Below are 81,033 nucleotides of genomic sequence, written 5' to 3' on the forward strand. Positions count from 1 at the left end.
GGCGACGCGGCCCGCCCCCGCACGCACCGGCCGGCGGGACACAAAAACGGCCGTGCACCACCCGCCCCACCCTCCTTCTCACCCCCCGCCTTCCTGCTGCTCTTCAGGCGCGTAAGGCCGCCGTGGGGGCCATTAGCTCAGCTGGTTAGAGCGCGGTCCTGATAAGACCGAGGTCTCTGGTTCGAGTCCAGAATGGCCCACCTTCCCCGCGCCGGCATCTTGTCTTGGGGCCGTAGCTTAGCTGGGAGAGCGCCGCCTTTGCACGGCGGAGGTCAGGAGTTCGAATCTCCTCGGCTCCACCTCGAGGCCCGTGCTCCCGCGATCAGGCAGCCTCGTCGGCGGGCTCCGGCTGGAACGCCAGGAGCCTGCTTTTTGGTTGCTCCCGGTCGGCCGCGGCGGCGGCGCCAGCCCGCGCCGGCAGGTCCTGTTGCCTGCCCGCAACCTGTTGAAATCTGCTCCCCCGTTCGACCGCTCCAGGGGCGTCCGGTTTGCTTCTACTGCCCCTTGCGCCGGTGCTATAATTCAGACTGTGGATCACTGTCCCCAGTACGCAGGCAGAACAGCACCGCCGGACGGAGGGTTCACCGCCTCAGCGCACATGGCCGCATGATGGCCCGCTCGCGCCCGGCTGCACCACGCGCGGTGGGCCGGCTGAGGATCGAAACATCGAACGCCGTATGAAGGAGTCCTGGATTGACCGACGAGGACCGCTTCCAGGACATGGAGTCGCTGCTCCAGGATGAAAGCCTTGACTTCCGGACGCTGCGCCGCGGAGACGTGGTTGAGGGCCGGGTCATGGGCTTGCTGCGCGACGGCGTGCTCGTGGACTTCGGCTCGAAGTCGGAGGGCATCATCCCGCCGAACGAGATGCACTCGCTCGGCGCCGAGCCCATGTCCCGGATCAACGTCGGCGATACCGTCCTGGCCTACGTCCTCCAGCCGGAGACGCCTGAGGGCCAGGTGCTGCTCTCGCTCGACCGCGCCCGCGGCGAGCGCGGCTGGCGTGTGCTTCAGCAACGCTTCGAAGAGGGCGAAAGCTTCGAGGCCGAGGTCACCGGCTACAACAAGGGTGGCCTGCTGGTCAACGTCGAGGGCGTAAACGCCTTCGTGCCGCTCTCTCAGGTCGTGGGCGTGCGGCCCGAGCACCCGGACGGCGAAGTCAGCGAAAACTCGCTCGCCGCCATGGCTGGCCGCCAGCTCCGCGTCAAGGTCATCGAGATCAACCGCCGCCGCAACCGCGTGATCCTCTCCGAGCGCGCCGCCATGCAAGAATGGCGCAGCGCCCAGAAAGACCGCCTGCTCTCCGAGCTGCGCGAGGGCGAGATCCGCCGCGGCCGCATCACCAGCGTGCGCAGCTTCGGCGTCTTCGTCGATCTCGGCGGCGCCGACGGCCTGGCGCACCTCTCCGAGCTTTCCTGGGATCGCAACCGCTCGCCCGAGGAGATCTACCACATCGGCGATGAGGTCGATGCCTTCGTGATGAAGGTCGACCCCGAGACCAAGAAGATCGCCCTCTCCCTGCGGCGGGCGCAGCCCGAGCGCTGGGAAGAGATCGCCGACCGCTACCGTCAGGGCGAGATGGTCGTCGGCCGCGTCACCAAGCTCGTCACTTTCGGCGCCTTCGCCCGCATCGACGGTCCCGTCGAGGGGCTGGTGCACGTCTCCGAGCTGGTGGACCGGCGCATCACACATCCCAAGGAAGTCGTCAAGGAGGGGGACATCCTGCCCCTGCGCATCGTGCGCATCGAGCGCGACCGGCACCGGCTCGGCCTTAGCCTGAAGGCGGCACGCGATCAGGCCGAGGCCGAGGGCTGGGGCTTCGACGTCGAGGGTGGTGTAGACTACGTACCCCCGGAGGTGCTGGCCAGCGTCGGCCCGCGCCTCGGCGTCTCGCCCGAGCAGGCCGGTGGCCGCGATGGTGGCGCTGCGGAAAGCGCGGCGCCGGAGCCGGCCGCACCACCGGGAGCGAGCGCCGCTCCGGCCGCCAATGGCGGATCGGAGAGCGCCAACCACGAGGCGCCGGCGGATAGCGCGGGAGCAACCCAGGACCGATAATAGATCAGCAACGCCGCCTCGCGCGGCAGAACGACAGGGACGACGGCGCGCCGCGACGGATGTCGCACAACGGAGACAACAATGCCGGATAGATTTGATAAGTTCAGCGAGCGGGCACGCCGGGTCCTGACCCTCGCACAGGAAGAGGCGCAGCGCTTCAACCATAACTACATCGGCACCGAGCACCTGCTGCTCGGCCTGGTGCGCGAGGGGGAGGGGGTCGCTGCCAAGGTCCTCGCCAACCTCGGCGTCGAGCTGAACAAGGTCCGCTCGGCCGTGGAGTTCATCATCGGCCGGGGCGACCGCGCCGTGCTGGGCGAGATCGGCCTCACGCCGCGGGCCAAGAAAGTCATCGAGCTGGCCGTGGACGAGGCGCGGCGCCTCAACCACGGCTACATCGGCACGGAGCACCTTTTGCTCGGCCTCGTGCGCGAGGGCGAGGGCATCGCCGCCGGTGTGCTCGAGTCGCTCGGCGTCAACCTAGAACGCGTGCGCGCCGAGACGACGCGCATCCTCGCCCAGAGCCAGCCGCAGGGCGCCCAGCCGCAGGGCGGGCGCACGCAGACGCGCACGCCCACCGTCGACCAGCTCGGTATGGACCTGACGGCGGCGGCGCGGGCCGGCAAGCTCGACCCCGTGATCGGCCGGGCCAAAGAGATCGAGCGGGTGATCCAGATCCTCTCGCGCCGGCAGAAGAACAACCCGGTGCTGATCGGCGAGCCGGGCGTCGGCAAGACGGCGATCGCCGAGGCGCTGGCGCATCGCATCGTCGCCGGCGAAGTGCCGGAGACGCTGCAAGGCAAGCGCCTGCTCACGCTGGACATCGGCTCGCTGGTGGCCGGCACCAAGTACCGCGGCGAGTTCGAGGAGCGGCTGAAGAAGGTCATCGAGGAGATCAAGACCTCCGGTAACTGCGTGCTCTTCATCGATGAGCTGCACATGCTCGTCGGCGCCGGGGCGGCCGAAGGCGCCGTCGATGCGGCGAACATCCTCAAGCCGTCGCTCGCCCGCGGCGAGATGCAGTGCGTCGGCGCCACCACGCTCGACGAGTATCGCAAGCACATCGAGCGCGACGCGGCGCTCGAACGGCGCTTCCAGCCGATCGTGGTGGAGGAGCCGAGCGTCGAGGACACGGTCGAGATCCTGCGCGGCATCAAGGAACGCTACGAAGAGCACCACAAGCTGACGATCACCGACGAAGCGCTGAAGGCGGCAGCCGAGCTGGCCTCCCGCTACGTCGCCGACCGCTTCCTGCCCGACAAGGCGATCGACCTCGTGGACGAGGCGGCTTCCCGCGTGCGCATCCGCAAGTCCTCCACGCCGCCGTCGCTGAAAGAGGCGATGCGCGGGCTGGAAAGCCTGCGGCGCGAGAAGGACGCGGCGATCTCTTCGCAGCAGTACGAGTACGCGGCCGAGCTGCGTGACCGCGAGGTCAAGCTGCAGGAGAAGATCGAGAAGATGGAGGAGGGCTGGGAGACCGAGCGCGACGATGACAAGCCGCTGGTCACCGAGGAGGACATCGCCGAGGTCGTCAGCATGTGGACGGGCATCCCGCTCGCCCGCATCGCCTCGGAAGAGTCGGCGCGGCTCTTGCAGATGGAGTCGGGCCTGCACTCCAAGGTGATCGGCCAGGACGAGGCGATCACGGCGATCGCCAAGTCCGTGCGCCGCGCCCGCGCCGGCCTCAAAGACCCGCGCCGGCCGATCGGCGTCTTCATGTTCCTCGGCCCCACCGGCGTCGGCAAGACGCTTTTGGCACGGGCGCTGGCCGAGTTCATGTTCGGCACCGAAGATTCCATGATCAAGCTCGATATGAGCGAGTTCATGGAGAAGCACACCGTCGCCCGCCTGGTCGGGGCGCCTCCTGGCTACATCGGCTACGACGACGGCGGCCAGCTCACCGACACCGTGCGCCGCAAGTCCTACTGTCTGATCCTGCTCGACGAGATCGAGAAGGCCCACCCCGATGTCTTCAACATGCTGCTTCAGATCTTCGACGAGGGGCATCTGACGGACGCCAAGGGCCGGCGGGTGGACTTCCGCAACACGATCATCATCATGACCAGCAACGTCGGCGCGGAGCTGATCCGGCGCAACTCGCAGCTCGGCTTCGTGCGCGAGGACGAAGTGAAGGACGCCGACGCCGCGTATAACCGCATGAAGGACAAGGTCCTGGGCGAGATGAAGAACGTCTTCCGTCCCGAGTTCCTCAACCGTATCGACGGCACCGTCGTTTTTCACGCGCTCAGCCGCAAGCACATCCGCTCCGTTGTGGATCTGCAACTGCGCGACGTGGAGAAGCAGTTGATGACCAAGGGCGTGGTGCTCGAGGTCACCGAGGCGGCGAAGGACTGGCTCGGCGAGAAGGGCTACGATCCCGTGTTCGGCGCCCGCCCGCTGCGGCGCGTGATCCAGAACGAGATCGAGGACAAGCTCTCCGAGGCGCTCTTGCAGGAGCGCTTCGCCACCGGCGACAAGATCGTCATCGACACCGAGGATGACAAGCTCGTCTTCAACGGCGTCTCCGAGCCGGCGCTGGCGTAGGTATTCCGTGGTCGCTTCTGAGAGGGCGGGCATCCCCCGCCCTCTCTTCGCGCCTGCTATACTAGAACAACAGTGCTGACGGGCAGCGTGGCGGGCGGCCTACTCGGCCCTCACCTCATTTCACATACCCCTCGCCCAATCCTGGGCGAGGGGCGATCGGGCGCAGCACGACGCGGACGTCGTTGGGCTAACCGCAGGAGAACCGGAACGCTCACGGCAGGATCGTCTCCTTCCCCCATCGTGCAACGAATGGGGGAAGGAAACAGGAGAGGATGAGGGCCGATGGCCCAGGCGAAGAAGGAACGCACGCTGTTTGTCTGCCAGGAGTGCGGTGTCGAGTCGCTGCGCTGGCAGGGCCGCTGCCCCGAGTGCGGCGCCTGGAACACCTTTGTCGAGCGCACGGTCAAGCCCGTGGCGCCGGGGCGACCTTCCTCGCGCAATGGCTCCGGCGCCGAGCCGGTCGAGGTCGCGCGGCTTTCGGGCGACGCGCACCCGCGCCTGCCGCTGGGCATCGCCGAGTTCGACCGCGTGCTGGGCGGCGGCGCCGTGCCCGGCTCGCTCGTGCTGATCGGCGGGGATCCGGGCATCGGCAAGTGCCTCGCCGGCAATACGCGGGTACTTGACCCGAGCACCGGCGACTTTCTTCCCATCACCGCCTGGGCGACGCAGCAGCGCTCGGTAGTGGCGTTAGCTGGCGAAACGCATCGGTTGCAGCCTCGTCCGGTCGCGGCGTTCTGCGACAGCGGGGTCCAGCCCATCGTAGAGGTGACGACTCGTCTTGGGCGCGTCTTGCGCTGCACGGCCAGCCACCCGCTGTTGACGCCCGACGGCTGGCGGTCGGTGAGCGAGCTGGCGGCAGGGGGGCGGATCGCAAGCCCTCGTGCGCTGCCGTACTTCGGGCGCGAGTCCCTGGGCGAGCATGATGTGCGGCTGATCGCGTATGCGCTCTCCGATGGATCGGCAACGAGCCAGGTGACGGTGACGTCTGCACTGCCGTACGTCGAGCGCGATCTGGAGGAGCTGGCGCATTGGTACGGGCTCACACTCAGGGTCTACCCGAAGCGGGGCAGCATCGCGAAGCAGTTTCGCTTTGTGCAGCCGATCGGAGAGCGTGCACGGGCTCGCGGAGAGCTTGCCGCCGCACTCAAACTCGTGCAGACAAGGTCCGGTATCACCTGGGCTGCGTGGGCTCGGCGTGCACGGGTGAGTTACGGCATGCTCAATCTCTGGCGGCGTGGGACGTGCGTGCCGAGCCAGGTGGAGCTTGAGCGGCTGGCCAGCGCGGCGAACGTGTCGCTCGCGGACCTCGCGCCCGTGGCACGTGAGCGTGCCGAGATGCGGACGCCGGTAGCGCGGCTGCTGGAGTCGGTTGGCGTACGTTTCAGCAAAGCCCGCACGAAGGCTGTTCCGGAGATCGTTTTTCGTCTGCCCCGGCCGCAACTGGCGCTCTTCCTGCGCGTGCTCTTCTCCTGCGATGGATCGGTCTACGTCAATGGCGCGGGTACGCCTGGTATTTCATACAGCACCAAAAGCAGACGCCTGGCCGACGACGTTCAGCATCTGTTGCTGCGATTCGGCTTCGTCACGCGAATCAGAACGAAGCATTCGAAGGTGAACGACGAGCCGTATACCGCATACGAGCTGCAACTGCTCGGCGTGCAGCATGTAAAGCGATTCCTAAGCGAGATCGGGATCTGGGGACGAGAGGAGGCGCGGCGGCAGATCGAGGCGATGCCCGATCCCGATGGAGCTTCCACCCACTGGGACACGATTCCCACCAGCGACCGCTTTTGGGCCGAGATCCGCGCTGCGATCGGCAGTGACTCGAAGAACGTGCCTGCCTCGCCCGCAGTGATGTTCCGCACTGCGTCCGCCCTCGCCGGTGTCACGCTGCGGGATCGCCGACACGACCGGCCGCTTGCGCGCAAGACGGTCGCGGCCGTCGCGAAGGCATACCCATCGCGGTATCCGCAACAACTGGTGGAGAGCGACACCTACTGGGATGAGATCGCGAGCGTCACGCCAGTGGGTGAGGAGCCCACATACGATCTCACTGTTTGCGGCGATCATAACTTCGTCGCCAACGACCTCATCGTCCACAACTCCACATTGCTCCTTCAGGTAACGGCCAATATTGCATCGAATGGCAAGAATGTCCTCTACATCTCCGGCGAGGAGTCGGCGCACCAGCTCAAGCTGCGCGCCGCCCGGTTGGGCATTACGGGCGAGCGGCTCTTCCTCCTGACCGAGACGGACATCGACGAGGCGCTGGCCACCGCCGACCGTGTGCAGCCCGATCTCGTGGTGGTGGACTCAATCCAAACCGCCTTCACGCCGGAGCTGCCGAACGCGCCCGGCACCGTGGTGCAACTGCGCGAGGCGACGCTGCGCGTGATGCGCTGGGCCAAGCGCGGCCACGTGCCGGCCTTCATCGTCGGGCACGTGACAAAAGAGGGCGAGATCGCCGGGCCGCGGCTGCTGGAGCACCTGGTCGACGTGGTGCTCTACCTCGAGGGTGAGCGCTTCAGCAGCTACCGCCTGCTGCGTGGTGTGAAGAACCGCTACGGCGCCACCAGCGAGGTCGGCGTCTTCGAGATGGCGAACGACGGCCTGCGTGAGGTTGAGAATCCTTCGGAGATCTTCCTGGCCGAGCGGGCCGAGGGCGCGATCGGCAGCGTGATCGTGCCCGTGCTCGAAGGCACGCGGCCGATGCTGGTCGAAGTGCAGGCGTTGACCACGACCAGCTCGATGTCGATGCCGCGTCGCGCCGCGCACGGGATCGAAACCAACCGCTTGCTCCTGATCACCGCCGTGCTCGCCAAGCGCGTGCGCATGCAGTTGCACAACCAGGACGTGATCGTCAACGTGGCCGGCGGTCTGCGTGTGCAGGAGCCGGCGGCCGACCTCGGCCTGGCGCTGGCGATCACCTCGAGCTTCAAAGACCTGCGCCTGCCCGGCGACCTCGTCGCGATCGGCGAAGTCGGCCTCAGCGGCGAGCTGCGCTCGGTCGGCCACCTCGACCGGCGCCTGGCCGAGGCAGAAAAGCTCGGCTTCCGCCACGCGATCTTGCCTGCCGCCGCCCTGCGCCGCGGCCGCCCGCAAACCACGATGCAGCTGCACCCGGCCGCCACGCTGGTGGAAGGCGTCGAGAAGGCGCTGGCGCTGTAGCCCTTCACGAGACCCGGAAGGGCGTGGCTCTGCGTCTGACGGCGATGCTTTGCAGGATGCCCACGGCGACGAACATCGTCAGCAGCGAGCTGCCGCCCTGGCTGATGAAGGGCAGCGGAATGCCCGTCACCGGAAAGAGACGCACGTTGACGCCAATGTTGATGAAGGTCTGCGCCACGATCATGATCACGATGCCCGTGGCGATGTAGCGGCCGAAGTCGTCGGGCGAGCGGCTGGCCGTGCGCAGGCCGCGGAAGAGCAACACGATGAAGAGGAAGAACAGCACCATCGCGCCGATGAAGCCCAGCTCCTCGCCCAGCACGCTGAACACGTAGTCCGTGGTTTGCGTGCGTAAGTACGCAAGCTGCGTCTGCGGTCCGTGCGTGAAGCCTTTCCCCCAGAGCCCGCCCGAGCCGATGCTGATCTCCGACTGCAGGATGTTGAAGCCGGCGCCCAGCGGGTCCTTGGCCGGATCGATGAAGCTCTGGAAGCGGTCCTTCTGGTAGCCGGAGAGGCCGATCAGCACCATGAAGGGCACCGCCGCCACGCAGGCGCCGAAGAACGTCAGCAGATGGCGCATGCGGGCGCCGGCCACGTAGATCATGCCCAGCCAAACGGCGAGGAAGACAACGGCCGTGCCCAGGTCCGGTTCGAGAAAGACGAGCCCTGCCGGCAGCGCCGCGAGGCCGAGCGTAAAGAGAAACCCGCGCGCCGTGCGCACCCGGCGGCCATCATCGGCCAGATACTTCGCCAGGAAGACGATGGTCACCAGCTTGGCCAGCTCTGATGGCTGCAGCTGCAGAACCGGCGTCGGAAACCAGCGCCGCGAGCCGAACTCCTTGTGGCCGATCACGAGCACGGCCATCAGCGCCAGCACGGAGACGGCGTAGAGGATCGGCGCCAGCGCGTTCCAGGCGCGGTAGTCGAGCTGCGTGAGCAGCAGCATCAGCAACAGGCCGAGGGCGGCGAAGGCCGCCTGCTTGATCACGACGTGCGTGATCGCCGCGTGGCCTGAGCCGTAGCGCGCCAGCGATCCGGAGTAGATCAGCGCCAGCCCATAGCCGACGAGCAGCAGGCAGGCGAGCAGCATCAGGAAGTCGAAGCGGCGCAGGTCGCGTACCACGGCTAGCCTCCCGCCTGCTGAGTGGCTGCCGGCGTGGGGCTCGCCTCCGGATTCGGGTTGCCCTGCTTGTACTGGTTGAAGTAGTAATCCCAGATCTTCTTTGCCGTCGGCGCCGCCGTGGCCGCGCCGCCGCCCTTGTTATGGAAAACCACCAGCGCCACCTGCGGGTTGTCGTACGGCGCGAAGGAGATGAACCAGCCGTGCTCGTTGTAGGTGCCGTTTTGCAGCGGGTTCAGGTTCTCGGAGTCGCCGGTCGGCTTGGAGATTGCGTTGCCGAACTCGGCCGTGCCCGTCTTGCCGGCGATGTGCAGCCCGGGCACGAACGCCGTGGCGGCGCTGCCGCCCTCCACCGCCATCGCCATGCCCTGGCGGATGAGCGCCAGGTTCGCGTCGCTCACGTCGAGGTGCTTGACCACCTGCTTCTGCGGCGGCACCACGACGTTGCCGCTGGCGTCGTCCACCTCGCGCACGATGTGCGGCCGCAGCAGGTCGCCGCCGTTGGCGAGCGCCGCCGCCACGCGCACCATCTGGATCGGCGTGGCCGTGTCGTAGCCCTGGCCAATGCCCATGAAGTAGGTGTCGCCGATGTACCAGTGGGCGGGGCTGCCGTCCGCGTTCTTCAGGTTCTTCGCCGCCCAGGCCGTATCGGGGATCAGGCCGGAGACCTCGTTCGGCAGATCGATGCCGGTGGCCGTGTCGAGGCCGAAATCGCGCGCCCAGTAGGCGATGCGGTCGGCGCCGAGTCCTCTACCCAGGCCGCCGCCGGGCAGGAAGGGGCAGCCGCCGGAGAGGCAGTAGAAGTAGATGTCGGACGACATCGCCAGGCCATGAAGGAAGTCCAGTTTGCCGAGGTCCGCCCAGTCATACACGTAGGCGGGATTGGCCGGGTCGCCGGTGACGTTGAAGGCGCCGTGGCTGATCAGCGTGGTGTTCGTCGTAGCGATGCCGTCCTGCAGGGCGCCGGAGCCGACGATGACCTTGAACGTGCTGCCGGGCGGGTAGGCGTCCTGAATCGCGTGGTCGGTGAGCGGCTTGCCGGCGGCGTTCAGCAGCGCGTCGAAGTCGCTCTGCGAGATGCCGGTGGCAAACTTGCTCACGTCGTAGTTCGGCAGGGAAACGTAGGCGAGGATCTCGCCGGTGTGCACGTCCATCATGATCGCCACGCCGAGGTCGGAGCCGGTTTGGTTCAGCGACTTCTGCATGATATCGGTGATGTGCTGCTGCAGGTCGAGGTCGATCGAGAGCACGAGGCTGTTGCCCGGCTTCGGCGGCTCGACGCCCAGCTGCTCCAGCTCGCGGCCGCTGGCATCCACCTCGATCTGCTGCCGGCCTGGCGTGCCGCGCAACTGGTCCTCGTAGGTGTACTCCAGGCCGGTCTGGCCGACCTTGTCGTCCTGCTGATAGCCGCGCGCCTCGTAGTCGCTGACGTTGTCGGGGTTGATCGGTCCGACGTAGCCGTAGATATGCGACATCAGCACCGGGTCGCTGTACTGGCGCTCCGTGTCATAGCGGATGTCCACGCCGGGCAGCGTGTGCCGCAGCTCGGCCAGGGTCAGCACCGTCTTCTGGTCGAGCTGTTCCTTGACGGCGACGGGCGTGAAGGGGTCGTTGCGCTTGAGCGAATCGGCCACCTTCTGCTCGATCTGGTCGGGCGGCACGCCGATCACGCTGCTGAGCTGGAAATAGACGTCGTTCTCCTGCCCTTTCGGCAAATCGGCGGGCACGATCACGGCGGTGTAGGAGGCAACGTTGCGCACCAGCGGGTTGTGGTTACGGTCGTACATCAAGCCGCGAGGCGCGGGCACCGTCACCAGGCGCAGCCGGTTGCTCTCCGCCTTGAGCTGGTAGCGCCCGCCGCTCCAGAGCTGGAAGCGCAGAAGCTGCAACGAAAGCGCACAGAACAGCAGCGTCACCGCCAGCCGGATCACGATCAGGCGCCGGCCGCTGGTGCGGGCCCCATCCTCCTCGGTGTGTGCGCGGCGCGGCTGCGAACGCCAGCGCCGTTCCCGGCTGAACCATCCCATAGTCCCCCCACCCCGCTCTCAGCCCGGTTTCTGCACCACTCGGTATTCTAGGCGCGACGGAAGCTGCCAGCCCGCGGCCGCCGCCCGCAGGCCAGCCGCATGGGCCAGAACCAGAGCGCCGCGGTGATCAGGTCGAGCGCGGCAGCGCGCGGCGCCACCAGCAGCAGGTTAAGCGGCGGCCCCAGCCCCTCGCCAGCGGCCGAGGCGGCGCCCGCATGGATGAACGTATAGAGAATACTGCACATCCCCGTGATGGCGATCGCCGTCAGGAAACGCCCGCGCGCCGGGCTGGCCTCCACCAGCGCCGCCAGCGCAGCCACGGGCAGCAGCGCCAGGAGTGAAGCGCCCAGCGGCTCGCCCCCGGCCAGGCCGATCGTCAGGCCGGCGATTGGGATCAGCGCCAACACTTCCTGGCGGCCGCGAATCACGCCCCAGCAGCAGAGCCAGACCACGGGCAGATCGGCGTGCACGCCGAAGAATACCAGCGACGGCGCCGCGCCGATCTGCAGCAGCGCAACGAGCAGCGTCAGCGGCGCCGCCGCGTACCAGATCACTGGCCCGCGTCCACGCGCGAAGGTACGAAGCTCGTCATCACCAGTACACTCTCCAGCGTGCCCGGCCGCACCGCCGGCTCGACTTCAATCGTCTCCTGCACGTCCAGCGGCTTGCCCAGGACTTTGGTCACGCGGCCGATCAGCAGCCCTTTGGGATAGTTGCCGCCGAGGCCGGAGGTAATCACGGTGTCGTCGGGCTTCACGTCGGTGCCCTCGGCCACGAACTGCAGTTGCAGCTTATGGCCGAGTTGGCCACTGATCGTGCCCATCGCCCGTGTCTCCTGCACCATGCCGTTGACGTCGCTGTCGGGGTCGGTGATCAGCCGCACCCAGGCAGAGCCGGCGAGCGCACGGTAGACGGTGCCGATCAGCGCCCCGTCCTTGCCGACGACGACCATGCCGCTCTTCACGCCGTCGCCGGTGCCCTTGTCGATCAGCACGGCGTCGCGCACGTTGCTGGGGTCGCGCGCGATCACGCCGGCGAGGGTGAAGTCCTGGTTGGGGAAGAGCTGCGTAGTACCGTTCAGGTCGTTGACCTGCTGCTGCTGCGCCTGCTGCTCGCGCAACTGGCTGAGCTGCGTGCTCAGCCGTTGATTCTGGTCGCGCAGATCCTGGTTCTCTTTGCGCAGCGAGCCGTAGTCGCCCACATTGGTGACGAAGTCCGCGACGGGCGCCGTCAGCGCGTGAATGCCGCCGGCGATCGGGTCGAGGACGCGGGCGGCGACGTTCACCACCGGGTTCGCCCCGCCGGCGCGCGCGAGCCCCAGCGCCGCCAGCGCCAGCAGCAACATCGAGAGCGTCCACGTCAGCGGGCGTGAAAGCGACATCAGACGCAGCCCACCGCTACCGGTACCAGAACGTCAGGCGGTATGTCGCCAGGCTTTGGCCGCGCTCGTGCGGGAACGACCCGCCGCGGCGCGCTCGCAACCTGTCCGCATCTCATCGCGGCGAGGCTCATCGCGGTGGCCTCCGCTGCGCCAGCCGCGCCTGCACTTTGGCCAGCATCGCGGTCTCTTCCAACACGTCGCCGGTGCCCCGCACCACGCAGGTGAGCGGATCCTCCGCGACGTAGACGGGGAAGCGCGTCTCCTGTGAGAGGCGCCGGTCGAGGCCGCGCAGCAGGGCGCCGCCGCCGGCCAGGGCTATGCCGTGCGCCATCAGGTCGGCGATCAGTTCAGGCGGCGTGATCTCGATCGTGGAGCGCACCGCGTCCACGATCGCGTTGATCGAACCGGAGAGCGCATCACGGATCTCGACGCTGCTCACGTCGACGGACTTGGGCAGGCCGGTGGCGAGGTCACGGCCGCGGATCTGCACCTGCACTTCCGGCTCGAGCGGATAGGCCGAGCCGGCGTGGACCTTGATATCTTCGGCGGTGCGTTCGCCGATCAAGAGGTTATGCACCTGGCGGGCGTAGGCGATGATGTCCTGGTCCATCTCGTCGCCGGCGGTGCGGATCGAGGTGCTGACGACGATGCCGCCGAGCGCGATTACCGCGACTTCGGTCGTGCCGCCGCCGATGTCCACGATCATGGTGCCGCTGGCCTCCATGATCGGCAGGCCGGCGCCGATCGCCGCCGCCATCGGTTCCTCGATCAGATAGGCCGCGCGGGCGCCTGCGTTCAAGGCGGCATCATGCACGGCGCGCTTCTCGACCTCGGTCACGCCGCTCGGAATGCCGACGACCACGCGCGGGCGGGGGAAGCCAAAGCCGAAGCGCTCATGCACGGAGCGGATGAAGTGCTGCAGCATCTTCTCCGTGACCTCGAAGTCCGAGATCACGCCGTCCTTGAGCGGCCGCACGGCGACGATGTTGGCGGGCGTGCGGCCCACCATGCGTTTCGCCTCGGCGCCGATCGCCAGAATCCGCTTCGTGCCCCGGTCGATGGCCACGACCGACGGTTCGTCGATAACGATGCCTTTCCCCTTCACCATTACGAGCGTATTTGCAGTACCCAGGTCGATGCCGACATCGTGCGAGAACAGCCCGAAGAGCGTCGACAGGGGGTTAAAAGCCAATGGCTGCGACTCCCTTCGTCGGCCGCGCGGACGGGGCCGGCCGGCGCGGCGCACGGCCCGTTGAGTATATCCCAGCCAGATCGAGGGGCAAAGGCCGCGCCACAGGCCGGAAACTTAGCGCTTCGGATGAGATTGAAAGTCTATCGAAGCAGCAAACAGCCCGCTGGAGAGGTGCCAGGGCCAGAGGACTGCGTTATTCGGGCAGCGTTCCCGACTCCAGCACCCGCGCGAGTTGCCGCGTATCGATCGTGCGGATGCCGTACTGCTGCGCCTTCTGCAGCTTGGAGCCCGGCTTTTCACCGACGACGAGTACGAAGGTCTTGCGCGTGACGCTCTGGCCGATCGTGGCGCCGAGCCGTTCGAGCTGCTGCTCGGCCTCGGCCTGCGAGATGCCGAGACCGTTGAGCGAGCCGGTGATCACCCACTGTGTGCCGCTGAGCGGGCCTTCCCGCTGCTCGCGCGGCTCCTCGGCCAGGCGCACGCCGGCGGAGCGCAGCTTCTCGACGACGGCGCGGTTCTGCTCGTCCTGGAAAAACTCCTCGATGCTCTGCGCGATGCGCGGCCCCACGCCGGGCACGGCCGTCAACTCGGCCTCCGTCGCGGCGATGACGGCGTCGATGGTGCCGAAATGCGCGGCGATCAGCTTGGCGTTCTCCTCGCCCACATGGCGAATGCCAAGCGCGAAGAGCACGGCGCCGAAGGGCCGCTGCTTGCTCGCCTCGAGTTGGTCGAGCACGTTCTGCGCGCTCTTCTCGCCCATGCGCTCCAGCGCCGCCAGTTGCTCCTTCTGCAGGGCGTAGAGATCGCCCGGGTCGGAGACGAGGCCGGCGGTCAAGAGAGCCTGCGCCAGCGCCTCGCCGATGCCCTGGATGTCCATCGCCCCGCGGCTGACGAAGTGGGTGAGCAGTCGGAACGACTGCGCCGGGCAGGCGCGGTTGGGACAGTAGACCATCGCCTCGCCCTCCGGCCGCGCCACCGGCGTGCCGCAGACGGGGCAGGTCTCGGGCATCGACCAGGGTGCTTCCGAGCCCGTGCGCAGGGAGGCGACGGGTCCGACCACCTGCGGGATGACCTCGCCGGCCCGCCGTACGATCACGGTGTCGCCGATGCGGATGTCCTTGCGGCGGATATCCTCTTCGTTGTGTAGCGTGGCGAGGCCGACGGTGACACCGCCGAGCTGCACCGGGTCGAGGATGGCGTAGGGGTTGAGCGTGCCCGTGCGGCCGACGTTGAGGCCGATGTCGAGCAGCTTCGTCGTCGCCTCGACGGCGGGATACTTGAAGGCGATCGCCCAGCGCGGGTCGCGGCCGACGAAGCCGAGCCGCCGCTGCACTTCGAGGCTGTTGACCTTGATCACGATGCCGTCGATGTCATAGTCGAGCGTCTCGCGCTTCGGCCCCCACTCTTCGGTGAAGGCGATCGCGGCCTCAATGTCTGGCACCAGGCGGATATTGGGGTTGGTGCGGAAGCCGAGTTGCTTGAACAGATTCAGCGCCTGCCACTGCGTGTCCGGCGGCTCGGCGCCATCCACCCAGCCCAGCTGATAGATGAAGGTGCTGAGCGGGCGCGAGGCGGTGATCCTGGGGTCGATCTGGCGCACGGAACCAGCCGCGGCGTTGCGCGGGTTGGCGAAGAGCCGTTCGCCGGCCGCGGCGCGCTGCTCGTTTAGCCGCTCGAAGCCGCTGCGCGTCATGTAGGCTTCGCCGCGCGCTTCAAAGCGCGGCGGCCCGTCGGGCACGCGGTGCGGCACGCTGCGAATCGTCTTGAGATTGGCGGTCACGTTCTCGCCCTGCACGCCGTTGCCGCGCGTGGCGCCCTGCATCAGCTCGCCGTGCTCGTAGACGAGCGCCACGGCAAGGCCGTCGATCTTCAGCTCGCAGACCAGCTCCAGCGGCTCCTCGTCCGCCCGCTCGCAGGCGCGGCGATACCAGGCGCGCAGTTCGTCGGCGCTGAAGGCGTTGCCAAGGCTGAGCATCGGCACGCGGTGGATAACCTCGGCGAACTTCTCCGAAGGCTCACCGCTGACGCGCTGCGTGGGCGAATCCGGGGCGATCAGGTCGGGGAAGCGCGCTTCGAGCTCGCGCAGCTCGCGCATCCAGGCGTCGTACTGCGCGTCGGCGACCTCCGGTTCGTCGAGCACGAAGTAGCGGTAGTTGGCGTTGGCGATCAGCGCGCGCAGCTCCTCGACGCGCTGTTTGGCCGCTTGATAGTCCCGTTCGTCCCGCTCGTCGCTGGTCATGGACCCAGTATACGACCACCTGTTCTGTAATTCAATAACAGCAACGCGAATGGGCGCCGCGCTCAGGTCGGGTCAGTGCGTTGCGGCAGATCTTTGGCGTAGCGGCGGGTGGCCGGGTCGGGCGCGTAGCCGGCGTTGCGCCAGAACGCGGCGGCGCCCGGCTCGGCTTCGAAGACGAGGCTGGTGATGCGCTCGGCGCCCTTTGCCCGCAGCGCCGACTCGACGGCCAGCACCAGCCGGCGCGCGACGCCCGTGCGCCGGTAGTCCGGATCGACGGCGAGGCGGTACATATTGCCGCGCCAGCCGTCCCAGCCGCCCAGCAGGCTGCCGGCCAGCCGATCGCCGTCCAGGGCCAGCAGGAACAGCTCGGCGTCGCGCTCCAGCCGCAGCCGCAGGGCCGCTGCATGGTCGGTGGGCCGCGGCACGGCGCCGGCGCGCTGCCAGAGCGCGAGCACGGCCGGGATGTCCTCGATGCGGCAGGGGCGCAGCGTGAGCGGCGTGGCCTCACCCCCTGGCCCCCTCTCCATGAAATGGAGAGGGGGAAGCTGTGGAATGGAGCTGTGGAATGGAGAGCGGGAAGCTGTGGAATGGAGAGGGGGATTTCGAGGTGTGCGATTCAGTCGCTCAGCGGTAGCGGCGGAAGAGGCGGCCCCATTCGGTATCGCGCATTTGGGTGGCCCGGCGGCGGCCGATGAACGGGTACCAGAAGCCGTTGTGGTAGAGGTTCGAGGCGACGAACGACCACGGCGCAATGCGCGAGCGCAGCAGCGCGTGCTCGAAGCGCTTGAGCGGACCCCAGTAGATCAGCTTCTGGCCGCGGCTGGCGAAGGTGTCTTCGCTGCGGCTGAAGCCGAAGTCGATGCCGCTGATGTCGAGGCCGACGATCTCGATCTGCTCGGGGTCGCCCACGCCGAGGCCGCGCTCGTGCGCCAGGCGGATGAAGGGCAACGAGAGCGGCGCGAAGCCCTGCAGCTTCGCCGACACGGCATCGACGGCGACCAGGTCGCTGCCGGCGATCAGCAGGTTCTTGACGTGCGGGCGCATGGCGCGGGGGCCGGGGCCGTCGCCGGCGATCGTGCCGTCCATCACCGCGAAGACGCCGGCGTGGATCTCCTGCTGAATCGCCAGCAGGTCGACCAGCGTCTCGTGGATCTGCGCGTGCGCCCAGTGGCGGTTGTTGTCCAGCAGCCCACCGAAGCCGTTCTTCATCGCACCGGTGATCGTGGTGAAGACGTGTGTCTTCAGCGTGGGCAGATGCACGACGTTCTTGCCGAACAGGATTTCGGGAATCTCGATGCCGTCGGGGAAGATGCGGTCCAGCGCCAGGAGCTCGGCCTTCGGCGCGTAGCGCACCCGCTTCGTGCCGGCGTCGGTGACGTGCACGCTGGGCACGCACTGGCGCCGCAAGACGCCGAGGTGCTTGTTGCGCCGCTCGCCCTCGTGCGAATCGACCACGACGGTGCCGTTCTGCACAGCGACGAGGTCGCGGTAGCCGGCGCCGCGCAGGCCGCGGATCGCGCCGTCGAGCTGCCACGGGCTGGTGGAGCAGGCGGGATAGTAGCGCTGCCAGGAGATGTTGACCTTGAGCGCGGTGGGCGCGGCGGGGTCAAGCGCCTCGCGCACGCCGGCCAGTTCCATCAGCCGGGCGATGTCGGGCAGCACGGTGTGGGCGCTGGTGTAGAGCACGGCGACACGGCCGGCCAGCGGCCGTGACCCGGTGCCCTCGCGCGGCTGGGTCTGCGCTTGCATGAGCGATCCTTGCGGCTGACACTGCGAGGTGTTCCGCCTTCAGTGTACTCTGCCGACCCCGAACCACCGCTCAGTCGCGCGGGCCGAGCACGTCGTCAAGCGCGAGCACGAGCTGGGGAAAGGCGAGGGGCGAGAGCGTGCCGCCTTCAACGAGCTCAGTCTTCGTGTAGCGCCCATCCTTACAGATGGTTTCAAAACCGGCTCGGGTTCCCGCTTGCAGAGATGCGATCGAACGTGAACGCCGGTTTTGAAACCATGTCTTAGGCTCGCGGTAGACGAGCAGCCCATCGCCCTGCAGATCCCCGATCCAGACCTCGACGGTACCGGCGGCGGCGTAGCGCGGCAGCTTCTGATCGCGGTCGATCGCCAGCGAGCTGTCCGCGACTTCGACCAGCAGCACATCCGCCGGGCCCGGCAGAGCATCCTCGTAGACGTCATCACGATGGCGCAACAGCAGCAGGTTGGGCTCCGGCTCCGAGCCGTCGTGCATGCCGAAACGAGCCCTGTGCCCGCACAACCGCCGCTCCGTGAAGCCTGCCGCCAAATACGTTCGCCAGACGGCCCACACCGGCCTGATGCTTCTTGCCGATGGGCGACGTGCAGAGGATCTCTCCTTCCCAGAGTTCAAGGCGCTCGTCCTCGCCCAGGATGCCGGCCTCGATCGTGCGCTCGTATTCGTCGAGCGTGAGCAGCCGTCGCTCAAACTCTCTCGCGACTATCGCCTTGCCCCTTCGCCGTCCCGCACCGTTCGCTGCGCCACTTCCAGCGTGGCACTCTCCCAAATGACGTACATGAAAATCAGGTGGTCGCGGAGTGGGCGCCTTGCCGGGGCTCCACGGCCAGCGCCAGCGCCTCGGCCACGGCCTGGCTCTCGCTCAGCCCACGACCCTCTTGCCATGCCTGCTCAAATGCGGCGTCGCCCAGATCCGCTCGGGCCGCCAGCAACGTCCGCTCGGTGTCTGTTTTGTACTGGGGTTGAACCGACGTCTCGTTTGCCTCCTCCAGCACCGCGGCGGCGCCGATGAGCCGCACTGCCGCCTGGAGATCGCCGTGCGCGGCAGCACAAAGCCCGAACGCGTGGAGTACCGACACCGTACCCCCGGGCATGCGGCGCTCCCAGAACAGCCGCAGTGCAGCGGCCAGATATTCCTCCGCCCGCTGCAGGTCGCCCTGCTGCAGGGCAGCGCGCCCCGCCAGCTCGAGCCCGTTCGGCAGGAAGAGGCGCATACCCGATGCCCGGCTCGCTATACCCGACGCCCGACTCGCTGCTGCCGATCGTTCCGCCAGCGTCAGCGCCTCCGCCATGTCGCCGCGCTCGAAGGCGATCAGCGCAAGGAAATAGAGAGGCCGGGTCGGCGCCCACGGATCGCCGAGCTCGTTGAAGATCGCGAGGGCTTCCTCGAACAATGGTCTGGCGGCCTCCGGGTCACCCTCAGCCTGCAGGGCCACCGCCAGCGCAATCAGCGCGACACCAAGGCTCCATTGGTCGTGGCCGGAACGCAGGAAAGCAACGCTCTCTCCGGCCAGCATGCGGGCGGCAGCCGGATCGATGCGGCTCAGTGCAGTCGAGTGACGTATCTGGGCAAGAGCGCACCGCCGGCTGTCTCCCAACTCGCGCCAAATGGCCGCGCTCTCGGCGCACCGAGCGGCAGCGGTTTGGAATAAGTCAAACGGGAGGGCGACCATGCCCGCGGTGAGCAGCGCGCGGGCGCGCGCCGCGGTGTGTCCGGCGGCGGCCGGCAGGGCCATCAACGCCTCAATCTCGCGCAGATCCTCTCGCCTGGCGTCGAACTGGAACCAGAACACCAGAGCGCCGACGAGGTTCAGCGCCGGCTCGATCTCGCCTTGATCGCGCAGCCAGCGCAGCGCCGCCCACAGGTTGTCGCGGTCGGCCCCCAGCCGCGCCAACCACGCGGTGCGCCCCCGCCCCATCATCCCCTGCTCCGAGGACTCAGCCAGCGTCAGCATCGCCCGCGCATGGCGGCCACGCACCGCCGCCTCCTCACCGCTCGCCACCAGCTGTTCCAGCGCGAACTCACGAATCGTCTCCAACATCGCGAAGCGTGGCTCGCCTTCCACCGCCGGCCGTGCCTGGATCAGGCTATGCTCCGCCAGCGTCGCGATCCCCTCCAGCACATCCGTACCCCTGCCGTCCTCGTCTGCGCCAACCGTCTCCGCCGCGCTCAACTCGAAACCACCGACGAACACGCCGAGTCGGCGGAAGAGCACCTGTTCGGCGGGCGCAAGCAGGGCATAGCTCCAGGCGATGGTGGCGCGCAGCGTCTGCTGCCGCGCCGGCAGCGTACGGACTCCGCCGGTCAGCACCGGCAAGCGCTGGTCCAGCCGCGAAAGCAGCGCGGCCGGCGGCAACACCCGTACCCGCGTGGCCGCCAGCTCGATCGCCAGCGGCAGGCCGTCCAGCCGGGTGCAGATAGCCGCCACGCTGGCGGCGTTCTCCGCGCTCAGCGCGAAGGCGGGCCGCAGCGCCTGGGCGCGCTGCACGAACAGGCCGACCGCCGGGTTCGGCTGCAGGGCCGCCAGCGACGCCTGGTCGGCGTCGGGCAGCGGCAAGGGGGCGACCGGATCCTCCCATTCACCGGAGATGCGCAGCGGCGCCCGGCTCGTCACCAGCACGGACACCGTAGGGATTGCCTGCAGCAGCGCGCCGACAAACTCCGCGGCGGGGAGCAGATGCTCGTAGTTGTCCAACACGAGCAGCAGCCGCTTGTCGCGCAGGAAGCGCACGACACTCTCGCGGGCCGGCACCTCCGGCAGGCTCTGCACCCCGAGGACCTGCGCGACCGCGGGGGGCACGAGCGTCGGCTCGTGCAGCGGCGCCAGGTCGACGAAGAAGACGCCGTCGGGGAAGGCATCCAGCAGCTCGGCCGCCACCTGCAACGCCAGGCGCGTCTTGCCGGTGCCGCCGGGGCCGGTCAGGGTGACCAGCCGGTGCTGATCGAGCAGCACCACAAGCGCAGCCAGTTCACCTTCGCGCCCGATGAAACTGGTGAGCTGGAGCGGCAGGTTGTGAATGTGGGCGTCCAGTGTCTTCAGCGGCGGGAAGGCGTTGGGCAAGCCGGTGGCGTCGAGCTGGAAGATCCGCTCCGGCTCGCTGAGGTCGCGCAGGCGGTGGCGGCCCAGCTCGCGCAGGCTCGCGCCGGGCGGCAGCGCCTCCCGCACGAGCTGGGCTGTCGCCTCGGAGAGCAAGACCTGGCCGCCGTGGCCGGCGCCGCGAATGCGGGCACAGCGGTTCACGGCGCTGCCGTAGTAGTCGCCCTCTCTGAGGTCGGCCTCGCCGGTGTGCAGCGCCATGCGCACCCGCAGCGGCCCGACCGCCCCCCAGTCCTCGGCCTGAAGCGCCCCTGCCCCGCCAGCGCCGCGGCCACGGCAGCCGAGGCGCGCACGAACACGGCGAACAGCGAGTCGCCCTCGCCGCGCGGGCGTACCACCACGCCGTCGTGCCGCGCGAAGATCTCGGTGAGCAGGGCGTCGTGGCGGGCCATCACGCCGCGCATCGTTTGAGGATGCTGCTCCCACAGCCGCGTCGAGCCCTCGACGTCGGTAAACAGAAACGTGATCGTGCCGGTGGGCAGCTCGGCCATGGCGCGGCCTCGAGGCGCACGTCTGAAAGATGCGCCCCATTCTAGCAAGGTGGCAAGGCCGGCTCAGGGCCGAGCGTGGCAGTGAACTGGGCGCTCGACGGAACGATGGTCTGCGGCACGGCAACTCAATGCCACACTTGAAGGGATGGCGTCGGCGCTCCCGCCTCGTGCTCTCGCTTGACAGGCGCTTCGCCGGCAGTTAGAACGTTTGTACTACGGCCGAAAAAGGGCGGAGACCGGCAATGACCAATCCACCGACCGTAACCGCAAATTACTTCCCCTTCATCAGTTTTCAGGACGCGCCCGCCGCGATCGACTGGCTCTGCCGCGCCTTCACCGTGGGCGACCCCGAAGGCAACCTCTGGAGCATCGGCAACTACCTGCCGCACGCCTCAGCCGCGGCGCGAGCCCGTGCTGGGAACATAATCGGAGGAAGACCATGAACGCGACGCAAACGCACACCGGCGTGCGCCGGGTGACGGCTTATCTCTGCGCCAAGGGCGCGGCCGAGGCAATTCAGTTCTACACGCGGGCCTTCGGCGCCACGGAACGGTACCGGCTGGAGATGCCGGACGGACGCATCGGCCACGCCGAGATCGTGATCGGCGACACGCTGCTGATGCTTTCCGACGAGGCGCCGGAGCTTGGCGTTTTCAGTCCGCGCAGCCTGGGCGGCAACTCGACCTCGTTCGTGTTCGACGTGGACGACGCCGACGCGGCCTTCCAGCGGGCGCTGGACGCGGGCGCGACGGTCGAGCGTCCGCTCCAAGATGAGCCCTACGGCCGCGGCGGCTGGGTGGTCGATCCGTTCGGCCACCGCTGGAGCATCATGACGCCCAACCCGGACTTCGAGCCGGTACAGATGAAGTAAGCTCACTCCCCGCCCAGGCGCCGTAAGGATGACCCCAATGCCGATCGAACCGCTGGCCGAGCTGCGCACGATCTGCCTCGCCCTGCCCGAGGCGACGGAGAAACTGACCTGGGAAGAGACGCCGACGTTCCGCGTGCGGGAGAAGATCTTCGCCATGCAGGCCGGCGGCGACGGTCGCCCCTCGCTCTGGTGCAAGGCGCCGCCCGGCGCACAGCAGATCCTCGTCGGCGCCGATCCGACACGCTTCTTCGTGCCGCCGTACGTCGGGCGCAACGGCTGGATCGGCGTGCACCTGGACGTAGGGCCGGACTGGGAGGAGATCGCCGGCTTCGTGCTTGAAAGCTACCGCATGACCGCGCCCAGGCGGCTGACAAAGCTGCTTCCAGCCCCGTCGGCCTGATCACTCGATCAGGCTGAGCCAGCACGCGATACACCGGCGCCGCGATTCGCCCGGTTGGGCCAATCGCGGCGCAGCGCTTGCCCGGCTTCTCCGCGGTCGCTGCTCCCCGATGTGCGCGTAGATTCCCTTCGCCTCCCGAAGCCGCGGCCCGTGAAGCCAATCACGCGCGCTCCAGCCGTGCGGCCGGCGCCGCCGTCTCCCTACGCCCAACGCCCTGCGCCCTATCCCCTATACTGTTCCGTGTTGGTTTCAACAGCCCGCTCCGCGGTCTGGCACATCCCCGATTCCCTAAGGCAGAGGCATGCAGATCTACGACACGCTCAGCGCCGGCACGGTCACGATCGCGCCGGAGACGCCCGTCACCATCTACGTCTGCGGCATCACGCCCTACGACGTCGGGCATCTCGGCCACGCCTTCGTCGCCGTCACCTTCGACACGCTGCGCCGCTATCTCGAGTTCCGCGGCCACGCGGTGACGCACGTGCAGAACATCACCGACGTGGACGACGACATTATCCGCCGCGCCCGCGAGCTGGAGGAGCCGACGACGAAGGTCGTGGACGAGAACGTGGCGCTCTACGACTGCGACATGCGCGCGATCAACGTGCGCCCGCCGACCTACAACCCGAAGGCGACGGAAGAGATCGCCTACATGATCGCCATGGGGCAGAAGCTGGTGGCCGAGGGCACAGCGTACGTCGTGGACGGCCACGTCTTCTTCCGCGCCGCCGCCTTCCCGCGCTTCGGCCGGCTCAGCGGCCGCACGGGCGAGGCGCTGATCTCCGATACGGAGCCGGAGCGGCTGCACGCGCTCAAGCACGACCGCCGCGACTTCACTCTCTGGCAGCGCAGCCTGCCCGGCGAGCCGCATTGGAGCAGCCCCTGGGGTGAGGGCCGCCCCGGCTGGCACATCGAGTGCAGCGCCATGGCCCTGCGCTACCTGGGCGAAAGTGTGACCGTGCACGGCGGCGGGCACGACCTCGTCTTCCCGCACCACGAGTGCGAGATCGCCCAGTCGGAGGCATTCTTGGGCGTGTCGCCGGTGGTGCGGGCCTGGGCGCACGTCGGCATGGTGCGGCTGGCGGGCGAGAAGATGAGCAAGTCGCTCAAGAACCTGATCCAGGTGTCCGACCTGCTCGAAACCTACTCCAGCGACGCGATCCGCCTCTACCTGCTGAGTACGCACTACCGCGAGTCGCCGGACTACGACGAGGCGGAGCTGCGCCGCGCTTCCGAACTGGCCACCCGCCTCGCCCGCGCCGCCGGTCCCCAGCCGGGCGCGAAGGGCGAGGCGATCAAGGCGGGCGGCGCCGGTGGGCCGTTCACCGAGCGCTTCTTCGCGCTGATGGACGACGACCTCAACACGCCGGCGGTGCTTGCCCTGCTGGCGGAGATGGCCGGCGCAATCGAGCAGGCCCGCGCCGACGGCCGCGAGGCTGAGGCGCTGCAGCGCGACCTGCGCGAGTTCGGCGGCGTGCTCGGCCTGCACCTGGGCGAAGGGCGAGGGGCGTAGGGCGAAGCAGGTTGCGCCGCCGGCTCCCCGAGCCGCAGCCGCGTCCGGAGCTTGAGGAAGCAGCGTTCGTCATCGCCGGCGTGCAGCAGGCAGCAGGCGGCGGTCGATCGCGGGCTCAGATCTCACGCGGTCCTCCGCTCGGGTGTCCTCGTTTGCTTTGCGAGCAGCTCACCCGCCCGATCCAGGTGAAACGCCGCGCTGAAGCGCGACGAGCTGTTGATGTGGCAATCCAGGCGGTCCGCCGCGGGCCAACCGCTGTTGCGCCGTCGCGGTGGGCCCGGTCCCGTCGCCCGGCCGCGGGTGCGGTGCTGCTTGTGCAGGCGGGTCTGCTGCCGGCGCTGGCGAGCCTCGGCGCCCTGCACCCGATCGTGGGCCAGGGTGCCGGCGCCGCGCCGAAACGCCTCGAATAGACACAGCCAGCGCTCGACGGGAACCTCACCCGGCCGAGCGTTCGGCCCGATGCCGGTGTCGGCGAGGGCGCGCCGCGGCCAGCGGCCGGGTTCCAGCCGGTGCAGCGTCTCCGCAAGCGAAGGCTGGCGGCAGGTGAAGGCGAACGTTACGAAGTCGCGGTAGCGCTGCGCCTGTGCGGCCGGCAAGAGCGGCGGCCCGCGCTTGGCGAGGCGCAGCAGCACGACATCGACGCCCGGCCGCGGCGCGAAGTCGCTGCGCCGGAAGCGATGAATAATGCCGGCCTCGAACCAGGGCGCGAGCAGCAGCGCGTAGAGCGTGGTTGCCGGCCGGCCGCAAAAGCGCAAGGCGGCTTCGTGCTGCACCACGAGGTACTGGTCCTCCGGCGGCGGCGCGGCGTGGGTAAGGCGCGAGACGATCGCCGCCGTTCTGTTGAAGGGAAGACTGGCGAAGACCTTGTACGGCGCGGCCGGCAACAGCGCAGTGAGCGCGTCTCCCTGCCGCAGCGTGAGGCGCGGACAGCCGGCGAAGCGCTCTGTCAAGCGCCGCACCAGCGCCGGGTCCTTTTCGACGGCGATCACCCGGCGGCAGCGGCGCAGCAGCCGCTCGGTGATGCTGCCCGTGCCCGGCCCGATCTCGTAGACCTGGTCGTCCGGCCCGATCGTCGAGGCGTCGAGCAGGCAATCGATCAGCGCCGGGTCGGTAAGGAAATTCTGTGTGCAGCGGAGGCTGAGATCGCGTGCGGCGGACATGGCATGCTCCCGTACGGAATTCGGGCACAGCAAAACGCCGCGCGCTGAACAGCGCTGCGGCGTGGAGCGGAGCCCGGATCGATCGGGAGCGTGGTACCGACGAGGGGGTCGCGCGGCGCACTGGCAGGCGCCGGCGCAAATCCGCCCAGGCGACGAACCCGGCGGGCTCCGCTCAGGCGGTGCGCAGGCGAGTGACACCCATAGGACGGCCCTTCTTGTGCGCGGTCGTGACGAACGCAGCATAGCAGGGGCGGCAGCGGCCGTCCACGGCAGGAGCGGCGGGATCGGTCGGCGCCCCGGCGCATTGCCCTCGGTATGGCGGCAATGCCAAGCTGCGGGAGGGTGGCCAGCACGCCGCCCGGCGTGAGGAGAACGGTCATGCGCGTAGCGATCGGCTTTCACCGGCTGGCGATCGAAGACTGGGAGAGCGCCTCCGCCTACGCCGTCGAGGCCGAGCGGCTCGGCGTGGACGCGATCTGGTCGGCGGAGGCCTGGGCGCACGACGCGGTCACGCCGCTGGCCTACATCGCGGCGAAGACCGCGCGCGTCCAGCTCGGCACCGGCATCATGCAGGTCGGCGCCCGCACGCCCGCAATGGCGGCGATGACGGCGCTGAGCCTGGCTTCGATGTCGAACGGGCGCTTCGTGCTTGGCCTAGGCGCCAGCGGACCGCAAGTGATCGAGGGCTGGCACGGCATCCCCTTCCGGCGGCCGGTGCAGCGGATGCGCGAGTATCTCGAGATCGTGCGCATGGCCGCGCGCGGCGAGCGCGTCGTCTACAAGGGCGAGGTATACGAGCTGCCGCGTCCCGGCGGCGAGGGCAAAGCGTTGAAGTCCGGCGCGCAGTCGCGGCCGATCCCGATCTACCTGGCCACGCTCAGCCCGAAGAGCCTGGAGCTGACCGGCGAGCTTGCGGACGGCTGGCTCGGCACCTCGTTCATGCCCGAGCATGCAGACGTCTTCTTCACGCATCTGCGCCATGGCGCCGAGCAGGCCGGCCGCCGGCTGACCAACATCGACCTGCAGGCGGGCGGCGCCGTGGCCTTCGGCGACGATCTGGAGCGGCTGATCGCCGTGCGCCGGCCCGGCCTGGCCTTCACGCTGGGCGCGATGGGCTCGCGCCGGCACAACTTCTACAACCAGGCCTTCCGCCGCGCCGGCTTCGAGGAGGAGGCGCTGGCCGTGCAACGGCTCTGGCTCGACGGCCAGCGTGAGCAGGCGGCGGCGCTGGTGCCGGACGAGATGGTGTTGCACGCCAACCTGCTCGGCACCGAGGAGATGGTGCGCGAGCGCATCCGCGCCTACCGGAACGCCGGCATCACCACGCTGCGCCTCGATCCAGCGGGCGAGACGATGCAGGAGCGGCTGGACACGCTCGGCCGCGCCCTCCAGCTGGTGCACGAAGTCAGTGCAGAGCCGGCAGCGGTGGGCGCGGCGACGACGCTGAGCAGCTAACGTCGGGCTGAGCCAGCGTGGGAGAATGCGAGTGGGCGAGCTGTGAGATAGACGTCCGCGTGACGCGGTCCGGGCGCTTGAACGTGCCGGCAGAGCAGTGCGAAGGGTCACATAAACATCAAGATGCCGATTGGCCACGTTGTGACGTTTTCGGGGTGGCGAGAACCGGTCAAGATCGACCTTCTTAGGGCCGCCATCCGCAAGGCAGGACACAGCGAGGAGGAGTTCGTCCTCGTCTTGGAAGGGCATCGCTGATGGACTACATTATCGTGATTCATCCCGCCGAAGAAGGCGGCTACTGGGCCGAGGTTCCAGCACTGCCCGGCTGTTTCGCCCAGGGCGAATCGCTCGAAGACCTGCTGGGCGACGCACGTGGGGCGATCGCCTCCCACATCGAGGCGCTCCGAGAGGACGGTCAGCCGGTTCCTCCCGGCGGCGTGATCGTCGCCTCGGTGAATTTGCCGGAGACTGCAGCGGCCGCTAGCTAAGCACCCGCAGGGCAACGGACCGCCCCACGATCCGTTGGCCGTCGCGAGCGGACCGCCATCCGTCGCTGCCGTCATACGCTTCTTGCGCAGGAGCGAGGCGAGACGACGCATGAAACAGCGTCGATAGACGTCACCAACAGCCCGGAGCTGGCGCGCCTGGCCGAAGAGGTGCGCCGGACCGGACGGCCATGCCGCCCGCGGCGCCGGGATGAGGATGTGGCGATGCTGATTCCGCTGAGCGCCGCCAAAATCACACCGGCGCCGTACAACCCGGCGCTGGAAGCAGTCCTCGCCGGCCCGCCCGCGGACAGCGTCGTGGCAAGGACAGCGGGGCCTTACATACCGACCAGTCCTTCAAGGGCATCGAGGAAGAACGCGAACTCGCAGCCGAGGCGATGGCACGAGACCTGGTCGCAGGCTGGGACGGCTGAGCCGGCCGCGCTCCAGTCAGGCTTCACCCTCCAACGCCGCTGAGTCCATGCCGTTTCAGGCAGCCGGCTGCTTGTAGACGGCGCCGTCCTTCATCACGAAGGCGACGCGGCGCAGCGCCTCGATGTCGGCCAGCGGGTCGCCGTCCACGGCGATTACGTCGGCCCATTTGCCCGGCTCGAGCGTGCCGGTGTGCCGGTCGATGCCGATCACGCGGGCGCTGCCGGCCGTGGCCGCCTGGATCGCCGCCATCGGCGCCATACCCTCGTGCGCCATGCTCACCGGCTCGTCGGCGTTGTCGCCATGGGCGCGCAGCGGGCCGCCGAAGTAGTCCGAGCCGGCGCCGATCGCCAGGCCGCTCTGGCAGGCGAGGGGAAAGGAGCGCTCGATCGCGGCGATCGCCACCTGTTGCTTGCGCAGCCGCCAGGGCGGCATGTCGTGCGGGCTGTTCGCGGCGCGGCGGTAGACGGCCAGCAGCGCCAGCGTGGGCACGAAGCAGGTACCGCGCCGCTTCATCTCCTCGGCGCACTCCTCGTCCAAGTAGTAGCCGTGCTCGATCGAGTCGATACCGGCGCGCACGGCGTTGAGGATGCCCGCCTTGCCCTGCGCGTGCGCGGCCACGCGCCGCTTCGCCCGGTGCGCCTCCTCCACGATCGCGGCGATCTCCTCGCCGGTGAAGTGCTCGTCCTCGGGGTCGTCGTTCTCCGAGCCGACGCCGCCCGTGGTGCAGATCTTGATCAGATCGGCGCCGGCGCGGATGGCGGTGCGCACGGCGCGTCGGCACTCCTCCGGCGAATCGGCCAGAATCGCGCCGGGGCGGCGGCGCGCCTCTTCCAGCGGCCGGTAGTGTTGGTCGGCGTGGCCGCCGGTCTGCGAGATGATCGGCCCCGCCGCGTAGATGCGCGGTCCGGCGATCGCGCCCTCGTTCACCGCCCGCTTCAGCGAGAGGGCCACCTCGGAGCCCACGTCGCGCACCGTGGTGAAGCCGGCATCGAGCAGCTTGCGACAGTCCTCGGCGGCGCGCAGCACCTGCAGGTCGTGCGGCGTGGTGATGTCCATGTAGCTGCGCCCGCCGCGCAGGTGCACGTGCACGTCCATCAGGCCGGGCAGCAGCGTGCGCTCGCCCAGCTCGATGCGCCGGGCGCCGGCCGGCACGTGTACCTTGCCGGCCGGGCCGGCAGCCGCGATCGCGCCGTTTTCAATCAATACGACGCCGTCGCGCAGCGGCTCGGGCGAGACACCGTCGATCAGCAGTTCGGCGTGCAGGGCGATGGGTTCCGGTGACGGCTGGGACATGGCAGCGCCTCCGTGAAGCAGATGGGCCGGTGAAGCAATCCGCGCGGAGTGCAGCACCGGGCGGCCCGGCGCGCGTTGCTGCGGCACAGCATACGGTGCCCCGGCGGCGCGTGCTACGATAATTGCCGTCCCTGCCAGTGCATCAACTCGCAGCGCATGAAAGGCGTCAGGAGGCAGCGTGATGGCATCCGCCGGCTACGCCCACCCGGAGCTGCTGGCCGAGCCCGACTGGCTCGCCGCGCATGTCAACGATCCCGATGTGCGGATGATCGACTGCGCGACGCTCGAAGCCTACCGCCGGGCGCACATTCCCGGCGCGGTCGGCCTGCCCGTGCACATCTACATCAAGGATCCGGCCGACGAGACGTTCGTGATGCCGCCCGAGGGCTTCGAACAGCTCATGGGCCGGCTCGGCGTCAACAATGACACGACCGTCGTGACCTACGACGACAACAACGCGCTCGTGGCGACGCGGCTGTGGTGGGTGCTCAACTACTACGGCCACACGAAGACGAAGGTGCTGAACGGCGGCTGGCACCGCTGGCTCACCGAAGGCCGCCCGGTCACCTTCCACCAGACACACGCCGAGCCGGCCACGTTTCACGCGAAGCCGAACGAAGACCTGATCTGCCGCGTAGATGGTCTGAAGGCCAAGATCGGCAAGACCGGCACGCAGATCCTGGACGTGCGCACCGACGAGGAGTGGCGGGGCGCCAACAACCGCGGCAACACGCGCGCCGGCCACGTGCCCGGCGCCGTGCATCTCGAATGGCTCAACTTCGTCACGAAGGACGACAGGCGCACCTTCCTGCCCGCCGAGCAGTTGCGCAGCATGCTCACGAAGGAGGGCATCTCACCCGAGTCAGAAGTGGTCACCTACTGACAGGGAGGCATCCGTGCGGCGCACGGAATGTTTGTGCTGAAGCTCCTGGGCTGGAACAACGTCCGCAACTACGACGGCTCGATGCGCGAATGGGCCAACCGCGAGGACACGCCGCTGGTGCTGGAACCGCACTGACACGGCCGCACGTGGTGCGGTGCTACACTGACCCGTATGAAGGGATCCGCGCGGGCCGTTGATCCGCCCTCGCACTCCGGCCGCTGGGCACTGCTGGCCGGCATGGCGCTGCTGGTGCTGGCGTTCACCGCCTGCGCGCACGGCCACACGGCGCAGGCGAAGAAGGTCTCGCCCGTCGTGCTGGCGCTGCTGGCGCTCGCCCCCGCCGACCTCGGCGGCGCCTACGCGATCGCGTCTGATCAGTACGTGGACGACGACGGCCAGCCCGTGGCCCAGCCCACGCGCGAGTTCGAGCGCCGGCTCACCGTGAAGGCGCAGCAGGCAAACGGCGCCGCCGCGCCGCCCGCCACGAATCTGCTGATCACACTGGGACAGAAGTCGATCGACGAAGCTGCGGAGTTCGTCACGGCTGCCTCCGACGAGGATGTCGGCCCCGCGGACGTGCAGCAGGATCTGCAGACCGAGGTGCCCGACGCGCGCGACGTGCGCACCGCGTTGCTCCAGGACTTCGACGTCCTGGGCGACGACTCGGCCGCCTTCCAGATCAGCTGGACACAGGGCGACGGCGACGCGGCGCGTACCTGGCACTCGTACCGCGTCTATGTGCGCTCCGGCGGCTACCTCATGCTCGTGGCCCTGCGGGCGCCCAGCGCGCCGGGCGGCGCCGAGCCAGAGGGCCTGCGCAAGCAGGCCGAGACGCTCGCGAAGAAGCAGGCCGACAAGCTGCAGGCGGGCTCGACGCCGCTGCTGGCGCCGGCGCACTAAGCGAAGTCACGGCACGGACGAGAGGATGGCATGAGCGAGAACGGTATCGCCTACGAGCGCGTCGACTCGATCGGCTGGCTGACCTTCAACCGGCCGGAAAAGATGAATGCGCTCACCTACGCGATGCTGGACCGCATCGAAGCGGCCGTACGCGAGGCGCGCGACGACGACGCGGTGCGCGCGCTGGTCGTCACCGGCGCCGGCCGCGCCTTCTGCGCCGGCACCGATCTGGCCGAGCTGAGTGAGCGCCTGCCGGCCGAGGCGAGGCCGCGTGCCGCCGAGGCTCCCGACCCCGATCGCCCCGCGCCCTGGACGCTCCTGAGCCTGCCCAAGCCGGTGATCGCCGCCGTCAACGGCGCCGCCGTCGGCCTGGGCGCAGAGTTCTCCCTGCAGGCCGATCTGCGGCTGGCCGGCGAAAGCGCCCGCTTCAGCTGGATCTTCCCCCAGCGCGGCCTTGTGCCAGACACGGGCGCCGGCACCTGGCTGCTGCCGCGCGTGATCGGCCTCGCCCGCGCGGCGAAGCTGCTCTATACCGGCGCGATGATCGACGCGGCGGAGGCGCTGCGCATCGGCCTGGTGGACGAGGTCGTACCGGACGGAGCGCTGCATGGCCGCGCCGACGAACTGGCCCAGCAGATGGCGCGCGGCGCCCCGCTGGCGGTCGAGCAGATCAAGCGGTTGCTCTACCAGGGACTCGCCCGCGACGCCCGCGCCCACGTGGACGACAACGCGCAGACCCTGACCCGCATGTTCGCCACCGAGGACCACCGCGAAGGCGTACGCTCCTTTTTGGAGCGCCGCGAGCCGCATTTCGTGCGTCGGTAGTTGGGGAATCCCGTAGCGCGTACGGCGTGCGCCCTTCGCGCCGCCAGGCGCGACATTCGGCGTCCCGATTTCACACGAACACCCGCGCCGGAGGAGATCCGCAGCGATGGTTGACGTCAAGCTGATGCCGATCCTGGCGAAGCGGGCGGCGTCGCGGCAGGAGCGGCTTTCTCTCGACTTCGCGCCGGGGCTGACGCCGGGCGCCGTGGCCGAGGCCGAGGGCTTCCACGGCCCCGACCTGGAGACGATCCTGGCGATCGTCAACGGCCAGCAGGTAGAGCTGGACACGCCGCTCGCCGACGGCGACGCGCTCGAACTGCTGGTCGGCATCGCCGGCGGCTGAGCCGGTCCGCGATTCACAACCCCACGGCGCGGTACAGCAGCTTCTTGTAGCCGGCGATGTCAAGCGACAGCGCGACGCGGACGTTGCCCGCCGCCGTCTCGTCTGCGCCGGGCCGGCGGTCGAGGAGCGTGGCGCCGTAGCTGAGGCCGGGGCGGGTCTCGATCGCGACCGGGCAGTCGACGTACTCCGGCATCAGCGCCGGGTCGAGCGCGATCGCCATCGCCACCGCGTCGGGAATCGCCGCCTCGCCCTGCCAGCCGTAGCGGCCGCGGCCCATGCCGCCGATGTATGTGAACATCAGCGAGGCGAAGTGCGGCACTTGTTCGGAGCAGCCCTCCAGCGGCGCATACTCTTCCACCGTCGAGCGCGCGGGGCCGCGGCATAGCTCGATGCCGGCCATCGTGATCGGCAGGCCGGAGCGGAAGACGATCTGCGCCGCCTCCGCGTCCGCCCAGATGTTGAACTCCGCGGCCGCGCTGACGTTGCCGGCCAGGCCCGCGGCGCCGCCCATCACCACGCAGCGCCGCACCATGCCGGCGATCTGCGGATCGAGCGAGAGCGCCAGCGCCACGTTCGTGAGCGGGCCGAGCGTGACCAGCGAGCACGCGCCGGGGGCGGAGCGGATCGTCTCGATCAGCGCGATCGCGGCGTGGCTCTTGCCCGCTTCTCGCTTCGGCAGAGGGAAGCCGAAGTCGCCGAGGCCGTCTTCGCCGTGCACGTGGCGCGCGTCGCCCGGCTCGCGCAGGAGGGGGCGAGCGCAGCCCGCGTGCACGGGCACGTCGCTGCCGCACAGCTCGGCGACGTAGAGCGCGTTGCGCGTGGTGTGCTCCAGCGGCGCGTTGCCGGCGACGGTGGTGATCAGCTCCACGCCGGCGCCGGGATGGCGCAGCGCCATGATCAGCGCCAGGGCGTCGTCGGTGCCGATGTCCGTATCGATGATCAGGCGCAATGGTGCAGCGGCTGCAGGCATGGTGACCGGTCCCTCCGAGCGGCGGCGAAGCCGCCCCGTCACGCAGCGTATACTGCGCTTGCCGTGCGCCGGGCGCCAGCCATCGCCCCGGCAATCCCGCGGCCGGAGGCGTGGCGTGAAGATCGAAGCGCGGCTGAAGGAGCTGGGGCTTGAGCTGCCGGAGGCGAGCGGGTCAGGGCGCGCGGGGATGAACTTCGTCACCTGGCGGCGCACCGGCAACCTGGTCTATCTCGCCGGCCACGGACCGAACCGCGGCAGCACGCCGCAGTGGGTGGGCAAGGTCGGCGCGAAGGAAGAGGGCGGCACGTACAGCGAGGAGCAGGGCTACCAGGCGGCGCGGGAGACGGCAGTCAACCTGCTCGCCACGCTCAAGCTCGCGATCGGCGACCTGGACAAGGTGCGGCAACTGATCAAGATGCTGGGCATGGTGAACTGCACCCCGCATTTCGGCCGCCAGCCGTATGTGATCAACGGCGCCTCCGACTTCTTCGTGGAAGTTTTCGGCGAGGCGGGGCGCCACGCGCGGGCGGCCGTGGGCATGCAGTCGCTGCCCAACGAGATGCCTGTGGAGATCGAGCTGATCGTGGAGGTCGAGCCGGCCTAGCCGGCACTCAGCCGGCGGCCGGCCGGAAGCCGCGCGGCGCCCGCGCGACCACGGCGCCCTCGTCCTCGCGTTCGATGCTGAAACCCGCGGCACGCAGGCCGGCTACCGCTGCCGGAAGCTGCCCACCGCCATCGTCCAGCGCGACCAGCGTGCCGCTCGGAGCCAGTGCCCGCCGGCACTCATTGAGGGCTGCATCGTCGGCGAGCGTGGCCGCGGAGGCGAGCACGGCGTCGATCGCGTGCGAAAGCAGCGGCAGCGCCCGCGCATCGCAGCGCACCGCTTCCGCCGCTTCCGGCAGCACGTTCGTCTCCCGCGACGCGCCACCCGCCAACCGGCAGCCGATGAGCAGCAACCGCTCGCCAGGCTGAGCGGCCAGGTCGCGCAGCATGGCTTCGTCCAAACCCAGCGCGGGCACCGATTGGCCGGGCGCCGCGCCCGAAAGGAACGGCAGGTGGAACAAGAGTCTACTTGTAGGCACGCGCCGCCTCGATCGGCCAGACGGCGACGACCTCATCGCCGCGCACAACGTTGTACTCGGCGTGCATATTGATCGTGGTGTCGCCGTGCGAGGGCACCAGCTCGACCTTGTCACCCGGCTGCAGATCCGTGCCGGCCACGTCGAGGTGGCCGTGCTCTTCGCTGAGGCGCAGGATCTTCACCGGCAGTCCGTGCCACTGGCCCTGCGGCGGCCCGAACTCGCTCGAGAGCGACTTCATGCCGCAGTCCACGATCGCCACGTCGCCGTGCCGCGCGATCACCGTCGTCAGCAGGGTCAGCGCCGGCTGGCCCAGGTCCGGCCGCACGGCGCGGTAGGCGCCATCCATGAAGACGTACGAGCCGGCCTGGACTTCGGTCACATGCGGCGCGCTGGCGGCGATGTCGAAGGTGCCGGTGCCGCCGGCGCTGACGATCTCGGGCGCCAGCCCCGCCGCCTGCAGCGCGGCGACGTGGCGGCCGAGCGTGGCCAGCGCGGCATCGGCCAGCTTAATCCGCTCCTGCGGGTCCTTCTGCAGGACGGCGTGTCCCTCGTAGCCCATGATGCCGCGGTAGCGCACCGGCCCGGCCAGCAGCCGCTGCACCAGCTCGACCGTCTCTTCCGGATTGGCCGAGCCGCAGCGGTGCATGCCCGTGTCCACTTCGACGATCGCCTGCGGTGTGCGGCCGCTGCGCGCGGCGCCTTCTTCCAGCTCGCGGATGTTGAACTCGCTCTCCACCGCGACGATCACCTCGACCGACTCCGGCAGCGCCAGCAGGCGGTCGATCTTCCGCTGGCCAACGACCTGGTTGGCGATCAGGATCGGGCCGAGGCCGGCGCGGGCCAGCACCTCGGCCTCGCCCAGCTTGGCCGCGGTGATGCCGATCGCGCCGGCCGCGAGCTGGCGCCGCGCGATCTCGGGCGTCTTCGGCGTCTTGAAGTGCGGCCGCAGCCCGCTGTGCTGGCCGGCGAAGTAGGCGCTCATCGCGGCGATGTTCGCCTCGACCACATCCAGATCGAGCAGCAGCGCGGGCGTGTCGACGTCGTGCTTGTTCATGGCCGGAGCATAGCACGGGGCACGATCGGCGGGCGCATCGCCTTGACGGCGGCCGGCGCGGCGGCGACACTGCGGCTGCGAAGGCAGCGACGTGGCGCCTCGCCACGGGCGATGGAGTGAGCATGGCCGTCAAGGCGTACGTGCTGATCGTGACCGACCCGGTCCAGACCAAGAGCGTGCTGGCGAAGATCCGCGAGATCGCGGCGGTCAAAGAGTCGCACGAAGTCATGGGACCGTACGACATCGTGGTCGAGATCGAGGTCGACGACCTGGCCGAGATCCCGCCGATCCTGGGCGAGGGCATCCGTCGCATCGACGGCATCGAGAGCACGACCAGCCTGGTGACGTTTCCGGAAAAGGGCGCAGGGCGCAGGGCGTAGGGTAGAGGAGCCGGGGTGGCCGGCAAGCGCCGGTCAATCCGCCGTGAGCGGCCGGCGGGTCTCGTGGATCGAGGCTGAGCCGCGGCGGCGATCTTCGACGGTTGCGCCGCGCTGAAGCTACTCTCGCCTTCATTCCTACGCCCTACGCCCTACGCGCCCTACGCCCTACGCCCTCGGAGGTTTTCTATGAAGCTCGACGGCAAAGTCGCGATCGTGACCGGCGGCGGGCGCGGCATCGGCCGCGGCATCGTGCAATGCCTCGCCGACGAAGGCGCGGCGATCGTCATTCCCGACATCGACATGGCCCATGCCGAGCAGGCGGCGGCGGAGCTGCAGGCGCAGGGGCGCAGGGCGCTGGCGCTGCGCATGGACGTACGCCGCCAGGCCGAGGCCGATGCGATGGCGCGCCGCGCGCTGGAGGAGTTCGGCGCGATCGACATCCTCGTCAACAATGCCGGCGTGGCGACGAAGCGGCGCGGCCTGCCCTTTACCAACCTGCTCGAAGAAGACTGGGACTGGTGCTACGAGGTCAACGTCAAGGGCGTGTTCATCGTCAGCAAGGCCGTGGCGCCGGCGATGAAGGAGCGGCGCAGCGGTAAGATCGTCAACATCGCCTCGATCGCCGGGCGGCAGGGCGTGGAGTCGATCCCGCACTACGCCGTCTCCAAGGCGGGCGTCATCTCCTTCACGCAGGCGCTGGCCAAAGAACTGGGACGCTACAACATCAACGTCAACGCGATCTGTCCCGGCCTGCTCTGGACGCCGATGTGGGAGCAGCTCGAATCGGTCTTCAAAGGCAGCGAGGATCCCGAAGTCGTGCGCCGGCGCGAGGTGTTCGAGCGCACGATCGAGCGCGGCACGCCGCTGGGCCGCGAACAGACGCCAGAAGACATCGGCAAGCTGGCCGCATTCTTGTGCTCCGAGGACGCGAAGAACATCACCGGCCAGGCGATCAACGTCGACGGCGGGCAGATGCTCAACTGAATCGTAACCAATTGCAGGTGTCACCTTTGTAACGTTTGCCGAAACGGCGGCAGCGACAAGGGCGGGCCTGCTATGATGCGCGTGCACTGGGAACGCCCGTCGTGTTCCCGCGCGGAAAGCCTGCTGACCGGTGGACGCCTCCTTCAGCTTCGATGGCCGCACCTACCGGCCGCAGCTCGTGCGCTGCGGCAAGGTGGGCTGCAAGACCTGCGCCCGCAAAGGCGGCCACGGGCCGTACTGGTACGCCTTCTGGAAGGAGAAGGCGCGCACCGTCAGCCGCTACATCGGCAAGGTGCTGCCGCCCGGCGTCACACCGCCGGCAAGCGCCGTCGCCTCGCCGCCCGGCTGGCGGCTGGCGAAGTGCACACCGGCGGCGCAGCGCGTGCTGCTTGCCGCCTGGCAGTCGGCCGACTACGGCCGGCTCTACCCGGAGCACCTGCTGCTGGCGCTGGCACGGCTGGAGGATGGCACCGGCGCCCGCGCTTTGCATGCGCTGGGTGTGAATGAGGCGACGCTGCGGCCACTGCTGGCGAACGTAACGCTCGCCTCGACCGCGGTAAGCGGCCGCAAGCTGGCGCAACTGGCCACGAACGAGGCGCGGCGCTGGCACGACCCGGCGATCGGCACGGAGCATCTGCTGCTCGCTGTGGTGCGGCTCGCCGCCCTGCCGATGGTCGCCTCACTGGCGCGCCAGGGCGTCTCGCTGGAGAAGGCGATGGCGGCGGTGACGGCGCTGCGCGGCCTGCCCAGCGCCGGCAAGAAGTGCCTCTCCTGCCGCAAGCCGCTGCGGGCCAACTGGAACTTCTGCCCGCACTGCGGCGGCGCCCGCGCCCAGCCCGACGCTTTGCCCGCCGCGGCGACGGCCCGCGCCGAGGCGCCGGCAGGGCTGTGACCGCTCGGTTCGGCACCTTTGGGATGGCTGCAACGCCGGCTCGCTGCCCCGGCGGCACGCAGGCATTGCAGCCGCGACGCGGGCGTTGAAGCCGGGTCCGCAGGAACGTGATCGTGACAGAGCACCTCGCCGCCGCCGCGCAGCTCGGGCCCGCCTCGCCCTCTCGCGCCGCAACCGTGGCGCGCATCGTGAGCCTGATCACCGCCGCTGCCGGCGCCGGCGCAGAGCTGGTCGTCTTTCCCGAGCTGGCGCTCACTCCCTACTTTCCGGCGGCCATCCACGACGACGTAAGCCGCTGGTTCGAGCAGGAGCTGCCCTCGCCGGAGACGTGGGCGATCTTCGAAGCGGCGGCGCAGCGGCGGATCGCGGTGATGCTGCCCTTCGCCGAGCAGGACGGCGATGCCCGCTTCATGAGCGCGGTGCTGATCGACGCCCACGGCAAGGGGGCCGGGCGCTATCGCAAGAACCACATTCCGGGGCGGGTGGATCCGGCACCGGACGGCAGAGACGCCTGCTACGAGAAGCGCTACTTCGCACCGGGCGATCTCGGCTACCCGCTCTACGATTCGCCGGTGGGCAAGCTGGGCATGCTGATCTGCTATGACCTGCGCTTTCCCGAGTCCTACCGTTGCTGCGGCCTGGCCGGGGCCGAGCTGATCGGCATCGGCTACAACACGGATCTGGGCAGCGAGTTCACGGGCGACAGGGCGCTGGAGTTGGGCCAGGAACGGCACGAGCTGCCGATGCGCGCCGGGGCGGCCGCAAACGGCGTCTACGTCATCGCCGCCGGCAAGGGGGGCGAAGAAGCGGGCATCCGCTACCTCGGCGGCAGCTGCATCATCGCCCCAAACGGCGAGATCATCGCCAGGGCGCGCGGCGACGGCGACGAGCTGGTGATGGCGAAGATCGACCGTGAGCGCGGGCGCGCGATCCGCGAGCGGCTGAACCTGGCGCAGAACCGCCGTCCCGAGCAGTACGGCATTCTCACCCGCGTGCGGGCAGCGGTGTAGCCGGCCGGAGAGTATCCGGGCAGCGGCGGGCGGAACTCAGCCGTGCGACCGCGTCTCCCAGGTAATCAGCAGCTCGCGCACCTCCGGCAACCAGCGCGGGAAGTAGCCGCCGCCGTCGTGCGTGAACAGCGCGTCGAAGCGCGCCTCGATGCGCGCCCGGGCCGTCGCGTTCTCCTCGTCGCGCAGGGCGACAAGCGCCCGCTGCACGGCCTCTTCGCGTGTGCGCGGCCGCGCGGCGTTGTGCCCCCGCTCGGGCAGCACGCGCACGTCGGGCAGAATGCCCAGCTCCCAGATCGCTGGCAGCAGCTCGCGGTACGAGGGCACCGGCTGCTGCGGCTCGCCGTAGACCAGCGCGAACAGCGGCGCGTTCTCGACCGACGGCGCCACGCTCCAGAGCGTGATCAGCACGCGGCGCCGCGCGGCCCGCTCAAGCGTGCGGATGAAGGCGTCGATCTCGCGCACGAAGTAGGTGAGGTTCGCCACCAGCACCACGTCGCCGCGCAGGTCGCCCAGCGACTGCCAATCCGCCCGCACCTGGTGCACGTTGCCGATATCCGCCTTGGCGGCGCACTCGGCAAACTCGGCCTGCATCGCCGCGGAGGGATCGAGGTTGATCAGCTCGCGGCAGCGCATCGCCAGCGGCAGGCCGACGCGCCCGGCGCCGCCACCCACGTCCAACACCACGTCATCACGTTCGACATAGGCTGCCACGGCCGCGAGGTTGGGCGACGGCTCGCGCCGCGGGTCGAGGCGGAAGCGGCGGGCGTTGGCGCCGCTCCAGCGGTCGCGCGGCCACGGGCCGCCGTGCAGCCGCTCGCGCTGCGCGGTCACGGCATCGATCATCGCTTCGTAACAGGCGATCGCCGAGACCGGCTCGGATTCCTTGATCATGCCGGCTCCTCTGACTCTGCGCGGTCGCGCTCGGCGAGCCAGCGGCGCACGGCGCCGCCGATCCGTGCGAACTCGCGCGCGATCGGTCCGCGCGGATCGCCCAGCACCAGCGGGCGGCCCTCGTCTGCCGTGACCGAAAGCTGCACGTCGAAGGGAACGCGGCCCAGCACCGGCACCCCGGCCTGCAGGAGCCGCGGCGAAAGGCGGTACATGTCAATCGCTTCAGAGCAGTGCGGGCAGGTGAGCGATGCCATGTTCTGCACCATGCCCAGCACCGGCACGCCGCGCTCGCGCAGCAGCGTCAGCGTGCGCTCGGCGTCCATCTGCGCCAGGTCCTGCGGCGTGGTGACGAAGATCGCGCCGGAGAGCGGCAGCTCGCCCGCCATCACCTGCAGCTCCTCGCCCGTGCCGGGCGGCGCGTCAATCAGCAGCACGTCCGCGGCCCAGGCAGTCTGGAAGATGAAGCCGCGCAGCAGCGCCGAGACCAGCATGCGGCTGGAGATCACCGGCGGCAGGCGCTCCGGCACCTCGAAGCGCACGGAGACGAGCTCGACGCCGTAGCGGATCAGCGGCCGGCGCCAGGCCGAGGGTGCGGTGGCCGAGATCGCGAACGTGCGCATCCGGCGCGGCCGCTCCGTCAGGCTGGCGCCGAGCATGTGCGGCACGTCCGGCGCGTTGAGATCGCCGTCGATCAGCCCGACAGCGAGCCCCATCGCCGTCAGCGTGAGGGCCAGGTTCACCGCGACGGTGGATTTGCCGACGCCGCCCTTGCCGCCCAGCACGGCCAGCACATGCTTGCGCTCGCCGAAGCCTGCGCCGCCGCGGTAGACGCGGCTGCCGGCGCGCACCTCGATCGCCGCGTCGGGAAACGCGGGGCGCAGCCGCCTGAACACCCGCATCAGCGGATCGCGCTCGACCGCTCCGCCTTCGCCGGCTGCGACGCGTTCGACAATGCGCGGCGCCGCCCCGCCGCCCGTGGCCCCGGCCGCGGCCTCGCCGCCGAGCGTGACGACGACCCAGCCATCGGCGCAGAGCACCTCGGCCAGCTCGCCCTCAGCCAGCACCGGCGGCGAACCGTCCGCGCCGGCGGTAAGCAACGCGCCGCGGACCGCCCGCATGTCCGGCGCTGCGTCCGCCATCAGGCGACGCCCGCCGGTAGATAGCGGGCCGCGACCAGCTCGTTCTCCATCTGCTCGGTCCAGGCGTTCAGCCGCTCCGGCCGGTTCAGCGTGATCAGCGCCACGCGCCGGCGCCGTTCAAACAAAATCTGCTGGTACGCCAACGGCCTGCCTCCAGGCGTGGTCGCGGGCCGCCCGCCGCGACCTATGGGGCCGCCTTCTCCATCGGCACGGGCCCGCCGTAGCGCAGCGCCGGGTCGGTCTGCCAGGGCGCCCCGCCGGCGATGTCGTTGAGGCCGGCCGCGACCGAGTCCTGCTCCCAGAAGATCGTGTGTTCCACCATCTCGCGGAAGCTCCACTCGCCCTCGCGCCGGCGCAGGTCGAGCTGATCGTCTTCCAGGCCGATCAGGGCGCCGATCAGCGCGGCGCGCTCCTTCAGCCACTCGGCCAGCATGCGCTGCGGCCCGGTTTGCATCAGGCGCAGGTCGTGGCGGGCGTTGAGAATGCCGGCGGCGTGCAGCTTCTCGTGGTCGATGTCGTTCGCCAGCAGATGCCAGATCGAGGTCGTGCCGCCCGGCCCCTTGCCGCAGGGGTGCGAGCAGGCGGCGTCGAGATCGCTCTCAGCCAGGTCGTACAGGCGATCCAGCGTCGCGTTCATCGCCTGCTGCAGTTCGCGGATCAGGCGCCGAGTCTCGCTTGCCATTGCCGTTCCTCCCGCGCCGGTTTCGCCGGGGTTGCCTCAGCATACACCGTGATGCGCCGCGTACTCCGTCCAACGGCTCACGAACCCTGCCACAGATTACACACGGCTTGCCACGAACTTGTTACCGCCTGGCACCGGTCGCCCGGAAACCCTGTGCTATGGTCTTGAAGGGCCGTCGTCGCGGCGGGCAATGGGTCGGACGGCGGCGCACCTCTGAGTCCCGGAGGCGCTCGTGATCCTCGTCGTCGATGACGACCCGGACATCGCCCGCGTGATTCGCCTGGCGTTGGAGAGCGAGGGGCTGGCGGTCGTCACGGCGCCGAACGGCCGCGACGCCCTGCAACGGGTGCGCGAGCACCGCCCGGACCTTGTCCTGCTCGACATCAACATGCCGATCATGGACGGCGTGACCTTCGCCCGGAACGCCCGCGTCGAGTTCGGCGATCTGCCGATCATCGTGATGACGGCGGGGGCGGAGGCCTCGCGCTATTGCGCCCAGCTCGGCGCGCGCGACAGCCTGCCCAAGCCCTTTGAGCTCACCGATCTCTTGGACAAGGTCGAACGGTACACCACCGTCTGAGGCACCGCGCGGTTGCTGCTCACGCGTGCGCTTGCCGCTGCGCGCGGCCCGCCGTGAGGATGGGCAGTGCGCCGCAACGTTCCGCCCCGCTCGTTCGTCCTCTTGATCAGCGGTGCGCGGCGCAGATCGCGCGGGAGTGGCGGAGGAAGGCGTGCGGGACAGGCTCGGCGGACGGAGCGCGCGGCGGGCCATTGCCCTGGCCGGCTGGCTGTTGGCCGCCGCGTTGCTGGCGCTGGCGGCGGGGCCGCGGCCGGGCCGCGCCCAGACGGCGCCGACACCGACGAGCGGCGCCGGCCCCAGCCTGAGCCTGCAGGCGACCCAGCAGGCGGTGCAGGCCGCCGACGGCAGCCAGGGGATCGAGATCGATCTCAGCCTCAGCGCCGGCGACAGCGTGCAGGCACGCTTGCTGGAAGACGGCATAGTACTGCTGTTCGACGGCTTCATTGGCCCGGCGGGAACGACGATCGCCCGCGTCTTTCCGCGCGTCTGCGGCCGGCAGCACCAGTACGTGCTCTATTCGATCGTGGAGGGCAAGGCGGCGCGGGCCGCGGGGCAGACGGTCGTGCTCTGCCCCGAAGCCGCGCCCACGCCCTCGCCCAGCCCGCAGCCGTCGGGCGCGCCGGCGGGCGCGGCGCCTGCCCCGGCGCGGCCCGCCCCAACGGCCGCCGCGGCCGCCCCCGCGCTCGCGCCGGTTGCGGCCGTGCGGCCGGGACAGCCGCCGGTGCCCGCGCCGCCGCTGGAGCCGCCCAGCCTGGCGCTCACCGATGGCTTCGTGCTGGCACAGCCGGACGATGACGCGGCCGCCGGCGCGATCTACGCCGGCACGCCGCTGATCCGGCTCACGGCGATCTGGCTGCGCGGCAGCGACACGAGCGGCGGCGGCGACGGCCGCTATCAGTACGTCGAGATCGGCAACCTGGGCGGCGCGGCGCAGGACTTGAGCGGCTGGGCGCTGCAGGGCGACAGCGGCACCATCGCCGGGCTGATGTACTACTTCCCCGCCGGCCTGACGCTCAATCCCGGCGACAGCTGCCGCATCTACGTCGGCCATCCGGCCGAGGCCACCTGCGGCGACAGCAGCTTCGCCCTGTTCCCCTTCTGGGGTGACCACGGCGACGCCGGCCTCTGGGACGCCGCCGGCAACCTGGTGGATCTGCTCGGCTATTAATCGTCGCGGTGCACCGCGCCCGCGTCAGTGCACGTTGCCGACGAACAGCTCCTGCCGCCGCCGCCAGAGGCCGATGCCGATCAGCAGCGCCACCACCAGCTCGGCCGCGGCCAAGCCCTCGCCGATGCGGGCGGCGTCGCGCACCGAGTGCCAGATGCCGTCGTAGGCGCCGCGGGCCGACTGCGCCGCGGCCGAGAGCGCGTTGATCGTGTTGCTGAAGGCCGTTTGACCGGCGCCCGCGTTGACCGTGGCCGCCGACGCCGTGTCGGCCGGATTCTTCTGCAGCGCGGCCCTCAAATCACCGTCCGCCTTGAGAAAGGCGAGATAGGCGTTGCGCGCCAGCTCCAGGCTCTTCGCCTGTTCGCCGAAATGCACGTTGGCCACCAGCGGCGCCCGTGGCAGGCCGAAGCGATCTTGCCCATCCAGCGCGTTCGTCACCACCGCCGCCTGCACCGCATCGCCGCCGCCGGCGGTGAACGGCGTGTTCACGCAGCCGAGCTTGCCGCAGAGGTTCTGCTGCGCCTGCAAGTCGAGATCCGCGATCTCGGCGAAGTGTTGCTGGATCTTCGCCGGATCGGCGGCGTCGAAGATGGCGATGCTCTCCAGCGCGTTTTGCTGGCTGACCAGCGCCTGCTCGTCGCGGGCGCCAGCCACGCTGTCGTACGCCTCGCGCACCAGCACCTTCGCCTGCGTGTCGCCGCGCCGCAGTTGTACCACCACCCAGAGGCCGACGCCCAGCGCCAGCAGGATCGCCAGCGCCAGCTCCCAGGTGAGCAGGTGGTGCATGGAGCGCGTCAGCACGTAGCCGCCCAGCGCCACGATCAGCAGCAGCACGCTCACCGTGCCGGAGGCGATCGCCCAGTTGCGCAGCGTGCTGCTGGTGGAGGCGTAGCGCGACTCCATGAAATCGACCTTGTCCTGCTGCAGGCCGTTGGTGAGCGCCGGCAGCAGCCGCGTGTTGAGCACGCTGTAGGCCGAGCTGAAGGCGGCGCGCGCGTCGTCGAGGCGGTTGCCGTCGATCGCCGCGTTCATGGCGCCGATCGCGGCGGCGTAGTCCGTGCTGGCGGCGTCGGCGGCGTTGAAGGCGGCGTACTCGCCGTAGGTCTGGTCGCTGCGGTTCTGCCAGGAGAGACGCAGCTGCTCTTTGAAGGCGGCGTAGCTGTTGGCGGCGTTCTGCCGCGCCTGGGCGCGGGCGTTCGGCTGCGTCGTCGCCAGCGCGTCGGCCGAGGCGCCGGCGCTGTCGAGGATGTCGGCGCGGGCGCTCTGCGCGGCGTCCACGCTCTTCGCGCCCTGGTTTACGATCGCGCTGTAGCGGTCGTTCATCACGATGTTCGCCGCCAACACCACGGCCGCAGCGATCACGGCGACGAGGCAGCCGGCGACGAGGGCGACGAGCAGCAGCTCGCGCCAGGTGTGCACCCGGCCGCGGGCCGGCCGCGCGGCGGCTGCCGACTGGGCGCGGGCACGGCCGCGCAGCCGGCCGGATTGGCTCACAGCCATTCGTCCACCCCGAAGTAGATGCGCTCGAGCACGGCGTCGGCGTCGGTGGCCTCCGGCTCCTGGCGCAGGTAGCGGCGGTAGGCCTCGCGGCAGCGCTCGGCCATGCCGCGGCGATCGTTCGCGTCGTGCGTGCCGCCGTCGGGCCAGCGGTCGATCGCGGGCAGCGCCCGGGCGCGCGCCAGCCGCCAGGCGGCGAACCACCAGTCGCCCAGCAGTTGATAGAAGTGGCCGCTCTGCACGCGCCCACCGAGCGCCAGCATCGCCGCCGCCGCGCGGTTCAACTCCTCCGGCTGCTGCTCCACGCGCGAGAGATAGAGCTCGATCAGCCGCAGTTGCGCGTCCACGAAGCGCACGGCGTTCTCACTCACGCGGTCGAGCGCGTCGATCGCCGCCTGCGGCTGGTTGAGCGCGACCAGCGTGTCGGCCATGCCCAGGATCGCCTCGGCGTTGGCCGGGTCGGCCTGCACCACGCGCTGGTACAGCGGCAAGGCATCCTGGTAGCGCTGCTGGTCGTGGTAGAGATCGGCCAGCGCCTGCTTGGGCAGGATCTCGCCGGGCACCAGCCGCATCAGCTCCTTGTAGTCGCTCTCGGCGGTGGCGGCGTCGCCGGCGGCCTGCGCCACCTGCGCCTCGACCACGATCGCCCGCCAGCGCGTGGCCGGCGTGGCGTGCTGATCGGCGGTTTGCAACTCGGCCTTCGCCTCGTCGTCGCGGCCGAGGTTGGTGAGCGCCGCGGCCCGCACGAGGCGCGCGTCGATGCTGGCGGGGCTGGCCTTGACCGCCGCATCGGCCGCGGCCAGCGCCTGGGTGTAGCGGCCGGCGGTCATCAGGGCGCGGGCGGAGTCAAGCGCCGCGGCGGCGGGATCGGTGCTGTCGGCGGCGGGCAGGGCGTTGATGCGTCCCGTGGTGCGGTGGCCGATGCTGCCGGTGAACAGGCGGCTCTGCACGGGCAGCGCGGTCATCATCTCGGCGGCGCTGCCGCCGGCAGCGCCCTGGATGAAGCGGGCGACGCCCTCAAGCTGCTCCTGCAACTCGTCGATGCTGCCGAAACGCTCGGCCGGCGACTTGCTGCGGCCGCGGGCGATCAGGTCGTAGAGCTCCGGCGGCAGCGGCCACTGCTCCGCGGGCGGCACGCCGCCGCCCTGCCAGGCTTCGACATCGAGCCCCGCCAGCTCGGCCAGCGTGCTGACGATCGTGTAGACGTCCATGCCGGGCGTCTGTTCGCAGACGCCGCGGATCTCCGGCGGCGCGTAGCCGATCGTGCCCCAGGCCTGCACCGGCTGGCCGGGCGTGTACTCGATCGCGGTGCCGAGGTCGATCAGCACCTCGCGCAGCGTGCCGTCGTCTTCCGTGACCTGGATCGCGTTGCCGGGCTTGAAGTCGCGATAGACGACGGGCGGCGTGCGGTGGTGCAGGTAGCGGAAGGCGGGCATGATGCCGAGGATCAGCCGCACGGCCTCCTGCGGCGCGAGCGTGCCGCCGGCGTTCTCGATCAGCTTCTTCCAGCCCACGCCCTGAACCAGCGCCATGACGATGAAGGGCACGTTCTCCTGCGTGACGATGTCGTAGATGCGCACGATGTTCTGGTGGTCGAGCCGGATCAGCATCTCGCGCTCGAGCGCGGCGGCCGCCAGCAGCTCCGGGTCGTCGGTCTTGAGGATCGCCTTGACCGCGCAACTGCGGCCCTCCGGCTCCTGGCGCGTGGGCAGGTTGACGTCAACGGCGCGGTAGACGGCGCCCATGCCCCCGCCGCCGATGATGCCGGTGATCTTGTAACGCCCGGCCAGCGTCTGGCCGATGTGCAGCACGCCGGCGGAGAGCGCCGCGCCGCAGGACGGGCAGAAACGCGCCCCCTCGCGCACGGGCTTGCCGCACTTCGGACAGGCCGAGCCGCCGGACGCTGCCGGAGCTGCTGCCGGTTGCGTGGGCGCGGTCTGCGCTGTGTGACCCGTGGCCGGGGCGCCGCCGCTGCCACGAAAGACGGGCATGGTGCTGCTGTTGGCGTTGGTGCTCAAGGCCGGGGGGCTCTGAGCCGGATGCGCAGTGTGGTGCGCGGGCGCATGTGTTGGCGGCGCGCCGTGCACGATCACGGGCGCGGTGTGCTGGGCGGGCGGCGCCGTCGCCTCGGCGCCGCACTCTATGCAGAAGGGATCGGCGGCCGGCGTCTCCTTGCCGCACGCCGGGCAGACGCGCATCGCCGCTCCGGTCGCCACGTCGATCCTCCCTCTGTCCTACCGCCGGCGCCCTCGCCGGGCACCCAACCCTGAACGCTGCTCAGTCTGTCCCTTCCCGAAGCGGGAAGGGGCTTTTGCGGCGTTCCCATCACCGCGCGAGGGCGGCACGGCCCACGCCGCGGCGGGGGTTCGGCGCGCCGTCCGCTATACTGCACGGTGCGGCGAATCTTTCATCTATCATACAGGCATACAGGCAGACGCGGCGGCGGTGGTGCAGATGCGGAGCAGCGGCCGGCAGCGGACGGGAATCGCGGCGCTCGGGCGGCTGGCGCTGCTCGGCGTGGCGCTGCTGGCGCTCTCCTGCGGCGGCACGCCGACGGACGAGCTGCACGTCTACTCCAGCGTGCCGCTGCAAGGCTCCGGCGCCAAAGAGAACAAGACGATCGTCGACGCGATCCAGATGGCGCTTTCCGAGCACGGCGGCAAGGCAGGGCGCTTCCGCATCAAGTACATCTCGCTGGACGACTCGACAAAAGCGAAAGGCAAGTGGGACGCGGGCCAGGAGACGAAGAACGCCCGCCGCGCGGCCGCCGATCCGCTGGCCGTCGCCTACATCGGCACGGTCAACTCGGGCGCGGCCAAGGTTTCGATCCCCATTCTCGACCGCGTGCAACTGGCGATGGTCAGTCCGGCGAACACCTATCCGGGCCTGACCAAGAGCAGCGGCGCCCTCGCCAGCGAGCCGTACATCTACTACCCGCTCGGTCCCGACAGCCAGAACTTTTGCAGGGTGCTGCCCTCGGACGATCTGCAGGGCGCGGCCGGCGCCCTCTACGCGCAGCAGAAGCTGGGCGCGAAGAGCGTCTACGTGCTGGACGACACCGAGCTGTACGGCCACGGCATCGCCACGATCTTCGCGGCGAAGGCGAAAGAGATCGGCCTGAACGTGCTGGCCGGGCCGGAGGGAATCGAGACACGCACGGGGGCGCAGTTCAGCCAGGCGCGCAACAGCGAGGCGCAGAAGGTCGTGGCGGCGAAGCCGGACCTGGTCTACTTCGGCGGCGCCACGGAGAACCATCCGGGTGAGCTGCTCAACGATCTGCGCAAGCTCGGCTTCCGCGGCGTGTTCATGGGGCCGGACGGCATCGATCAGTCGGAGTTCGTGGACGAGGCCTCGGCCGGTGGCGTGCAGGCGGGCCAGGTCTTCGCCACGCTGCCCGGCCTGCCCGCGGAGAAGCTCACCGGCGCCGGCGCCGCCTGGTACGCCAAGTTCAAGGCGCAGTACGGCGACACCGGCCAGTACACGCACTACGCCTACGAGGCGATGAACGTGGTGCTGGACGCGATCGCGAAGGCCGGCGGGGTCGACGCGCACACGGGCAAGGCCGATCGCGCCGCCGTGCTCGCGGCGATCCGCCAGGCCAAGAACGTGCAGGGCATTCTCGGCGCCTGGAGCTTCGACGGCCACTGCGACACGACGCTGACGGCGATCAGCGTGAACGACCTGACCAACGGCAAGTTCCAGTACAAGGAGCTGGCGCCCCAGCCGTAGGACACGATAGGTCCGCAGGCTCAGCGCAGGCCGTTGCGCGTCCTGAAGGCGGCGGCGAAGGTGGGGTTGGTGAAGCGGAAGGTGAGCGCCTCCGCCCCGGCCGCGAGGTCCGCGCCGAGCAGGCCGGCGCCCCAGTCGCGGTAGCGCGGCAGCCGGCGTACGAACGCGCCCACGCCAAGCAGCGCCAGCAACCCCAGCAGCGCGCCGGCGATCAGCCCGAAGAAAATGCGCACGCCCAGCGGCGCATCCAGTGCGACCAGCAGCACGACGAGGCCGATCAGTCCGGCGAGAAACGCGGCGCCGATGCCCAGCCGCCGGATCTCGCCGCGCAGCTTCGCGCTGCGTGCCGCGTCTGCGGCGCAGTACGGCACGGCGACGGCCAGGTGCTCCTCCGTCAGCGTGCGCGTCAGCGTGCCCTTGCTGGCGCTCTGCACGCGGCGGGCGCGCAGCGTCAGATCCTGCGCCACCGCGCCGTAGCAGTAGACGCAGTGCGCGGGCATACCCACACCGCCCGAAGGCCGGCGCGGAATCGTCACATCGCTCCAGGCCAACGCGGCCCTCCCCTGCCCTTCGGTGCTTCGATCCGTACCACGGAAGCAACGAATCGCAGAAGGGCGCCGCAGATGTGCGCGGCGCCCCTATCGTAGCAGGCGAGCAAGGCCGCGCTGCGGTGGGAACCGTCACGCAACCCGCCTGTTACCGCGTGACGGTGAGCGTGCCGGTCATGCCGTCGTGCAGCGGATATCGCTCGCGAACGCGATCGAGACCATTGACGGGCAAGCGCCGACCATTCGGACGCGTACGCCTCGACGCATGCGTCGATCGGCACGATCAGCGGCGTCGCCAGCCTGCCAAACCCGCCCGCAGCGCCAGCCCGGCGAGCCAGCCCGTGGCCGCGCCGATGCTGAGCACGGGCAGGAGGAAGAGCAGCCAGGGCAAGAGCAGCCGCCAGGTGGCGCCGTCGCTCCGCAGCAAGGCGACGAGCAGCCAGAGCAGCACGAGGCTGGCCGCGGCCAGTCCGGCGTAGATGCCGAGCGGCAGCCAGTCCACGGCGCGGCGCGCCGGCGCGGCGGCGCTACGCGGGCTCGCCATTGCGGTGCTCCTCCGTCCGCGGCGCGACGCCGGCAAAGCGCCCGCAGCCGCCGATCGCCTCGGTGCGCGGGTCGAGATCCGGCGCGAAGCGGTCGGGCGCGGGATCGGCCGTGATCTGCACCACCTGCTTCACCATGTTCTCGCCGGGATAGCCGGGGGCGATCAGTCGCAACGGCGCCCCGTGCTCCCGGATCAGCGCTTCGCCGTTCACGTGCGTGGCGAGCAGGGCGTTGGCGCCCAGCAGTCGGTGCGTAGGCCAGGGCACGCGGTAGTTGGTGGCGCTGCGGAAGCTGAGCTGTTTTGCGCCCGCCGTGCCGCCGGCAAGCCCCAGCACGTCGCGCACCAAATAGCCACGCCAGACGTTGACCGAGCTCCAGCCGGAGACGCAGCTCGTGCGGATGCGTTGCTCGTATACGGGCAGCGTTGCCAGGTCCGCCAGTGTGAAGCTGCCGGGCCGCACCACCGCGCCGTCGATCTGCAGGCGGAAGGCCGCCGGGTCGATCGCCTTGTCGCCGAACAGTGTCTCAATCGGGAAGGACTGCGCCTTGCTCGCGCCCTTCGGCCCGCGGGCGATGAAGAACGGTCCGACCTGGCCGTGCGCGAGCGGCCCGTTCTGCGTCGCCAGCGCCAGACCGACGCCGCTCAGCGAGACGGCGGCAAGGAAACCGCGCCGCGTGTACACGGCCTGCTTGCCGGCATTGGTTTGCAGCAGACTGTCGCGCCGCGCCTTCACGGCGCGCGCCGACTCGAACAGGTGGCTGCCGAGATGCAGCCCAAGCAGCGGCACGGCGAGGAACGCGGCAAGCGCGTGCGTCTGCACGGGCTTCCACTCGAACGGCGGGATGTTGGTGTGCGCGTAGTAGAGGTGCAGCAGCATGTACAGCCCGCTGATGCCGATCAGCAGGAAGTCGAGCGCCAACAGCGGCGAGGTGATGCGCGCCAGCAGCGGCGGGGCGCCGAGCCGCTTGAAGCGCGGGATGCGCAGGTAGTAACCGGCGGCACGGACCGTCGTCGTGCCGTACTTCGCCAACACGAAGGGAATGATGGCGATGCCCACGTAGAAGTGGAGGAAGCGGGTGAAGGTGAACCACGGCGGCGCGTCGTAGTAGAAGACGTACAGATAGAAGAGGGCGCCGGAAAGGAACTGCAGGGTGAGCAGCACGGCCAGGATCGCGCCGAGCTGCGCCGTCAGCAGCTGGTTCTCCGAGTACACCGCGCGCGGCGGGGTTTGCGCCGCTGCGGCGGGCAGCGGCTTCACGGCGTTCATGCGATCAGACTCCACAGCACTTCGTTCAGGGTACGAGCCGTTGCCGGCGCGCGCTCCGGTTCCCGCCGCAGCAGAGTGCAGAGTCGCTGCGCTTCCTCGCCGGTGTCCACGTCGAACTCCTCGGGCAGCAGGTGGCAGCGATTGCCATGCTCGCGCACCAGCCGCAGCGTCTCCGCGAGCACCGAGGGCGTGCTCCAGTTCACGTCTTCGAAGATCCAGGGCGACGGCTGGCGCAGGCCGAGCAGATAGTAGCCGCCGTCGTGCGTCGGGCCGATCGCCACGTCGTGCGTGCGCAGTGCGGCGAACGCCCCGCGCACCCATTCCGGCCGCACGTGCGGCGCGTCGGCGCCGATCAGCACGCAGCGATCGGCGCCGCGGGCGAAGGCCCGGGCAAACGACCACTCCAGGCGCTCGCCGAAGCTCAACTCCGGCTGCTGCACCAGTTGCCAGCGCGGCGGCAGCGCCAGGCCCGCGGCCGAACCGTCAAGCGAGAGCAGGCGGCGCGCCGGCACACGGCCGGCCAGCAAGAGCGTGTCGGCGAACAACGCGGCATACAGGCGGTGCGCCTCCGCTTGCCCCAGGTCACGGACAAGCCGGGTCTTCGCCATGCCGGGCCGCGGCGCCCGGGCGAACACGATCAATGTATCCATGTATCCATGTATCCATGCCGTCTCTTCCGGCGGGTGTGGATGCCCTGCCGTGAGGGCGGCAGCGTGGGCCGCCGCGCCTCGCGTCGGGGTGGCTCTTAGAGGATGGCGGAGCGCTGCCGCCGCGACTGTCGCGGCCGTCACGGCTCGTGAGCGGCCTCACACGCGCATCCGCCGGGCTATGCATCAGCCTGAGGCGGCGTCGCGGGAATGGCCATGCTCCGAACGGTGAGCAGCGATGTACTCCCGAGCCAGCGGCTGAGGGCAGAGCCGGTGCAGACGCCCTGGCGGCGAGGCAGGGCCAGGAGCGCGGCGACGCACACGCCCCGCCGCGTGAGGCCGCGGACAAGGGGCGGCCTGTCCACGGCGTTACTGCGGAGCAGCGCCGTTTCGCAACGCGCCGTACGTCGTACACGTGGTACACGTCGTACAAGGAGCTACCGTATGGATCTGCGTACCCTGCAACGCCCGCTCAAAGAACGCTACCGCGCCGACCCGGCCAGCGCCCGCATCACGCTGCGCGCCGAGGGCAGCCAGCCGAAGACGCCGATGGCCTGATCGGTGGAGCTCGGACGCGCCATCTACCAGGCCGAGGCGCACAGCGGCGTGGGCGGCCCCGGCACTGCCGCCCGCTCCGGCGACCTGCTGCTGGGGGCGCTGGCGGCCTGCGCCCAGGTCACCTGCCAGATGGTGGCCACGGCCATGGCCGTGCCCATCCGCTCGATCACCGTCGCCGTCGAGGGCGAGCTCGATCTGCGCGGTACGCTCGGCCTGGCGAAGGATGCGCCGGTCGGCTTCGATCGCATCGCCCTGAGCTTCGCCATCGATGCGCCGGAGGCGACCGCCGAGCAACTGGCGGCGCTGCGCGAGAAGACCGAGCAGTACTGCGTCGTGCTGCAAACGCTGCAGCACAGTCCGGCGATCAGCGCCGTGTGGAGCTGAGCGCAGCACCGGCCACGGCTCAGTCCACGTGCGGCCGCGGCGGTGTTTCGCGCCGCGCACGCGCCAGCAGCTCGATCACCTCCTCGTCGCTGGTCTGATCGAAGTTCTCGTACCAGCGGCCCACGGCCAGGAAGTCGGCGGGAGATTCAACACACACCAGTTCATCGACCTCAGAGCGCAGGGCGGCGGCCGTCTCCGGCGGGCAGACCGGCACGGCCAGCACAATGCGCCGCGGCCGCGCCGCGCGGATGGCGCGTATCGCAGCACGCGCGGTCACGCCCGTGGCGAGGCCATCGTCCACGAGGATGACGCTGCATCCGGCGAGATCGGGCGCCGGCAGTCCGCCGCGAAAGGCTCGCTCGCGCCGCTCCATCTCCGCGGTCTCCTCGGCGACGACGGCATCGATCTGGGCCGGCGGGATGCCGAGCAGCGCGATCGTGTCGCGATCGAGCACGCGCACACCGCCGGGCGCGATCGCCCCGATGCCCAGCTCGCGCTGCGCGGGCGCCCCCAGCTTGCGTGCCACGATCACGTCGAGCGGAGCGCCGAGCAGGCGCGCCACCTCATAGCCGACCTCGACACCGCCGCGGGGCAAGGCCAGCACGATCGCATCCGGCCCTCGGTACGCCTGCAGCAGTTGCGCGAGCCGGCGGCCGGCGTCCGCCCGATCGTGGAAGGGCCGCGGACCAAACAGCATTCGTCGCATCATCGCCATCTCCTCGATCCGATCAAGCGCAGGCAGTGTCGGCGCGTGATGGCGGAGTGCGCTCGCCTCTCCAGTGTGCGCCGCTCACCGCCGCCTGTGCATACGGCCTTCGCCCGTGGTCGCGGGCGCGGCCGGCCGGCAGACGCATGGACGGGGTGCGGCCACGCTACCTATGTCCGGCGCGGCAACTACATGCGCGGGTACATGGTGCCGAGGCCCGCCCACGGTACGCTCGAGACGAGACAGTTGCGCCTTGAACGGGCGATACGCGTTTCGTCGCCACACGGACGCGCCGTGCTCTTCAAGCACAGACAGGAGCATCGCGATGAACCGAATCGCGTGGGTGATGCAGATCCGGGACGGTAGTGAGGGGGCGCTGCGCGAGGCGCAGACGAGCATACCAGCCGATGTGCTCCAGGGCGCCGGCATCGACGGCGTGGAGTCGTTCCTGGGCAGCGGCTACTTTCTGCTGGTGCTGGAAAGCGGCAAGCAGGACTTCCAGGCCACGATGCGGCGCTTCTTCGATGAGCCGGCGGTGCAGGGCTTCTTTGATAAGCTGCGGCCGCACGTCGAGTCCGGCCTGCCGGCGCGCAACGTTGCTTACGCCGCGGCGGACGACAAGCACCCCGGCGGCAACGCCCTGGAGAGTCGCTCGTCACCGCACACGGTGACCTCGGCCGCGCTGCCGCTGGCGGCATCGGCCTTCTGCTGGACCGCCGAGGGCGGTACGGCGAATACGGGTCTTGGCGGCCGCGGCGCCGTGCGGGGAGGCAGCGTGCACGGCGGCTCTTCGCGCCCGGCCTGATCAGCCAAGCCGGCTCCCAGCACGGTCGAGCTGCGCGGCATTCGCCCGGTCGCGGCCGCGAGGAGGCGCACGATGGCCCTGTACCTGGAGCGGTACACGATTCCGCATGATCTGCCGGAGGAGGACATCGTCTACACGATGCGCCGGCTGAGCCGCGGCGACGTGCACGTCCAGCGCTGCTTCTACAGCCTGAGCGGCGGTCTGCTGTGGTGCCTCACCGATGCGCCCGACGAGGCTGCCATCCGTCGCGGCCTCGGCAGGATTCGGTTCGCCGCCACGCTGGATGCGCTCGCACCCCTGGACGGCGCCTTCGACCCACGTGCGACGCGGCCCGGCGATGTAGGCGAAGCCGCTCGCGCCCGTGGCGGCTGAGGTGGCACGAGCCGGCGAACGGTGCCGGGCGGAACCTTCGCCCAACCGGCCGCAACTCAAGCGCAACCCGCTGGAGGACGGGCGCGACTACATCGTCCTCCCGCCGTCATCCCGTCGGCATTGGCCGGAACTCGCGGCCGCGGAGGCTCCCGCTGAACCGCCTCCGCAGGAGCGCATGCATTCAGAGCCGCAGGAACAAGATCGAAGCGCTCAAGACACCTCGCAAAATCATCCTGGCTCACCCTCACATTTGGTGAAGCCAATGCCCCGACTCCCACCCGAGCGTCTCAATCCGGTCGGGCTGGCTCGCCGAAGCTACCCATTGAGCGGCGCACTTGCCGATGGCAGGGCCATCGCTCCCACTTCCGACCCCTCGTCACCAAAACCGCGGAAGAGCCGTGATGGTATCCACCGGCGGGTGGTTCGGTTGACCGATAGGCCCCTGAGCTGCCAAATGCGGTAGCCGGCGTTTCAACGGGCCTTCCAGCTCCGGCGAGGCTAGGGTCACGCTGGGAGCAGCGCCAGCGCGTCGTAGTCGGTGACGATGTCAATCATGCCGCCTATCCAGGCTCGCGTGACTTGCTCCAGCCGCGGCTTAGCTAGTCGCAGCACCCTACCGGCTACGCCCCGTGCTCGCAAAGCTGGTCAGCGCTGGCTGTACGTGCTGGCAGGACCGGAGGATGGCGATGGAACCATCAGAAGTCCAGCGCGCGGTTACAGCCGGGAGGTCGGCGGCTTCCGCCTTGGGCCTTCAAGTCGAGGGTGCGGTCGTTGTGCACAACTCGAACCGCATCGCCGTGCGCCTGATCCCTTGCAACGTTCTCGCTCGGGTCGCGCCGCTCTCGCATCAGACCGCCGACGACCTCGAAGTCGAGGTAGCTCGCCGTCTCGCCGAAACCGGTAGCCCGGTGGCTGAGCTTGAGCCTCGGGTGGCGCCGCGTGTCTATGTGCGTGACGGCTTCGCTATCACGCTGTGGACCTACTACGAGCCGGCGGCGTCCTCAGACATCGCACCGGCCGAGTACGCGCAGGCACTCGGCTGGCTCCATGCCGGCCTGCGCCAGATCGAAGTGAGCGCACCGCATTTCACCGACCGAGTCGCCGAAGCAGAGAGGCTGGTCGCTGACCGAGAGCAGACCCCAGGGCTTCTTGGCGCCGACCGGGAACTCCTCGGCAACACCCTGCGTCGCCTGAGTACCGGAATCATCGGACGCGGCACCGGCGAACAGCTATTGCACGGAGAACCGCATTTGGGCAACTTGCTTCGGACACGACAAGGGCTGCTTATCGTGGACTTCGAGACGTGCTGTCGTGGGCCAGTCGAGTTCGACATCGCCCATGGCCTCCTCCCGAGCGAAGACGGGCGCATGTTGGCTACCGAAGAAGTTTGCGAGCACTATCCGGGGGCTGACCAAGGCGTACTTGACCAGTGCCGCATCCTCATATGGGCGATGATCACGACGTGGCGCTGGCAACGAGACGACCAGCTCCCCAACGGGCGCTACTGGGCAAGCGAGGGGCTCAACCAGCTTCGGGCAGCACGCGATCGCTACGGACTGGATGTCTAGGGCGGCCAAACCGCTATGTCGCCAGCCGACTCGGCGGCCGGAAGCTGGGATGGAGGCCACCCGCCCCGCTCACTACAGGCGGTCATCGGTCAGGCGAAGTGCCCGCCGGTGGATACCATCACGGGTCTTCCTCCATTTTGGTGAACTGGCCTTGGCGGCTCCCACTGGCGGTCGGTGTGCGCCCGACTGCGGCGTGCAGCGCACCCCGAACACGTCACGGAGCGGCGTCGGCTCGGGGCATCGCGCCCATCCGGGACCGCCATCGCCAAAAACGCGGAAGACCCACCATCACCTGGCGAGGTATCCGCTCAAGGCCGCTAAGGACGGGCTCGACCTGCTGCCGGACCTGCTTGCGCTACGCGGCCGCATGCACGCCGGTCGACGAGATTCCGCGGCGATTCTGTCGGGCAGGCGAGGATCGCGCTAGACTTCGAGCGGCCTTGCCGCGGGCCGCGCAGCCGATGGCGATCCTGCTGGCGTACGCTGCGGCACTGCCAGTTTGCCAGACGCGCCGGGCGAGGCGCCGCGGAGCCCATTCGCGGTTCGGCGCCGCGGCTCTGGAGGGCTGGTGAAGGTTCGCGGTGTGATCAAGCTGCTGGAGGCCGGTGGCTGGCGTCAGGTTCACGGTCAGGGCAAAGGAAGCCATCGCAAGTTTCGGCATCCAGACCGTCCAGGGATGGTGATCGTTCCAGGACATCCCAACGACGATTTGGAGACCGGCACAGGGAACGCGATCAGGCGGCAGGCCGAACTTTGAGAGGAGAGAGGAGCGGATGTACCGCGTACATGCTGCCACCGTGTCGGTGCAAGTCCCGGTGATTCTCGAGGAGGGCGAGACGAATTGGAGCGCATTCGCCCCAAGTATCCCGGGTTGCGTGACCACCGGCCGCGATCGCGACGAGACCCTGAAGAACATGGCCGAAGCGCTCAGTTATCATCTCGACGAGACGCATCGTGACGAGTTGCAGGAATACGCGCACCTGAATCCAGAGCTGCGGCAGGCTGCAGCGATGGCGAAGGCCACGCTCTCGGTCGCTGAGGCTGCCAGTCTGGCGGGCGTCGGCTCGACCGCAATCACTGCTGCAATGCGTGATGGCGAATTGGCATGGGTTGAGACCCCAACGGAGAACGGCGCCGGCCATCGCCGTGCGCGCCGCGTCTACCGCCAGGAGCTCGAGCGCTGGGCGGCGGCGCGCCCGCAGCGTCGCAGGCGCAGCGCCTGAGCGAGACAGCTCACGCCCGATCGATCGACTCACGTAGCTACGAACGAGCCGGATCGAGTCGCGCAGCAGCGCCGCGTTACGTCCGCGCCTGGGGTCGCGCCGAGGCGGTCCAGCCGCCGTCCACCACGATCGCCTGGCCGGTGACGAAGCTCGAATCGTCGCTCACCAGCCAAAGCGCCGCGGCGGCGATGTCCTCCGGCAGGCCGGCGCGCGGGATCGGCTGCGTCCGCGCGAGTTGCCCGCGCACCACCTCCGGGTCCAGTTCGTGCGCGCGGAAGGGGTTGGCGTAGATGATCGGCGTCAACGTGCCGCCGGGGCAGATGCAGTTGGCCCGCACGAAGTGCTGCGCGTTCTCGATCGCGCAAACGCGCGTGAGCTGGATCACGCCGCCTTTGGCCGCGCCGTAGGCGCCCTGGCCGGGCATGCCCATCAGGCCGGAGACGGAGGCCGTGCACACGATTGCGCCGCCGCCGTTCTGAATCAGGTACGGCAGGGCGTGCTTCATGCCCAGCCAGACCGCCTTCAGGTCGACGGCGATGATGCGGTCGAACTGCTCCTCGGCGCAGTCGGTGATCGGCCCCTCGCCGCCGCCGATGCCGGCGTTGTTGTAGATCGCGTCGAGCTTGCCGAACGCCACGACCGCCGTGTGCACAAGCGCCCGCACATCTTCGGACTGCGTCACGTCCGTGCGCAGGAAACGGCAACTGCTTCCTAGCGCGGCGGCGAGCGCCGCGCCCTTCTCTTCCTGCAGATCGCCGAAGACGACCCGCGCCCCCTCCTGCACGAAGCGCCGCACCGTCGCCGCGCCGATGCCCGACGCTCCGCCCGTGATCACCGCGACTTTGCCGTCTAACGTTCCCATGTTGCGCAGCGTACCGCGTCTACCGGCAGGGCGACAGGGGTGATCGCTCGCGCGTCCGCGCCGGGCCGGTCCGTGCCGGCAGCGACGGGTCGCCGGCATGGATAGCACGCTCGGGAAACGGCTCCACGCGGTACGCTATGTGCATGACGATCGGGCGTCGCCGCGGCGGGCGGTGGTGGCGCTGGCTGTGGCAGTGCGCGGCCAGCACGCTGGCGCTCGCCCTCGTGGTCGCGGCGCTGCTGCCGTTGCGGCTTGACCTCGGACTGATCAACGTCGCGTTGGCGCTCTTGTTGGTTTCCGTGGCGGCCGCGGCGGCCTGGGGCTGGGTGGCCGGGCTCTACACCGCCGTACTCAGTAATCTCGCCTTCAACTTCTTCTTCGTGCCGCCGCTCTACCGCTTCACGGTGCAGCAGCCGGCGCATGTGCTGGCGCTGGCGCTGTTCCTGGTTGTGGCCGCGATCACGGCCGCGTTGCTGGCCCAGCGCCGGCAGGCCGCGCTTGAGGCACGGCACCGGGCACATGACACGCGCGTTCTGCTGGCGCTCAATCGCACCACGCGCGACCGGCCGCTGGAGGCCATTCCGGCGACGATCTGCGACCTGGTGGTGCGCGAGTTCGCGGTGGCGGCATGCACGCTCTTCGAGTACGCCACCGCGCTGCAGTGCGTGGCGCATGCGGGCACCGGCGTCGCGGCCCTCGATCCAGCCGAGCGGGGCGCGGCGGTGCGACTGACCGCTGCGCCGGCCGCACGTGGCCAGGCGCATCGTATCGAACGATTACCTGGTGTGCTGCTGCTGCCTCTGGGTGTGGAGGGAGAGGCGATCGGCGTACTTCGCCTGCAGCTCGGTGAGCACCCGCTCTCGGAGGCACAGGAGTCGCTGCTGGAGTCCTTTGCCGATGAGGCAGCGGCCGCCCTGCACCGCGCCGCGCTCGCCCAGGCCGCTGAGCAGGCGGTGTTGCTGCAAGAGACCGACCGCCTGCGTTCGGCCCTGCTCTCCTCAGTCTCCCACGATCTGCGCACACCGCTCACCGCGATCAAGACTGCCGCGGCCAACCTGCGCGCGGGCGACGTGAAGTGGAGCGCGGCGGCGCGCGCCGAGTTTCTGGGGGCGATCGAGACGGAGGCCGACCGGCTCACCCGGCTGGTGACGAACCTGCTCGATCTCTCACGCATCGAAGCAGGGACATTGCGACTCGACCTCGACTGGAACGACCTGGAGGAGTTGCTGCGCGCGGCCGCGTTCAGTGCCGAGCGAACCGAGCCGGGGCGCACGATCGCGGTGCAGATCGACCGGCCGCTGCCCTTCCTGCGCTTCGACTACGTGCTGATCGATCGCGTCGTTTCGAACCTGCTGGAGAATGCGCTGAAACATTCGCCGCCCACCTCGCCGGTGAGTGTCGCCGTGGCGGCCTGCCCGACCGAGGTGCGCGTGACGGTATGCGATCAGGGGTCGGGCATCCCGCCGGCCGAGCGTGAGCGCGTCTTCGCGCCGTTCTACCGCGGCGCGAAGGAAGCTGGAGGGGGCGGCAGCGGCCTGGGACTGGCGATCTGCCGCGGCATCGTCGCCGCGCACGGCGGCCGGATCTTCGTGGAAGAAGCGCCGAGCGGCGCAGCGCTGACGTTCTGTCTGCCCCGCACCGCGATCGGCGATCCGTTTACCGTCTTCGCCTGGGCCAAGACCGGCCCGAACGATCAACCCACCGAGGCCGCCTCAAGCGGCGATCAAACGCCTCCTCGCACGGCAACAGCGGTGGCCGAGGACCGGGCTTCCGACTTCCGATCGCTGGCTCCGCGGCCTGAGGAGCCGGGGCCATGAGCGGCGCCCGTGTGCTGGTGGTCGACGACGAGCCTCGGGTGCTCCGCCTGCTACGCACGGCGCTGGGCGAGCGGGGCTACGACGTGACGGCGGCGGCCAGCGGCGAAGAGGCGCTGGCCGCGCTCGATCGGCGGCTGCCGGACGTGATCGTGCTCGACGTGGTGATGCCGGGTACGAGCGGGCTGGAGGTCTGCCGCCGCGTGCGCGAACGCAGCGCGGTGCCGATCATTGTGCTCTCGGCGCGGGGGGAAGAGCGCGACAAGGTCGCGGCGCTCGATCTGGGCGCGGATGACTACCTGACCAAGCCGTTCGGCATGGAAGAGTTGCTGGCGCGCATCCGCGTGGCGCTGCGCCATGCCGTGGGCGGCGTCGGCCGTGCAGACGCCGTGTTCGGCACCGGCGCCCTGCGCGTCGACTTCGCGCAGCGGCGCGTCTGGCGCGACGACGAGGAGATCCACCTGACGCCAACGGAGTACGACCTGCTCAAGTTCCTGGTGCAGAACGCCGACCGCGCCCTCACGCACGGCATGATCCTGCGCGCCGTCTGGGGTCCCGAGTACGCCGGCGAGAGCCAGTACCTGCGCGTGTACGTGCCGCAACTGCGCCGCAAGATCGAGCCGGACCCGTCGCGCCCGCGCTACCTCCTCACCGAGCCGGGCGTCGGCTACCGCTTTCAGACGCAGGAGACGGGGTAGCGCGAGGTCTCTCTGGCTGGTCCCACAAGCATCCCAGCCTTGTCCCGCAGGGAGACGGCGTCATAGCCGCAAACGCGAACGCCGAGATGGTGCGCACGCATGTCGTGTTGCCGAAGGATCTCGTCGATCAGATCGACGCACGCGCCGGCGCCCAGCAGCGCAGCGAGCTCATCGCTGAGGTGATGACCGAGTGGCTGCGGCGGCTGAACCTGCTCGAAGCCGCCGATGCGTTTGCCGGCTCATTGAAAGACGTTGACACGCCGAAAGACGTTGACACGCCCGGTTGGAACACGCCGAAGGAGACGAGTGCCTGGGTCGGTGCCTCGCACGCCCTCGATGACCAGCGCTGGCGGGAGAAGCGGGGGCCGGAGTGAAGCGCTACCTGCTGGATACGACAACCATCATCGACCTCGCAAAAGGAGCAGGGGCCGCGCCGCAGCGGCTCCGCCGGGCCATCTCGGCCGGCGATGAGCTCGGTGTCTGCCCGGTGATCGTGTGCGAATTTGAAGCTGGCCTTCTGTCCGCCGATCGGCTTGTCTGGGAAGGGCTGCTGCAACGTTTGCAATTCTGGCCGATCTCGCTCGAAGCCGCGCAGCACGCCGCTGCCGATCGATGTGCGTTCGCTCGCCGCGGTATCCGCCTTTCGAGCACTGATGCGCCGATCGCGGCCGTCGCGCGCGAGTTCGACGCGGTGCTCGTGACCGGCAACGTCAAGGACTTTCCTCAGACCGATCTGCAGGTTGTCTCCTGGCGGCGGTAGGGTGCCCGCATCGCCGGCCAACAGGGACGGGAAGGCGCCTGCCTCGCCGGCACGGCAGACGATCCTGTTCCCGCACCGGTGCGCCTCTGGCAGGGCGAAGCCCACCGGCCCGGCATCTACGATCTCGAAGTCGACACCTCGCTCCTCAGCCCGGAAGCCTGCGCCGAGCGCATCCGGCGGCGGCTCGAGGACGGCCCCGAAGGCACAGCTGTCCAGCGTCTCATGGGGCGAACCGCCGACTGAGATCGCCGCCCGCATGGTCCGTCGCCGAGCGCCGTTACCCGCGCCACCAAACGTTTGCAGCTTCTTGATGCGCCTCGGCGCTGCGGTGCAGTCATTGACGGTGAATCCTACGCTCCAGCAAACCTTTGCAGCTTCTTTATGCGTCTCGTCACAATCCTTGCCGTGCCTTTGCGCCCGCGCGGCTAGCGTGAGCTGGGACCGGCGGCCCTGTGGCCGTGCGGCCGTGCGATCGGAGCGTCCGGGACTGGCGGGAGGCGCGGAGATGACGTCGAAGGGGTTGGCCCGGCCGGCGGCGCGGCCGGAGCCGTTCGCGAGGTCGCCACGTTGCGGCGCTTTTGAGGACAGCCCACGGACAAACCAGGCATGGCGGCCGGAGCCGTTCGCGAGGTCGCCACGTTGCGGCGGCGAGCTGGTGGCCGGACGGCGCAGCGGCTGGTACATCCGCCGCCAGCCCGGCGTGGGTTCGCCCGCGGTGCAGGCCAATGGGTCGATACCTGCGCCGGCACCGACGGAGGCGCCGAACTGATGGCCGCGATCGACGTTCACCCCTCAACGGTGGCCGAAGCACAGACCGCCACGCTCGATGCGTTCGATGCCCCCGTCTATCCGGGGTTTGCGGCCTTCCGCTATCGCGCCGCTGCCGGGGCTGACGGCGTCTCCTTGCGCCTCGCCGAGCGCAGCGGCCACGGCATCGCGATGATCAGCCCCTTGAGCCAGGGCACAACGCTCGCCGGTCTCGAACGCGCGTTCGGCCAGCGGGCCTTTCTCAACGCAGCCGGCGCCGGGCACCAGCTCCTGCTCTACGACCAGCGCGGCGCGGGTGGCTCGCCCGACGACGCTCCGCAGAGCTGGGAGCGCCGTGCGAGTGACCTGTGGGCCGTGGCCGACGCCGCGGGCGTGGAGCGCGCCGTGCTCTACGGCGTGTTCGACGCGGGGCACACGATCGCGCACGCCGCGGCGCAGCAGCCCGGCCGCGTGCTCGGCCTGATCTTCAACCGCGTGCCGCTCGCCTTCGCCGGTGAGCCGGGCGACACCTCCGCGGTGTGCGTCGACGACCTCAACGCCTGGTTCGCGCGCGGCGCCGAGGCGCCGCTCGGCGATCCGCTGGCGGTGATGGCCGCGCTCGGCATCAATGAACACGACGCGGCCGAGCTGACGCACGAGTGGCAGCCCACGGTCACGCCGGCGGCGCTCGCCGCGCAGGAGGCGCTCTTCCGCGCCGCCGGTTTGGCCGAGCTGTTGCCGGGCCTGAAGGCGCCGGCACTGGTCATCGCACCGAAGCGACGGCCGGCGATGCAACGTTGGGCCGAGGCGAGCGCGGCCCTGCTGCCCGGCGCCCGCCTGGTACGGCCCGAGAACGCGGGCGAGACACTCGGCGCCATGCACGCCTTCCTCACGGTCGTCGGCGCCGAGCTTGGTCCGCTGGGCAGCCGCTTGCCCGTCGTGCTCAGCGACACGCTGAGCGACAGCCGCCGCTCCGTGGGCGCCTTGCGCCGCATCATTGTGCCGGTTGAACCGAACGTGGCTTCCGGCCGCGCGGTCGAGCTGGCCTGCCGCCTGGGCGAGGCGCAGAAGGCCGAGATCGTGCTCGTGCACGTCGTCGGCGTGCCGCATGTCCTGCCGCTCGACCACCACCTGCCCGAGGCCACGCGCCGCGGCGAGCGGGCGCTGACGCTGGGCCAGGTGATCGCCGCCGAGCACGGCCTGCCCTGCCGCACCCGCCTCTTGCAGGAGCGCTCGGCGGCGGGCAGCATCGTGCGTCTCGCCGGCGAAGAGCGGGCCGACCTGATCGTGATGGCGCTCTCCGACCTGGCGCTGGGCGAAGAAGACCGCATTAGTAAGACGGCAGAAGAGGTGCTGCGCCGCGCCCCCTGCGAAGTGCTGATCGACCGGAGAACCGGCAGATGAGCGTGCGCCTCATGCGTCGCCCCTTCCGCCATCCCTTCGGCCGACCGCTGCGCCGCGCCGATCTGCCGCACCAGGTGCTCGCCAAGAAGTACGCGCTGCCGGTCTTCGCCAGCGACGCGCTCTCCTCCGTCGCCTACGCCACGGAGGAGATCCTGAAGGTGCTGGCTCTGGCCGGCGTCGCCTACTTCTCGGACAGCATCTGGATCGCCGGCATCATCACCGTGCTGCTGGTCGTGCTGCTGTTCAGCTACCGGCAGACGATCTTCGCCTATCCCAACGGCGGCGGCGCCTACATCGTCGCCCGCGACAACCTGGGCGAAGGGATCGCCCAGGTGGCCGGCTGCGCTCTGCTGATCGACTACGTGCTGACCGTCTCAGTCAGCGTCGCCGCCGGTGTGGCGAACTTCGCCAGCGGCGTGCACCAGTTCTTCCCCGGTGCGCCGGCCTGGGACGCGCCGGCGCGCACCGTTGTCTCACTCGTCGTGCTGTGCTTCATGTGGTACATGAACAAGCGCGGTGTGAAGGAATCGGGCCGCGCCTTCGCCGTGCCGACCTATTTCTTTCTCGCCAGCATGTTCGCCATGCTGGGCGCCGGCTTCGTCAAGTACCTGACGGGCACTCTGCACAGCGTCGATCCCGGCACCGTCTCCGGCATCGTGAAGGCCGACCGCAGCCTGACGCTCTTCCTGCTGCTGCGCGCCTTCGCCAGCGGCAGCGCGGCCGTGACCGGCGTCGAGGCGATCAGCAACGGCATCACGGCGTTCAAAGAGCCGAAGTCGCGCAATGCCGCCACGACGATGGCCTGGATGTGCGCGCTGCTCGGCGTGATGTTCCTGGGCATCACAAAGCTGGCGCTGGCGACGCACGCGCAGGCCAGCACGAGCGAGACGGTGATCTCGCAGCTCGGCCGCACCGTGTTCAGTTCCACCTCGCCCCTCTACGTGGCGGTGATCTTCGGCACCGCGGCCATTCTCGTGATGGCGGCGAACACCTCGTTCGCCGATTTCCCCCGGCTGGCGGCGCTGCACGCGGGCGACGGCTTCCTGCCGCGCTGGCTCACCGACCGCGACAACCGGCTGGTGTACGGCATCGGCATCAGTGTGCTTTCGCTCGCCTCGGGCCTGCTGATTGCGGTCTTTCACGCCGACGTCGACCTGCTGATCCCGCTCTACGCGATCGGCGTGTTTCTCTCCTTCACGATCAGCCAGGCGGGCATGGTCGTGCGCTGGGAGAAGACGGCGAAGCTGCGGCCGGGCGAGGAGGTCCCCAGCTACTCGCCCGAGGGCGTACTGGTGACGACGCTGCGCCACGACCGCCACTGGCGGCTGAAGCAGGCGCTCAACGGCTTCGGCTGCGCCATGACCGCGACGGTGACGGTGATCTTCGGCTTCGCCAAGTTCAGCGAGGGCGCCTGGATCGTGATCGTGCTCGTGCCGGTGCTCACCTTCATCTTCTTCCGCATCCATCACCACTACAAAGCGGTGAAAGACGAACTGGCGGTGGCCCCCGAAGAGGCGGACAAATTCCTGAACCTCCCCTCGCGCAAGCTGATGCTGCTGGCAGTGAACGACCTCTCGCGCCACACGCTGCCGGCGTTGCGCGATGTGCTGCAGGCGGGCGGGTCGGGCCTGGTGCGCCAGGCGATCCACGTGGAGACGAACGAGCACGACGCGGCCGATCTGGCGCATCAATGGGAAGAACAGCATCTGGAAGAGCGCGGCGTGCCGCTGGTCGTGCTGCCGAGCGCCTTCGGCGGTGGCGATGTGGTCGGCGACCTGGTGAGCTACGTGCGCGGCGTGCTGGCGGCCGATCCCGAGATCCGCGTGGACGTGCTGATTCCCGAGTGGTCCAGCGGCGGCTCGTTGTGGACGTGGCTGGCGGCGCGCGGGCTGCACCACCTCACCGGCTCGCGCCTCAAGCTGGCGTTTTTGGGCCAGAGCCGCGTGACCGTGACCAACCACCGCTACGTGCTGCGCAAGGCGGCGTGAGCCGGCGGGATCAGCGAGCGACGTGGCCGGCTTGAGCCGTCCGCAGGCGCCGCCGCTGGTTGCTTGGCATCCGCATACCTGAACGCCTGGGATTCTCGACACTATTGTGAAGCGGTCTCTACCCTGTCGCCGGATCTTCGCGCCGTAAGCGCCGCGGTGCGGGTTGGCGTTGGCGCGCCCGCACAACGGCCTGTGCCGCGCCGCCGCCGCCACGGTATAGTGTTGAATCAAGCAAGCGCACGTATGAAGAAAGCCGTCTCCTATGCCGCCACCCGGTGAAACGGCGGCTCTGTCCAGCGTCCCCGGCGAGGCCGCGGTGGCCACGCTGATGGAGGCGATGGACTGGGCGGCAACGCCGCTCGGCCCGCGCGAGCAGTGGCCGCAGAGCCTGCGCAGCGCCGTCACCCTGATCCTGGAATCGCGCTACCCGATGATGGTGGCGTGGGGCCAGGATCTGATCCAGTTCTACAACGACGCCCTTCGCCCGATCCTTGGCGCCTCGAAGCACCCCTCGGCCCTGGGTGCGCCCGCTGCCGAGACCTGGCCCGAGGCCTACGGCTTGATCGGTCCGCTGATGCACGGCGTGATGGACTCCGGTGTGGCCGTGTCAAACGGGAACCTGCTGGTGCCCCTGGACCGCTTCGGCTTCTTGGAGGAGACCCACTTCGACCACTCCTACAGTCCGATTCGCGACGAGACGGGCAGCGTCGCCGGCGTGCTGGTGACCTGCCAGGAGATGACCACGCAGGTGCTCGGCGAGCGGCGCCTCGGCATCCTGCGCGACCTGGCGGCGGGCACGGCCGAGGCACGCACGGCGGAAGAGGCTTGCCGCATCGCGGCCGCCACGCTGGCGACGGCGCAGGCCGATCTGCCGTTTGCGCTGCTGTACCTGCTGGACGCCGAAGGGAGGAACGCCCGGCTGGCGGGCGTTTCGGGGCTGCCCGCGGGCCTGCCCGCATCGCCGGAGACCGCCTCGCTCGCCGCAACGGTCGATCAAGCCTCCAACGGCTGCTGGCCACTCGGCAGCGTGGTTGAGAGCGGCCAGACGATCACCCTGCTCGATCTCGCCAGGCGCTTCGGCGTGCTGCCGGTCGCTGCGGCTCCGCCCTGGGATGCGCCGCCGTGGACGGCCGCGCCGCAGAGCGCGGTGCTCCTGCCCCTGGCGCGGCCGGGCCAGGGCCGGGCGGTTGGGGTGGTGGTGGCGGGCGTCAGCCCGCGCCTGGCGCTCGATCAGCCCTACCGCGACTTCATGGACCTGCTGGCGGGACAGATTACCAGCGCCATCGCCAACGCCCGCGCCTACGAAGAGGAACGGGGACGCGCCGAGGCGCTGGCCGAGCTGGACCGCGCCAAGACGGTCTTCTTCTCCAACGTCAGCCACGAGTTCCGCACGCCGCTCACCCTGCTGCTGGGTCCGCTGCAGGATCTGCTGGCGGGAACGGCGGGTGAGCTGCCGTCCGCGGCGCGTGAGCAGCTTCTCCTGGCACAGCGTAATGCCGGCCGGCTGCTGCGGCTGGTGAACACGCTGCTGGACTTCTCGCGCATCGAGGCGGGGCGCATGCAGGCGGTGTTTGAGCCCACCGACCTCGCGGCGCTCAGCGCAGACCTGGCCAGCGTCTTTCGCTCGGCGGTGGAGCGCGCGGGGCTGCGGCTGAACATCGATTGCCCGCCGCTGCCGCAGCCGGTTTACGTCGACCGCGAGCTGTGGGAGAAGATCGTCCTCAATCTGCTATCCAACGCGCTGAAGTTCACGTTTGCGGGCGAGATCGACGTGCGCCTGGCCTGGCAGGGCGACCACGCGACGCTGACGGTGCGCGACACCGGCGTCGGCATCCCCGCCGACGAACTGCCCCGTCTGTTCGAGCGCTTCCACCGCATACAGGGCACGCGCGGCCGCAGTGCAGAGGGCACGGGCATCGGCCTGGCGCTGGTGCAGGAGCTGGTACGGTTGCACGGCGGCACGGTCACGGTGGAGAGCACGCCGGGCAAGGGGACGGCGTTCAGAATCTCGGTGCCGGCCGGCAGCGCCCACCTCCCATCCGATCGCATCGAGGCGCCGCGCGGCGCGGCCTCGACCGCGATCGGCGCCGCGCCCTTCGTGGAGGAGGCGCTGCGCTGGCTGCCGGACGACACCGACTCGAACCCGGCGCCGGCGCCGGAAAGCGAGAGCCTGCCCTGGCAGGCGGCGCCTCCCGCCGTCCCAGCCGTGCACGCGGCGCGAATCTTGATCGCCGACGACAACGCCGACATGCGCGCCTATCTGCAGCGCCTGCTCGGCCGGCGCTGGCGCGTGGAGGCCGTGGCCGACGGCGCGGCCGCGCTCGCCGCCGCGCGGCGGCAGACCCCGGATCTGGTGCTGGCCGACGTGATGATGCCGGGCATGGACGGCTTCGCTCTGCTGCGCGCGCTGCGCACGGATGAGGCGACGCGGCAGGCGCCGGTGCTGCTGCTCTCGGCGCGGGCCGGCGAAGAGGCCAGCGTCGAGGGTCTTCGGGCCGGCGCCGATGACTATCTGGTCAAGCCGTTCTCCGCACGCGAGCTGCTGGCGCGCGTGAGCGCGCACCTCGAACTGGCGCGGCTGCGGGCGGAGGCGGCGCGACGCGAGCAGGCGCTGCGGCGCGAAGCCGAGCAGGCGCGCGAGGCTGCCGAAGGCGAGCGTCAACGGCTGTTCGACCTCTTCATCGAGGCGCCGGCGATCATCTGCCTCCTGCAGGGGCCAGAGCACCGTTTCGTCTTCGCCAACCCGCGCTACTGGCAGGTCGTCGGCAAGCGCAACCCCATCGGCCTCAGCGTGCGCGAGGCCTTGCCCGAGATCGCCGCACAGGGCTTCCTGAAACTGCTGGACCGGGTCTTCGCCAGCGGCCAGCCGGCCTACGGCGCCGAGCAACTCGTGCTGCTCGACCGCAACGGCACCGGCGCCCTGGAGCAGGCGTACTTCGACTTCATCTATCAGCCCACCCACGGCGAGGATGGCCGCGTCGACGGCATCTTCGTCCACGCCGTAGAAGTGACGCAGCAAGTGCGGGCGCGCCAGGAGACCGAGCGGCTTGCCGAAGCGAATGCCCGGCTGCTCCGTGAAACGAAGGCTGCCCTCGGCGAGCGCGACGCCTTCATCGCCGCGATCACTCACGATCTGAAGTCGCCGCTGACGAGCATCACCGGCGTGGTGCAACTGCTCGAACGCCGGGCGCAGAGCGCCGATACGGTGGAGAGCGGCCCGCTGCGGCAAGGCCTGGGCATCATCGCGGGCGCCGGGGCGCGCATGCTGGCGATGGTATCCGAGTTGGTGGATCTCGCGCGGCTGCAGAGCGGGCAGCCGCCCGAGCTGGATCGCTCGACCTTCGACCTCGTGGTGGCGGCGCGGCATTGCGTGGCCGAGATCCAGCAGACGGCACGCCGTCATACGCTCACCGTCGCGGCGCAGACGGATGCGGTCGTCGGACGGTGGGACCGGCCGCGGATCGAACGCGTGATCACCAATATGCTCAGCAACGCGGTCAAATACAGTCCGGACGGCGGCACGATCGGCGTGAGCGTCGGCACGGAGGATCGTCAGGGAGCCGGCTGGGCGGTGCTGCGGGTGAGCGATCAGGGCGCCGGCATCCCGCGGGCCGAACTCCCGCACGTGTTCGACCGCTTCTACCGTGGCAGCAACGTCAGCGGCCATGTCGCTGGCGCCGGCATCGGCCTCGCCGGCGCGAAGCAGATCGTGGAGCTGCACGGCGGCACGATCGAGGTGGAGAGCCGCGAAGGTGAAGGCTCGACCTTCACCGTGCGCCTGCCGCGGGAGGAGTAAGCGCCGCGCCCGGCCCTCACGTCACTTCACGTACCCCTCTCCCATTCCCAGGAGAGGGACGATCCGGTACTGCCGGGCTCGGATGGCGTCGGGCGAACCGTTCCGGGCGTGGAACGCCCGGTCTTCCATTCCCTATTCCTCCCTATCCCCTACACGGTGAAGAACTGGCGGTCGCCGGCGTCGCCCAGGCCGGGCAGGATATAGCTGTGCTCATCGAGGCGGTCGTCGATCGCGGCCAGGTGGATGGGCACGTCGGGAAAGGCGCGCTGCACCGCGGCCACGCCTTCGGGCGCGGCGATCAGGCCGATGAACTTGATCCGCGCGATGCCCGCCTCGCGCAGCACGCCGATCGCCGCCACGGCCGAGCCGCCGGTGGCCAGCATCGGATCCAGCACCAGCGCCAGGTCGAACTGCGGCGGGCGCGGCAGCCGGTTGTAGTACGCCACGGGCTGCAACGTCGCATGGTCACGGTACATACCCAGGTGCCAGACCTGCGCCAGCGGCACCATCTGCAGCACGCCGTCGGCCATGCTGATGCCGGCGCGCAGGATGGGCACGAGGCCGATGCGATCGGCAAGTTGCTGGCCGGTGGCGGGCTGCATCGGCGTGACGATCCGCACATCATGGAGGCGGGCGTCGGCCAGCGCCTCGTAGGCCAGGAGCCAGGACAGCTCGCGGATCAACTCGCGGAACAGCTTCGGCTCGGTCTCTTTGCGGCGCAGCGTGGTCAGCTTGTCGCGCACCAGCGGGTGGGTCGAGGCGAACACGCCGGCAAGGGAGGCGTCAGGCATGCGCGAGCTCCGGGGCGCCGCTCGTCAACGTACGGCGCGGAGCGATTATACGGGTGGTTGGCCGTGCTTTTCAGTGCAAGTCTCCTTGACTCAAGGCGGGGCCGTTGATACTCTTACCGCCGAAGCGCGCGCAGCAGTGTGCGGTAGCTTGCCTGTTTTTATGGTGTAAGCCGTGAGGCGAAGCATCCGTGACGACGGGCAAGCTGCGAGGGTGCGGTCGCTGCCGGGCGCTCGCGGCGAAGACTTGAGCGGTCCGGCGGCCGGAACCCGCTCAGGTCCTGGCCCGGGTGGCGCAACGGCAGCGCAACCGATTTGTAATCGGTAGGTTAGGGGTTCGAATCCCCTCTCGGGCTCCGAACCGCAGCACCGCGGCGCAGCGCGAACCGGGGAGCCAGCCGCTGCCCGCACCGCCCACGGCACCCTCACACCTGCTGTTCGACGCCCGCGACCGCCCTCATAGCTCAGCCGGCAGAGCGCGTTCTTGGTAAGAACGAGGTCTCCAGTTCGAATCTGGATGAGGGCTCCAGCGCGTTCCGGCGTGGCGCTATGCTCTGCGACATTATCTGCATCGGCACCGAATGCCGCCGTTCGGTGAGGAGGACATTCAAGTCATGGCGAAAGCGAAATTTGCGCGGACGAAGCCGCATGTGAACGTGGGCACGATCGGGCATGTGGACCACGGCAAGACGACGCTGACGGCGGCGATCACCAAGGTGCTGGCGCTCCGAGGCGAGGCGCAGTTCCGCAGCTTCGACTCGATCGACAACGCGCCCGAGGAGCGGGCGCGCGGCATCACCATCGCCATCGCCCACGTGGAGTACGAGACGGACAAGCGGCATTATGCCCACGTCGACTGCCCCGGCCACGCCGACTACATCAAGAACATGATCACCGGTGCGGCGCAGATGGACGGCGCCATCCTCGTCGTGGCGGCGCCGGAAGGGCCGATGCCGCAGACGCGCGAGCACATCTTGTTGGCCAAGCAGGTCGAAGTCCCCAGCATCGTCGTCTACCTGAACAAGGTCGACCAGATGGACGACCCCGAGCTCTTGGACCTGGTGGAGCTGGAGCTGCGCGAGCTCTTGAGTAAGAACGGCTTCCCCGGCGACGAGTTGCCCATCATCCGCGGCAGCGCCCTGGCGGCGCTGGAGAGCACGAGCCAGGACCCCGGCGCCCCGGAGTATGCCAGCATCCTTTCGCTGATGGCGGCGGTGGACGACTACGTGCCCACGCCGGTGCGGCCCACGGACAAGCCGTTCCTGATGCCGGTGGAGGACGTGTTCGGGATCAAGGGGCGCGGCACCGTGGTCACGGGGCGGATCGAGCGCGGGCTGGTCAAAGTCGGCGACGAGATCGAGATCGTGGGCTTGCACGAGACGCGCAAGAGCATCGTCACCGGCGTGGAGATGTTCAAGAAGACGCTGGACCAGGGGGAGGCGGGCGACAACGCCGGCTGCCTGTTGCGGGGGATTGAGCGCACCGAGGTGGAGCGGGGGCAGGTGCTGGCCAAGCCGGGCTCCATCCGCCCGCACACGCGCTTCGCCGCCGAGGTCTATGTCCTGAGCAAGGAGGAGGGCGGCCGGCACACGCCCTTCTTCAAGGGCTACCGGCCGCAGTTCTACATCCGCACCACCGATGTGACCGGCAACATCGGCTTCGCCGAGGGCATCGAGATGGTGATGCCCGGCGACAACATCCAGATGCAGGTGGAGCTGATTCAGCCGGTGGCGATCGAAGAGGGCTTGCACTTCGCCATCCGCGAGGGCGGCCGCACCGTCGGCGCCGGCGTCATCACCCAGGTCGCGGAGTAGACGATGGCACGGCAGAAGATCCGCATCCGCCTCAAGGCGTTCGACCACCGCATCCTCGATCAGTCTGCTCAGCAGATCGTCGAGGCGGCGGAGCGCACCGGCGCCGCGGTGGCCGGGCCAATCCCGCTGCCCACGCGCATTCAGAAGTACACGGTCAATCGCGGGCCGTTCATCGACAAGGATTCGCGCGAGCAGTTCGAGATGCGCACGCACAAGCGGCTGATCGACATCGTCGAGCCGACGAACAAGACGGTCGATACGCTGATGCGCCTGCAACTGCCGGCCGGCGTGGATATCGAGATCAAACTTTAGCGCTCGCATTCGCTGTGCGGCTGCATTGCCGGCGGCGCGGCGGATGAGGACGGGAACACGATGGCGATCGAAGGTTTGCTCGGCAAGAAGCTCGGCATGTTGCAGCGCTTCGACGACAACGGCGAAGTGCGCGGCGTGAGCGTGATCGAGGCGGGACCGTGCCTCGTCACCCAGGTGAAGACACTGGAGACGGACGGCTACAACGCCGTGCAGCTCGGCTACGGCGCGATCAAGGACAGCAAGCTGAACCAGCCGCTGCGCGGCCATCTCAAGGCGAGCGGCGGCCAGTTCCGCCACCTGCGCGAGTTCAAGGTCGACGACATCGACGCCTGGCAGGTCGGCCAGCGGGTGGCGACCGACATCTTCAAGCCGGGCGACCGCGTGGACGTGATCGCCGTCTCCAAGGGCAAGGGCTTCCAGGGCGGCGTGAAGCGGCACGGCTTCCACGGCGGCCCCAAGACGCACGGCCAGTCGGACCGGCATCGCGCCCCCGGCTCCGTCGGCTCGACCACGACGCCGGGGCGCGTGCTCAAGGGGCTGCGCATGGCCGGGCACATGGGCGACAAGCAGGTGACCGTGCGCAATCTGCTGGTGGTGGAGTCGAACCCGGCGCGCGGCATCCTCATGCTTGCCGGCGCGGTGCCCGGCGGGCGCAACGGCCTCGTGCGCATCCGGCGGGCGAAGAAAGCGCAGGGAAGCTGAGATGCAGCTCGATGTGATCAACGGCGCCGGCGAGCGCGTCTCCTCGATCGTGGTGGACGACGCCGTCTTCGGCGTGCGGCCCAACCTGCCGCTGATGCACCAGGCCGTGCTGGCGCAGCTCGCCAACCGCCGCGTGGGCAACGCCAACACCAAGACGCGCGGCGAGGTCGAGGGCAGCACGGTCAAGATCCGCAAGCAGAAGGGGCTCGGCCGCGCCCGCCAGGGCAGCATCCGCGCCCCGCACCATCGCCACGGCGGCATTGTCTTCGGTCCCAGGCCGCGCGACTTCAGCCGGGAGATGCCCAAGCGCATGCGCCGGCAGGCGCTGCGCAGCGCGCTCTCCGCTAAGGCGAAGGACGGCGAGATCGTCGTGCTCGAGGCGCTGAAGCTCGACGGCCCCAGGACGCGCGCCGTGGCCGGCCCGCTGAAGGCGGCCGGCGCGACGCGCACGGCGCTGCTGGTGACGGCCGACGCCGACCGCAACGTGCTGATGAGCACGCGCAACATCGAGGGCGCGATGCACTTGCCCGCCGACCGCATCAACACGTACGAGATCCTGCGCCACCGGCGGGTGGTGCTGACCGTGGACTCGGTGCGGCGCATCGAGGCGCTGTGGGGCGGCGAGCGGGCGAATCATCGCCGGCCGGCGCCCGCCGCGGCCGCTGGAGGACCGGTCTGATGGCGAAGGAGATCAACCCCTACGCGGTGCTCGTGCGCCCGCTGATCACCGAGAAGGGCACGATGCTCAGCACCGAGAACAAGTACCCGTTCGAGGTGCGCAGCGACGCGAACAAGATCCAGATCAAGGCGGCCGTCGAGCTGGCCTTCGGCGTCAAGGTGAAGGACGTCAACACGCTGAACGTGCATGGCAAGACGAAGCGGCGCGGGCGCAAGCGGCTGTCCAGCACGGGCCGCTCCTGGAAGAAGGCGATCGTCACGCTGATGCCGGGCGAGAAGATCGAGGTCTACTCCGGCGTCTAGGCGCCGGCGACGCGGGCGCTGATGAGCCGAGTTGCTGCGATGGGCATGTAGTGCCCGTCTTGAGGAATCAGGCATGCCGATCAAGCAGTTCAAGCCCACCTCGCCCGGGCGGCGCGGCGCTTCGGGCTACACCTTCGAGGAGCTGACGAAGAAGCGGCCGGAAAAGTCGCTGACCGTCGCCCTCAAGAGCAAGGCCGGGCGCAACAACCAGGGCAAGATCACCGTGCGCCAGCGCGGCGGCGGCCACAAGCGGCTGCTGCGCCTGATCGACTTCAAGCGTAGCAAGCAGGGCGTGCCCGGCAAAGTCGTCGCGCTGGAGTACGACCCGAACCGCTCGGCCCGTATCGCCCTGATCCAGTACCGCGACGGCGAGAAGCGCTACATTCTCGCGCCCCAGGGGCTGAAGGTCGGCGACACGGTGCAGGCCGGCGCTGGCTCGGAGATCCGCGTCGGCAACGCGCTGCCGCTCCGCCTGATCCCCACCGGCACGGTGATTCACAACATCGAGCTGAACCTGGGCCGCGGCGGGCAGATCGTGCGCTCGGCCGGCGCCTCGGCGCAGCTGATGGCGAAAGAGGGCACCTACAGCACCGTGCGCCTGCCTTCCGGCGAGATGCGCCGCGTGCTCTCCGAGTGCATGGCGACGATCGGCTCCGTGGGCAACCCGGAGCACAACATTCTCAAGCTGGGCAAGGCGGGGCGCACGGCGCACCGCGGCCGGCGGCCGCAGGTGCGCGGCTCGGCGATGAACCCGCGCGACCATCCGCACGGCGGCGGCGAGGGCAAGTCGCCGGTGGGCTTGCCGGGGCCGAAGACGCCCTGGGGCAAGCCGGCGCTGGGTCTGCGCACGCGCAATAACAAGCAGACGGACAAGCTGATCGTGCGGCGGCGCACGAAGTAGGCGGGAGGCTGGCCTGTGTCCCGATCGACGAAGAAGGGGCCGTACGTTCACGAGAGCCTGATCAAGAAGGTCGATGCGATCACGCGCAGCGGCCAGAAGAGCGTGATCAAGACCTGGTCGCGCGCTTCGACCGTGATGCCGCAGATGGTGGGCCTCACGATCGCGATCCACAACGGCCAGAAGCACGTGCCGATCTACATCACCGAGAACATGGTCGGGCACAAGCTCGGCGAGTTCGCGCCCACGCGGCACTTCCGCGGCCACGTGGCCAAGTCGGAGCGCACCACGCGCGTCGCCGGCAAGCGCTAGGCCCGGAAGTCACCCGGAAGTCACAAAGAGCAGGAAGAGACGATGCGCGTACAGGCAACGGCACGAAACATCCGCGTCTCGGCGCGCAAAGTGCGGCTGCTGCTCGACGAGCTGCCGGGCAAGGGTATCGACGAGGCGAGCACCACGTTGCGCTACTCGGGCAAGCCGATCGCCAAGGTCGTGGACAAGGTCTTGCAGTCGGCCGCGGCGAACGCGGAGAACAACTACTCGATGGACCGCGACACGCTGCGCGTGGTCGAGGCCTACGCCGGCGAGGGCGCGACGCTCAAGCGCTTCAAGCCGCGCTCGCGCGGCCGCGTCAGCCCGATCTTGAAGCGCACGGCGCACATCACCGTGATCGTGGACGAAGCGTAGCAGGCGGAGGCGCCGCGAGGCGGGCAAGGGGAGAGGTCAGGCGCATGGGCCACAAAATCCATCCGACGGGCTTTCGCGTCGGCGTGATCTACGGCTGGCAGAGCAAGTGGTACTCGGATCGCGGCTATACACGCCTGCTGCACGAGGACCTGGCCGTGCGCCGCAAGATCATGACGCAGCTCGCCGATGCCTCGATCTCGCGCGTCGACATCGACCGCAGCGCCAACCAGGTGACGATCACGATCCATACGGCGAAGCCGGGCATCGTCATCGGCCGCCAGGGCGCCAAGGTCGAGGAGCTGCGCCAGACGCTGGACAAGCTCACCGGCCGCCGCGTGCGCGTCAACATCCAGGAGATCCGCGTACCCGAGCTGGACGCCTATCTCGTGGCGCGCAGCATCGCCGATCAGTTGCAGCGGCGCATCGCCTTCCGCCGCGCCATGAAGCAGGCGGTGCAGCGCACCATGCAGCGCGGCGCCAAGGGCATCAAGGTCATCGTCGCCGGGCGGCTGGGCGGCGCCGAGATGTCGCGCCGCGAGACGGAGAAGGACGGCCGCGTGCCGCTGCACACGCTGCGCGCGGATATCGACTACGGCCTGGCCGAGGCGCACACGACGTTCGGCCGCATCGGCGTCAAGGTCTGGATCTACAAGGGCGAGATCCTGCCTGAGCCGAAGCAGCAACGGCCCGAAGCCGAGGAGATGGCCGCGGCCGAAGCCGCCGCCGTGCCCGCCGCGGCCGTAGCGCCGGAGCCGCCGGCAGCAGCGACCGTCGCCGCGCAGGAACCGGCTGTGCAGCCGCCGGTTCCTGCAGTTGCGGCCGCGCCCGAGCCTGCTCCTGCCGCCGCGCCGGCGCCGGCCGAAGCGGTGACAGCCGCACCCGCCGCCCCGGCCGCCGACCCGATGGCGGAACTGCAGCGCATGCAGGAAGAGATGCGGCGCATGCAGGAGGAGATGGCCCGCCTGCAGCGCCAGGCCGCCGAGGCCGTGCAGCAGCAGGGCGCGCCGCCGGCCGCAGGCGAGCCGGCGCCGCCGGAAACGACGCCCGAGGAGAAGCCGACGGCTTCCGACGAGAGCCTGGAGGCCGAGCGCGAGAATCCGCCCGGCGAGTAAGCCAAGACCAGCGTCCGGCAGCGGGCGCGGAGAACCCGCCGTGCGGCGGCGCGACTGTCGTGTCGCCCCGGCAACCGAGGAACGACGATGCTCCAGCCAAAACGGGTGAAGTGGCGCAAGCAGCACCGCGGCCACCGGCGTGGCCCGGCCAACGCCGGCACCGAGGTCTCGTTCGGCGAGTTCGGCCTGCAGGCGACGCAGAGCGCCTGGATCGACTCGCGCCAGATCGAGGCGGCCCGCCGCGCGATCACGCACCACATCAAGCGCGGTGGCAAGGTCTGGATTCGCATCTTCCCCGACAAGCCCGTGACGGCGAAGCCCGCCGAGACGCGCATGGGTTCGGGCAAGGGCGCGCCGGACCACTGGGTCGCCGTGGTCAAGCCGGGGCGGATGCTGTTCGAGATCGGCGGCGTCGGCGATGAGCTGGCGAAAGAGGCGCTGAACCTGGCCTCGTACAAGCTGCCGATCCAGACGCGCCTGGTGCAGCGCGAGCACGAGGCCGTCTAGCCGGGCGCCGCGCGGAGGTTGATGAGGACGAGACGATGAACAAACTGGCCGAGGACATCCGCGCGCTGAGCGACGAGGAGATCAGCCACCAGGTCAACGAGACGCAGCGCGAGCTGTTCAACCTGCGCTTCCGCCTGGCGACGCGGCAACTGGAGAACAGCCACTCGCTGCCGCTGGCACGCAAGAAGCTGGCGCGGCTGAAGACGATTCAAACCGAGCGACGGCTGGCCGCGGCGGCCGGGCAGCGGGCGTAGGCGCGGCGGGAGAGATAGAGAGACAGCACGATGACGACAGACGCCAACACCAGCGAACAGGCTGCGCCGGAAGCGCGCCGCGAGCCGCACCGCAAGAACATGACCGGCACCGTGGTCAGCACCAAGATGCAGAAGACCGTGGTGGTCGCGGTCGAGTCGTTCAAGCGGCACCGGCTCTACAAGAAGACGCTGCGCCGCACCAAGCGCTACAAGGCGCACGACGAGACGAACGCCTGCGTGCTTGGCGACCTGGTGCGCATCGTGGAGACGCGCCCGCTCTCGAAAGAGAAGCGCTGGCGCGTGGCCGAGATCCTCACCCGCGGCAACGTGGCCGAGCTGCAGCCGCAGGCGATCGACGCCTCGCTCGAAGGCCGGCAGGCCGAGTAAATCCCGGCCCGCCGCGCGGGCGAGGCTGCCATGGGCACGTAGCGCCCAACTTTGCTGCCATGGGCACCACGTGCCCATCTTTGAAGGAAAACGCAATGATCCAGCAGTACACGCGGCTGAAGGTGGCCGACAACTCCGGCGCGAAGGAGATCATGTGCATCCTCGTGCCGGGCGGCACGCGCCGCCGCTACGCACGCGTGGGCGACACGATCATCGCCTCCGTCAAGCAAGCGCAGCCCAACGCCGCCGTCAAGAAGGGCGACGTGGTCAAGGCCGTCGTGGTGCGTGTGGCGAAGCCGTACGGGCGCAAGGACGGCTCCTACATCCGCTTCGACGAGAACGCCGCCGTGATCCTGACCGACAAGCAGAATCCGCGCGGCACGCGCATCTTCGGCCCCGTGGCCCGCGAGCTGCGCGAGCGCAACTTCATGAAGATCGTGTCGCTCGCCCCGGAAGTCGTCTAACCGTAGAGAGCGTAAGCGCAGGCAGGCAAGCCGTATGAACAAGCTCAAGAAGAACGACAACGTGCTGGTGATGGCCGGCAAGGACAAGGGCAAGACCGGCCAGGTGCGCGAGGTGCGGCCCAAGGACGGCCGCGCGATCGTCACCGGCGTAAACATGATCAAAAAGCACCAGCGCGCCACGTCGCCGCAGCAGCCCGCCGGCATCATCGAGCGCGAGGCGGCGATCCAGATCGCCAATCTGATGGTGGTGTGCAGCAACTGCGGCAAGCCGGCGCGGGTGGGCATCCACTTCCGGCCGGATGGCAAGAAGAGCCGCTACTGCAAGAAGTGCAACGAGGACTTTGACTAATGGCCGCGCGTCTCAAAGAACGCTACCAGAGCGAAGTGGTGCCGGCGCTGATGAAGGAGTTCTCCTACGGGAACATCATGCAGGTGCCGGGATTGAAGAAGATCGTCGTCAACATCGGCATGGGCGAGGCGCTGCAGAACGCCAAGGCGCTCGACAACGCCGCCGCCGATGTGACCGTGATCACCGGGCAGAAGCCGGTGATCACGCGCGCGAAGAAGTCGATCGCCAATTTCAAGGTGCGCGCCGGCAACCCGATCGGCGTGACCGTGACGCTGCGCGGCGAGCGCATGTACGAGTTCTTCGACCGGCTGGTGAACGTGGCGCTCCCGCGCATCCGCGACTTCTCCGGGGCGCCGCGCAATGCCTTCGACGGCCGCGGCAACTACAGCCTCGGCCTGCGCGAGCAGCTCATCTTCCCGGAGATCGAGTACGACAAGATCGACCGCATCCGCGGCATGGAGGTGACGATGGTCACCTCGGCGCGGAACGACGAAGAGGGCCGGCGCCTGCTGCAACTGCTGGGCGTGCCCTTCAGCAAGAGTTAAGGCCGTAACGGAACGTCAGGAGAGCGAGCGTGGCCAAGGTCAGTCAGATCGTCAAGTCGTTGCGGACGCCGAAGTACTCGACGCGGCGGAAGAACCGCTGCAAGCTCTGCGGCCGGCCGCGCGGCTACATGCGCAAGTTCGGCATGTGCCGCATCTGCTTCCGCACGCTCGCCCACCAGGGGCAGATTCCGGGGGTCATGAAATCGTCCTGGTAGCCGAGCACGTCGGCGGCAGCAGGCCGCCAGCCCCGCGCAGCGCGCGTCCGTTGCTGCAGACGACGGAGACCCCTGCACGGACCCGGTTGAGAGAGGAACCGACCCGATGAACATGACCGACCCCATCGCCGATATGCTCACGCGGATCCGCAACGCCGTGATGGCGCGGCACGACGTGACGTCGATGCCCGCCTCCAGGGTCAAGACGGCGCTCGCGCAGGTGCTGAAGGACGAGCACTACATCCGCGACTTCGAGCTGGTGGAGGAGAAGGACAAGCGCGGCCGCGGCCCGCACAAGGTGATGAAGGTCCATCTCAACTACACGGGCAAGCGCGAGCCGGTGCTAACCGGCATCCAGCGCGTAAGCAAGCCCGGCCTGCGCGTCTACGTGCAGAAGCGCGAAATCCCGCGCGTCTACGGCGGCCTGGGCATCGCCATCCTCTCCACGCCGCAGGGGATCATGACCGGCCAGCAGGCCTGGCGAAAGCAGACCGGCGGCGAGCTGCTCTGCTACGTCTGGTAGCGGAGACGCGGCGCCGTGGTTTCATCGCCGGCGCGCCGGCGATGAAACCATCTGGAAGGAGATTCTGGTATGTCACGCATCGGTCGCCAGCCGATCCCCGTTGCCAGCGGCGTCACCGTGCAGGTGCAGGGCAACCACGTCACGGTCAAAGGGCCGAAGGGCCAGCTGCAGCGCGACCTGCCGGAGGAGATCGGCGTCGAGCAGAAGGACGGTTCGATCCTGGTCACCCGTCCGGACGACCAGCCGCGCCACCGCGCCCTGCACGGCCTCAGCCGCACGCTCGTCGCCAACATGGTCACCGGCGTCTCGACGGGCTTCACCAAAGTCCTGGAGATCCAGGGCGTCGGCTACCGTGTGGCGCAGCAGGGGCAGGTGATCACGCTGGCGCTCGGCTTCTCGCACCCGGTCGAGATCACGCCGCCGCAGGGCATCAGCTTCGGCATCGAGGGCAACAACCGCATCCGTGTCGAGGGGATCGACAAGGAGCTGGTCGGCCAGGTGGCGGCGAACATCCGCGCGATCCGCAAGCCGGAGCCGTACAAGGGCAAGGGCATCCGCTACCAGGGCGAGAACGTGCGCCGCAAGGCGGGCAAGGCCGGCAAGGGCAAGGGCGGCAAAAAGTAAGCTGGGCGCCCGGCTCGCGGGCGAGGGCGAGGGGATGAAGCGATGGCAGTCAAAACCGGCCGGGAGCAGCGCATCCGCCGCCACTACCGCGTGCGCCGGCGCGTGCGCGGCGTCGGCGAGCGGCCGCGGCTGGCGGTGTTCCGCAGCCTGAACCATATCTACGCGCAGGTGATCGACGACGTGCGCGGCCACACGCTGGTCGCCGCGTCGGACCGCGACGCCGACGTGGCCGGCGAAGCGAAGGGCAAGGCGAAGGCGGCCCGCGCCGAGCTGGTGGGCGCCGCGCTGGCGCGCAAGGCAAGGTCGGCGGGCATCTCGGCGGTCGTGTTCGACCGCGGCGGCTTTCTCTATCATGGCCGCGTGAAAGCGCTGGCCGACGCCGCGCGCAAGGGCGGCTTGCAGTTCTGAGCGACGAGAAGGCAGGCGGAGAAGCGGAGCGCGCGTCTCGGTCTGCCCGGTCCAAAAGACGAAGGGGCGGTTATGACCACAGGCGAGCGCGGCGGTTCGCGTGACTCCGACCTCAACGAGAAGGTCGTCTACATCAACCGCGTGTCGAAAGTCGTCAAGGGCGGCCGGCGCTTCAGCTTCAGCGCCCTCGTCGTTGTGGGCGACGGGCGCGGCGGCGTCGGCGCCGGCATGGGCAAGGCGAACGAGGTGCCGGAGGCGATCCGCAAGGGCGCCACGATCGCGCGCAAAAACCAGATTCGCGTGCCGATGAACGGCACCACGATCGCGCACCCGATCCTCGCCCGCTTCGGCGCCGCCAAGGTGCTGATGAAGCCGGCCTCGGCCGGCACGGGCGTGATCGCCGGCGGTGGGGTGCGCGCCGTGATGGAGGTCGCCGGCGTTAAGGACGTGCTGGCGAAATCGCTGGGCAGCTCGAACGCGATCAACGTCGTGCGCGCCACGGTCCAGGGGCTGGCGGCGCTGCGCCATCCGGAGGACGCCCGTCGCATCCGCGCCGAGGCTGCCGCGGCGCCGGTCGAACAGGTGATCCGCCAGGGCAAGCCGCCGGTAGTGCGCGTGCCGCGCGACCGCGATCGCGACGGCAACGGCCGCCGCGGCGACCGCAACGGCGACCGGGGAGATCGCGGAGATCGCGGCGATCGTGGCCCGCGGCCCGACCGCGGCGAGCGCTTCGAGCGGCCGCAGGCCAGCGCCCCGCCCGCACCTGTTGAAGAGACCGTGACGCCGGCGACGCCCGCCGCCACGGTCACCGCGCCGCAGGCCGAGACCACAATCCCACCCGCCGAGGCCGCAACGCCGCCGGACGCCGCCGAGCAGCCGCAGGCGGAGCACGCGGCGCCGCACGCTGATACATCCGCGCCGACAGAGCCGGCGCCCGAACCTGTGGCGCATTCGCCGGCCATCTCCAGTGCCGAGGCGGAGAGCGGCGAGCCGGTTGAAGGCTCGGAGTAGCGCCGTGCACGGCAGCGAATAACAGCGGGAGTAAGCCCGGTGGGCACAGTACGGATTACCTGG

The 81,033-nt window shown here is 69.6% G+C and carries 83 protein-coding genes, 4 tRNA genes and 1 pseudogene; 59 read left to right on the forward strand and 29 right to left on the reverse strand.

What is annotated here, in order from left to right; all coding sequences use genetic code 11:
- Positions 1-126 precede the first annotated feature (126 nt).
- The 5 genes from VKV26_08035 to radA all read left to right on the forward strand — a co-directional run bounded on the left by VKV26_08035 (position 127) and on the right by radA (position 7,767).
- Positions 127-200: transfer RNA gene (locus VKV26_08035), tRNA-Ile, on the forward strand.
- A 26-nt stretch (positions 201-226) separates the two neighbouring features.
- Positions 227-299 (forward strand) — tRNA-Ala (locus tag VKV26_08040).
- Positions 300-693: 394 nt separating this feature from the next.
- The gene (locus tag VKV26_08045; protein HLZ69843.1) at positions 694-2,055 is read left to right on the forward strand and encodes a S1 RNA-binding domain-containing protein; all 1,362 of its coding nucleotides are present in this window, start codon (positions 694-696) and stop codon (positions 2,053-2,055) included.
- An 81-nt stretch (positions 2,056-2,136) separates the two neighbouring features.
- Positions 2,137-4,599, forward strand: coding sequence for an ATP-dependent Clp protease ATP-binding subunit (locus VKV26_08050; GenBank protein ID HLZ69844.1), 2,463 nt, complete (start codon positions 2,137-2,139; stop codon positions 4,597-4,599).
- A gap of 282 nt (positions 4,600-4,881) precedes the next feature.
- Positions 4,882-7,767 carry a DNA repair protein RadA gene (radA, locus tag VKV26_08055; GenBank protein ID HLZ69845.1) on the forward strand — a complete coding sequence of 962 codons (2,886 nt, stop codon included), beginning with the start codon at positions 4,882-4,884 and terminating at the stop codon, positions 7,765-7,767.
- A 4-nt stretch (positions 7,768-7,771) separates the two neighbouring features.
- Here radA and rodA read toward each other — a convergent pair whose 3' ends face one another.
- The 11 genes from rodA to VKV26_08110 form a co-directional block, all read right to left on the reverse strand.
- A complete protein-coding gene (gene rodA, locus VKV26_08060) occupies positions 7,772-8,890 on the reverse strand; it encodes a rod shape-determining protein RodA (protein HLZ69846.1) in 1,119 nt (372 codons plus the stop codon).
- A gap of 2 nt (positions 8,891-8,892) precedes the next feature.
- Complete coding sequence (gene mrdA, locus VKV26_08065) at positions 8,893-10,914, reverse strand: penicillin-binding protein 2 (GenBank protein HLZ69847.1); 2,022 nt, start codon at positions 10,912-10,914, stop codon at positions 8,893-8,895.
- A 47-nt stretch (positions 10,915-10,961) separates the two neighbouring features.
- Positions 10,962-11,468, reverse strand: coding sequence for a hypothetical protein (locus VKV26_08070; protein HLZ69848.1), 507 nt, complete (start codon positions 11,466-11,468; stop codon positions 10,962-10,964).
- Complete coding sequence (gene mreC, locus VKV26_08075) at positions 11,465-12,295, reverse strand: rod shape-determining protein MreC (protein ID HLZ69849.1); 831 nt, start codon at positions 12,293-12,295, stop codon at positions 11,465-11,467. The genes VKV26_08070 and mreC overlap by 4 nt, the downstream gene beginning before the upstream one ends.
- A gap of 127 nt (positions 12,296-12,422) precedes the next feature.
- Positions 12,423-13,487, reverse strand: coding sequence for a rod shape-determining protein (locus tag VKV26_08080; protein ID HLZ69850.1), 1,065 nt, complete (start codon positions 13,485-13,487; stop codon positions 12,423-12,425).
- Positions 13,488-13,680: 193 nt separating this feature from the next.
- Positions 13,681-15,726: an NAD-dependent DNA ligase LigA gene (ligA, locus tag VKV26_08085; protein ID HLZ69851.1), complete on the reverse strand. Its 2,046-nt coding sequence runs from the start codon at positions 15,724-15,726 to the stop codon at positions 13,681-13,683.
- Between the two features lie 62 nt (positions 15,727-15,788).
- Positions 15,789-16,253 carry a GNAT family N-acetyltransferase gene (locus VKV26_08090; GenBank protein HLZ69852.1) on the reverse strand — a complete coding sequence of 155 codons (465 nt, stop codon included), beginning with the start codon at positions 16,251-16,253 and terminating at the stop codon, positions 15,789-15,791.
- A gap of 97 nt (positions 16,254-16,350) precedes the next feature.
- The gene (locus VKV26_08095) at positions 16,351-17,475 is read right to left on the reverse strand and encodes a DUF362 domain-containing protein (protein HLZ69853.1); all 1,125 of its coding nucleotides are present in this window, start codon (positions 17,473-17,475) and stop codon (positions 16,351-16,353) included.
- Between the two features lie 70 nt (positions 17,476-17,545).
- On the reverse strand, positions 17,546-17,965 hold the full coding sequence (locus tag VKV26_08100) for a Uma2 family endonuclease (protein ID HLZ69854.1): 420 nt from the start codon (positions 17,963-17,965) through the stop codon (positions 17,546-17,548).
- 308 nt (positions 17,966-18,273) lie between these two features.
- Positions 18,274-20,787: a tetratricopeptide repeat protein gene (locus tag VKV26_08105; GenBank protein ID HLZ69855.1), complete on the reverse strand. Its 2,514-nt coding sequence runs from the start codon at positions 20,785-20,787 to the stop codon at positions 18,274-18,276.
- Entirely contained in the window at positions 20,727-21,077 is a 351-nt protein-coding gene (locus tag VKV26_08110; GenBank protein HLZ69856.1) for an adenylate/guanylate cyclase domain-containing protein, read from the reverse strand. Before VKV26_08110 ends, VKV26_08105 begins: the two co-directional genes overlap by 61 nt.
- A gap of 242 nt (positions 21,078-21,319) precedes the next feature.
- On the opposite strand from VKV26_08110, the gene VKV26_08115 reads away from it, so the two are divergent.
- From VKV26_08115 to cysS, 4 genes are all read left to right on the forward strand, one after another.
- Positions 21,320-21,520 (forward strand): hypothetical protein, encoded by a 201-nt coding sequence (locus VKV26_08115; protein ID HLZ69857.1) that lies wholly within the window; start codon positions 21,320-21,322, stop codon positions 21,518-21,520.
- Positions 21,517-21,948 (forward strand): VOC family protein, encoded by a 432-nt coding sequence (locus VKV26_08120; protein ID HLZ69858.1) that lies wholly within the window; start codon positions 21,517-21,519, stop codon positions 21,946-21,948. Before VKV26_08115 ends, VKV26_08120 begins: the two co-directional genes overlap by 4 nt.
- 37 nt (positions 21,949-21,985) lie before the next feature.
- Positions 21,986-22,348 carry an MmcQ/YjbR family DNA-binding protein gene (locus VKV26_08125; GenBank protein ID HLZ69859.1) on the forward strand — a complete coding sequence of 121 codons (363 nt, stop codon included), beginning with the start codon at positions 21,986-21,988 and terminating at the stop codon, positions 22,346-22,348.
- Between the two features lie 301 nt (positions 22,349-22,649).
- The gene (gene cysS, locus VKV26_08130) at positions 22,650-23,861 is read left to right on the forward strand and encodes a cysteine--tRNA ligase (GenBank protein ID HLZ69860.1); all 1,212 of its coding nucleotides are present in this window, start codon (positions 22,650-22,652) and stop codon (positions 23,859-23,861) included.
- A gap of 122 nt (positions 23,862-23,983) precedes the next feature.
- Here the strand turns inward: cysS and VKV26_08135 are convergent, their stop codons facing one another.
- On the reverse strand, positions 23,984-25,021 hold the full coding sequence (locus VKV26_08135; protein ID HLZ69861.1) for an rRNA adenine N(6)-methyltransferase family protein: 1,038 nt from the start codon (positions 25,019-25,021) through the stop codon (positions 23,984-23,986).
- Between the two features lie 378 nt (positions 25,022-25,399).
- Here VKV26_08135 and VKV26_08140 point away from each other — a divergent pair, with 378 nt between their 5' ends.
- Together VKV26_08140 and VKV26_08145 are read left to right on the forward strand one after the other, a co-directional pair.
- Positions 25,400-26,476, forward strand: a complete 1,077-nt coding sequence (locus VKV26_08140; protein HLZ69862.1) for an LLM class flavin-dependent oxidoreductase — start codon at positions 25,400-25,402, stop codon at positions 26,474-26,476.
- Positions 26,477-26,730: 254 nt separating this feature from the next.
- A complete protein-coding gene (locus tag VKV26_08145; GenBank protein HLZ69863.1) occupies positions 26,731-26,964 on the forward strand; it encodes a type II toxin-antitoxin system HicB family antitoxin in 234 nt (77 codons plus the stop codon).
- A 486-nt stretch (positions 26,965-27,450) separates the two neighbouring features.
- Here VKV26_08145 and VKV26_08150 read toward each other — a convergent pair whose 3' ends face one another.
- Positions 27,451-28,689 (reverse strand): amidohydrolase family protein, encoded by a 1,239-nt coding sequence (locus VKV26_08150; GenBank protein HLZ69864.1) that lies wholly within the window; start codon positions 28,687-28,689, stop codon positions 27,451-27,453.
- A 178-nt stretch (positions 28,690-28,867) separates the two neighbouring features.
- Here VKV26_08150 and VKV26_08155 point away from each other — a divergent pair, with 178 nt between their 5' ends.
- From VKV26_08155 to VKV26_08170, 4 genes are all read left to right on the forward strand, one after another.
- On the forward strand, positions 28,868-29,707 hold the full coding sequence (locus tag VKV26_08155; protein HLZ69865.1) for a sulfurtransferase: 840 nt from the start codon (positions 28,868-28,870) through the stop codon (positions 29,705-29,707).
- 36 nt (positions 29,708-29,743) lie between these two features.
- Positions 29,744-30,472: a hypothetical protein gene (locus VKV26_08160; GenBank protein HLZ69866.1), complete on the forward strand. Its 729-nt coding sequence runs from the start codon at positions 29,744-29,746 to the stop codon at positions 30,470-30,472.
- Positions 30,473-30,502: 30 nt separating this feature from the next.
- Positions 30,503-31,297 (forward strand): enoyl-CoA hydratase-related protein, encoded by a 795-nt coding sequence (locus VKV26_08165; protein HLZ69867.1) that lies wholly within the window; start codon positions 30,503-30,505, stop codon positions 31,295-31,297.
- Between the two features lie 106 nt (positions 31,298-31,403).
- Entirely contained in the window at positions 31,404-31,640 is a 237-nt protein-coding gene (locus VKV26_08170) for a MoaD/ThiS family protein (GenBank protein ID HLZ69868.1), read from the forward strand.
- Positions 31,641-31,653: 13 nt separating this feature from the next.
- Here the strand turns inward: VKV26_08170 and VKV26_08175 are convergent, their stop codons facing one another.
- Complete coding sequence (locus VKV26_08175) at positions 31,654-32,610, reverse strand: nucleoside hydrolase (GenBank protein HLZ69869.1); 957 nt, start codon at positions 32,608-32,610, stop codon at positions 31,654-31,656.
- Between the two features lie 115 nt (positions 32,611-32,725).
- Here VKV26_08175 and VKV26_08180 point away from each other — a divergent pair, with 115 nt between their 5' ends.
- Positions 32,726-33,214 carry a RidA family protein gene (locus tag VKV26_08180; protein ID HLZ69870.1) on the forward strand — a complete coding sequence of 163 codons (489 nt, stop codon included), beginning with the start codon at positions 32,726-32,728 and terminating at the stop codon, positions 33,212-33,214.
- A gap of 7 nt (positions 33,215-33,221) precedes the next feature.
- On the opposite strand, the gene VKV26_08185 is transcribed toward VKV26_08180, so the two are convergent.
- Both VKV26_08185 and VKV26_08190 read right to left on the reverse strand, forming a co-directional pair.
- Positions 33,222-33,692, reverse strand: coding sequence for a methyltransferase domain-containing protein (locus VKV26_08185; GenBank protein ID HLZ69871.1), 471 nt, complete (start codon positions 33,690-33,692; stop codon positions 33,222-33,224).
- Positions 33,679-34,746 carry an alanine racemase gene (locus VKV26_08190; GenBank protein HLZ69872.1) on the reverse strand — a complete coding sequence of 356 codons (1,068 nt, stop codon included), beginning with the start codon at positions 34,744-34,746 and terminating at the stop codon, positions 33,679-33,681. Before VKV26_08190 ends, VKV26_08185 begins: the two co-directional genes overlap by 14 nt.
- A gap of 122 nt (positions 34,747-34,868) precedes the next feature.
- Here VKV26_08190 and VKV26_08195 point away from each other — a divergent pair, with 122 nt between their 5' ends.
- From VKV26_08195 to VKV26_08210, 4 genes are all read left to right on the forward strand, one after another.
- A complete protein-coding gene (locus VKV26_08195; GenBank protein ID HLZ69873.1) occupies positions 34,869-35,126 on the forward strand; it encodes an Lrp/AsnC ligand binding domain-containing protein in 258 nt (85 codons plus the stop codon).
- Between the two features lie 186 nt (positions 35,127-35,312).
- On the forward strand, positions 35,313-36,110 hold the full coding sequence (locus tag VKV26_08200; protein ID HLZ69874.1) for an SDR family NAD(P)-dependent oxidoreductase: 798 nt from the start codon (positions 35,313-35,315) through the stop codon (positions 36,108-36,110).
- Between the two features lie 130 nt (positions 36,111-36,240).
- Positions 36,241-37,002: a DUF6788 family protein gene (locus VKV26_08205; protein HLZ69875.1), complete on the forward strand. Its 762-nt coding sequence runs from the start codon at positions 36,241-36,243 to the stop codon at positions 37,000-37,002.
- Positions 37,003-37,115: 113 nt separating this feature from the next.
- Positions 37,116-38,012 carry a nitrilase-related carbon-nitrogen hydrolase gene (locus VKV26_08210; protein HLZ69876.1) on the forward strand — a complete coding sequence of 299 codons (897 nt, stop codon included), beginning with the start codon at positions 37,116-37,118 and terminating at the stop codon, positions 38,010-38,012.
- A gap of 36 nt (positions 38,013-38,048) precedes the next feature.
- On the opposite strand, the gene VKV26_08215 is transcribed toward VKV26_08210, so the two are convergent.
- From VKV26_08215 to VKV26_08230, 4 genes are read right to left on the reverse strand one after another with little or no spacing between them, the layout of a single operon-like run.
- Positions 38,049-38,903 (reverse strand): class I SAM-dependent methyltransferase, encoded by an 855-nt coding sequence (locus tag VKV26_08215; GenBank protein ID HLZ69877.1) that lies wholly within the window; start codon positions 38,901-38,903, stop codon positions 38,049-38,051.
- Positions 38,900-40,042: a P-loop NTPase gene (locus VKV26_08220; protein ID HLZ69878.1), complete on the reverse strand. Its 1,143-nt coding sequence runs from the start codon at positions 40,040-40,042 to the stop codon at positions 38,900-38,902. The genes VKV26_08215 and VKV26_08220 overlap by 4 nt, the downstream gene beginning before the upstream one ends.
- Positions 40,042-40,185, reverse strand: coding sequence for a hypothetical protein (locus VKV26_08225; protein HLZ69879.1), 144 nt, complete (start codon positions 40,183-40,185; stop codon positions 40,042-40,044). The genes VKV26_08220 and VKV26_08225 overlap by 1 nt, the downstream gene beginning before the upstream one ends.
- A 41-nt stretch (positions 40,186-40,226) precedes the next feature.
- A complete protein-coding gene (locus VKV26_08230) occupies positions 40,227-40,724 on the reverse strand; it encodes a DinB family protein (protein HLZ69880.1) in 498 nt (165 codons plus the stop codon).
- A gap of 232 nt (positions 40,725-40,956) precedes the next feature.
- Between VKV26_08230 and VKV26_08235 the strand changes: the two genes are divergently transcribed.
- Both VKV26_08235 and VKV26_08240 read left to right on the forward strand, forming a co-directional pair.
- Complete coding sequence (locus tag VKV26_08235; protein ID HLZ69881.1) at positions 40,957-41,304, forward strand: response regulator; 348 nt, start codon at positions 40,957-40,959, stop codon at positions 41,302-41,304.
- 151 nt (positions 41,305-41,455) lie between these two features.
- Positions 41,456-42,472 carry a lamin tail domain-containing protein gene (locus VKV26_08240; protein HLZ69882.1) on the forward strand — a complete coding sequence of 339 codons (1,017 nt, stop codon included), beginning with the start codon at positions 41,456-41,458 and terminating at the stop codon, positions 42,470-42,472.
- A gap of 24 nt (positions 42,473-42,496) precedes the next feature.
- Here VKV26_08240 and VKV26_08245 read toward each other — a convergent pair whose 3' ends face one another.
- Together VKV26_08245 and VKV26_08250 are read right to left on the reverse strand one after the other, a co-directional pair.
- Complete coding sequence (locus VKV26_08245) at positions 42,497-43,972, reverse strand: hypothetical protein (GenBank protein ID HLZ69883.1); 1,476 nt, start codon at positions 43,970-43,972, stop codon at positions 42,497-42,499.
- Positions 43,963-46,185 carry a tetratricopeptide repeat protein gene (locus VKV26_08250; GenBank protein ID HLZ69884.1) on the reverse strand — a complete coding sequence of 741 codons (2,223 nt, stop codon included), beginning with the start codon at positions 46,183-46,185 and terminating at the stop codon, positions 43,963-43,965. Before VKV26_08250 ends, VKV26_08245 begins: the two co-directional genes overlap by 10 nt.
- 238 nt (positions 46,186-46,423) lie before the next feature.
- Here VKV26_08250 and VKV26_08255 point away from each other — a divergent pair, with 238 nt between their 5' ends.
- Positions 46,424-47,698, forward strand: coding sequence for a branched-chain amino acid ABC transporter substrate-binding protein (locus VKV26_08255; protein ID HLZ69885.1), 1,275 nt, complete (start codon positions 46,424-46,426; stop codon positions 47,696-47,698).
- Between the two features lie 20 nt (positions 47,699-47,718).
- Here the strand turns inward: VKV26_08255 and VKV26_08260 are convergent, their stop codons facing one another.
- The 4 genes from VKV26_08260 to VKV26_08275 form a co-directional block, all read right to left on the reverse strand.
- The gene (locus VKV26_08260) at positions 47,719-48,249 is read right to left on the reverse strand and encodes a hypothetical protein (protein ID HLZ69886.1); all 531 of its coding nucleotides are present in this window, start codon (positions 48,247-48,249) and stop codon (positions 47,719-47,721) included.
- 280 nt (positions 48,250-48,529) lie between these two features.
- Positions 48,530-48,790: a hypothetical protein gene (locus VKV26_08265; protein ID HLZ69887.1), complete on the reverse strand. Its 261-nt coding sequence runs from the start codon at positions 48,788-48,790 to the stop codon at positions 48,530-48,532.
- Complete coding sequence (locus VKV26_08270; protein ID HLZ69888.1) at positions 48,774-50,057, reverse strand: molybdopterin-dependent oxidoreductase; 1,284 nt, start codon at positions 50,055-50,057, stop codon at positions 48,774-48,776. The genes VKV26_08265 and VKV26_08270 overlap by 17 nt, the downstream gene beginning before the upstream one ends.
- Positions 50,054-50,707 carry a TIGR04282 family arsenosugar biosynthesis glycosyltransferase gene (locus VKV26_08275; protein HLZ69889.1) on the reverse strand — a complete coding sequence of 218 codons (654 nt, stop codon included), beginning with the start codon at positions 50,705-50,707 and terminating at the stop codon, positions 50,054-50,056. Before VKV26_08275 ends, VKV26_08270 begins: the two co-directional genes overlap by 4 nt.
- Positions 50,708-51,265: 558 nt before the next feature.
- Between VKV26_08275 and VKV26_08280 the strand changes: the two genes are divergently transcribed.
- A complete protein-coding gene (locus VKV26_08280; protein ID HLZ69890.1) occupies positions 51,266-51,646 on the forward strand; it encodes an OsmC family protein in 381 nt (126 codons plus the stop codon).
- Positions 51,647-51,665: 19 nt separating this feature from the next.
- On the opposite strand, the gene VKV26_08285 is transcribed toward VKV26_08280, so the two are convergent.
- The gene (locus VKV26_08285; protein ID HLZ69891.1) at positions 51,666-52,355 is read right to left on the reverse strand and encodes a phosphoribosyltransferase; all 690 of its coding nucleotides are present in this window, start codon (positions 52,353-52,355) and stop codon (positions 51,666-51,668) included.
- 322 nt (positions 52,356-52,677) lie between these two features.
- Between VKV26_08285 and VKV26_08290 the strand changes: the two genes are divergently transcribed.
- From VKV26_08290 to VKV26_08310, 5 genes are all read left to right on the forward strand, one after another.
- Positions 52,678-53,157 carry a hypothetical protein gene (locus tag VKV26_08290; GenBank protein HLZ69892.1) on the forward strand — a complete coding sequence of 160 codons (480 nt, stop codon included), beginning with the start codon at positions 52,678-52,680 and terminating at the stop codon, positions 53,155-53,157.
- 72 nt (positions 53,158-53,229) lie between these two features.
- Complete coding sequence (locus VKV26_08295; protein HLZ69893.1) at positions 53,230-53,529, forward strand: hypothetical protein; 300 nt, start codon at positions 53,230-53,232, stop codon at positions 53,527-53,529.
- Positions 53,530-54,215: 686 nt separating this feature from the next.
- Positions 54,216-55,097, forward strand: coding sequence for a phosphotransferase (locus VKV26_08300; GenBank protein ID HLZ69894.1), 882 nt, complete (start codon positions 54,216-54,218; stop codon positions 55,095-55,097).
- Positions 55,098-55,680: 583 nt separating this feature from the next.
- Positions 55,681-55,854 (forward strand): type II toxin-antitoxin system HicA family toxin, encoded by a 174-nt coding sequence (locus tag VKV26_08305; protein ID HLZ69895.1) that lies wholly within the window; start codon positions 55,681-55,683, stop codon positions 55,852-55,854.
- 16 nt (positions 55,855-55,870) lie between these two features.
- Entirely contained in the window at positions 55,871-56,320 is a 450-nt protein-coding gene (locus VKV26_08310; protein ID HLZ69896.1) for a type II toxin-antitoxin system HicB family antitoxin, read from the forward strand.
- A gap of 76 nt (positions 56,321-56,396) precedes the next feature.
- On the opposite strand, the gene VKV26_08315 is transcribed toward VKV26_08310, so the two are convergent.
- Positions 56,397-57,182, reverse strand: coding sequence for a glucose 1-dehydrogenase (locus VKV26_08315; protein ID HLZ69897.1), 786 nt, complete (start codon positions 57,180-57,182; stop codon positions 56,397-56,399).
- Positions 57,183-57,325: 143 nt separating this feature from the next.
- Between VKV26_08315 and VKV26_08320 the strand changes: the two genes are divergently transcribed.
- The 8 genes from VKV26_08320 to VKV26_08355 all read left to right on the forward strand — a co-directional run bounded on the left by VKV26_08320 (position 57,326) and on the right by VKV26_08355 (position 68,389).
- The gene (locus VKV26_08320; GenBank protein ID HLZ69898.1) at positions 57,326-58,999 is read left to right on the forward strand and encodes an ATP-binding protein; all 1,674 of its coding nucleotides are present in this window, start codon (positions 57,326-57,328) and stop codon (positions 58,997-58,999) included.
- Positions 58,996-59,694 carry a response regulator transcription factor gene (locus tag VKV26_08325; GenBank protein HLZ69899.1) on the forward strand — a complete coding sequence of 233 codons (699 nt, stop codon included), beginning with the start codon at positions 58,996-58,998 and terminating at the stop codon, positions 59,692-59,694. The genes VKV26_08320 and VKV26_08325 overlap by 4 nt, the downstream gene beginning before the upstream one ends.
- Positions 59,695-59,780: 86 nt before the next feature.
- Positions 59,781-60,068 (forward strand): hypothetical protein, encoded by a 288-nt coding sequence (locus tag VKV26_08330; protein HLZ69900.1) that lies wholly within the window; start codon positions 59,781-59,783, stop codon positions 60,066-60,068.
- Positions 60,065-60,454: a type II toxin-antitoxin system VapC family toxin gene (locus VKV26_08335; GenBank protein ID HLZ69901.1), complete on the forward strand. Its 390-nt coding sequence runs from the start codon at positions 60,065-60,067 to the stop codon at positions 60,452-60,454. Before VKV26_08330 ends, VKV26_08335 begins: the two co-directional genes overlap by 4 nt.
- 78 nt (positions 60,455-60,532) lie before the next feature.
- Positions 60,533-60,697, forward strand: coding sequence for a hypothetical protein (locus VKV26_08340; protein HLZ69902.1), 165 nt, complete (start codon positions 60,533-60,535; stop codon positions 60,695-60,697).
- 525 nt (positions 60,698-61,222) lie between these two features.
- On the forward strand, positions 61,223-62,605 hold the full coding sequence (locus VKV26_08345) for a universal stress protein (protein HLZ69903.1): 1,383 nt from the start codon (positions 61,223-61,225) through the stop codon (positions 62,603-62,605).
- Entirely contained in the window at positions 62,602-64,593 is a 1,992-nt protein-coding gene (locus VKV26_08350; protein HLZ69904.1) for an APC family permease, read from the forward strand. The genes VKV26_08345 and VKV26_08350 overlap by 4 nt, the downstream gene beginning before the upstream one ends.
- Positions 64,594-64,909: 316 nt before the next feature.
- Positions 64,910-68,389 carry an ATP-binding protein gene (locus VKV26_08355; protein HLZ69905.1) on the forward strand — a complete coding sequence of 1,160 codons (3,480 nt, stop codon included), beginning with the start codon at positions 64,910-64,912 and terminating at the stop codon, positions 68,387-68,389.
- 149 nt (positions 68,390-68,538) lie between these two features.
- Here the strand turns inward: VKV26_08355 and upp are convergent, their stop codons facing one another.
- Positions 68,539-69,180, reverse strand: a complete 642-nt coding sequence (gene upp, locus VKV26_08360) for a uracil phosphoribosyltransferase (protein HLZ69906.1) — start codon at positions 69,178-69,180, stop codon at positions 68,539-68,541.
- A 281-nt stretch (positions 69,181-69,461) separates the two neighbouring features.
- On the opposite strand from upp, the gene VKV26_08365 reads away from it, so the two are divergent.
- The 22 genes and pseudogenes from VKV26_08365 to rpsE all read left to right on the forward strand — a co-directional run bounded on the left by VKV26_08365 (position 69,462) and on the right by rpsE (position 80,517).
- Positions 69,462-69,533 (forward strand) — tRNA-Thr (locus tag VKV26_08365).
- 97 nt (positions 69,534-69,630) lie between these two features.
- Positions 69,631-69,706: transfer RNA gene (locus tag VKV26_08370), tRNA-Thr, on the forward strand.
- Between the two features lie 85 nt (positions 69,707-69,791).
- Positions 69,792-70,991 (forward strand): elongation factor Tu, encoded by a 1,200-nt coding sequence (tuf, locus tag VKV26_08375; GenBank protein HLZ69907.1) that lies wholly within the window; start codon positions 69,792-69,794, stop codon positions 70,989-70,991.
- A 3-nt stretch (positions 70,992-70,994) separates the two neighbouring features.
- Entirely contained in the window at positions 70,995-71,303 is a 309-nt protein-coding gene (gene rpsJ, locus VKV26_08380; GenBank protein ID HLZ69908.1) for a 30S ribosomal protein S10, read from the forward strand.
- A 60-nt stretch (positions 71,304-71,363) separates the two neighbouring features.
- The gene (gene rplC, locus VKV26_08385; GenBank protein HLZ69909.1) at positions 71,364-72,005 is read left to right on the forward strand and encodes a 50S ribosomal protein L3; all 642 of its coding nucleotides are present in this window, start codon (positions 71,364-71,366) and stop codon (positions 72,003-72,005) included.
- Position 72,006: 1 nt separating this feature from the next.
- Complete coding sequence (rplD, locus tag VKV26_08390) at positions 72,007-72,684, forward strand: 50S ribosomal protein L4 (protein HLZ69910.1); 678 nt, start codon at positions 72,007-72,009, stop codon at positions 72,682-72,684.
- Positions 72,684-72,986, forward strand: a complete 303-nt coding sequence (rplW, locus tag VKV26_08395; GenBank protein HLZ69911.1) for a 50S ribosomal protein L23 — start codon at positions 72,684-72,686, stop codon at positions 72,984-72,986. The genes rplD and rplW overlap by 1 nt, the downstream gene beginning before the upstream one ends.
- A 73-nt stretch (positions 72,987-73,059) precedes the next feature.
- Positions 73,060-73,887, forward strand: coding sequence for a 50S ribosomal protein L2 (gene rplB / locus VKV26_08400; GenBank protein HLZ69912.1), 828 nt, complete (start codon positions 73,060-73,062; stop codon positions 73,885-73,887).
- Positions 73,888-73,902: 15 nt separating this feature from the next.
- On the forward strand, positions 73,903-74,196 hold the full coding sequence (rpsS, locus tag VKV26_08405) for a 30S ribosomal protein S19 (protein HLZ69913.1): 294 nt from the start codon (positions 73,903-73,905) through the stop codon (positions 74,194-74,196).
- Between the two features lie 42 nt (positions 74,197-74,238).
- Entirely contained in the window at positions 74,239-74,571 is a 333-nt protein-coding gene (gene rplV, locus VKV26_08410; GenBank protein HLZ69914.1) for a 50S ribosomal protein L22, read from the forward strand.
- 44 nt (positions 74,572-74,615) lie between these two features.
- Complete coding sequence (rpsC, locus tag VKV26_08415; GenBank protein HLZ69915.1) at positions 74,616-75,683, forward strand: 30S ribosomal protein S3; 1,068 nt, start codon at positions 74,616-74,618, stop codon at positions 75,681-75,683.
- 87 nt (positions 75,684-75,770) lie between these two features.
- Positions 75,771-76,190 (forward strand): 50S ribosomal protein L16, encoded by a 420-nt coding sequence (rplP, locus tag VKV26_08420; protein ID HLZ69916.1) that lies wholly within the window; start codon positions 75,771-75,773, stop codon positions 76,188-76,190.
- Positions 76,191-76,225: 35 nt separating this feature from the next.
- Complete coding sequence (gene rpmC / locus VKV26_08425; GenBank protein HLZ69917.1) at positions 76,226-76,444, forward strand: 50S ribosomal protein L29; 219 nt, start codon at positions 76,226-76,228, stop codon at positions 76,442-76,444.
- Between the two features lie 99 nt (positions 76,445-76,543).
- Positions 76,544-76,831 (forward strand): 30S ribosomal protein S17, encoded by a 288-nt coding sequence (rpsQ, locus tag VKV26_08430; GenBank protein HLZ69918.1) that lies wholly within the window; start codon positions 76,544-76,546, stop codon positions 76,829-76,831.
- Positions 76,832-76,926: 95 nt separating this feature from the next.
- Positions 76,927-77,295, forward strand: a complete 369-nt coding sequence (gene rplN / locus VKV26_08435; GenBank protein ID HLZ69919.1) for a 50S ribosomal protein L14 — start codon at positions 76,927-76,929, stop codon at positions 77,293-77,295.
- 34 nt (positions 77,296-77,329) lie between these two features.
- Entirely contained in the window at positions 77,330-77,644 is a 315-nt protein-coding gene (rplX, locus tag VKV26_08440) for a 50S ribosomal protein L24 (protein HLZ69920.1), read from the forward strand.
- Positions 77,644-78,189 (forward strand): 50S ribosomal protein L5, encoded by a 546-nt coding sequence (rplE, locus tag VKV26_08445; protein HLZ69921.1) that lies wholly within the window; start codon positions 77,644-77,646, stop codon positions 78,187-78,189. Before rplX ends, rplE begins: the two co-directional genes overlap by 1 nt.
- 29 nt (positions 78,190-78,218) lie before the next feature.
- On the forward strand, positions 78,219-78,404 hold the full coding sequence (locus tag VKV26_08450) for a type Z 30S ribosomal protein S14 (protein HLZ69922.1): 186 nt from the start codon (positions 78,219-78,221) through the stop codon (positions 78,402-78,404).
- A gap of 106 nt (positions 78,405-78,510) precedes the next feature.
- On the forward strand, positions 78,511-78,927 hold the full coding sequence (rpsH, locus tag VKV26_08455; protein ID HLZ69923.1) for a 30S ribosomal protein S8: 417 nt from the start codon (positions 78,511-78,513) through the stop codon (positions 78,925-78,927).
- 69 nt (positions 78,928-78,996) lie between these two features.
- The gene (gene rplF, locus VKV26_08460) at positions 78,997-79,551 is read left to right on the forward strand and encodes a 50S ribosomal protein L6 (GenBank protein ID HLZ69924.1); all 555 of its coding nucleotides are present in this window, start codon (positions 78,997-78,999) and stop codon (positions 79,549-79,551) included.
- 42 nt (positions 79,552-79,593) lie between these two features.
- Entirely contained in the window at positions 79,594-79,959 is a 366-nt protein-coding gene (rplR, locus tag VKV26_08465; GenBank protein HLZ69925.1) for a 50S ribosomal protein L18, read from the forward strand.
- A 72-nt stretch (positions 79,960-80,031) separates the two neighbouring features.
- Positions 80,032-80,517, forward strand: a pseudogene (gene rpsE / locus VKV26_08470) (30S ribosomal protein S5).
- The last annotated feature ends 516 nt before the right edge of the window (positions 80,518-81,033 follow it).

It is taken from the genome of Dehalococcoidia bacterium (assembly GCA_035310145.1).
Classification (GTDB): Bacteria; Chloroflexota; Dehalococcoidia; order CAUJGQ01; family CAUJGQ01; genus CALFMN01.

What these genes read in the sequence shown, in the direction of transcription:
- VKV26_08050 (HLZ69844.1), top strand. Translation starts at nt 2,137, where the DNA reads ATGCCGGATAGATTTGATAAGTTCAGCGAGCGGGCACGCCGGGTCCTG.
- radA (HLZ69845.1), top strand. Translation starts at nt 4,882, where the DNA reads ATGGCCCAGGCGAAGAAGGAACGCACGCTGTTTGTCTGCCAGGAGTGC.
- mrdA (HLZ69847.1), bottom strand. Translation starts at nt 10,914, where the DNA reads ATGGGATGGTTCAGCCGGGAACGGCGCTGGCGTTCGCAGCCGCGCCGC.
- mreC (HLZ69849.1), bottom strand. Translation starts at nt 12,295, where the DNA reads ATGTCGCTTTCACGCCCGCTGACGTGGACGCTCTCGATGTTGCTGCTG.
- ligA (HLZ69851.1), bottom strand. Translation starts at nt 15,726, where the DNA reads ATGACCAGCGACGAGCGGGACGAACGGGACTATCAAGCGGCCAAACAG.
- VKV26_08090 (HLZ69852.1), bottom strand. Translation starts at nt 16,253, where the DNA reads ATGGAGAGGGGGCCAGGGGGTGAGGCCACGCCGCTCACGCTGCGCCCC.
- VKV26_08095 (HLZ69853.1), bottom strand. Translation starts at nt 17,475, where the DNA reads ATGCAAGCGCAGACCCAGCCGCGCGAGGGCACCGGGTCACGGCCGCTG.
- VKV26_08100 (HLZ69854.1), bottom strand. Translation starts at nt 17,965, where the DNA reads ATGCACGACGGCTCGGAGCCGGAGCCCAACCTGCTGCTGTTGCGCCAT.
- VKV26_08105 (HLZ69855.1), bottom strand. Translation starts at nt 20,787, where the DNA reads ATGGCGCTGCACACCGGCGAGGCCGACCTCAGAGAGGGCGACTACTAC.
- VKV26_08110 (HLZ69856.1), bottom strand. Translation starts at nt 21,077, where the DNA reads ATGGCCGAGCTGCCCACCGGCACGATCACGTTTCTGTTTACCGACGTC.
- VKV26_08115 (HLZ69857.1), top strand. Translation starts at nt 21,320, where the DNA reads ATGACCAATCCACCGACCGTAACCGCAAATTACTTCCCCTTCATCAGT.
- VKV26_08120 (HLZ69858.1), top strand. Translation starts at nt 21,517, where the DNA reads ATGAACGCGACGCAAACGCACACCGGCGTGCGCCGGGTGACGGCTTAT.
- VKV26_08125 (HLZ69859.1), top strand. Translation starts at nt 21,986, where the DNA reads ATGCCGATCGAACCGCTGGCCGAGCTGCGCACGATCTGCCTCGCCCTG.
- cysS (HLZ69860.1), top strand. Translation starts at nt 22,650, where the DNA reads ATGCAGATCTACGACACGCTCAGCGCCGGCACGGTCACGATCGCGCCG.
- VKV26_08135 (HLZ69861.1), bottom strand. Translation starts at nt 25,021, where the DNA reads ATGTCCGCCGCACGCGATCTCAGCCTCCGCTGCACACAGAATTTCCTT.
- VKV26_08140 (HLZ69862.1), top strand. Translation starts at nt 25,400, where the DNA reads ATGCGCGTAGCGATCGGCTTTCACCGGCTGGCGATCGAAGACTGGGAG.
- VKV26_08145 (HLZ69863.1), top strand. Translation starts at nt 26,731, where the DNA reads ATGGACTACATTATCGTGATTCATCCCGCCGAAGAAGGCGGCTACTGG.
- VKV26_08150 (HLZ69864.1), bottom strand. Translation starts at nt 28,689, where the DNA reads ATGTCCCAGCCGTCACCGGAACCCATCGCCCTGCACGCCGAACTGCTG.
- VKV26_08160 (HLZ69866.1), top strand. Translation starts at nt 29,744, where the DNA reads ATGAAGGGATCCGCGCGGGCCGTTGATCCGCCCTCGCACTCCGGCCGC.
- VKV26_08165 (HLZ69867.1), top strand. Translation starts at nt 30,503, where the DNA reads ATGAGCGAGAACGGTATCGCCTACGAGCGCGTCGACTCGATCGGCTGG.
- VKV26_08170 (HLZ69868.1), top strand. Translation starts at nt 31,404, where the DNA reads ATGGTTGACGTCAAGCTGATGCCGATCCTGGCGAAGCGGGCGGCGTCG.
- VKV26_08175 (HLZ69869.1), bottom strand. Translation starts at nt 32,610, where the DNA reads ATGCCTGCAGCCGCTGCACCATTGCGCCTGATCATCGATACGGACATC.
- VKV26_08190 (HLZ69872.1), bottom strand. Translation starts at nt 34,746, where the DNA reads ATGAACAAGCACGACGTCGACACGCCCGCGCTGCTGCTCGATCTGGAT.
- VKV26_08195 (HLZ69873.1), top strand. Translation starts at nt 34,869, where the DNA reads ATGGCCGTCAAGGCGTACGTGCTGATCGTGACCGACCCGGTCCAGACC.
- VKV26_08200 (HLZ69874.1), top strand. Translation starts at nt 35,313, where the DNA reads ATGAAGCTCGACGGCAAAGTCGCGATCGTGACCGGCGGCGGGCGCGGC.
- VKV26_08215 (HLZ69877.1), bottom strand. Translation starts at nt 38,903, where the DNA reads ATGATCAAGGAATCCGAGCCGGTCTCGGCGATCGCCTGTTACGAAGCG.
- VKV26_08220 (HLZ69878.1), bottom strand. Translation starts at nt 40,042, where the DNA reads ATGGCGGACGCAGCGCCGGACATGCGGGCGGTCCGCGGCGCGTTGCTT.
- VKV26_08230 (HLZ69880.1), bottom strand. Translation starts at nt 40,724, where the DNA reads ATGGCAAGCGAGACTCGGCGCCTGATCCGCGAACTGCAGCAGGCGATG.
- VKV26_08245 (HLZ69883.1), bottom strand. Translation starts at nt 43,972, where the DNA reads ATGGCTGTGAGCCAATCCGGCCGGCTGCGCGGCCGTGCCCGCGCCCAG.
- VKV26_08255 (HLZ69885.1), top strand. Translation starts at nt 46,424, where the DNA reads ATGCGGAGCAGCGGCCGGCAGCGGACGGGAATCGCGGCGCTCGGGCGG.
- VKV26_08265 (HLZ69887.1), bottom strand. Translation starts at nt 48,790, where the DNA reads ATGGCGAGCCCGCGTAGCGCCGCCGCGCCGGCGCGCCGCGCCGTGGAC.
- VKV26_08270 (HLZ69888.1), bottom strand. Translation starts at nt 50,057, where the DNA reads ATGAACGCCGTGAAGCCGCTGCCCGCCGCAGCGGCGCAAACCCCGCCG.
- VKV26_08275 (HLZ69889.1), bottom strand. Translation starts at nt 50,707, where the DNA reads ATGGATACATTGATCGTGTTCGCCCGGGCGCCGCGGCCCGGCATGGCG.
- VKV26_08285 (HLZ69891.1), bottom strand. Translation starts at nt 52,355, where the DNA reads ATGATGCGACGAATGCTGTTTGGTCCGCGGCCCTTCCACGATCGGGCG.
- VKV26_08290 (HLZ69892.1), top strand. Translation starts at nt 52,678, where the DNA reads ATGAACCGAATCGCGTGGGTGATGCAGATCCGGGACGGTAGTGAGGGG.
- VKV26_08295 (HLZ69893.1), top strand. Translation starts at nt 53,230, where the DNA reads ATGGCCCTGTACCTGGAGCGGTACACGATTCCGCATGATCTGCCGGAG.
- VKV26_08300 (HLZ69894.1), top strand. Translation starts at nt 54,216, where the DNA reads ATGGAACCATCAGAAGTCCAGCGCGCGGTTACAGCCGGGAGGTCGGCG.
- VKV26_08310 (HLZ69896.1), top strand. Translation starts at nt 55,871, where the DNA reads ATGTACCGCGTACATGCTGCCACCGTGTCGGTGCAAGTCCCGGTGATT.
- VKV26_08315 (HLZ69897.1), bottom strand. Translation starts at nt 57,182, where the DNA reads ATGGGAACGTTAGACGGCAAAGTCGCGGTGATCACGGGCGGAGCGTCG.
- VKV26_08320 (HLZ69898.1), top strand. Translation starts at nt 57,326, where the DNA reads ATGACGATCGGGCGTCGCCGCGGCGGGCGGTGGTGGCGCTGGCTGTGG.
- VKV26_08325 (HLZ69899.1), top strand. Translation starts at nt 58,996, where the DNA reads ATGAGCGGCGCCCGTGTGCTGGTGGTCGACGACGAGCCTCGGGTGCTC.
- VKV26_08330 (HLZ69900.1), top strand. Translation starts at nt 59,781, where the DNA reads ATGGTGCGCACGCATGTCGTGTTGCCGAAGGATCTCGTCGATCAGATC.
- VKV26_08345 (HLZ69903.1), top strand. Translation starts at nt 61,223, where the DNA reads ATGGCCGCGATCGACGTTCACCCCTCAACGGTGGCCGAAGCACAGACC.
- VKV26_08350 (HLZ69904.1), top strand. Translation starts at nt 62,602, where the DNA reads ATGAGCGTGCGCCTCATGCGTCGCCCCTTCCGCCATCCCTTCGGCCGA.
- upp (HLZ69906.1), bottom strand. Translation starts at nt 69,180, where the DNA reads ATGCCTGACGCCTCCCTTGCCGGCGTGTTCGCCTCGACCCACCCGCTG.
- tuf (HLZ69907.1), top strand. Translation starts at nt 69,792, where the DNA reads ATGGCGAAAGCGAAATTTGCGCGGACGAAGCCGCATGTGAACGTGGGC.
- rpsJ (HLZ69908.1), top strand. Translation starts at nt 70,995, where the DNA reads ATGGCACGGCAGAAGATCCGCATCCGCCTCAAGGCGTTCGACCACCGC.
- rplC (HLZ69909.1), top strand. Translation starts at nt 71,364, where the DNA reads ATGGCGATCGAAGGTTTGCTCGGCAAGAAGCTCGGCATGTTGCAGCGC.
- rplD (HLZ69910.1), top strand. Translation starts at nt 72,007, where the DNA reads ATGCAGCTCGATGTGATCAACGGCGCCGGCGAGCGCGTCTCCTCGATC.
- rplW (HLZ69911.1), top strand. Translation starts at nt 72,684, where the DNA reads ATGGCGAAGGAGATCAACCCCTACGCGGTGCTCGTGCGCCCGCTGATC.
- rplB (HLZ69912.1), top strand. Translation starts at nt 73,060, where the DNA reads ATGCCGATCAAGCAGTTCAAGCCCACCTCGCCCGGGCGGCGCGGCGCT.
- rplV (HLZ69914.1), top strand. Translation starts at nt 74,239, where the DNA reads ATGCGCGTACAGGCAACGGCACGAAACATCCGCGTCTCGGCGCGCAAA.
- rpsC (HLZ69915.1), top strand. Translation starts at nt 74,616, where the DNA reads ATGGGCCACAAAATCCATCCGACGGGCTTTCGCGTCGGCGTGATCTAC.
- rplP (HLZ69916.1), top strand. Translation starts at nt 75,771, where the DNA reads ATGCTCCAGCCAAAACGGGTGAAGTGGCGCAAGCAGCACCGCGGCCAC.
- rpmC (HLZ69917.1), top strand. Translation starts at nt 76,226, where the DNA reads ATGAACAAACTGGCCGAGGACATCCGCGCGCTGAGCGACGAGGAGATC.
- rpsQ (HLZ69918.1), top strand. Translation starts at nt 76,544, where the DNA reads ATGACCGGCACCGTGGTCAGCACCAAGATGCAGAAGACCGTGGTGGTC.
- rplN (HLZ69919.1), top strand. Translation starts at nt 76,927, where the DNA reads ATGATCCAGCAGTACACGCGGCTGAAGGTGGCCGACAACTCCGGCGCG.
- rplX (HLZ69920.1), top strand. Translation starts at nt 77,330, where the DNA reads ATGAACAAGCTCAAGAAGAACGACAACGTGCTGGTGATGGCCGGCAAG.
- rplE (HLZ69921.1), top strand. Translation starts at nt 77,644, where the DNA reads ATGGCCGCGCGTCTCAAAGAACGCTACCAGAGCGAAGTGGTGCCGGCG.
- rpsH (HLZ69923.1), top strand. Translation starts at nt 78,511, where the DNA reads ATGAACATGACCGACCCCATCGCCGATATGCTCACGCGGATCCGCAAC.
- rplF (HLZ69924.1), top strand. Translation starts at nt 78,997, where the DNA reads ATGTCACGCATCGGTCGCCAGCCGATCCCCGTTGCCAGCGGCGTCACC.
- rplR (HLZ69925.1), top strand. Translation starts at nt 79,594, where the DNA reads ATGGCAGTCAAAACCGGCCGGGAGCAGCGCATCCGCCGCCACTACCGC.